Source organism: Arthrobacter sp. P4_F10, from assembly GCF_056401435.1.
Map to the genome: position 1 here is coordinate 1 of NZ_JBFUJJ010000016.1, position 88,455 is coordinate 88,455.

88 protein-coding genes and 1 pseudogene are annotated in these 88,455 nt (G+C 67.3%); 35 read left to right on the forward strand and 54 right to left on the reverse strand.

The window, feature by feature from the left end; translation table 11 throughout:
- The 7 genes and pseudogenes from AC1DR1_RS15500 to AC1DR1_RS15530 all read right to left on the reverse strand — a co-directional run.
- Positions 1–289 (reverse strand): annotated as a pseudogene (locus AC1DR1_RS15500) (bifunctional D-altronate/D-mannonate dehydratase); the annotation flags it as partial.
- A gap of 78 nt (positions 290–367) precedes the next feature.
- On the reverse strand, positions 368–1,420 hold the full coding sequence (locus tag AC1DR1_RS15505; RefSeq protein ID WP_476992856.1) for a sugar kinase: 1,053 nt from the start codon (positions 1,418–1,420) through the stop codon (positions 368–370).
- Positions 1,420–2,091, reverse strand: coding sequence for a bifunctional 4-hydroxy-2-oxoglutarate aldolase/2-dehydro-3-deoxy-phosphogluconate aldolase (locus AC1DR1_RS15510; protein WP_476992857.1), 672 nt, complete (start codon positions 2,089–2,091; stop codon positions 1,420–1,422). The genes AC1DR1_RS15505 and AC1DR1_RS15510 overlap by 1 nt, the downstream gene beginning before the upstream one ends.
- A gap of 82 nt (positions 2,092–2,173) precedes the next feature.
- On the reverse strand, positions 2,174–3,322 hold the full coding sequence (gene dgoD, locus AC1DR1_RS15515) for a galactonate dehydratase (RefSeq protein WP_090583896.1): 1,149 nt from the start codon (positions 3,320–3,322) through the stop codon (positions 2,174–2,176).
- Between the two features lie 7 nt (positions 3,323–3,329).
- Complete coding sequence (locus AC1DR1_RS15520; RefSeq protein ID WP_229994674.1) at positions 3,330–4,223, reverse strand: carbohydrate ABC transporter permease; 894 nt, start codon at positions 4,221–4,223, stop codon at positions 3,330–3,332.
- Positions 4,220–5,173: a carbohydrate ABC transporter permease gene (locus AC1DR1_RS15525; protein ID WP_229994675.1), complete on the reverse strand. Its 954-nt coding sequence runs from the start codon at positions 5,171–5,173 to the stop codon at positions 4,220–4,222. The genes AC1DR1_RS15520 and AC1DR1_RS15525 overlap by 4 nt, the downstream gene beginning before the upstream one ends.
- 128 nt (positions 5,174–5,301) lie before the next feature.
- A complete protein-coding gene (locus tag AC1DR1_RS15530; protein WP_476992858.1) occupies positions 5,302–6,597 on the reverse strand; it encodes an ABC transporter substrate-binding protein in 1,296 nt (431 codons plus the stop codon).
- A gap of 140 nt (positions 6,598–6,737) precedes the next feature.
- Between AC1DR1_RS15530 and AC1DR1_RS15535 the strand changes: the two genes are divergently transcribed.
- Positions 6,738–7,487 carry a FadR/GntR family transcriptional regulator gene (locus tag AC1DR1_RS15535; RefSeq protein WP_229994677.1) on the forward strand — a complete coding sequence of 250 codons (750 nt, stop codon included), beginning with the start codon at positions 6,738–6,740 and terminating at the stop codon, positions 7,485–7,487.
- A gap of 33 nt (positions 7,488–7,520) precedes the next feature.
- On the opposite strand, the gene AC1DR1_RS15540 is transcribed toward AC1DR1_RS15535, so the two are convergent.
- Both AC1DR1_RS15540 and AC1DR1_RS15545 read right to left on the reverse strand, forming a co-directional pair.
- The gene (locus AC1DR1_RS15540; RefSeq protein ID WP_364744055.1) at positions 7,521–8,552 is read right to left on the reverse strand and encodes an aldo/keto reductase; all 1,032 of its coding nucleotides are present in this window, start codon (positions 8,550–8,552) and stop codon (positions 7,521–7,523) included.
- Between the two features lie 20 nt (positions 8,553–8,572).
- Positions 8,573–9,445 (reverse strand): NAD-dependent epimerase/dehydratase family protein, encoded by an 873-nt coding sequence (locus AC1DR1_RS15545; protein ID WP_364744058.1) that lies wholly within the window; start codon positions 9,443–9,445, stop codon positions 8,573–8,575.
- A gap of 185 nt (positions 9,446–9,630) precedes the next feature.
- On the opposite strand from AC1DR1_RS15545, the gene AC1DR1_RS15550 reads away from it, so the two are divergent.
- The gene (locus AC1DR1_RS15550) at positions 9,631–10,104 is read left to right on the forward strand and encodes a universal stress protein (protein WP_229994680.1); all 474 of its coding nucleotides are present in this window, start codon (positions 9,631–9,633) and stop codon (positions 10,102–10,104) included.
- A gap of 10 nt (positions 10,105–10,114) precedes the next feature.
- The gene (locus AC1DR1_RS15555) at positions 10,115–10,810 is read left to right on the forward strand and encodes an SRPBCC family protein (protein ID WP_476967284.1); all 696 of its coding nucleotides are present in this window, start codon (positions 10,115–10,117) and stop codon (positions 10,808–10,810) included.
- Between the two features lie 4 nt (positions 10,811–10,814).
- Here the strand turns inward: AC1DR1_RS15555 and AC1DR1_RS15560 are convergent, their stop codons facing one another.
- Positions 10,815–12,179 (reverse strand): phosphoribosyltransferase, encoded by a 1,365-nt coding sequence (locus tag AC1DR1_RS15560; RefSeq protein WP_229994682.1) that lies wholly within the window; start codon positions 12,177–12,179, stop codon positions 10,815–10,817.
- A 349-nt stretch (positions 12,180–12,528) separates the two neighbouring features.
- On the opposite strand from AC1DR1_RS15560, the gene AC1DR1_RS15565 reads away from it, so the two are divergent.
- On the forward strand, positions 12,529–13,263 hold the full coding sequence (locus AC1DR1_RS15565) for a GAF and ANTAR domain-containing protein (protein WP_364744064.1): 735 nt from the start codon (positions 12,529–12,531) through the stop codon (positions 13,261–13,263).
- 177 nt (positions 13,264–13,440) lie between these two features.
- Here the strand turns inward: AC1DR1_RS15565 and AC1DR1_RS15570 are convergent, their stop codons facing one another.
- The 3 genes from AC1DR1_RS15570 to AC1DR1_RS15580 form a co-directional block, all read right to left on the reverse strand.
- Positions 13,441–13,659, reverse strand: a complete 219-nt coding sequence (locus AC1DR1_RS15570; RefSeq protein WP_229994684.1) for a hypothetical protein — start codon at positions 13,657–13,659, stop codon at positions 13,441–13,443.
- Positions 13,660–13,761: 102 nt separating this feature from the next.
- Positions 13,762–14,175, reverse strand: coding sequence for a VOC family protein (locus tag AC1DR1_RS15575; RefSeq protein ID WP_364744067.1), 414 nt, complete (start codon positions 14,173–14,175; stop codon positions 13,762–13,764).
- Between the two features lie 180 nt (positions 14,176–14,355).
- A complete protein-coding gene (locus AC1DR1_RS15580) occupies positions 14,356–14,922 on the reverse strand; it encodes a type 1 glutamine amidotransferase domain-containing protein (protein WP_229994686.1) in 567 nt (188 codons plus the stop codon).
- Positions 14,923–15,095: 173 nt separating this feature from the next.
- Here AC1DR1_RS15580 and AC1DR1_RS15585 point away from each other — a divergent pair, with 173 nt between their 5' ends.
- From AC1DR1_RS15585 to AC1DR1_RS15595, 3 genes are all read left to right on the forward strand, one after another.
- Positions 15,096–16,970, forward strand: a complete 1,875-nt coding sequence (locus tag AC1DR1_RS15585; protein WP_229994687.1) for a Na+/H+ antiporter — start codon at positions 15,096–15,098, stop codon at positions 16,968–16,970.
- Between the two features lie 157 nt (positions 16,971–17,127).
- A complete protein-coding gene (locus AC1DR1_RS15590) occupies positions 17,128–17,370 on the forward strand; it encodes a DUF2630 family protein (RefSeq protein ID WP_229994688.1) in 243 nt (80 codons plus the stop codon).
- Positions 17,371–17,402: 32 nt separating this feature from the next.
- The gene (locus tag AC1DR1_RS15595; RefSeq protein ID WP_290369383.1) at positions 17,403–18,407 is read left to right on the forward strand and encodes a CapA family protein; all 1,005 of its coding nucleotides are present in this window, start codon (positions 17,403–17,405) and stop codon (positions 18,405–18,407) included.
- Positions 18,408–18,440: 33 nt separating this feature from the next.
- Here the strand turns inward: AC1DR1_RS15595 and AC1DR1_RS15600 are convergent, their stop codons facing one another.
- On the reverse strand, positions 18,441–19,532 hold the full coding sequence (locus AC1DR1_RS15600) for an LLM class flavin-dependent oxidoreductase (RefSeq protein WP_476992859.1): 1,092 nt from the start codon (positions 19,530–19,532) through the stop codon (positions 18,441–18,443).
- A gap of 376 nt (positions 19,533–19,908) precedes the next feature.
- On the opposite strand from AC1DR1_RS15600, the gene AC1DR1_RS15605 reads away from it, so the two are divergent.
- Together AC1DR1_RS15605 and AC1DR1_RS15610 are read left to right on the forward strand one after the other, a co-directional pair.
- Positions 19,909–21,267 carry an ammonium transporter gene (locus AC1DR1_RS15605; RefSeq protein ID WP_229994691.1) on the forward strand — a complete coding sequence of 453 codons (1,359 nt, stop codon included), beginning with the start codon at positions 19,909–19,911 and terminating at the stop codon, positions 21,265–21,267.
- A gap of 120 nt (positions 21,268–21,387) precedes the next feature.
- Positions 21,388–22,836, forward strand: a complete 1,449-nt coding sequence (locus tag AC1DR1_RS15610) for a S8 family peptidase (protein WP_229994692.1) — start codon at positions 21,388–21,390, stop codon at positions 22,834–22,836.
- A gap of 113 nt (positions 22,837–22,949) precedes the next feature.
- Here the strand turns inward: AC1DR1_RS15610 and AC1DR1_RS15615 are convergent, their stop codons facing one another.
- Together AC1DR1_RS15615 and AC1DR1_RS15620 are read right to left on the reverse strand one after the other, a co-directional pair.
- Complete coding sequence (locus AC1DR1_RS15615) at positions 22,950–23,630, reverse strand: response regulator (protein WP_229994693.1); 681 nt, start codon at positions 23,628–23,630, stop codon at positions 22,950–22,952.
- A complete protein-coding gene (locus AC1DR1_RS15620) occupies positions 23,623–24,969 on the reverse strand; it encodes a sensor histidine kinase (protein WP_476992860.1) in 1,347 nt (448 codons plus the stop codon). The genes AC1DR1_RS15615 and AC1DR1_RS15620 overlap by 8 nt, the downstream gene beginning before the upstream one ends.
- Before the next feature lie 110 nt (positions 24,970–25,079).
- Between AC1DR1_RS15620 and AC1DR1_RS15625 the strand changes: the two genes are divergently transcribed.
- The 3 genes from AC1DR1_RS15625 (at position 25,080) to AC1DR1_RS15635 (ending at position 27,559) form a co-directional block, all read left to right on the forward strand.
- Positions 25,080–26,447, forward strand: a complete 1,368-nt coding sequence (locus AC1DR1_RS15625) for an LssY C-terminal domain-containing protein (protein ID WP_229994695.1) — start codon at positions 25,080–25,082, stop codon at positions 26,445–26,447.
- 99 nt (positions 26,448–26,546) lie between these two features.
- On the forward strand, positions 26,547–26,696 hold the full coding sequence (locus AC1DR1_RS15630; RefSeq protein WP_229994696.1) for a hypothetical protein: 150 nt from the start codon (positions 26,547–26,549) through the stop codon (positions 26,694–26,696).
- 221 nt (positions 26,697–26,917) lie between these two features.
- Positions 26,918–27,559, forward strand: a complete 642-nt coding sequence (locus AC1DR1_RS15635) for an NADPH-dependent F420 reductase (RefSeq protein ID WP_229994697.1) — start codon at positions 26,918–26,920, stop codon at positions 27,557–27,559.
- A gap of 186 nt (positions 27,560–27,745) precedes the next feature.
- Here the strand turns inward: AC1DR1_RS15635 and AC1DR1_RS15640 are convergent, their stop codons facing one another.
- From AC1DR1_RS15640 to AC1DR1_RS15665, 6 genes are all read right to left on the reverse strand, one after another.
- A complete protein-coding gene (locus tag AC1DR1_RS15640; RefSeq protein ID WP_229994698.1) occupies positions 27,746–28,609 on the reverse strand; it encodes a phosphogluconate dehydrogenase C-terminal domain-containing protein in 864 nt (287 codons plus the stop codon).
- Between the two features lies 1 nt (position 28,610).
- Positions 28,611–29,411, reverse strand: coding sequence for a sugar phosphate isomerase/epimerase family protein (locus AC1DR1_RS15645; protein WP_229994704.1), 801 nt, complete (start codon positions 29,409–29,411; stop codon positions 28,611–28,613).
- A gap of 62 nt (positions 29,412–29,473) precedes the next feature.
- Positions 29,474–30,334: a triose-phosphate isomerase family protein gene (locus tag AC1DR1_RS15650; RefSeq protein WP_229994699.1), complete on the reverse strand. Its 861-nt coding sequence runs from the start codon at positions 30,332–30,334 to the stop codon at positions 29,474–29,476.
- Entirely contained in the window at positions 30,318–30,788 is a 471-nt protein-coding gene (locus AC1DR1_RS15655) for a ribose-5-phosphate isomerase (RefSeq protein WP_229994700.1), read from the reverse strand. Before AC1DR1_RS15655 ends, AC1DR1_RS15650 begins: the two co-directional genes overlap by 17 nt.
- Positions 30,785–32,548 (reverse strand): dihydroxyacetone kinase family protein, encoded by a 1,764-nt coding sequence (locus AC1DR1_RS15660; RefSeq protein ID WP_229994701.1) that lies wholly within the window; start codon positions 32,546–32,548, stop codon positions 30,785–30,787. Before AC1DR1_RS15660 ends, AC1DR1_RS15655 begins: the two co-directional genes overlap by 4 nt.
- Positions 32,549–32,661: 113 nt before the next feature.
- Positions 32,662–34,065, reverse strand: a complete 1,404-nt coding sequence (locus AC1DR1_RS15665) for an MFS transporter (RefSeq protein WP_476992861.1) — start codon at positions 34,063–34,065, stop codon at positions 32,662–32,664.
- A gap of 213 nt (positions 34,066–34,278) precedes the next feature.
- On the opposite strand from AC1DR1_RS15665, the gene AC1DR1_RS15670 reads away from it, so the two are divergent.
- Positions 34,279–35,034: a FadR/GntR family transcriptional regulator gene (locus AC1DR1_RS15670; RefSeq protein WP_364744106.1), complete on the forward strand. Its 756-nt coding sequence runs from the start codon at positions 34,279–34,281 to the stop codon at positions 35,032–35,034.
- 160 nt (positions 35,035–35,194) lie between these two features.
- Here the strand turns inward: AC1DR1_RS15670 and AC1DR1_RS15675 are convergent, their stop codons facing one another.
- The 7 genes from AC1DR1_RS15675 to AC1DR1_RS15705 form a co-directional block, all read right to left on the reverse strand.
- Complete coding sequence (locus AC1DR1_RS15675; protein ID WP_364744108.1) at positions 35,195–36,307, reverse strand: Gfo/Idh/MocA family protein; 1,113 nt, start codon at positions 36,305–36,307, stop codon at positions 35,195–35,197.
- Entirely contained in the window at positions 36,292–36,993 is a 702-nt protein-coding gene (locus AC1DR1_RS15680; RefSeq protein ID WP_364744111.1) for a ThuA domain-containing protein, read from the reverse strand. The genes AC1DR1_RS15675 and AC1DR1_RS15680 overlap by 16 nt, the downstream gene beginning before the upstream one ends.
- Positions 36,994–37,033: 40 nt before the next feature.
- Positions 37,034–38,038 carry a sugar phosphate isomerase/epimerase family protein gene (locus AC1DR1_RS15685; protein WP_364744114.1) on the reverse strand — a complete coding sequence of 335 codons (1,005 nt, stop codon included), beginning with the start codon at positions 38,036–38,038 and terminating at the stop codon, positions 37,034–37,036.
- 11 nt (positions 38,039–38,049) lie between these two features.
- Positions 38,050–39,288, reverse strand: a complete 1,239-nt coding sequence (locus tag AC1DR1_RS15690) for a Gfo/Idh/MocA family protein (RefSeq protein WP_364744116.1) — start codon at positions 39,286–39,288, stop codon at positions 38,050–38,052.
- A gap of 64 nt (positions 39,289–39,352) precedes the next feature.
- On the reverse strand, positions 39,353–40,255 hold the full coding sequence (locus AC1DR1_RS15695; protein ID WP_364744118.1) for a carbohydrate ABC transporter permease: 903 nt from the start codon (positions 40,253–40,255) through the stop codon (positions 39,353–39,355).
- Entirely contained in the window at positions 40,255–41,157 is a 903-nt protein-coding gene (locus tag AC1DR1_RS15700) for a carbohydrate ABC transporter permease (protein ID WP_364744121.1), read from the reverse strand. The genes AC1DR1_RS15695 and AC1DR1_RS15700 overlap by 1 nt, the downstream gene beginning before the upstream one ends.
- A gap of 4 nt (positions 41,158–41,161) precedes the next feature.
- Complete coding sequence (locus AC1DR1_RS15705) at positions 41,162–42,481, reverse strand: extracellular solute-binding protein (RefSeq protein ID WP_364744124.1); 1,320 nt, start codon at positions 42,479–42,481, stop codon at positions 41,162–41,164.
- Positions 42,482–42,768: 287 nt separating this feature from the next.
- Between AC1DR1_RS15705 and AC1DR1_RS15710 the strand changes: the two genes are divergently transcribed.
- A complete protein-coding gene (locus AC1DR1_RS15710; RefSeq protein ID WP_364744126.1) occupies positions 42,769–43,836 on the forward strand; it encodes a LacI family DNA-binding transcriptional regulator in 1,068 nt (355 codons plus the stop codon).
- Here the strand turns inward: AC1DR1_RS15710 and AC1DR1_RS15715 are convergent.
- From AC1DR1_RS15715 to xylA, 3 genes are read right to left on the reverse strand one after another with little or no spacing between them, the layout of a single operon-like run.
- Entirely contained in the window at positions 43,833–44,969 is a 1,137-nt protein-coding gene (locus AC1DR1_RS15715) for a Gfo/Idh/MocA family protein (RefSeq protein ID WP_229995850.1), read from the reverse strand. The genes AC1DR1_RS15710 and AC1DR1_RS15715 overlap by 4 nt on opposite strands.
- On the reverse strand, positions 44,953–46,479 hold the full coding sequence (locus tag AC1DR1_RS15720) for a xylulokinase (protein ID WP_476992862.1): 1,527 nt from the start codon (positions 46,477–46,479) through the stop codon (positions 44,953–44,955). The genes AC1DR1_RS15715 and AC1DR1_RS15720 overlap by 17 nt, the downstream gene beginning before the upstream one ends.
- A 19-nt stretch (positions 46,480–46,498) precedes the next feature.
- Positions 46,499–47,689 carry a xylose isomerase gene (gene xylA, locus AC1DR1_RS15725; RefSeq protein WP_229995848.1) on the reverse strand — a complete coding sequence of 397 codons (1,191 nt, stop codon included), beginning with the start codon at positions 47,687–47,689 and terminating at the stop codon, positions 46,499–46,501.
- Positions 47,690–47,942: 253 nt separating this feature from the next.
- On the opposite strand from xylA, the gene AC1DR1_RS15730 reads away from it, so the two are divergent.
- From AC1DR1_RS15730 to AC1DR1_RS15740, 3 genes are read left to right on the forward strand one after another with little or no spacing between them, the layout of a single operon-like run.
- Entirely contained in the window at positions 47,943–49,202 is a 1,260-nt protein-coding gene (locus AC1DR1_RS15730; protein ID WP_476992876.1) for an FAD-binding protein, read from the forward strand.
- A gap of 43 nt (positions 49,203–49,245) precedes the next feature.
- Positions 49,246–50,445, forward strand: a complete 1,200-nt coding sequence (locus tag AC1DR1_RS15735; protein ID WP_364744138.1) for an ROK family protein — start codon at positions 49,246–49,248, stop codon at positions 50,443–50,445.
- Between the two features lie 2 nt (positions 50,446–50,447).
- Positions 50,448–51,407 (forward strand): aldose 1-epimerase family protein, encoded by a 960-nt coding sequence (locus AC1DR1_RS15740; protein WP_476992863.1) that lies wholly within the window; start codon positions 50,448–50,450, stop codon positions 51,405–51,407.
- Positions 51,408–51,524: 117 nt separating this feature from the next.
- Here the strand turns inward: AC1DR1_RS15740 and AC1DR1_RS15745 are convergent, their stop codons facing one another.
- The gene (locus tag AC1DR1_RS15745; protein WP_476992864.1) at positions 51,525–52,301 is read right to left on the reverse strand and encodes a DUF4386 family protein; all 777 of its coding nucleotides are present in this window, start codon (positions 52,299–52,301) and stop codon (positions 51,525–51,527) included.
- A 418-nt stretch (positions 52,302–52,719) separates the two neighbouring features.
- Here AC1DR1_RS15745 and AC1DR1_RS15750 point away from each other — a divergent pair, with 418 nt between their 5' ends.
- Both AC1DR1_RS15750 and arfB read left to right on the forward strand, forming a co-directional pair.
- Positions 52,720–52,950, forward strand: a complete 231-nt coding sequence (locus AC1DR1_RS15750) for a hypothetical protein (protein WP_229996181.1) — start codon at positions 52,720–52,722, stop codon at positions 52,948–52,950.
- A gap of 163 nt (positions 52,951–53,113) precedes the next feature.
- Complete coding sequence (gene arfB / locus AC1DR1_RS15755) at positions 53,114–53,536, forward strand: alternative ribosome rescue aminoacyl-tRNA hydrolase ArfB (protein WP_364744146.1); 423 nt, start codon at positions 53,114–53,116, stop codon at positions 53,534–53,536.
- A 31-nt stretch (positions 53,537–53,567) separates the two neighbouring features.
- On the opposite strand, the gene AC1DR1_RS15760 is transcribed toward arfB, so the two are convergent.
- On the reverse strand, positions 53,568–54,620 hold the full coding sequence (locus tag AC1DR1_RS15760) for a Gfo/Idh/MocA family oxidoreductase (RefSeq protein ID WP_364744149.1): 1,053 nt from the start codon (positions 54,618–54,620) through the stop codon (positions 53,568–53,570).
- 172 nt (positions 54,621–54,792) lie between these two features.
- Between AC1DR1_RS15760 and AC1DR1_RS15765 the strand changes: the two genes are divergently transcribed.
- Positions 54,793–55,824: a LacI family DNA-binding transcriptional regulator gene (locus tag AC1DR1_RS15765; protein WP_364744152.1), complete on the forward strand. Its 1,032-nt coding sequence runs from the start codon at positions 54,793–54,795 to the stop codon at positions 55,822–55,824.
- A gap of 10 nt (positions 55,825–55,834) precedes the next feature.
- Here AC1DR1_RS15765 and AC1DR1_RS15770 read toward each other — a convergent pair whose 3' ends face one another.
- Positions 55,835–56,428, reverse strand: a complete 594-nt coding sequence (locus AC1DR1_RS15770) for a DnaJ family domain-containing protein (protein ID WP_414645466.1) — start codon at positions 56,426–56,428, stop codon at positions 55,835–55,837.
- Between the two features lie 223 nt (positions 56,429–56,651).
- Here AC1DR1_RS15770 and AC1DR1_RS15775 point away from each other — a divergent pair, with 223 nt between their 5' ends.
- Entirely contained in the window at positions 56,652–56,885 is a 234-nt protein-coding gene (locus AC1DR1_RS15775; protein WP_229995776.1) for a hypothetical protein, read from the forward strand.
- A gap of 184 nt (positions 56,886–57,069) precedes the next feature.
- Positions 57,070–59,097: a glycosyltransferase family 2 protein gene (locus AC1DR1_RS15780; protein ID WP_476992865.1), complete on the forward strand. Its 2,028-nt coding sequence runs from the start codon at positions 57,070–57,072 to the stop codon at positions 59,095–59,097.
- Between the two features lie 21 nt (positions 59,098–59,118).
- Here AC1DR1_RS15780 and AC1DR1_RS15785 read toward each other — a convergent pair whose 3' ends face one another.
- Positions 59,119–60,057, reverse strand: coding sequence for an MBL fold metallo-hydrolase (locus AC1DR1_RS15785; RefSeq protein WP_229995774.1), 939 nt, complete (start codon positions 60,055–60,057; stop codon positions 59,119–59,121).
- 384 nt (positions 60,058–60,441) lie between these two features.
- Here AC1DR1_RS15785 and AC1DR1_RS15790 point away from each other — a divergent pair, with 384 nt between their 5' ends.
- The 4 genes from AC1DR1_RS15790 (at position 60,442) to AC1DR1_RS15805 (ending at position 66,585) form a co-directional block, all read left to right on the forward strand.
- On the forward strand, positions 60,442–62,040 hold the full coding sequence (locus AC1DR1_RS15790) for a PucR family transcriptional regulator (protein WP_229995773.1): 1,599 nt from the start codon (positions 60,442–60,444) through the stop codon (positions 62,038–62,040).
- A complete protein-coding gene (locus AC1DR1_RS15795; protein WP_229995772.1) occupies positions 62,037–62,969 on the forward strand; it encodes a glutaminase in 933 nt (310 codons plus the stop codon). Before AC1DR1_RS15790 ends, AC1DR1_RS15795 begins: the two co-directional genes overlap by 4 nt.
- A gap of 74 nt (positions 62,970–63,043) precedes the next feature.
- A complete protein-coding gene (locus AC1DR1_RS15800) occupies positions 63,044–64,558 on the forward strand; it encodes an amino acid permease (protein ID WP_364744165.1) in 1,515 nt (504 codons plus the stop codon).
- A 275-nt stretch (positions 64,559–64,833) separates the two neighbouring features.
- On the forward strand, positions 64,834–66,585 hold the full coding sequence (locus tag AC1DR1_RS15805) for a thiamine pyrophosphate-dependent enzyme (RefSeq protein WP_229995778.1): 1,752 nt from the start codon (positions 64,834–64,836) through the stop codon (positions 66,583–66,585).
- A 107-nt stretch (positions 66,586–66,692) separates the two neighbouring features.
- Here AC1DR1_RS15805 and AC1DR1_RS15810 read toward each other — a convergent pair whose 3' ends face one another.
- On the reverse strand, positions 66,693–67,232 hold the full coding sequence (locus tag AC1DR1_RS15810) for a DinB family protein (RefSeq protein WP_476992866.1): 540 nt from the start codon (positions 67,230–67,232) through the stop codon (positions 66,693–66,695).
- A 164-nt stretch (positions 67,233–67,396) separates the two neighbouring features.
- Positions 67,397–68,113, reverse strand: coding sequence for a DUF2306 domain-containing protein (locus AC1DR1_RS15815; protein WP_229996117.1), 717 nt, complete (start codon positions 68,111–68,113; stop codon positions 67,397–67,399).
- Positions 68,114–68,244: 131 nt separating this feature from the next.
- Between AC1DR1_RS15815 and AC1DR1_RS15820 the strand changes: the two genes are divergently transcribed.
- Complete coding sequence (locus AC1DR1_RS15820) at positions 68,245–68,976, forward strand: TetR/AcrR family transcriptional regulator C-terminal domain-containing protein (RefSeq protein ID WP_476967259.1); 732 nt, start codon at positions 68,245–68,247, stop codon at positions 68,974–68,976.
- A 31-nt stretch (positions 68,977–69,007) separates the two neighbouring features.
- On the opposite strand, the gene AC1DR1_RS15825 is transcribed toward AC1DR1_RS15820, so the two are convergent.
- From AC1DR1_RS15825 to AC1DR1_RS15835, 3 genes are all read right to left on the reverse strand, one after another.
- Positions 69,008–69,796, reverse strand: coding sequence for an alpha/beta fold hydrolase (locus AC1DR1_RS15825; RefSeq protein WP_476967258.1), 789 nt, complete (start codon positions 69,794–69,796; stop codon positions 69,008–69,010).
- A gap of 90 nt (positions 69,797–69,886) precedes the next feature.
- Positions 69,887–70,384 carry an SRPBCC family protein gene (locus AC1DR1_RS15830; protein WP_229996114.1) on the reverse strand — a complete coding sequence of 166 codons (498 nt, stop codon included), beginning with the start codon at positions 70,382–70,384 and terminating at the stop codon, positions 69,887–69,889.
- 12 nt (positions 70,385–70,396) lie between these two features.
- Complete coding sequence (locus AC1DR1_RS15835) at positions 70,397–70,828, reverse strand: ArsR/SmtB family transcription factor (protein WP_364744174.1); 432 nt, start codon at positions 70,826–70,828, stop codon at positions 70,397–70,399.
- A 123-nt stretch (positions 70,829–70,951) separates the two neighbouring features.
- Between AC1DR1_RS15835 and AC1DR1_RS15840 the strand changes: the two genes are divergently transcribed.
- Together AC1DR1_RS15840 and AC1DR1_RS15845 are read left to right on the forward strand one after the other, a co-directional pair.
- Positions 70,952–71,965: a medium chain dehydrogenase/reductase family protein gene (locus AC1DR1_RS15840; RefSeq protein WP_476992867.1), complete on the forward strand. Its 1,014-nt coding sequence runs from the start codon at positions 70,952–70,954 to the stop codon at positions 71,963–71,965.
- A gap of 209 nt (positions 71,966–72,174) precedes the next feature.
- Entirely contained in the window at positions 72,175–72,747 is a 573-nt protein-coding gene (locus AC1DR1_RS15845; protein WP_229996078.1) for an MOSC domain-containing protein, read from the forward strand.
- Between the two features lie 51 nt (positions 72,748–72,798).
- Here the strand turns inward: AC1DR1_RS15845 and AC1DR1_RS15850 are convergent, their stop codons facing one another.
- The 7 genes from AC1DR1_RS15850 to AC1DR1_RS15880 all read right to left on the reverse strand — a co-directional run bounded on the left by AC1DR1_RS15850 (position 72,799) and on the right by AC1DR1_RS15880 (position 77,399).
- Complete coding sequence (locus AC1DR1_RS15850; RefSeq protein WP_476967256.1) at positions 72,799–73,230, reverse strand: SRPBCC domain-containing protein; 432 nt, start codon at positions 73,228–73,230, stop codon at positions 72,799–72,801.
- 130 nt (positions 73,231–73,360) lie between these two features.
- A complete protein-coding gene (locus AC1DR1_RS15855; RefSeq protein WP_476992868.1) occupies positions 73,361–74,410 on the reverse strand; it encodes a sulfate/molybdate ABC transporter ATP-binding protein in 1,050 nt (349 codons plus the stop codon).
- A complete protein-coding gene (locus tag AC1DR1_RS15860) occupies positions 74,407–75,228 on the reverse strand; it encodes an ABC transporter permease (protein WP_229996081.1) in 822 nt (273 codons plus the stop codon). The genes AC1DR1_RS15855 and AC1DR1_RS15860 overlap by 4 nt, the downstream gene beginning before the upstream one ends.
- Before the next feature lie 8 nt (positions 75,229–75,236).
- Complete coding sequence (gene modA, locus AC1DR1_RS15865) at positions 75,237–76,052, reverse strand: molybdate ABC transporter substrate-binding protein (RefSeq protein ID WP_476992869.1); 816 nt, start codon at positions 76,050–76,052, stop codon at positions 75,237–75,239.
- Positions 76,049–76,459: a TOBE domain-containing protein gene (locus tag AC1DR1_RS15870; RefSeq protein WP_229996083.1), complete on the reverse strand. Its 411-nt coding sequence runs from the start codon at positions 76,457–76,459 to the stop codon at positions 76,049–76,051. Before AC1DR1_RS15870 ends, modA begins: the two co-directional genes overlap by 4 nt.
- Before the next feature lie 126 nt (positions 76,460–76,585).
- Positions 76,586–77,053, reverse strand: a complete 468-nt coding sequence (locus tag AC1DR1_RS15875) for an SRPBCC family protein (protein ID WP_229996084.1) — start codon at positions 77,051–77,053, stop codon at positions 76,586–76,588.
- On the reverse strand, positions 77,028–77,399 hold the full coding sequence (locus AC1DR1_RS15880; protein WP_229996085.1) for an ArsR/SmtB family transcription factor: 372 nt from the start codon (positions 77,397–77,399) through the stop codon (positions 77,028–77,030). The genes AC1DR1_RS15875 and AC1DR1_RS15880 overlap by 26 nt, the downstream gene beginning before the upstream one ends.
- Positions 77,400–77,584: 185 nt before the next feature.
- Here AC1DR1_RS15880 and AC1DR1_RS15885 point away from each other — a divergent pair, with 185 nt between their 5' ends.
- On the forward strand, positions 77,585–78,145 hold the full coding sequence (locus AC1DR1_RS15885; RefSeq protein WP_476992870.1) for a hypothetical protein: 561 nt from the start codon (positions 77,585–77,587) through the stop codon (positions 78,143–78,145).
- A gap of 19 nt (positions 78,146–78,164) precedes the next feature.
- Here the strand turns inward: AC1DR1_RS15885 and AC1DR1_RS15890 are convergent, their stop codons facing one another.
- The 5 genes from AC1DR1_RS15890 to AC1DR1_RS15910 form a co-directional block, all read right to left on the reverse strand.
- Positions 78,165–78,545 carry a RidA family protein gene (locus tag AC1DR1_RS15890; protein WP_229996190.1) on the reverse strand — a complete coding sequence of 127 codons (381 nt, stop codon included), beginning with the start codon at positions 78,543–78,545 and terminating at the stop codon, positions 78,165–78,167.
- Positions 78,546–78,654: 109 nt separating this feature from the next.
- Positions 78,655–79,407, reverse strand: coding sequence for an amino acid ABC transporter ATP-binding protein (locus tag AC1DR1_RS15895; RefSeq protein ID WP_229996193.1), 753 nt, complete (start codon positions 79,405–79,407; stop codon positions 78,655–78,657).
- Positions 79,341–80,342, reverse strand: a complete 1,002-nt coding sequence (locus tag AC1DR1_RS15900; protein WP_476992871.1) for an amino acid ABC transporter permease — start codon at positions 80,340–80,342, stop codon at positions 79,341–79,343. The genes AC1DR1_RS15895 and AC1DR1_RS15900 overlap by 67 nt, the downstream gene beginning before the upstream one ends.
- A gap of 12 nt (positions 80,343–80,354) precedes the next feature.
- Positions 80,355–81,314 carry an ABC transporter substrate-binding protein gene (locus AC1DR1_RS15905; RefSeq protein WP_476992872.1) on the reverse strand — a complete coding sequence of 320 codons (960 nt, stop codon included), beginning with the start codon at positions 81,312–81,314 and terminating at the stop codon, positions 80,355–80,357.
- Entirely contained in the window at positions 81,314–82,627 is a 1,314-nt protein-coding gene (locus AC1DR1_RS15910) for an alpha-hydroxy acid oxidase (RefSeq protein ID WP_476992873.1), read from the reverse strand. The genes AC1DR1_RS15905 and AC1DR1_RS15910 overlap by 1 nt, the downstream gene beginning before the upstream one ends.
- Positions 82,628–82,768: 141 nt before the next feature.
- On the opposite strand from AC1DR1_RS15910, the gene AC1DR1_RS15915 reads away from it, so the two are divergent.
- The 4 genes from AC1DR1_RS15915 (at position 82,769) to AC1DR1_RS15930 (ending at position 87,227) form a co-directional block, all read left to right on the forward strand.
- Positions 82,769–84,448 (forward strand): PucR family transcriptional regulator, encoded by a 1,680-nt coding sequence (locus tag AC1DR1_RS15915; protein ID WP_476992874.1) that lies wholly within the window; start codon positions 82,769–82,771, stop codon positions 84,446–84,448.
- Positions 84,449–84,639: 191 nt separating this feature from the next.
- Complete coding sequence (locus tag AC1DR1_RS15920) at positions 84,640–85,947, forward strand: cation:proton antiporter domain-containing protein (RefSeq protein ID WP_229995127.1); 1,308 nt, start codon at positions 84,640–84,642, stop codon at positions 85,945–85,947.
- Between the two features lie 359 nt (positions 85,948–86,306).
- Entirely contained in the window at positions 86,307–86,486 is a 180-nt protein-coding gene (locus AC1DR1_RS15925; RefSeq protein WP_229995128.1) for a hypothetical protein, read from the forward strand.
- Between the two features lie 201 nt (positions 86,487–86,687).
- Positions 86,688–87,227: a TetR/AcrR family transcriptional regulator gene (locus AC1DR1_RS15930; RefSeq protein WP_229995129.1), complete on the forward strand. Its 540-nt coding sequence runs from the start codon at positions 86,688–86,690 to the stop codon at positions 87,225–87,227.
- Between the two features lie 75 nt (positions 87,228–87,302).
- Here AC1DR1_RS15930 and AC1DR1_RS15935 read toward each other — a convergent pair whose 3' ends face one another.
- Positions 87,303–87,548 carry a hypothetical protein gene (locus AC1DR1_RS15935; protein ID WP_229995130.1) on the reverse strand — a complete coding sequence of 82 codons (246 nt, stop codon included), beginning with the start codon at positions 87,546–87,548 and terminating at the stop codon, positions 87,303–87,305.
- 356 nt (positions 87,549–87,904) lie between these two features.
- Between AC1DR1_RS15935 and AC1DR1_RS15940 the strand changes: the two genes are divergently transcribed.
- Positions 87,905–88,455, forward strand: a 551-nt coding sequence (locus AC1DR1_RS15940; protein WP_476992875.1) for a CGNR zinc finger domain-containing protein, incomplete at its 3' end; no start/stop codon positions are given.

An 88,455-nucleotide genomic window follows, 5' to 3' on the forward strand; every position in this document is an offset into this window, starting at 1 on the left:
AAGCCATGTCCAAAGCCATGTCCACCGCGGCGATCGCGGCCATCGTCACCGGGCCGCGGCGCCAGTACGAGGACCGGTACAGGAACTGCCAGGTGTCCTCGATCCGGTGCGGATCCTTGCCGATCAGCAGCTGCGCGACGTGCTCCTTCAAATACGCGGCCACCGCGAGCTCGCGCCCGTTCAGGGTCGCGTCCCCGATCCCGGTCACCCCGTCCTCGGTGGTGATCCGCAGGGTCACGAAATTCCGGGAGGGGCTGGTCACGAAGACTTCAGCGGCAATGATTTTCACAACAGGTCCTTTTCTGGTCTAACGGGGGTGTCTTAGCCGGTGAATGGCAGGCGGCCCGGATGGGCGCCCGGGGTGGGCTCAGCGCTGCGTGGTTCCGCCCGGTGTGCTCCCGAGCAGTGCAAGTTCCGCGCGGCCCGGCAGGCCTTCCCAGTCCCCGGCGGTGCTGACGGCAAAGGCTCCCGCCAGGACGCCGCGCTCCAGGCGGCCGGCGACGTCGGTGCCGTCGAGCAGCGCCGAAAGGTAGCCGGCGGTAAAGGCGTCCCCGGCCCCCACGGTATCGATGCTGGTCACGGGGACGGCGGGTGCCTCCCAGCGCCCGTCGGCGGTGTGGACGCCGGCGCCGGCGGCGCCGCGTTTGACCACTACTTCCCGGACCCCGCGGTCCAGCAGTTGGGTGGCCATCGCCGTTTCGACGGCGTCCGCGTCGGCGTCGGCGTCGGCGTCGGCGTCGGCGTCGGCGTCGGCGTCCCATGTTCCAGCTTGGCCTGCCCCGGGAGCAGCAGCGACCAGCCCGAGTTCGTCGTCGGAGGCGATCACGATGCTGGCATACCCGGCGAGCGGCGTGAGCACAGCGCAGGCCTCCTCCCGGGTCCAGAGCTTGCTGCGGTAATTGACATCGAGGGAGACCTCCATGCCGTCGGCGGCAGCGCGCTCGGCCGCGTATTCCACGGCCTTCCGGGCGTCGGGACTGAGGGCGGCAGTGATGCCGGTCAGATGCAGGATCCGGGCACCGTCCGTCAAGGCACGGTCCAGGTCGTCCCGTCCGAGGGTGGACCCGGCGGAACCGGCGCGGTAGTAGAAGGCCCGGGTGACATCGGCTGTGCGTTGTTCGAGGAACATCACGCCGGTGTTCCGCGCGGCGTCAATCCGGTGCCGCAGCCCGATCCCCTCGGCGCGCAGCTGCCGCAGGATGTACTCGCCATGCGGGTCGGCGCCGACCACCCCGGCCCAGGTGACGCTGTGCCCGAGCCGGGCGACCCCGACGGCCACGTTCGATTCGGCCCCGGCCACGTGCATGCCCAGGCTGCCGCCGGCGGACAGCGGGCCGGTGGACCGCAGCGAGACCATGGACTCGCCAAAGGTCAGAAGGTCAACGGCCTGCGGGGAGGGAGCGTTGTGGGCGGCGGCCATCACCGCAGGCTCTCCGCGCGCGGGCGGCCGAATTCGGCGGCCAGGGCCACGAAACCGCGGGCCCGTTCCCGCATCGGGGCGAGGTCGCCGCCGGAGCCGGCGTCGCCGAACAGCGGTCCGCCGAGTCCCACGGCGATGGCGCCGGCTTCCCAGTAGCCCGCGGCCTCGCCCAGCCCGACGCCGCCGACGGCGATGAACGGGATTCCGGGGAAGGGATCGCGGAGCGCCTTGAGGTAGCCCGGTCCGCCGATCGAGGCGGGGAACAGCTTGACCGCGGTGGCGCCCCGGTTCATGGCTTCGTAGGCCTCACTGGGAGTCAGCGCACCGGCCAGCACCGGCAGTCCCAGCCGGGCCGATTCGGCGATCGACTCTGCCAGCGACGGCGTCACCATGAACTGGCCACCCGCCTCGGCGACCCGGTCAACGTCCTGGGCCGTCAGCACTGTTCCGGCGCCGACGAAGCAGTCCGCCGGGGCGGCCGCGCGGACCTCGCGGATCGCCTCGAGCGCCCCCGGTGTGGTGAGCGCAATTTCGACGTATCGGAAGCCCTCCTCCATCGCCGCGAGAGCTGCCTGGGCGGCGGCTGCCCCGTCCGTGCCGCGCACAATTGCCACCAGCCGGGTTTCCCGGATGCCGGCCAGCAGCAGTTCGGGCGCCAGGTTGTTCTCCATGTCAGGCTTCTCCTTAGTCGGGGCGTTCAGGGCAGTGTTACCGTTCCGGTGTTCACCGTTCCGGTGTTTACCGTTCCGGCGTTCACCACTCGGCGAAGGCACCGTCGGGGTGCCGCCAGACGGGACCGCGCCAGGCATGCCCGCGCTTGTCCGCGGCACGGACCACGGCTTCGTCGATTTCGATGCCCAGGCCGGGGCCGGTGAGCCGCTCGATGTGCCCGTCCACGAACTTCAGCGGGGACTTGTCCACCACGTAGTCCAGGACTTCGGCACCCTGGTTGTAGTGGATGCCGATGCTTTGCTCCTGGATCAGGAAGTTGGGTGTCGCGAAACCCACCTGCAGGCAGGCGGCCAGTGCCAGCGGGCCCAGCGGGCAGTGCGGGGCAAGCTGGACTTCGTAGATTTCGGCGAGCGAGGCGATCTTTCGGACCTCGGTGATGCCGCCGGCATGGGAGAGATCCGGCTGGGCCACGGCGATGCCGGCCTGCAGCGCGGGCAGGAATTCCTGCCGGCTGTAGAGCCGCTCGCCGGTGGAGACCGGCGTCGTCGTCGAAGAGGTGAACTCGCGCAGCAGGTGCGTGTTTTCCGGGACCACCGGTTCTTCGAGGAAGAAGGGCCGGTACGGTTCCAGCAGCGGCGCCACCCGGCGGGCGTTGGCCAGGCTGAAGCGGCCGTGGAAGTCCACGGCCACGTCGCGGTGGTCGCCGAGGACCTCGCGGGCCGCGGCCACCCGGCGGACGACGCCGTCGAGCTCGGCCACCGAGGCGATGGGGCTCATCCGGCCGCTGGCGTTCATCTTGACGGCCGTGAGCCCGACCGCCAGCTGCGCGCTGATCTGGTCGGCCACCTCGTTGGGCTCGTCCCCGCCCACCCAGCCGTACATCCGGATCCGGTCCCGGACGTGGCCGCCGAGGAGCTGGTGCACGGGCGTGTTGAAGTGCTTGCCCGCGATGTCCCAAAGGGCCTGGTCCAGGCCGGACACGGCGCTGGCCAGGATGGGCCCGCCGCGGTAGAAGGACCCCTTGGTCATCACCTGCCAGTGGTCCTCGATCCGCAGGGCATCGTTGCCGATGAGCAGCTCCGAGAGCTGGTCGACGGCGGTGCGCACGGTTTCGCTGCGGCCTTCGCAGCTCGCCTCGCCCCACCCGACGATCCCGCTGTCCGTCTCGATCCGGACGAAGAGCCAGCGCGGCGCGACGAGGAACGTTTCAATCCTGCTGATGAGTGTCATGTGCTGCCTAGCCCTTGGTCGCGCCGGCGGTGAGGCCGGAAACGATGTACTTCTGCGTGAAGAGCGCAATGATCATGATCGGGATGGTGACCACGGTGGCGGCCGCCATCAGTCCGCCCCAGTCGATGCTGGCGTAGGAGACGAAGTCGAAGATCGCGACCGGGAGGGTCTTGGTCTTGGAGCCGGAGAGCACCAGGGCGAACATGAAGTTGTTCCACGAGAAGATGAAGGACAGGATGCCGGCGGTGGCGATGCCGGAGACGGAGAGCGGCAAGGTGATGCGGCGGAAGGCGCCGATCGGGGTCAGGCCGTCCACCTGGGCCGATTCCTCCAGTTCCAGCGGCAGGGAATCAAAGTAGCTCATCATGATGTACACGATCAGCGGCAGCGAGACGAACATGTGGCTGAGGATCAGCACCTCGAACCCGCCCACCATTTTCAGGTTGGAGAAGACGTAGTACCAGGGCACCAGCAGCGAGACGCCGGGGATGACGCGGGCCATCAGGACCACGAGCGCCGAGCGGTGCATGGTGAAGCGGCTCATGGCGTAGGCGGCCGGCACGCCCAGGACCAGCGACAGCGCCGTGGAAACGAAGGCCACCCAGAAGCTGTTGAAGATGAAGACGAAGTAGTTGTTCCGCTGCAGCACGTTGGCGTAGTTCTCGCCCGTAGGGGTGAAGAAGAACGACTTGCCRGTGTCGTAGATGTCCACGTTGGTCTTGAACGAGGCCAGAAGCATCCAGAACAGCGGGGCCACCAGGAACAGCACCACGGCCACCAGCGCGGCTACGCGGAACACCTTGTACGCGCGGGTGCCCACGGGCTTCCGCCGGCGCGGCTCCGTCGTGGCCGGCACGGCGGGGGCGGTTTGGGGTTCGGTGTTTTCTTTCAGTACGGTCATTTGCTTACCGCTTTCTTGCGCATGGTCAGCAGCCACATGGAGCCGATGATGATCATGAAGAACAGGATCAGCACCGCGGAGGAGAGACCGTACTGGTTGTAGTCGAAGCTCAGCCCGTAGGCGTAGACGTTGAGCGTTTCCACTTCGTGGAAGGACCCGCCGCCCTTGCCCTTGGTGGCGTAGAGGATGTCGAAGGTCTTCAGGGCGTCGATGCCCCGGAGCAGGATGGCGACGATCACGGTCGGCATCATGAGGGGCAGGGTAATGAAGAAGAAGCGCTGGAAGGCGTTGGCGCCGTCCATCCGGGCCGCCTCGTCAGGCTCCTCGGAGAGGGAGGTCAGCCCTGCCAGCAGGATCAGGACCACCATGGGGGTCCACTGCCACACGTCCATGAAGATGGTGGTGCCGAGCGCCGTGTCCTGGCCGGAGAGCCAGGGCTGGGCGGGGATGCCGACCATGCCGAGCAGCTGGTTGACGAAGCCGATGTTGGGATCGAAGATCAGCCGCCACATCATGCCGACCGCCACGGGGGTGGCGACGAGCGGGAGCAGGATGGCCACGCGGACCCACTTTTCGCCGCGGAACGGGCGCCACAGCAGCAGCGCGATGCACATGCCGAGCACCACCTCGCAGACGAGGGCAACGCCGGTGAAGCTCAGCGTGCGGCCGACGGCGGGCCAGAAGCGCTCGACGTCGGACAGGACCGTGAGGTAGTTCTGGAGGCCGACAAACTCGGAGGCAGCCCGGACCGAGCCCTGCGAATCGGTCAGGCTCAGGTACAGGGTCCAGGCCAGGGGGAAGACGATCAGGACGCCGACGAAGATCATGGCGGGCGCGGCGAAGAGCCACTTGCGGTGCCGGTTGGCCCAGCCCGAGAAGTTCTCGCGTGCACTGGGTGTGCGGGCGGCCTTCCGGGATGGCGCGCTGCGGGGAGGGGTCAATACAGACATGGTTCACCTAAGGAGTTGGGGGTGAAGTGAAGAGCTGGCCGCGGCGGGACGGCAGCGGACTGCCGCCCCGCCGGGCTGGATGGTGCGTCAGGCGGGTAGCGGGTCAGGCGCGTGGCGCGCCGGCCGCACTACTTCTTTTCGCTGTCCAGGAACTTCTGGAAGGCATCGTGCGCCGTGTCGGCTGCGCCGGAAGCGTCAGAGCCGGTGATGGTCGCGACGATCGGGCCGCCCACGATTTCGCGGGCCTTGCCTACGGTGACAACCTCGGGACGGTCGTGCCCGACGCCGTTCTTGGCGCTGGCGGAGATGGCCTCGGCGAGGTCCTTCGGGTAGGTGGAGGTTCCGGCCTGGTCAGCCCAGACCGAGGCGCGCGGTCCGGGGACGCCGGCCTTCTGCGCTTCGAGGGTGCGTTCCTTGCTGGTGGCCCACTGGATGAACTTCCAGGCGTTGTCCTGGTTGCTTGATGCCTGGTTGATGGCAAGGCCCCAGGACGGGATGTTGTACGGCTTCGAACCTGCGGGGCCGGCGGGCAGCGCGGCGAACCCGACAGTGTCGGCGACCTTGGATTTGGCCGGGTCGGTGGCGTTCTTGTAGAGCGAGTCGGCCTCCGTGTAGAAGGCAGCCTTGCCCTGGGTGAAGATTGCCATCGCCTCGGGCCAGCTCATGTCGGTGCTGACGTTGGCGGGGCCGTAGTTCTTGATCAGGCCGCCGTAGAACGCATAGGCCTTCTTCGCGGCGTCGGAGTTGACGGCGGATTTGCCGCCGGCGTCGGTGAAGTCGCCGCCGAAGCTGTACAGGAAGCTGGAGAACTGGGTGACGGCGGCGGACTTGCCGGTGCGTGCCACGAAGCCGGCCGTGTCCGGAGAGGAAGCCTTGATGGCCTTGGCCGCGGCTTCGAGCTCGTCCATGGTCTTGGGAACCTCCAGGCCGGCGGCCTTCAGCAGGTCCTTGCGGTAGTAGAGGACTTCGCGCTCGGTGATGATCGGGACGCCGACCACCTTCCCGTCAGCGGTGGTGGCCTTGACCGGGCCCTCCTGGTAGTCCTTCCAGTCCCACGTGGCGTCCGAGGAGACCTTGGACGTCAGGTCCGCGAGGTAGCCGTTCTTCGCGAACGCCTTGCCTTCCTGGAGCGGGCGGTACATCATCACGTCGATCTCGTCGCTGCCGGCGTTGAGCTTGACGTTGTACTGGTCCGAGAGCTGCTCTTCGCCCAGTTGGGTCAGTTCGACCTTGAGTCCGCTGGACTTCTCGAATTCCGGAATGGCCGCCTTGATGCCTTCGGTCCAGACGTGGTTCGCGAGGGTGACCCGCACGGTGCCGGCGGTCTTGGCGTCGGTGCTGCCACTGGCGCCGCCGCAGGCAGTCAGCCCCAGGGACAGGACCGCGGCGACAGCCGCGTACTTCGCAATCGAACGTCGCTTCATTACGACTTCCTTTGGTTTTCAGGGCTGGGCGTCTCTGTCCAGCCGGCTGCAAATGCATCTTTACATCTGCTCTGGAAGCGATCTTAGGTAAATAAAGCAGACTTAAACAACCCCTTGCGCCACACCCGTATGATTTATTTATGAAAACTCCAAAGGCGGAGCCAACAGCAGACCTGCATTCGGTGCTGGTCCAGAACCTGGGGCTTGCCATCGCCGAAGGGACGCTGGCGCCGCACTCGATCCTGCGTCTGGACGAGCTTGAGGCCGAGCACAAGGTCTCCCGGTCCGTGGTGCGGGAAGCCACCCGCGTGCTGTCCTCCAAGGGAATGCTGGAGTCGCGGCGGCGGCTGGGGACGGTGGTGCAGCCGGAGGAATCGTGGAACGCGTACGATCCCCAAGTGATCCGCTGGCGGCTCGCATCCTCAAGGCGGCTGGAGCAATTGCAGGCCCTGAACGAGCTCCGCGGGGCAATCGAACCGCAGGCTGCCCGCCTTGCTGCCGAGAGGGCATCCTGGGATGCCGGGAGCGACCTCGTGTCCCTGGCCGCAAAGCTGTGGGCGTCCGGCCAGCGCGGGGACCGGGACGAGTTCCTCCGGCTCGACATCGACTTCCACGCGGCGGTGCTCCGGGCCTCCGGCAACGCCATGTTTTCCCAGCTGCACAACCTGGTCACCGAGGTGCTGACTGGGCGCACCGAGCACGGCCTCATGCCGCAGTTGCCACACCACGAGGCCCTGCAGCTGCATGTGGATGTGGCCAGCGCCATTCAGCGCGGCGAGGCGGACGCGGCGCACGCCGCCATGAGCAGGATCGTGGAGCAGTCCACCGAGGAAATGGGCGACATCTGGTCCAGCTATCACGCCGGCGGCCCCGCCTCCCCAGCCACCTAACGCGGGGTCACTTCCAGCCCATCACACCGTTCTTTAGCGGCCGCCCTCGAGCTTCCGGCTGCGCTGCTCCTGGGCCATGGGCCCGTACGGATAGACGCCGACGCGCGGCCGGCTGACCTCGGTCAGCCGCTCCGTCTCGCCCGGGGTGAGCCGGAGATCCGCCGCCGCGAGATTGTCCGCCAACTGTGCGGTGGTGCGGGCGCCCAGGATCACCGAGGTGACCGCCGGCCGGTCCGCCAGCCAGGCCAGCGCCACTTGGGACGCGCTCACGCCATGGCGCCCGGCGGTTTCCTCCACCTCGGCAATCACGTCCCAGGTGCGCTGATCGGCGTTGCGGGCCTCCCAGGCCTCCATCCCACGCTTCGGATTTTCGCCGAGACGGGTGGCCCCGGCGGGCGCCTGATCGCGCTTGTACTTGCCGGAGAGCCACCCGCCGCCGAGCGGCGACCAGGGCAGCAGCCCGATCCCTGCGTCCAGCGAGGCCGGCACAACTTCCGACTCGATCTCGCGGACCAGCAAGCTGTACTGCGGCTGCAGCGTCACCGGGGCACTCCAGCCGTGGGCCTTCGCCACATGCACGGCCTTGGTCAGCTGCCAGCCCAGGAAGTTGGAAAAGCCGTAGTAGGCGATCTTGCCGCTGGTGACGGCGTCGTGCAGGAACCGGAGGGTCTCCTCGAGGGGCGTCACCGGATCCCATGCGTGCAGCTGGTAGAGATCGATCTGCTCCACGCCCAGCCGGCGCAGCGAGTCATCCAGTGCCCGGACCAGATGCCGGCGGGAAGTCCCGACGTCGTTGGGGGCCTGGCCCATCGGGAAGCGGCCCTTTGTGGCCACGACCGCCCGGTCCCGGACATCCGGCCGGTCCGCCAGCCACCGGCCGATGATTTCCTCCGACGCCCCGGAGCTGTAGACGTCCGCCGTGTCGATGAAGTTGCCGCCCGCCGCGAAGTAGTCGTCCAGGATGGTGCGGGACTGCTCCTCGGTGGCCTCGGCGCCAAAGGTCATGGTGCCCAGCGCGTAGTTGGAGACGACGGCGCCGCTGTTGCCCAGGGTGCGGTATTGCATGGAACTCCTCGAGTTTGGGGTCAGTCTTCCGTGGGGGTGGTGCGCAGCGAGTGGTACGTCCGCCAGGTGTGCTCGGGCGCGTAGCCCAGCAGCCGCTTGGCCTTGTCGATCGAAAGCATGGTCTCGTGCTCGCCCAGGTCCTTGACCACCTTGACGCTGGGGAACACCTCGGCCGCGAGGCTGGCGCTGGAGCGGCTCATCACGGTGTCCTCGTTCGCGATGATGAACGCCTCGAAACCGGGTTTGCCGCGCTCCAGGGCGCGGGCAACGGCCTGCGCACCGTCCCGGCCGTCAATGTAGCCCCAGAGATTCCACTTGCGCAGCCCCGCGTCGTGGTCGAAGGAGGGGAACTCCTCATAGTCCTCCGGGTCCATCACGTTGGAGAACCGCAGGCCGGTGATGCTCAGGTCCGGGTCCCAGCGGGTCAGCTGGATGGCCATCTGCTCCTCAAGGTGTTTGACCAGCGAGTACGTGCTTTCCGGCCGGGCCGGGTAGTCCTCGTCCACCGGGATGTAGGGAGGGTCGACGTCGAACGGCAGCCCCAGCACGGTCTCACTGGACGCGTAGACGATTTTCTTGATCCCGGCCCGGCGGGCGGCCTGGAACACGTTGTACGTGGACTGCATGTTGTTCTCGAATGTGGCGGCATCAGGGGCATGGCCCGGTGCAGGAATCGCGGCCAGATGCACCACCGCGTCAAAGCCGGCGTGGCGGTCCTCCAGGCCAAGGAACACATCCACCACCTGGCCGTAGTTGCGCAGGTCCACCTCCGTGAACCCGCGGCTGCGCGCGCCCGTCCGGTCCAGGTTGGTCACCTCGTGCCCGTCATCGCTCAGCCGCCGAACGACGCTTCGGCCCAGCTTTCCGCTTCCTCCGGTAACAGCAACTCTCATCAGGAACTCCTCGGGTGGCAGGCTCGGCTGACCGTCATGGTCAGGCTCATGGTCCGGCATCCGGTCCGGTGCCGACAGTCACCGTTCCACCCTAAGGTGAGCCGGGCGCGGTGCCCAGCCCCGCTCCGTCCCCGCGTGACTTTCGACCCTAGGCAGGCCCGGGAGCACAGGGAAGGCTGGGGACCATGAACGGTGATCAGCGCATTGTCGTGGGCGTGGACGGTTCCGAATTTTCGACGACGGCGCTCCGCCTCGCCGGACGCATGTCCACGAGTCTCAACGTCCCGATTGAGGTCATTACGTGCCTGGGGACGTCCGATTTCTTCCTTGCATCCCACCTGCCGGAGGACAGGACACCCACCCTTGAGCAGCTGGAGGAGACCGCCAAAGATCTCGTGGACCAAGCCTTGGAGCGTGCCTTCGGCGACTCGCGTCCGGAAGGCCTCACCCGCTCGGTCAAGTTCGGGGCTCCGGCCAAGGTCCTTATCGAGGAAAGCCAGAACGCCCAGTTGCTCGTGGTGGGCAGGCGCGGGAAGGGCGGATTCCTCCATCAGGTCATGGGCTCGGTGAGCGGGGCCTGCGCGGCCCATGCCCATTGTCCGGTGATGGTGGTCGGCCAGGGAGCGGACGACCGTCCGGACCACCGGACCAGCGGATGAGGTCCCTCGCGTGAGCGGCCCGCACGTTCCCGGCCGGATGCGCGGACCGCTCGCGGCGCTCGCGGCGGCCGGGGCCGGCGCCACTTACGTCTTGGCTGTCCGGCCGCGGCTCCTGCTCTGGGGATCCACCACCCAGGAGGCCGCCGGGCCGCTCGCCGGGGACGAGATCGTGCCCGCCCCGCGCATGCAAAGCACCCGTGCGGTCACTATTGCGGCCCCGGTCACAGACGTCTGGCCTTGGCTCGTCCAGTTGGGCGCCGGGCGTGGCGGTTTTTACTCCTACGACTGGCTCGAAAAAACCACGGGTCTGGGCATCCGGAGTGCAGACAGGATTGTCCCGGAACTGCAGCGCCTGGAAGTCGGCGACATCGTCCCCTTGTCCCCCGACGGCGGCCTGCCGGTCAGGCGTCTCGAGTCCGGGGCTGTGCTGGCGCTGGGCGGATCCATCGACTTGCGCACGGGCAAGATGTCGCCCGCCGGCGTCCGTCCTACCGGGCGCCGGCTCGACATCGGCTGGACGTTCGTGTTGCGGCCTGCGGGCCCCCAGGCCACCAGGCTCCTGTCCCGCACCCGGTACGACTACTCGCCCCTGGCCGAGGGGCTGGCCCTGCGCGCATTGCTGGAACCGGTGCAGTTCCTGATGGAGCGGCGGATGCTCCTGGGCATCCGTGACAGAGCTGAGGGCCGCAAGGCGCACGGCGCCTGACTGTTCAGACGCCCGTGGCCCGCGCGCTGGCACCGTCCGGCGGCAGCATGTAGTCGACAAACCAGTCCCGTGCAAGGATGGCCGCGGCCGCGAGCGTGCCAGGTTCTTCAAACAAGTGCGTCGCCCCCTGCACGACAGCGAGCTGGCTGGGGCAGCGCATCATCGCCTTCGCCCGGCGGTTGAGCTCCAGGACCTCGTGGTCCAAGCTGCCCACAATCAGGAGCGTGGGCGCTGTCACGGCAGACAGCCGCGGGCCGGCGAGATCGGGGCGGCCCCCGCGGGAGACGACAGCCGCGATTCGCGCCGACGGCTCCGACGCCGCCCACAACGCGGCCCCGGCGCCCGTGCTCGCCCCGAAGTAACCCACAGCGCAAGAGGCCGTGTCTGCCCGGGTGGAAAGCCAGTCCGTTGCTGAGGACAGCCTGCGGGCCAGAAGTTCGATGTCAAAGACGTTGGCGCGGCTGCGCTCCTCCGCGGTGGTCAGCAGGTCCAGCAGCAGCGTACCGAGTCCAGCCTGCTGCAGCAGACCGGCCACATAGCGGTTCCGGGGGCTGTGGCGGCTGCTGCCGCTGCCATGGGCGAACAGCACCACGGCCCGGGCCGGGACCGGAAGATGGAGCTGTGCCTGGATCCGCACCGCCCGGGACGGGATCTCTACTTCCTCGTCGACGTCGGCGGCCCTGTCGGCGCGGGCCGCCGCCGAGGCCCAGAAGGGCGGCGGCGAGGTCTCGACGCGTTTGGCCGCAAGATCGAGCAGTCGCAGCACCTCGTCGTCGTCCGTCGGGGAGAAGTCCCGGTAGTGGTAACCGACGGCGGTGAACTGGCGCGGCGTCGCCAGGCAGACCACTTCGTCCGGTTCTGTCAGGTTGGCGAGGGTCTCCGCGGGGGCAACCGGAACCGCCAGGATCACGCGTGCCGCGCCCTGTTTCCGGGCGACCCGGCAGGCCACCCGGGCAGTGGAGCCGGTGGCGATCCCGTCGTCGACGATCACCGCGATGCGTCCGGTCAGGTCGTGCCGGGTCCGGCCCTTCCGGAACAGGACGAGCCGGTTTTCCAAGGCGGCGCGCTCGTGCTCCTCAACGGCCTGCAGTTCGTCACTGCTGACCCGTGAATGGGCCAGGACCTGCTCGTCCAGGACCTTGGCACCGCCTTCACCGATCGCCCCCATGGCGAGCTCGGGCTGGTAGGGAAGCCCGAGCTTCCGCACCACAATCACGTCCAGGGGAGCGTCCAGGGCGGCGGCGACTTCGAAGGCTACAGGCACGCCGCCGCGCGGCAGGCCCAGGACCACGATGTCCTGGCCACGCAGTTCCGCCAGACGACGGCCGAGCTGCCTGCCGGCGTCGACCCTGTCTTCAAAAATGCTCATGGGATATGGCTTTCAAGTCGAAACGTGGGCCATCGGCCATCAGTCGTGTGCTGCTGAAACTGGTGCGCTCCTGCGGGTTCCCCAAACCCGAAATGGACCCGGTGGCCGCTGCCTCCAACTATCCGCCCGCGGCCGAAGCCCTGTGAGGGCCTTTATGCCCGATTTTGGGCCTGCGTGCCGGAGCTGCCGCGGCTGACGGGCAGCGGTTCGGATGTATATACTCTCTCGGTACGGTTTTGCAGCGAGCCGTTGGATTGTTCTTCGATCCGGCCGCTGCCGTATCCGCCATTTGCCGCGGTGGGAGCGCCGCCGGGTCGTCTTGACCTGAGTGAAACGGCACAACAGACAAGTGGTCAGCGAGTCAACCGCAAATTCAATAAACCAGCAGCTGCAGGAACTGGTGCTCCGCAGCTCCGACGTCGAGGACTTCCTCTGCGAGCTCGCTAGGGTGTCCGCGCGCAGCCTGTCCGAGCCCGGGGACGAGATCCTGTGCGGCATCACCCTTCTGCGGCAAAGGAAGGCGGCCACCGTCGCCAGCAGCAGCCCCGCCGCGCAGGCCATGGACGAAATCCAGTACACCTTCGGGGACGGCCCTTGCATGACGGCTTCCCGGGAACAGGAAACCGTCCACGTTGAGGACCTTGATCTCGATGGTCGCTGGCCGCAGTACGCCGCGATGGTGCGCGGACATGGCTTCCGGTCCATTCTGGCGCTGCCGTTCCTGCTCGAAGGCGAAACCCAGGCCGCCTTGAACCTGTATTCGCACCGTCCGGGCCGGTTCGATGACCGTGCCACGGAACTGGCCCGTGACTTCGTCCACCAGACATCCATGGCCCTGCGGCTCGCGGTCCGGTTCGCGCACAGCAGCGAGACGGCCGCCGACCTCAAGGCCAGCCTGGAAACGCGGACCGCTATCGACGTTGCCGTCGGCATCATCATGGCGCAGAACCGTTGCAGCCAGGATGAAGCGTTCGAGCTCCTGAAGTCGGCGTCCAGCGCCCGGAACATCAAGCTCCACGTCGTCGCGGCCGGGGTGGTCGAGGCACTCGGCCAGGGTCCCACCCGGACCCACTTCGAGGTCTAACCCGGACCAGGACCAACCTGTGCGGTCAGACCCGGTTTCCCGGCCTGGAGCTGGGGCAGCCGGCGCAGGGAGCGGTGTGGCGCGCCGATTCCATTGATGAGCACGAGGGCGGGAGCGGACCCGCCGGCCGTTTCGCGCGAGGCGAAGACGTGGCCGGCGTGGCCCGCCGCCTGCGGCTCAGGTGTCCGGCTTGTCCCGCTTGTCCCGCTCTTCGAACTCCTCGTCGAGGTCATAGTGCCGGAATTCCGTCTCCGGATTCGGCTCCCCCTCCACCACGTACTCATAGTCCAGCTGGCGCTCGACTTGGCTGTCGAGGACCTGAAGATCCTTGTCCGCGACCTTGCTGAGGTCTTCCGGGAATTCATCTTCCGGGCTGAGGTGCAGCTTCTCGGTCATTGCATGCCTCTCTGGGCCAGGGGACTGACTCGTGCCCGCACTGTCCTGGCTGCATTCAGGATAGCCCCAACGAGCCAGGGGCGCGCCGGCGTCAGCCCTTCCCTAGGCGGGCTCGGAACCGACGTTCACCAGCCAGTCCACGCCGAACCTGTCCTTGCACATCCCGAAGATATCGCCCCACGGTGCCTTTTCGAGCGGCATCGCGATGGTGCCACCCTCGGCCAGCTTGTCGAAGTAGCCACGGAGCTCGGCTTCGTCGGACCCGCTAAGGGACACGGAAATGTTGGTGCCGGGGGTGTAGTCCATGCTGTTGGGCGTGTCGGCTCCCATGAGCACCATGCCGCCGTCCGTCCGGAGCTGGGCATGCATGATCTTTTCCTGCTCTGCCGGGTCCTCGCTGGCGTGGTACTCGGCGAACGTACTCATGGTCAGTTCCCCGCCGAATACCGACTGGTAGAAGGTCATGGCGTCCTTCGCGCTGTCGCGGAAGCCGAGGTAGGGATTGAGCGTAGTCATGTCCGAAACTCCTTGCTGCTTGGGGGCGCCGGCCGGTGCGGCAACGACGACGGTGCACGTTACAGGGCATATCCTGCCGCAAAACCGGCAGCATGGGTAGGTGCCCGGCAGGGGAACAAGGCGAGAGGATGCGGCGGCGTTTGCGCACCGCCGTCGGCCGCTGTGACGAGCGGATAGTGGCTATGGTGCCTGGCCGGCGTGTTCGCCTTCGGCGATTTCCTCAAGGAGCTTGGCGTTGAAGGCCGTGAGGTCACGCGGGCTGCGGCTGGTCACCAGGCCCTGGTCCACCACGACTTGCTCGTCGGTCCAGTTCGCGCCGGCGTTCTTGAGGTCCGTCTGGAGCGTGTGATACGAGGTCACGTTCCGGCCGCTGACCACGCCTGCGTCGATGAGCAGCCACGGGCCGTGGCAGATGGAGGCGACGGGCTTGTGCTGTTCGAAGAAGGACCGGGTGAACGCCTGGGCGTCCTTGTCGACGCGGAGGTGATCGGCGTTGACTACGCCGCCGGGGATGACGAGGGCGTGGAAATCGGCGGCGTCGGCCCGCGCCACGGCGAGGTCGACGGCGAAGGTCTGGCCCTTTTCGGTGCCGTTGTAGCCTTGCAGCTTTCCGCTCTTCGGCGAGACCAGGGTTGGCACGCCGCCGGCTTCCTTCACGGCATCCCACGGGCTGGTCAGTTCCACCTGCTCCACACCATCTGTGAGCAGGAACGCGACCTTCTTGCCCGAAATATTGTGCTCTGACATGTGTCCTCCTCGTTCCGGGGCGCGGTCCGGGCAACAATCGGCAGTGCCCGGCGCCAGCGCAGAGTCTCACTTGGCTTGCAGTTCAACTCTAGGAACCCGCCAAGTCATAAGCAAGCTGATGATGCGCTGCGGGGACCCGCCGGCACCGGGCGTGAAGCTGAGAGAATGGGCCAATGGAAGTTGCTCTCGGGCTGCTGGCCCTCGTCGCCATTGTCTGCGCCTGCAGCGCGCTGGGGCACAAGATCAACGTCTCCGCCCCGCTCTTACTGGTGCTGGCCGGTGTTGTGTGTTCCTTCCTCCCGTTTGTCCCGACCATCGAACTGAACCCCGAACTGGTTATGGTCGGGCTGTTGCCGCCGCTGCTCTACGCAGCCGCGCTGCAGACCTCGCTGTTCGATTTCGGTTCCAACCGCCGCTCCATCGGCCTGCTGTCGGTGGGCTACGTCATCTTCGGTACCATCGGCATCGGGCTGGTGGTCGCCTGGCTGTTTCCCGAGATCCCGCTGGCGGCTGCCATTGCCCTGGGTGCCGTCGTCGCACCGCCGGACGCCGTGGCCGCGACCGCCATTGCGCGAAAGGTGGGCATGCCCCGCAGGATTGTCACCATCTTGGAGGGCGAATCGCTGGTCAACGACGCCACGGCGCTTATCTGCCTGCGCGCCGCCATCGCTGCCATCGCCGGAACCGTTTCCGCGGCGGAGGTCGCCGGCGGTTTCCTCCTAGCGGCCGGCGGGGGCCTGGTGGTGGGTGTAGCCGCCGCCTTCGTGCTCACGGCACTCCGCAAGCGGATCCGCAACGTGGCCATCAACACTTCCACGTCGCTGATCGCCCCGCTCGTGGCCTACCTCCCGGCGGAAGCGATCCACGCCTCCGGCGTGCTGGCCGTCGTCGTCACCGGGCTGATCATGGGGACCAAGGCGCCGTCCATGCCGAACGGGGCCGCCCGGCTGAGCCAGCGCAGCAATTGGCACACTGTCCAGTTCCTGCTGGAAAATTCTGTCTTCCTCCTGATCGGGCTGCAGGTCCGGACCATCATCGAGGGCGTTCGGGATGACTCGCTGGGGCCCGAACGGATCTGGCTCGGCTGTGCCGTGGTGCTGCTGGCCGTGCTGATCCTGCGCCCGGTCTGGGTCTTCCCGGCAACCTACCTGCCACGGCTCATCCCCGCGGTCCGGCGCAAGGATCCCGCGCCGCCCTGGCAATATGCGGCGATCGTCTCCTGGGCCGGCATGCGCGGCGTGGTGACGCTGGCCGCCGTCCTGGTCCTGCCGGCAGGTCTGGAACACCGGTCCGTCCTGATCCTAATGGCCCTCGTGGTGGTGGCCGGCACGCTGACCCTGCAGGGCTTCACGCTCCCGGCCCTCGTCCGGTGGCTGCATGTCAAGGGTCCGGACCCGCGCGAGGACGCGCTCAACGAGGCGTCGCTGATGCAGATGGCGACGGCGGCGGGCGTGCAGCGGCTCCGGGAACTGCGCTCGGACGCCGACCCGCCGGAAGTCGTGGCGATGCTGAAGCGGCGTACCCAGGAGCGCGGGCTGGCCGCATGGGAGCGGCTGGGACGGCCGTCCGCGGAAGCCGCCACCCCCAGCCAGCGCTACGCCCAACTCCGGCTGGCCATGCTGGACGCCGAGCGCGCCAAGGTGCTCGAGCTGCGGCGCGACGGCGGATACGCGCACGAGGTCCTGGTCAACGTCCTGGACCGCCTCGATGTCGAAGAGTCCATGCTGGACGCCGCACTGGAAGAACCGGACACGGACGGCGGCCGCGGAGGCGAGGGGATCGCCCGGCCCCTAGGAGTGTGCCCCCACCTGGAGTCCGCCCCGGATCCGGCGGTCCCGCCAGGACCCTTGTGCGCCGCGTGCATACGCGAAGGAACGACGACCGTACACCTGCGGATGTGCCTGGAGTGCGGCAACGTGGCCTGCTGCGATTCCTCGCCGGGAACCCATGCCTACAAACACTTCCAGCTCAGCGGCCACCCCGTCATGCGCAGCGTCGAGCCGGGCGAGGACTGGCGCTGGTGCTACCCGGACGAACTCCTTGGCTAGGGCCAGGGCTCCGGACGCCGGCGCCGTGCCGCGTGCTGTAAGTCCGCGCCGAGCCCTGTTCACGGCTCCATCGCCTCCGTAGGCTGGAAGGGACCTGCTGGAAAGGGACCCTGCGTAGAGAAGGGGACCCGCCGCGGTCGGACGAAGAGAGGACACCGTGGACAACCAAGACATCCTGGAGCGCATCAAGGCCCTGGTGGAGGAAGAACACGGCCTCCGCGAAGGCTCGCAAGCCGCCGGGACCGGAGCGCCGGACATCCTCAGGCTGCAGCAAGTGGAAGAACAGCTCGATCAGTGCTGGGACCTGCTCCGCCAGCGGCGCGCCAAAAAGGACTACGGCGAGAACCCCGACGAGGCGGAGGTGCGGCCGGTCAGCGAGGTCGAGGGCTACCAGAGCTAGCCCTCGACCATGACCTGACGGGCCGGCTGGCCATGCAAATTGCGTTGCTGGGAGACGTCATGCTGGGCCGTCTGGTGAACCGGCACCTGGCAACGGCCAGGCCTGCCTATCCGTGGGGCGACACGCTGGAGCTCCTGAGGCAGGCGGACGTTCGCATTGCCAACCTGGAGTGCGTCCTGGCGTCCGGCGGCGGCCCCGAGCCTGGCAAGATCTTCCACTTCCGCTCGGACCCGAAGAACGTGGCCAGTCTCCTCGCCGCCGGGATCGACGTCGTCTCGCTCGCCAACAACCACGTCCTGGATTTCGGCCCGGACGCGTTCCGGGAAATGCTGCCGGTCCTCGACAGCCGCGGAATCCTGCATGCCGGCGCCGGCCCGGACCTGGACGCCGCCCGCCGCCCGGCGGTGCGGCGCGTAGGCGCTGTCGCCGTCGGATTCATTGCCTTCACGGACAACCAGCCCGACTGGGAGGCCGGCACCGCTACCCCCGGGGTCTACTACGTTCCGGTGGAGGATGCCGCCGTCGGCGGCGGCGCCCGGCGCGGCGGGGCACGATTGGACGGGCTTTTGGACCTGGTCAGGCGGACCAAGGCCCGCGTCCAGTTCCTCATCGTGTCGGCCCATTGGGGCGGCAACTGGGGCTACGACGTCCCGCCCCGGCACCAGGACCTCGCCCGGGACCTCATCGAGGCCGGAGCCGACCTCGTCTTCGGCCACTCGCCCCATATTTTCCGCGGCGTCGGGATCCACCGGAACCGTCCCATTATTTACAGCGCCGGCGACTTCGTTGACGACTATGCTGTGGACCCCGCCGAGCGCAATGACCAGTCATTCGTGTTCATGCTTGACACCGACGGCGGTGCACCGCGCACGCTTCGGCTCTATCCCACGGTCATCGCCGGATTCCAGGCCCGGCTGGCCCGGGGATCGGCGCCCGATATCGCCGCCCGGATGCAGCGGCTGAGCGGCCACCTGGGCACGCTGGGCAGCTGGAACCCGTCCGGCCGCTGCCTGGAGATTCCGCTGGACCAGAACTGAACCGGCGTAGTGGGCCAGCCGACGGACTGTTTGTCAGGCTGGTTGCTTGTCAGGCTGGTTGTTTGTCGGTCCGGCTGCTTGCCGGGCCGGCGGAGACCTCCCGGTTGACGGCGGGCATGATCTCCGTGGCCAGCATTCAATCGACCGGGCCGTCTCGGCAAACGGTAGGCCGCCCAGGCCGATCTGGGCCAGGTATCGCGTGTTCCCCAGCGTCTGGTGGATCTCCAGGAGCTTCTCGGTGATCTGTTGCGGGCTCCCGACCAGCAACCCGCCGCCCGGTTCGGTCCAGGAATCGAAGGTGGAACGGGGGAAGTGGTCTACGGGGCGTGGCATGTTTTGTTCGAAGTAGGCCCGGTAGTGGGGGTAAAACGTGTCGCGCGCCTGCTGGGACGTCGGCGCCGCGTAGAAGTGGCCGCCGGCCCCCACCGGCAGAGCGCCGGCGTCGTGACCGGCCTCGGCAGCGCTTTCGCGGTAGAGCTCAACTAGGCGGCGGAAACGGGCCGGCCCTGACAGCAGGGCGATAAACAGAGGAAGCCCCAGCCTGCCCGCCCGGGAAAAGCTCGCCGGCGTGCCGCCGACGCCCACCCAGACCGGCAGCTTCGCCTGCACCGGGCGCGGGGCGATGTCCATGCCCGGGATGCTCTGAGTCAGTCTTCCCGACCACTGCACTGTGGCGTTGTCCCGGGCGTTGTCCCGCAGTTCCAGCAGCAGGCGCAGCTTCTCATCGAACAGGGCGTCGTAGTCCTCGAGCTTGTGGCCGAACAGCGGATAGGACTCCACGAACGCGCCGCGGCCTGCAATGATCTCGGCCCGGCCGTCGGAGATCAGGTCCAGCGTGGCGAACTGCTCAAAGAGCCGCACGGGGTCCTGGGTGGAGAGCACCGTCACGGCCGTGCCCAGCCGGATATTGGATGTTTCCCGGGCGATCGCGGCCAGGACGATTTCCGGGGCCGAGAGGGCGAAGTCGCGCCGATGATGCTCCCCCAACCCCAGGAACCCGAGGCCCGCCTGATCTGCCAGCTTGGCGAGATCGATGATCTCTTTCAGCCGCTGCTGCGGGGACAGCGCCATGCCGGTGCTGCTGTTGCGGGAGAGCTCACCAAAAGTGAAGATACCAAAGTCCATATTTATTGAACATTCAATCATTTGAATTCATTCCTGGCCCCAGCCGGCGGCCGTGGCGGACCTCCCGGCGAGGCAAAACGGCACCTGAGACCCGCCGCGCCGGTGCCTCACGGCCGGGGGCGCAGGAATAATCGATGGCCCGCGCCGTTCCGCTCCGTCGGCGCCGACGTCCCGCACCAAACCGGCGGGGGCATGAGGCCCCGTTTACATTCCTGAAACATGCCGGTCACGCGAACTTCACGCCCTCGCGATTCCCGTAACGTGCCCGCAACTTTTCGCCCCACTGCCGGAAACATGGCTCCGCGACGATTGAATCCGGACCGGGGGGCCGGCGGCGACGTGTCCCGGTACGGAAGACTGACGAGAAGGGACCCCGGTGGAACTCACTGCTGGAAGTGTCTGGATGATTGTTTCGGCGGCGCTCGTTCTGCTGATGACCCCCGCACTGGGCCTCTTTTACGGCGGCATGACCAGGGCCAAGGCCTCGCTCAACATGATGATGATGAGCTTCGTCTCGATCGGGATAGTCGGCGTGGTGTGGGTCCTCTGGGGCTACTCGATGAGCACCGGGCAGGGTGTCCTCGGGGTGTTCGGCAACCCGTTCGCCAGCTTCGGCCTGAGCGGCCTCATCGGTTCGCCCGACTTGATCAAGGCCGGCTACAGCGCCACGTTTGCCATCCTCACCGTGGCCCTCATCAGCGGCGCCATCGCCGACCGCGCGAAATTCACCTCCTGGGCCCTGTTCGTTCCCATCTGGATCACCCTCGTGTACTGCCCCTTGGCCTTCATGGTCTGGGGCGGCGGCCTCATGAGTGCCGGCGGTGCCGTGAGCGCCGTCTTCGGCCAGGTCATCGACTTCGCCGGCGGCACCGTGGTGGAAATCGCGTCCGGAACCGCGGCCCTGGTTTTGGTCCTGATCCTGGGCAACCGGCATGGCTTCGGCAAGGACCCAGGCCACCGCCCCCACAACATTCCCTTCATCATGCTCGGCGCAGGCATCCTGTGGTTCGGCTGGTTCGGCTTCAACGCCGGCGCCGCCACCACCGTGGAGCAGGCCGGCTTGATCTGGGTGAACACCCTGGCCGCCCCCGCCGCGGCCATGATCAGCTGGCTGGTCGTCGAGAAGGTCCGCCACGGCCACCCCACCTCCCTGGGCGCCGCGTCCGGCGCCGTTGCCGGCCTGGTGGCGATCACGCCGTCGTGCGCCAACATCAGCCCCCTCGCCGCGCTGGGCCTGGGCTTCGTGGCCGGAGCGGCCTGTGCGGTGTTCGTGGACCTGAAGTTCAAGTTCGGCTTCGATGACTCGCTCGACGTCGTCGGCGTCCACCTCGGCGGCGGCCTGATCGGCACGCTCGCCCTGGGTTTCATTGCCCTCCCGGTGGACGGTGCAGGCGGCGGGCTGTTCTACGGCGGCGGGCTGCACCAGCTCATCGCGCAGACCGTGGCCGTCCTCATCACAGTGGCGGTGTCCGGCCTCGGGACGGCCGTGATCGGACTCGCCATCCACAAGACGCTCGGGTTCCGGGTCAGCCGCGAGGACGAGCTCGCCGGAGTCGACCGGTCCGAGCACGCCGAGACCGCGTACGCGTTTGCCGAACTCGGTTTCAGCCGGTTCAACCCGTTCGGCCACCACGTCCGCGCGGCGCACGCCGTCCACGCCGCGACGGCCGCCCACGCCGCCGACAGGGCGCCGGAGAACGTGCCCGCGCCGGCAAAGGAAGGCAGCCTCGTCTGAGGCAGCGGACCAACGGCGGCACAAGATTTCCCAAAGGTCCCGTGTGTAAGACCCGGCCGGAGGCTTAAGATATGGGCGGGGGGCACTCGAATTAGCGAACTCGCTTAATGGGAGGCCACGATGTTCAGCCAAGCCAGCCGCAAGGCGTCAGACCCGCAGCTAACATCGGTGGCGCGGGCCCCGCGCAGACACCGGGGCAGCGCCCTTCCCAGACCGGACCGACTCCGGTACCGGCGCGCACTGGCCTCGCTGACAGTCATTGCGCTGGTCTCCTGCTTCGGTCTGGCGGCGGCTGCCCCATCCTCCGCGGCTGAAACGGCGCAAAACTACATTGTGGTGCTCAAGGACGGCGTCGTGGACGCCGGAGCCACGGCTACGGCCCAGCAAAGAGCCTACGGATTCACGGCGTCGAAGGTCTATCGCAACGCTGTGAACGGCTATTCCGCCGTCCTGACCGCGTCCCAGGTGCAACGCCTCAAGGCCGACCCCAATGTCGACTTCGTCACTGTCGGCCGAACATTCCAGCAACCGCGGGATCTTGGGACCGCGGCCACCCAGGAGACACCGTTTTGGCGGAAGCGGATCGCCGGAACTAGCTCCGACGTCCGGAAGGCCCTCGACAAAGGTCCTTCGCGGATCAATGTCAACGTCGCAGTGATCGACAGCGGCATCGATGCGACCCACCCGGACCTGAACGTCAAGGGCGGCGTTGACTGCCAGTCCGGCTCCCCCGTGGACGTGAATCCTGTTGTTGATGTTTTGGGGCACGGGACATTTGTTGCGGGCGTCATCGGCGCCCGGAACAACCGCCTGGGCGTCATCGGGACCGCTCCGGGCACCCCGCTGTGGTCCGTCCGGGTGGTTGACGACGCCGGCCTGATCTCCGAGCAGAGCCTGATCTGCGCGATCGACTGGGTGACCTCGACGCAGAAGGACGATGACCCGGACAACGACATCGCCGTGGCCAACATCAGCATCGCCGGCGGCGCCCCGGACACACCCAACTGCGGCAAGGGCACGGACGCGATGCACTACGCCATCTGCCGTTCTGTCCGGGCCGGCGTCACGTACGCCGTCGCGGCCGGCAACGCCGGTGAGGACTTCGCCAACACCGTTCCGGCCACCTACGACCAGGTCCTGACCGCCACCGCCATGGGCGACTTCGACGGAAAGGCCGGTGGCGACGCCGCCCCGAACTGCGGTCCCGACGACTTTGGGAAGTACGGGCAAAAGGATGACCAGTCGGCATTCTTCTCCAACTTCGCCACCACAAGCAAGGACAAGGCCCACACAGTCTCCGGCCCCGGAGTGTGCATGCTCTCCACCTGGCCCGGCGGCTACAGCATAAGCAACGGCACCAGCTTCGCCAGCCCGGCCGTGGCCGGGTCCGTGGCCCTGTGCATCAGCCAGAAGGCCTGCACGGGTTCAGCCGAGCACGTCATGGAGCAGTACCTGGACCTGACGAAGTCATACTCGAAGCGGCACCACGACTATGGCTTCGACGGCGATCCCATCCACCCGGTCGGGTCGCGGTACTACGGCTATCTGACGCAGACGACGAGCTTCTGACGGAACGGGCTTGAGGCCGCTGGCCGCGGGTCTGGCAGGTCTCAGGCGCGGGTCTCGGCCGCCGGTTCGAGGTTTCAGCGGCGGGTCTCAGCCGCGGGTTTCAGCGGCGGGTTTCAGCCTAGGAGCCGGCGCTGATAGGCGAAGGCCACCAGCTGAAGCCGCGTCCCGAGCCCCAGCTTGCCCAGCACGCTCCTGAGGTGTGTCTTGACGGTCGCCTCGGAAACGAACAGGCTTCCGGCTATCTCACCGTTGGCCAGCCCCTTGGCCGCGAGCAGGAAGACGTCCCGTTCCCGGGCCGAGAGCACTTCCAGCACGGACAGGTCCGGGCCCCCGGCCGGCACGGTCCGGGCCGCATGCTGGAACAGATCCTGGACTGATCCCGGCGCAATCACGGAGTAGCCCGAGTACACGGTCCGGATCGCGGCGAGCAGGAACTCGGGTTCCGCGCTCTTGAGCAGGTAGCCGCTGGCCCCGGCGTGCACGGCGTCGACCACCGCCTGGTCCCGGTTGAAGGTGGTCAAGGCGATGATCTTCGGCGCTCCGGTGCCCGCGGCTTCCGCCTGCTGCACGATCCGCCGCGTGGCGCCGATGCCGTCCAGGACCGGCATGCGCAGGTCCATGAGCATCACATCGGGGCACCGTTCGACGGCGAATGCCGCCGCCTGCGCGCCGTCGCCGGCTTCCCAGGACATCGCCATGTCCGGCTGGCTTTCCACCAGCATCCGGATTCCCGCACGGAACAGCGCCTGGTCATCGACGATCGCCACAGTGATGGCCGCCCCGGCATCAGCCACGGTCGCCGGCCTCCCCAAGCGACACGTCCGGGCGTGCTGCAGGACTTCCCGCGGGAACCAGGACTGGCTCCGCGCCGGTGACGGCGCCGGCGTCGGCAATCATCCTGCCATCAATCATGGTGCCGTAGGGGATAAAGACGGTCACCCGGTACTGCTCGCCGTCGGGGCCGGCCGTCATCCAGCCCCCTGCGAGGTGGGCGCGTTCCCGCATCCCCGCGAGGCCGCGGCCCACCCGCGTTTCAGCGGCGCGGTCCGGGTTGTCCGCCGCGGCCGGGATCCCCGATGCCACATGCAGCGTCAGCCCGGGGCCGCTCCAGTCCAGGTGCAGCCGCACTGCGGTCCCCCGGCCGCCGTGCTTCAGGGCGTTGGTCAGGCATTCCTGGATGATCCGGAAGACCGCGAGCTGCTGCCCGGCGGAGAGCCCCGCGGGTGCACCGGACTCGCTCTGTTCGATTGCGAGGCTGTCCTGCATGCGCGCGACCAGCGGCCCGACGTCGCTGAGCTGGGGCTGGGGCGTGACCACGCCGTCGTCGTGCACTCCCTCGATGACGCGCTGCGCGTCCACCAGAGCGCTCCGGGCCGACGTCGCGATGTTTTCCAGGGCGTTCAACACGGCCCTCGGCTGGTCCTTGCTCAGGTAGCGGGTGCCATCCGCCTGTGCCGCGATCACGGCGAGGGAATGGGCCAGGACATCGTGCAGGTCCCGGCCGATCCGCGTCCGCTCCTGCTCCACGATCAGTTCCACCTCGGCTTCGCGGAGGCTGGTCTGGGCCATGGTCCGGGCCCGGAAGAGGCTGCCGCGCTCCTCGAAGAGGGCCAGCGCCAGCCCGACGGCGGCGCATGCGGCCGCGATCAGCAGCAGCAGCGAAAAGAGCTGCCAGCCGAAGGCCCGAAACGTCCACCGGTCGCCCATGTACAGCGGCGGAAACCAACCCACGCCGGCGCTGTAACGCCACGACAGCATCAGGAATGTCATGGCGCCGGCGAACACCACAGTGGCGCCGCCCGCGATGAAGCGTGTCCTGCGCCCGGCCGTCCACTGGATGAAAGCCAGTGCCACAAACGACCCGAGGTAGATGGCCCAGTGGTTGGCGTGCATCGCGGGAATGGCGTTCCCGAGCTGGCCCGCGAGCAGCCCTGCCGTGAATCCGAGCGACACATAGGGCTTCCAGGCGGCGAGGGCGATGGCCGCCGTCATGAGGATCAGCGGCCACGTCCCCTCCCATGTGTGGAGGCCTGGCCCCATTCTGCCGGCCTCGGCCACGCACCACAGCGTGAAAAAGAGAACGGCCGCCGCGGGGGCGCCCCAATGCCGCATGACTTTCAGTAGTGCTTCCATGCCTGTCACCCTATCCACGGGTGTGGGCACCAGACGGTCAAATCCGGCCGCGCTCAGCCTTTGAGCCAGAAGTTTCATCTTTCGAGCCAGCCGCCGCTGGTGCGCGTAGTATGACCGCCATGACCAAGGCAGCGGTTGAGGTCTCGGCCCCCGCCGAGGCGGTGCCGTATTCAGCGCTGGACACCGTATTCTTCGTGGTGGGCGGCATCTCGGCTGTGTGGCTGACCTCCCTGCTGGTTCAGCTGAGCTTCCAATGGGGCTGGGCCCAGGTCTGGTTCCTCTTCATCTTCTGGGGTCTGCTCGCCTATCTGGTGCTCCCCCGTCTCCACCGGATCCTGACCCGGCTCTACGTTCCGGACTACTTCATCGGCCGGGCGCGCACCAGCGACGGGCTGCTCGGCGATCCCGTGAACGTCGCCCTGCTGGGAACAGAACCGCAGATTCACGCCGTGATGCACTCCGCGGGCTGGACGCTTGCCGACGACGTGACGCTGGCCAGCAGCAGGCGAATCGTCTCCTCCACCCTCCTGCGCCGCAGCTACCTTCAGGCCCCTGTGAGTCCGCTGTTCCTGTTCGGCCGCCAGCAGGATTTTGCCTACCAGCAGGAAGTCGACGGCACCCCGGGCAAACGCCACCACGTCCGTTTCTGGCGCTGCCCGCCCGGCTGGCTGCTGCCCGGCGGGCTGACAGTCGACTGGCTGGCCGCCGGTACGTACGACCGCAGCGTCGGGCTTTCCCTGTTTACGCTCCAGATCACCCACAAGATCGACGAGCACACCGACGCCGAACGCGACCACGTCGTCGGAGCCATCACCGGGGCGGACCCCGCGGCCGGGCTCCGGGTGATTCGCGACTTTTCGACCGGCTATCACGCGCGCAACGGCGGCGGCGACACCATCATTACCGACGGCGATCTGCCGATCGTTGATCTCCGGCGGACCGCCGAGCGGGCCGCGGCGGTCCGGCCTCCGGGCGACAGGCCCCCGAGCGACAGCCGCAACAGGCGCCCGGCGACCACGATTGTCGGGGCGGTCTTCGTCGGTGCCCGTGCCGCGGCGGCTGCCCTGCTGGCCATGTCCATGGTGCTCTTCCGGGACGCGCACGTGAGCTCCCTGGTGCAGCCCGCAGCCGGCCCGGGCATCACGGAGGCGCAGGCGGAAATGGCCGTCACCGGCGCAACGGCGGTTGTCCTGGTCCTTGCCTTCGGCTATGTCCTGTTGGCCTGGTTTGTGTTCCTAGGCCAGAACTGGGCCCGAACCGTGGTCATGGCGTTCAGCACGGTGGCCATCGGCCTTCAGGCGTTCGATGTCTTCCATGGCGGTCCCGACATCACGCTGCAGTCCAATCTGCCTGGCCTGGCCCTGGACATCCTGCTGCTTCTGGCGCTCTCGAGTAAACGGTCCCGCGACTATGCCCTGCGCCCCCGCAAGGAACCCAAGCGGGATTCCAGCCGTCCCGGCGGCCAGGCACCGTTCTGAATCCCCACGCATCGGGGAGGTCTTGACAGCCCTCTTGTTACGGGAGCTAGATGTTCAAAAGCCGACAACCACCGCAGGATTCCCAGCAGAGGAGCGGACATGAGCGAAGACTCACAGACGCCGGAGCGCGCCCATAGCGAGACCCCCGCCGAGGGTGATGCAACGGCTGAACCCTTTGACGACCGGGCCCATTCCCAAGACGCGGCAGAAGGCCCGGACATCGACGACGAACCGGGCACGACGCCCTAGTACATCGCCCATAGCTTCGCCGACGCACGGGCGGGACAGGGCCGTAGCTTCGCCGACGCACGAGTTCGCCGGAAACGTGCGAGCTCGCCGGAACTTCCCGGCGATTGGGCAGGTTTCCGGCGATTTCGGCTGGCCGGGTGCGGCCAGTGCCCTGACGGTCCCGGGCGCACACAGACGGTGACGGGCGAAATATCTCCGCCTGCCTGCGTGTTGGCCCCGACATGACAACAATCGGAATCATCGGCGCAGGACACATTGGCGGCCAGCTCGCCCGCAAGGCCGTGGAGTTCGGCTACGACGTCGTGATCAGCAACTCGCGGGGGCCGGGAACCCTGGTGGACCTCGTCGCCGAACTGGGGCCCAAAGCCCGGGCCGCAACGCCGCCCGAAGCGGCAGCTGCCGGCGACTTCGCCGTCGTCAGCGTGCCGCTTAGGAGCATCCAGGACGTGCCCGTGGAGCCGCTGGCGGGCAAGGTCGTCCTCGACACCAACAACTACTACTGGGAAAGGGACGGGCATTTTCCCGCCCTGGATGCCGGCGAGGCCACCACCTCCGGCCTGCTGCAGGAGCACCTGCCCCAGTCCAAAGTGGCCAAGGCCTTCAACCACATCAGGTCCTCCCAGATCACCACGGACGGCGCACCGGCCGGCACACCCAACCGCCGGGCCCTTGCCACGGCGAGCGATTTCCCGGAAGCGGCTGAGCTTGTGACCAGGCTCTATGACGAATTCGGCTTCGACACCGTCAATATGGGCCCGCTGTCCGAAAGCTGGCGCACGGAACGGGACCGCCCTGCCTACGTGATCCGGCAGAACGCGGCCCAGCTGGCCGAGAACCTGGCCAGGGCCCCGCGCACCATCTGATTCTTCCTCCCGACGCCGGCCCAGCCGCCACGCCCTGCCGATCCCAGCCCCGCCCCGCCCACCGCCCGAACTCGCCGGAAACCTGCGAACTCGCCGCAAGTTTCCGGCGAACGGGCAAGTTTCCGGCGAACGGGCAGGTTTCCGGCGAATTCGGCCGGGCTTGGGCCGGCGGCATAGTCCGCTAGGTCAGCTCTGGACGGCGGGCTCGAGCTTGAGCATCTTGGCGATGACGTAGTCGAGCTCGGAGTCGTCGAAGATCTTCTTCCAGTCGTCCTTGATGATGGTGTCCTTGCCGTACTGGATGGCGATCTCGCAGGCCTCGGAGAACGGGTTGGAGCCGCGCAGGGCGTTGGTCAGGGCGATCTGGACGTGCCCGAACAGCATGGCCTTGGCAGCCTCTTCCGGGACGCCGGCCGTGTGCACGGTCTCGTGCAGGGCTTCCTTGAGCAGGGTGCCGATCATGCAGGCGACCGTCTCCACCAGGGTGGGCTCAAGGATGGCGAGCTGCTTGACGGTGACCCAGTGGACGTCGATCACCGGGGCGTAGATGACCTTGATGGTGGCCTCGGCGGCGGCGCGGGCGGCCTCAGTGGCGTCCTCGTCGATCGCGGCGACCACGTTCTGCGGGGCGCCCTGGCCGCCGAAGGTGTCGGCCCATTCTTCCTTGGTGGTGCGCTCGAGGAACACCGAGGGGTGGCACGGGTGGGCCACGGCCTGGACGACGTCGTCGCGCTTGGCGAGCAGGCCGGCGTAGGCGGCCGCCGGGTCGAGGGTGAGCAGGATGGCGCCGGACTTCATCTGGGGAACTACGCCGTGGGACACGACACCCAGGACGGTGTCCGGGACGGCGAGGATCACGACGTCGGCGTCCTTGATGGCGTCCTCGGTGGTGCTGATGTCCCGGCCTTCGGCGCGGACGCGGTCCTGGCCGGCCGGCGAGTTTTCGCTGTAGAAGACGGTGTGGGCGCTCTTCTGGAGGTTGGCTGAAACACGCAGCCCCATTTTGCCTCCGGCTCCGATGACGGCGACGGTCAATTGTTCTGCTGACATTTCAGTTACTCCTTAGGAAATCGAGGCTTTGCTGGGTCCACTGCTTTTCGAGGCGGATGGTCTCTTCTTCGGAGGCCTGCCACGGCAGCCAGTGCTCGATGATCTGGTTGATATTTCTTTCTTTGGGCTGCAGCTTCCGGGCCATGTAGGCATAGTCCAGGAGGCCTTCGCCGAGGGGAGCGCCGGAATAGGTAAACCCGACCCACCCCTCCTTGCGGCTGAACGCAAAGTCTTTGATGTGCATGTTCAGGACATACGGCGCGACGGCGTCAATCACCTCGCGAGGGGATTCCAGCGCCGCCACGGTGTTGGCGGGATCGCTGCAGATGCCCAGGGACGGGCTGCCCACCCGGGCGATGACGTCCAGGACGCGGGAGGTGGGGACCTGTTCGTAGGTTTCCACGGCGATCTTCACCCCGGCGGCCTCGAACTCGGGCAGGACGTCGGTGAAGACGGCCGCGGCCTCGTCCGCGTCCGGGGTGTGGCCCGGGACGTTGAACATGGTCCGCAGCAGTGGCGCACCCAGGATCCCGGCGATCCGCAGGAACTTCCGCAGATGCTCCGGCCGGATGCCCTTGGTGCCGAGCTCCAGGGACATCCCCAGGGCATCGGCCGTGGCCCGCACGGCTTCCAGTTCCGCGTCCGTCATGGTTTCCAGCGGGGCATAGTCGCAGATCTGGAAGAGGTCCACGCCCAGGGCTGCGGTCTCGGCCAGTGCCTCATGGAGAGTCAGGGGTGCGGCGACCCGGTCCGAGAGCTGCCAGAAGAAGGCGTAGCTGCTGAGCCCGATTCTTGAACGGATTCCTGAATCCTGGCCGATGCTCGAGCCCTCGCCAATGCTGGAACTGAGCCTTGTGGTGGAGCTCATGGCCGGCCTCCCGCCGTCAGCAGAAGTCCCAGGCGTGCGGCGGTTTCGTCCAGGATGGTCCTGAGCGCCTGCGGGTCGTGGGCGAAGCGGCCCAGGAACAGCCCGGCGACGGACATGTCCAGCCGGCTGATCAGGCCGGGTCCGGCGCTGCCGCCGTAAATGACCCTGCTCTCGGTCTGGCCCGGCAGGGCGCGCAGGTGCGCGTCCAGTCCGGCGATGACGGCGCTGATGTACTCCGGCGTGGCGGGCTCCGGGGCCCCGATGGCCCATTGCGGTTCGTAGGCCACGATGGTCCGGGTTGCCGGTCCCAGGGACCGTGCCCGGTTGAGCGCGGCGTCTATGTCCGCCATGCAGTGCCGGATGGCTTCCTCCACCGAGCCGGGCTGCAGCTCCCCGACGCAGAGTACCGGGGTGAGTCTGTTGCGGTAAGCGGCGGCGGTCTTGAGGCCGATCGTCCTGTCATCCTCGCCGAAGATCCGGCGCCGCTCGGCATGGCCAACTTCGGCGTAGCGTCCGCCGAGTTCGGCGACCGTCCGGCCGGAAACCTCGCCGGTGTAGGCGCCTTCGTCTTCCCAGAAAATGTCCTGCGCGCCGGCGCCGGCCCCGGCCACGCCGAGGATCCGGGCTGCATCCGGCAGTGCCGGCAGTGCGGGCAGGACAAACAGTTCGATCTCGCCGCTCTGCACGGCAGGGTGTGACAGGGCGACGGCGGCGACCTCGCGGCAGTAGTCCAGCGTGCGCTGGTAGCCGAAGTACATTTTCAGGCTGACGCCGATGACGGCCCTGGGCCGTGTGTCGGCGGCACGGCCGGCGGCTGTGTCTGTCCCGCGTGCGGCGGGGTTAGCAGGAAGTGACACCCTCGTAGTCCTTAATCAGTGTGACTTTCTCGGCCGAGGCCGAGGTTTCGTCGAAGGTGTAAGTGAGCCACTCGCGGGCGAGCCTGCGGGCGAGTTCCAGGCCGACGACGCGCTGGCCGAAGGTGAGGACCTGGGCATTGTTGCTCAGGACGGAGCGTTCCACCGAGAAGCTGTCGTGGGCTGTGACGGCGCGGATGCCCGGGACCTTGTTCGCCGCGATGGCCACGCCCAGGCCGGTGCCGCAGACCAGGAGGGCGCGGTCCGCCTCGCCGGAGGCGATGAGTTCGGCGGCGGCGATGGCCACGGAGGGGTAGGGGGTGTGGCTGGTGGCATCCACTCCGACGTCGGTAACGGAGTCGACCAGCCCGTTGGCCTCCAGGTCCGCCTTGAGGGCTTCCTTGTATTCGAATCCGGCGTCGTCAGACCCGATGACCAGGCGCAGCTTGGCGCTCATGCGTTCTCCTTGACAGATTTTTCCTCGACGAGGGTGTTGTGAATTGCTCGGACGATCAGTGCCATGGACACCGCTCCCGCGTCCGGCGTGCCGAGGCTCTTCTCGGCGTGCGGGCGGGCGCGTCCCATGAGGGGCAGAAGCTGGGCGGTGTCTTCCGCGGCCTGCTGCGCAACGGTGGCGGCGGCGCCCCAGGAGTCAGCAAGGGACTGCCCGGCGTCCACGCCGCCGGCGAGGGCGTCGCGGAACGGGACCAGGACATCCACCAGGGTCTTGTCGCCCGGTGTGGCTTTGCCGAAGTCCATGATTGCGGCCGCGGCGCCTGCGACTCCGGCGGCGACAGCGCCGGCGTCGGGGGCGTTGGTGTTTCCGAGCGCATCCCCGACCGCCCGCAAGGCCATGCCCCACAGCGCACCGGAGGTGCCGCCGGCCTTATCTGCCCAGGCATCTCCGGCGAGGTGAAGGGTGGTCGCGGCTCCCGCGCCGCGGGCGACGGCGGCCGCAGCGGCGTCGACGGCGGCACGGACGCCGCGTTCCATGCCGATGCCGTGGTCGCCGTCGCCGGCGACGGCGTCGATCCGGCCGAGTTCCTCGGCGTTGGCGTCCACGACGTTCTTCGCGGCGCCCAGCGCGGCCAGAACCCGGATGGCGCCGGCGCGGGATTCGTCGGAGGCATCCGGGATGGACGCTTCGATCTCGGCCGGGTCGGTGAAGTCGGCGGGCTCGAGGGCGTCCGCGGTGACGGCGCCGCGGCGGAAGGCCGGGGCGTCGGCGGGGGCGTGCCAGAGGGTTTCGAGTTCCTCGTCGAGCCAGAAGAGGGTGAGGGAGGTGCCGGCCATGTCGAAGCTCGTGACGAGTTCGCCCACCTGCGGGTCCACGGCTTCCAGTCCGGCTTCGGCCAGGAGCTGGGCGACGCGGCGGTAGACGACGAAGAGTTCCTCGTATTTGACGCTGCCGAGGCCGTTGAGGATGGGGACCACGCGGGACCGGGCAGCAGCGCCTGCGGCTTCGCCGGGCTGGCGCTCGGGGATTTCGGTGAGGAGCTTGGCGACCAGGAGCTCGGCGAGCTCGTCCGCCGTCGGGATGTCTGTCTCCCCGATACCGGGTTCGCCGTGGATGCCCATCCCGACGGCCATCCGGCCCTCGGGGACGGAGAAGAGCGGGTGGTCCGCCCCGGGCAGGGTGCAACCGGTGAAAGCCACGCCGAAGGAGCGGGTCCGGTGGTTGGCGCGCTCGGCGATCTCGATGGTCCGGTCCATGCTGTAGCCGGCCTCGGCAGCGGCGGCGGCCACCTTGAAGACCGTAAGGTCGCCGGCGATCCCGCGGCGCTTGGCATGCTCGGCCGGCGGGGCGGAGGAGACGTCGTCTGTGACGGCGATGCTGCGGCAGTCGATGCCTTCGGCGCGGAGCCGGGCCTGGGCCTGGTTGAAGTGCAGGACATCGCCTGCGTAGTTGCCGTAGCCCAGAAGGACGCCGCCGCCGTTGTTGGCGGCCTTCGCCACGTTGTAGATCTGCTGCGCGGACGGGGAGGCGAAGAGATTGCCCATGGCGGCGCCGTGGGCCAGGCCCTGGCCGACGAGTCCGGCGAATGCGGGGTAGTGGCCGGAGCCGCCGCCAATCACGAGCGCCACGGTGCTGGGGGTGCTTTGGGTGTTGCGGACGACGCCGCCGGAAACGCGCCTGACCCAGCGGCTGTGGGAGGCGACGAAGCCCTCGATCATTTCGTCAGCGAAGGCTGCGGGGTCATTGAACAGGCGGGTCATGGGGTACTCCTGGAAGAGGGAAAGCTGCTTGGTGGGTGCCCGCCGCGGCTGTGTGGCACGCGGCGGGCACCGGATTGTTGGGAGCGCGAGGGGTCCGTTAGAGGGCTGGTCCGTTAGCGGGCGGCAGCCGACTCCGCGGCCTCGGACTCCCCGGCCTCGGACTCCCCGGCCTCGGACTCCCCGGCCTCAGGGGCGACGTCGACGGCCGTTCCATTGGCAGCACCGCTGCGGGCAAGCACCACCATGAGGATGGCCGAAAGGATCATGAAGCCACCCACCACGAGCATGGGCACGTTGTAGCTGCCGGTCCAGTCCTTGAGCCAGCCGGTGATGTAGCCGGCGCTGAAGCCTGCCAGGTTGCCCACGGTGTTGATCAGGGCGATGCCGGCGGCGGCCGCGGCGCCGGTGAGGAACTGGGTGGGGACCGTCCAGAAGTTCGGCAGGGCCGCGAAGATGGACATCGCAGTGAGGGTGATGATCGCGATCGTCGCCGCCGGCGATCCCGCGAAGAGTGCCAGCGGGATGCTCAGGCCGCCGACGAGGGCGGGGACGGCGATGTGCCAAGTCTTCACACCGCGTTTAGTGGCGTCTTTGGACCAGAAGTACAGGGCAAAGGCTGCCGGCAGGTACGGGATGGCCGTGATCAGGCCCTTCTGGAAGACGTCGAACTTTGCGCCGTACAGGCCTTCGAAGCCGGAGATGATGGTCGGCAGGAAGAAACCGAGCGCGTACAGGCCGTAGATGAAGCCGAAGTAGATCAGGGCGAGCATCCAGACGCGGCCGTTGCCAAAGACGGTGCGGACGCTGCCGTGGTTATTGCTGGCGGCGGTTGCGTTCTTTTCCTTCTCCAGCGCTCCGGTCAGCCAGGTCTTCTCGTCAGCGCTCAGCCACTTGGCCTTGGCCGGGGAATCCGCGAGGTAGAACCAGGCCGCGATGCCGATCAGGATGGCGGGAATGGCCACGCCGAAGTACATGACGCGCCAGCCTTCGAGGCCGAAGAGGCCATGCTGCTGGATGAGGAGGGCGGCAAGCGGGGCTCCGATGACGGTAGTCAGCGGCTGGGCCAGGTAGAACAGGGCCAGGATCTTGCTGCGGTGACGGGACGGGACCCACAGGCTGAGGAAGAGGATGGCGCCGGGGAAGAATCCGGCCTCGGCCACACCCAGGATGAAGCGCAGGACGTAGAGCTGCTCCACGCTGCCCACCCAAGTGAAGAGGAGGGAGACGATACCCCAGCTGACCATGATGCGGGCCAGCCAGCGGCGGGCGCCGAACTTGTGCAGGGCAAGGTTGCTGGGGACTTCCAGCAGGATGTAGCCAATGAAGAAGACGCCGGAGGCGAAGCCGAACTGGGCCGCCGAGAGGGCGAGATCGGCGTTCATGCCGTTGGGGCCGGCGAAGGAGATGGCCGTGCGGTCGAGATAGTTGATGAAGAACATGAGAGCGACAAACGGCACCAGCCGCACTGCCACCTTCTTGATTGCAGATCTTTCGACCACTGACTGAGTGGTGTCCACATTGACTCCTAGATGTTGATGTCCCGACCGCTTCCTGCGCTGGAAGCTTGGGGATTGGTCTCATCGCGTAGTCCGGAGGACTGGCCAGGCCCTAACTAAGCGTGTGATAAAAACCATAAGGCGTTCATCCCAAATTGGTCAACCGGTTGACATGTTTATTTCACAGACGGACCTCTGCATGGCTCGGCTGGTCCGGGTTGTTACGCTGTGAAGGTGTCCGTAAATTCCGCCGCTTCAACGGCCAAAATAAGTGCCGCACTCGGTTCCATGGAGCAAGGCTCGGTTGTATCCGAGGTCGCGGAACGCCTTCTTGGGTACTTCACGAGCGGCGAGATCGCCGTCGGGACCCGCCTGCCGGCCGAACGCCAGCTCGCCGCCTCGCTGGGGGTGGGACGCTCCGCGGTCCGCGAAGCCCTCGCAGCACTGGAGATCCTCGGGATTGTCATCGTCCGCCCCGGTTCCGGAACCTACCTTCGCGACGGCATTTCCGAGCTCCTCCCCCGCACGCTGAGCTGGGGCCTCATGCTGGGCGCCCCGCGCACACGCGAACTCGTGGAACTGCGCGGCGGACTTGAGGTTCAGGCCGGCCAGTTGGCGGCCCAGCGGACCACCGACGACGCCCTGGACCGGATGCGCCAAAATCTGGCCACCATGGAACACAGCCTCGATGACCTCGCCACGTTCGTGGAGGCCGACGCCGCCTTCCACCGCGAGATTGCCGCCGCCTCCGGCAACCAGGTCCTGCAGGAACTGCTGCAGAGCATCCGCTCGCTCCTGCGCATCTGGGTAGACCGCGCCTTGACGGATGAAGGGCACGCGGCCGCGGCCCTGGCCGAGCATCGGGAAATCTTCCGGGCCCTGGAATCGAGGGACGAGGCCGCCGTGACGGCAGCCATGCGCTCCCACATGGACACGGCGTCCCGGCGCCTCCTGGCCGGGTTCGACGCCGACCAGGCCGCCACGGACTGAGGCTTCTTCCCCGCGTCATCTCCCGGGCGCGTCTCCCCCGGGCGCGCGAAATCGCCGGAAACCTGCGCGCTCGCCGGAACGTTCCGGCGAACTCGTGGGTTTCCGGCGATTTCGGCCGGGCACGGGTGGGGCGGGCTGGGAGGGAGCAGCCGAGCGGACGCTACGAGGTGACCGCCACGGGAGACTCCGCGATGGCAGCCAGTTCGACCGGAGCGGGCCGGACTGCTGTGCTGGCGATCCGGACAGGCGTTCCCGTGTGCGCCGACTCGAGCACGGACTCCATCACTTCCAGGGCGTGGAATGCCAGGACTCCGCCTGCCCGTGGCTCCTGGCCGGCCGGGGTGCGGATGAAGTCCGCGACGCCGAAGCCGCGCCCCGAGTCCTCATAGCCGGCAGAAACCGGAAGGGCCTGCCAGTCCTCCGCGCCTAGGGCGAAGAGCTGGACGTCGCCGTCGAAGTGGTTGGGATCCGGGACCACGAGGGACCCGCGTTCCCCATGGATTTCGATGTTGGGGCTCCTGGTCTTCACGGCGTCGAAGCTCATCACCAGCGTGGACAAGGCCCCCGAGGCGTGGACCAGGACGCCGGTGACGTGGGTATCGATCGCCACCGGCACGCTCTGGCCTGCGCGCGGGCCCGATCCAATGGTCCGTTCACCGCGGGTGTGGCTGGCGGCGCCGATCACCGAGACCACGGGTCCGAGCAACGTGACCAGGGCCGAGACGTAGTACGGTCCCATGTCCAGTAGCGGGCCGCCACCGGGCTGGTAATAGAAGTCCGGGTTCGGGTGCCAGCGCTCATGCCCGGGCGTGACCATCGTGGCGGTCGCGGAGATGGGCCTGCCGATCAGCCCGTCGTCGATGGCTTTCCGGGCGGTCTGGATCCCGGTGCCGAGCACGGTGTCAGGGGCGCAGCCGACCGCGACGCCGGCCGTCCGGGCAGCATCCAGGACCTGCCGGGCCTCCGCGGTTGTGGCCGCGAGGGGCTTCTCGCCGTAGACGGATTTGCCGGCGGCAATCGCCCGCAGTGCGACCTCGGCGTGGGCTGCCGGGATGGTCAGGTTCAGGACGAGTTCGACGTCGTCGGCCGCCAGGAGCGCGTCCACTGTGAGCGCCCGGACGCCGTCGTACGAGTCGGCCACAGCCTGCGCCCGGGCAGGATCCAGGTCCGCGACGGCGACGAGGTTGATGTCCTCGAGCCGGCGGAAGTTCACCAGGTACTGGACGATGATGGCTCCGCAGCCGATGATTCCAACGTTTACCGGCTTGCCCACAGCAGGCCCCTTTCGATGATGGTGCGGACATTGCTGTCCTGGAGGATTTCGACGCGGTGTCCCGGGGTGCAGACGAATATCCTGCCCTTTCCCCATTGCCGGGTCCAGATGGCGGGCGAGGTGACCTCGCGGTGCCAAGGGTCCCATTCGCGGACTTTCTGGGTGGTGGTGGCCAGGACGTCGATGTAGTCGTCGGCGAGGACCCAGTACTGTTCGGTGACGAGATCGAAATCGTCGAGACCGGCAGTGATTGGATGCTCGGCGGCTGCCGGGAGCATGTTGACTGTGTACGGGACGTAGTTGTCGGGCTGCCCGCCCGTGCGCTCGTCCGGGTGCTTGCCCGGGTGGCAGGCAAACTGGCCGCCGATCAGGTGCAGGTAGTCGGACGTGTCCCGGTAAGAATCCGCGATGCCGCCGTGCCAGCCGGTCAGGCCTGTGCCGTTTTCGACGGCGGCCCGGAGCCCCTCGAACTCGTCCTTTTCGATGGTGGACATGGTCACGCACTGCAGGATCAGGTCCACGCCCGCCATGAAGTCGGCGTCGGCGTAGATCTTGGGCGATTCCTCCACCCGGACCTCGTAGCCGTTGGCTTGCAGGTACGGGATGAATTCCTCGGTGGCCGCAACGGGCTGGTGCCCGTCCCAGCCGCCGCGCACCACGAGGGCGGTTTTTTGGTCGATTGTCATGGGGTTCCTCTGTTGTTGGTTTGTTGTGGTCGCGGCTGGCTCAGCGGGCGGCGAAGGCCGCATCGAACGCGGCCGCGGGCGGTGTGATCGTGGCAAGTTCCTTGACCAGAGCTAGGGCCTGCGGTGCGCCGACCAGGCGGTCCATGCCGGCGTCCTCCCACTCGACGCTGGTGGGTCCCCGATATCCAATGGCGTTCAGGGTCCGGAATATCGGTTCCCAATTGACGTCGCCGTGGCCGGCCGTGACGAAGTCCCACCCGCGGCGCGGGTCGGCCCAGGGCAGGTGGGAGCCGAGCCGTCCGTTGCGGCCGTTGAGCTGCCGGACGGATTCCTTGACATGGACGTGGAAGATCTTGTCGGCGAAGTCCTGCAGGAACATGACAGGGTCCAGGTCCTGCCAGAGGAAGTGGGACGGGTCGAAGTTCAAGCCGAAGCTCTCCCGGTGGCCGACGGCTTCCAAGGTGCGCTTGGCGGTCCAGTAGTCGTAGGCGATTTCGGACGGGTGTACCTCGAGGGCGAAACGGACCCCTTCCTCGTCGAAGACGTCGAGGATCGGATTCCAGCGGTCTGCGAAGTCCTGGTAGCCGCGTTCGATCATGGCGTCCGAGGCGGGCGGGAACATGGCAACGCATTTCCAGATCGAGGATCCGGTGAACCCGGTGACGGTCTGCACGCCAAGCCTGGCGGCCGCGCGGGCCGTGGTCTTCATGGCCTCGGCGGCGCGGGTGCGGACCCCTTCGGCGTCGCCGTCGCCCCACACGTGGGCAGGAAGAATACCCTCGTGACGCTCGTCGATCGGGTCGTCGCAGACGGCCTGTCCGGTGAGGTGATTGGCAATCGCATGGACCTTGAGCTGGTGCTTGTCCAGGATGTCCAGCCGGCCTTGGAGATATGCGTCGTCCTCGACGGCCCGCTGCGGGTCCAGGTGGTCACCCCAGCAGGCGATCTCCAGGCCGTCAAAGCCCCACTCGCCGGCGAGCCGCGCCACCTCTTCGAACGGCAGGTCGGCCCACTGGCCGGTGAAGAGGGTGATGGGTCGTGTCATGGTGTTTCCTCTCAGACGTGGTGCCAGTGGCTGTCGTTGTGGGCGCTGGTTTCGATGGCGGCGAGGACTTTTTGGACCTGGAGGGCGTCGGCGAAGGACGGTGCCGGGGGCCGGCCGGCGTTGATGGCGTGGATGAGGTCGACCGCCTGGTGGGTGAAGAGGTGTTCGTAGCCCAGTCCGTGGCCGGTGGGCCACCAGTTCCCGGTGTAGGGGTGTTCGGGTTCGGTGACCAGGATCTTGCGGAACCCGGCGTCGGGGCCGTCGGCGGCGTCGTAGACGGACAGGGCGTTCATGTCCTCGAAGTCGAAGGCCAGCGACCCGGCGGTGCCGTTCAGTTCCAGGCGCATGGCGTTCTTCCGGCCCAGCGCGAACCGGGTGGCCTCGAACACCCCGACCGGCCCGGCGCCGGTCCCGGCAGATGAACCGCCGCTTCCGCCGCCGTTGGCGGCTGTTTCCCCGCCGTTGGCGGCGGCGAAGCGGGCGGTGAAGATGGCGGCGTCGTCCACGGTGACCGGCCCGCGCTCGGCGCCGGTGGCGCCGTGCCCGCCCAGGCCCACGAGGTCCCCGGCCAGGGGCCGGTCCTTGACGAAGGTTTCCATCAGCGCCGAGACCCCGGTGATGTTGAGTCCGGTGATCCATTGGGCGGCATCGATGCTGTGCGCCCCGATATCCCCGAGCGCGCCGGAGCCGGACTTGGATTTGTCCAGCCGCCAGGTCAGCGGCGCGTCCGGGTCGGTGAGCCAGTCCTGCAGGTACTGGGCCCGCACGTGCCGGATCTGCCCGAGCCGGCCCTCGGCGACCATCCGCCGGGCCAGGGCCAGGGCCGGGGTGCGCCGGTAGCTGAACCCGCACATCGAGTACACGCCCCGGGCCGCCGCGGCCTCCGCGGCCGCGGCCATCCGTTCGGCCTCGGCCACGGAGTTCGCCAGCGGCTTCTCGCACAGGACATGCTTGCCGGCCTCGAGCGCCGCGATCGCGATCTCGGCGTGCGTGTTGCCCGGGGTGCAGATATCGATCAGGTCGATGTCCTCCCGCTCGATCAACGCCCGCCAGTCCGTCTCATAGGATTCCCAGCCCAGCTTCGCCGCCGCGGCCCGCACCCCGTCGGGGTTCCGGCCCGCGACCGCGGTCAGTTCCGGGTGCAGCGGCAGGTCAAAGAACCGCGGCGCGCTCCGCCACGCGTGCGAATGGGCGGCCCCCATAAACGCATAGCCCACCATCCCCACACGCAGGCTCGTCGGGTCAGTCATCGGTAATCCTTTCGAAAGACGGGTGGAGATCGGTGGCGGCGCCCCAGGAAAAGGGCCCCGCACGCTATTTGCTGAAGCCTGCGGTGAGGCCGCTGAGCAGCTGGCGCCGGGCGATGATGTAGACCACCAGCAGCGGCAGCGTGGCGAGCACGACGGCGGCGAGGACGGCCGGGATGTTGACGCTGAATTCCCCTTGGAACGTCCACAGGGACAGCGGCAGCACCCGGGTGGCCGGGCTTTGGGTCAGGATCAGCGGGAACAGGAAGCCGTTCCAGACGTGCAGGGCGTTGTAGATTCCCACCGTGATGACGGCCGGTTTGGTCATGGGCAGCGCCAGGCGCCACATCATGGCCCAGTCGGAGCAGCCGTCCAGCCGCATGGATTCGAAGAGTTCGTTGGGCACGTCCCGCATGAAATTGGACAGGATCAGCACGGAGATCGGGATGGCGAAGGCGATGGAAGGCAGGATCAGCGCCAGCAGGGTGTCGTACATATGGGCGCGCGTGATCATCCAGTAGATGGGGATGATGGTGGCGTGCAGCGGGATGGCCAGGCCCAGCAGGAACAGGTTGTTGGTCCAGTTGAGGAACCTGCTCTTGCCGCGGACGATCGCGTAGGCAGCCATGAAGGAAACCAGCAGTGCCGGCACAACGCTGCCCACTGTGACGATGAGGCTGTTGGCAAAGTATCTGGCGAAGTCGTTCTCGACCACCAGTTTGTAGTTGTCCAGGGTGGGCTCTGCGGGCGGCATCATCGGGTTGGAAGTGAAGAACCCCGCCTGGTTTTTCAGGCTCGTCACCACCACGTAGTAGACGGGGACGATGATGATGGCCAGCCAGAGCCAGCCGCCGAGGCCGCCGAGGAAGTTGGGGCGTGTCCGTCCCGGCCCCTTGGTCCGCGTACGCGGCCTGACTGCGGGGCGGGCGGGGGCCGCGGGTGGGACGGGGAGCTGGGTGATGGAAGCCATCAGGCACCTTCCAATTGGCTTGCGTTGCGGTTCTTGCCGCCCAGCCTCTGCAGCAGCAGGGCGAGAGCCAGACCGATCACGACGAGGATGACGCCGAGGGCACTCGCTGCGCCCATGTCATTGGCTTTGAACCCGGTGAGGTACATGTGCAGCGGGAGCAGCCGCGTGGCGTAGCCGGGACCGCCGCCGGTGAGGACGAAGACGAGGTCAAAGTACGCCAGGGATCCGACCACCATGAGCGTGGAGGAAGTGATGATGGTGTACTTCAGCTGGGGCAGCGTGATGTTGAAGAACTGCTGGACCCGTCCGGCACCGTCGATTTGCGCGGCCTCGTACAGCGACGCGGGGATCTGACGCACGCCGCCTTGGTAGATCAGCGTGTGGAACGGGACAAACTGCCAGGCGATGACGAAGACGACGACGAACAGCACCAGGTCTGAATTGCCCAGCCAGTCCTGGGCCAGGATCGGCAGGCCAAGCCCGGCGCCCAGGCCGAAGTTGGGGTCCAGGAGGGCCTTGAACGCGATGGCGACGGCGGCCGAGGACAACAGCAGCGGCACGAAGTACAGGACGGCCAAGGCCGCCCGATACTTCTGGCCCGCGGCGGTGAAGACCCCCAAGAGCAGGCTGATGGGTGCCTGGACGATGAACGAGAAGAACATGATCTTCGCCGTCACCAGCAGTGCGTTGCCGGTGACGGGGTCCGTCAGGACAGTTGTCCAGCTGGACAACCCGTCCAGCTTGATCTCGCCCAGGCCGTCCCACGAGGTGAAGCTCAGGAACAAGACGCCGATCAGCGGAATGATGGCGAAGAGCAGGAAGAAGGCAAGGGCTGGCGCGGCCAGCCACCCCGACGGGCCCGGCTGGAGGGCCCGTCGGGAAGAACCGGATGTGGTGGACACTGGATTACTTTCCGACCGTCGCGTTCATCGTGGCGACGAACTGCTCCGGGGTGATCTTCTTCAGGAAGATCTGGTCGAGGTTGGCCAGCATGGCGTCACCCTGCGCCGGGCTCAGAGCCTGGTCCCAGGAGAGCGTGAAGCTCGGGGCGTTCTTGGCCATGCCATACACGTAGGTCAGGAAGTCCTTGTCCGGGGACGCTGCGAGCTTGCTTTCGATGCCCTTGACCACCGGCACGGCCCCGGAGTCGATGAGGCCCTGGACGTTGCTGTCCGAGAACATGCCGCTCTTGACGTATTCGAGGGCCGCCTTCTTCTGGCCGTCGGTGGCCTTCGAGGAGACGGACCAGAAGTTGGACGGGTTGCCCACCACGTTGGTCGGGTCCCCCTTGCCGCCGGAAACCGTGGGGAAGGTGGTGTAGCCGAGCTTGCCGCTCTTGACGAAGTCGGCGGCGTCCTTCTTCATGCTCTGGTAGATCCAGCCGCCCTGCAGGATCATGGCCGCCTTGCCGGTGTACAGCAGCGCCTGGTCGGCGTTGCTGTCCGCCGCGATGGACGAGAAGCCGTTGGCGAAGCCGCCCGCGTCCACGAGCTGCTGGATCTTGGTCAGCGCCTCGGTGACCGCGGGGTCGGACCACGCGTTGGGCTTGTTGGCCGCGATGTTGGCGAAGACCTCCGGGCCGCCGATGCGTTCAACGAGGTACTCCAGCCACATCAGGTCCGGCCACCTGGACTGGCCGCCGAGTGAGAACGGGGCAATGCCTGCGTCCTTGAACTTCGGCACGAGTGCCATCAGCTCTTCCCAGGTCTTGGGCGCCTCGGCGCCCACCTTGTCGAAAACGTCCTTGTTGAAGTAGAGCACCACAGGCTGCACATTGTTGTTCGGCAAGGCATAGGTCTTGCCGTCGAGGACGCCGTTCTTGAGCACCGCCGGAAGGTAACGGTCCTTGACCTCGGGGTTGTCCGCCAGGAACCCGGAGAGGTCATCCACCTGTCCCGCGTCCACGTAGGACTTCAGCACGCCGCCGCCCCAGCCATAGATGAAGGTGGGGCCCTGGCCGGCACCGACAGCGGTGCGCACCTTGGTCTTGTAGGCGTCGTTCGCAAAGAAATCGAGCTTGATGGACGAATCCGGGTGGGCGGAGTTCCAGTCAGTGACGGACTTCTGCAGGACGGGCTGGTTGCCGCCCGTCAGCCCCCACATTGTGGCCGAGTCTGCGCTGGCGGCAGTTCCTGCCGGGCCGCTGGAGCCGCAGGCGGCCAGACTGATCGAAACTGCGGCGGCCGAGAGGGCCATTGCGGCACTGCGAAACGTACGATTTTTCATCTGGGATTCCATTCGTCCTCCGGGGTCTGCGCTGATGGCCCGGTTGTGAGAGTGGCAGCCCAACCCTCACAAGGAAGGCTGCGCTGCCGCTGCTGATGGGGTGGAGCTAAGCTTCGAAAAGTTTCGTAAAAGTTTGCGACTTCTGAAACTAAAGTAGTGGTGACAACAGTCACAGTCAAGAGCAAAATCGGAAACGTTGGTTCACTTGGATCAAATAGACTTGACGCCCCAGGCAAACAAGGTGAGACTTCTCCATATCGAAATATTTCGAAAGTACAGGAGTCATCGTGTCAACAGTCCAGGGTTCCGGCAGGCCCACGCTTGCCGCCGTCGCCCGGGAGGCCGGCGTCTCCTCACCCACGGTCTCCAAGGTCATCAACGGACGGGAGGACGTTGCCGAGAGCACGCGCACCAAGGTCCTGGCGGCACTTGAGCAGCTGGGCTACCAGTCCACGCACCAGCGCAAACACGCCGAGGGCCGGACCGGGATTGTGGAAGTGGTGTTCGACTCGCTGTACTCCGCGTACGCCGTCGAGGTCCTGAACGGAGTGCTGGAGCAAGCCGCCTCCATTGACGTCCAAGTCCTGATCGATGTGACCGGGCACCCTGCGGCCATGACGCTCAGTCCGGAGCGGCGGGCCCAACGCATCCTGGATGAAGGCCGGCTCGGTTTGATTGTGGTGACTTCCGGCTTCAGCACGGCACAGCTGAGCGCCTTCCGCCGGCGGCACATCCCGGTAGTGGTGATCGATCCGCTCAACCCGCCGCCGCCGGAGGTTGTCAGCGTGGGTGCCACCAACTGGGCGGGCGGCAAGGAAGCTACGGAGCACTTGCTCGGCCTCGGCCACCGGCGGATCGCTTACGTCGGAGGACCGGAATCGGCCGAATGCAACCAGGCGCGCCTCCATGGCTACATGGCGGCACTCATGGCCGGCGGAGTCCAGGTGCGGCCCGACTACGTCCTGCTGGACAAGTTCCGCCCGGAACACGGAATTCGCAGCCTCCAGACCCTTATGGCCCTCCCCGAGCCACCGACAGCCATTTTCGCGGGGAGTGACAGCATCGGCCTCGGCGTCCTGGCCGAAGCCCGGAGGCACGGACTGCGGATCCCGGAAGACCTGAGCCTAGTGGGCTTCGATGGCACGTACCAGGCGGAGCAGTCCATCCCGGCCTTGACCACCGTGACGCAGCCACTGCAGGAGATGGGCCGCGCCGCCCTGCGCGCCGTCCTCCGGCAGGCCAACGGCGAGGAACTCGACTCGCGTCGGGTGGAACTGGCCACCCACCTTGTGGTCCGGGAATCGACGGCGCCTCCTGCTCTCGGGAACCCGGAGCCGGGCACGCCGCGTCACTAGTCCTCGCGGCACAGGCTGCCGCCCGCCTCCGCCGTGAGCCGGTTCGTGGCCTCCGACGAGTCCGACGGGCAGGTGATTCCAGCCTGCCGCCGGGCTTCATCGAGCAGCGACATGACCATCAGTGTGTCGGCCAGCGGCATAGTTGGGCTCTCGGTCAGCCCGAGTTGAAGGCAGCGGAGCACCTCGCGCAGCTGATAGGTGTACCCATGCCCCGCAGGCACAAAGGTCTCCAGCCGGGTCTCTCCCGAGCCGAAGGTGAGGGCCAGCTCCGTCGGGTTGAACAGCGGTGCGTTGCACCGCATTAGGCCCTTCGTGCCGGACACCGTGGCTGCCTGCGCCGACACGGTGGTCAGCGACACCATGAACTGGGCGCGGGCCCCCGAGGGATAGGAGAGGGTGACAGCAGTTTCGGCATCCACTCCGTCGCCGGTGATGTGGGCTGCGGCCGTCAGGGACTGGGGCGCCCCCAACGCAATGAGCGCCCAGGTCAGCGGATATACGCCGACGTCCATCAACGCGCCGCCCCCTGCCGCCCGCTGCCACAGGCGGGTCTCCGGATGGCGGGGCGCCGGGAAGCCAAGATCCGCTTGGATCGACCGGATCTCGCCCAGTTCCCCCGACGCGATGATCTCCGCCGCCCGCTGCACACTGGGAAGAAACCGGGACCATACGGCCTCCATCAGGAACAGCCCTTTGCGCCTGGCCAGCCCGGCCAGGACAGCGGCGTCCCGCGCGTTGAGCGTCATCGGCTTCTCGCACAGCACATGCTTGCCGGCCTCGAGCGCCGCCTTGGCCACGGTGAAATGGCTGGCGTGCGGTGTGGCGACGTACACGATGTCGACGTCGGGGTCCTGGATCAGCCGTACGTACCCCGGTAGGCCTCCGTCGTCGCCGTAGGCGTGGCGGAAGCCGTGCCTGGCGGCGAATTCCTCCGCGCCGGCGCGGGACCTGGAACTGACGGCGTGCAGGACGGCGTCCGGCAACAGGGCGAGGTCGCTCGTGACAGTGGACGCGATCCTGCCGGTGGAGACAACTCCCCAGCGGACAGGTTCGCCGGAGGCACGGAGCGGGTCCTGGTGGCCGGAGGCAAGCAGTGGAGTCCGGGCAAGCAGGGGCTCAGTTGCTGGGGTCAATGTGGCTGCTCGCCCTCAGGTAGTTTTGCCGTATTACCGGGTGGAAGTCCGGGGCGGGTGCGGCGTCCACCGCGACAGGCCAATCCGGACGGTTGCCGTTGTGGGCCCACGCCGCCTGGACAGCGGCACCCCGGGCCACGTACTCCCCCGGGCTGGGGATCACGACCGGCAGATCGAAGACCTGGGCCGCGATGGACTGCACCGCAGGGTTCTGCACGGCGCCGCCGATCAGGAGGAGGCGTGTTGCGGCGCCGCCTTGCGCCCGGAGGGAATCGAGCCCGCCGGACAGTCCGCTCAGCATGCCTTCGATGGCTGCCCGGGCAAGGTTGCTCCGTGTGCTGGAGGCAATGCTGAGCCCGTGGAAGCTGGCTTTGGCGTGGGGCAGGTTGGGCGTGCGCTCACCTTCGAAGTACGGCACCAGCACCACGCCACCGGCGCCGGGTTCGGCGTCCAGGGCAAGACGCGCAAGTTCGTCGAAGTCCACGCCCAGGATGCCGGCCACCGAGCTGAGCACCCGTGCTGCATTCAGCGTGACAGCAATCGGGAGGTACTCGCCGCTGGCGTCCGCGAATCCCGCCACGGTTCCGCTGGGATCGGAGACGGCGCGGGACGCCACCGAAAACACCGTGCCGCTGGTGCCCACGGACACCACCACGTCTCCGGGCTCGGCCCCCAGTCCCAGGGCGGCGGCCGCGTTGTCGCCGGCACCCGCGCCCAGCAGGATCCGGGGCCCGGATTCCGACGGGCCGAAACCCGCCGGGGCTGGCCGTTCAGCAGAGGATCCGAAGCAGCCGGGGTGGATGGCTCCAGCGGTGTCGCCGGGGCCGAGAACCCGCGGCAGAATAACGGTTCCGGGTTCCCCCGGCCCGGCGTTCCCGGTGGCCTCCCTGGCGTCCCGGCCGAAGGCGATCTTGAACAGTCCAAGATCGTACTCTCCGGCCGATGGGCTCCAATAGCCGGTTCCGCTGGCGTCCGAGCGGTCGGTGGTGAGCTGTTCGAGGTCTGGGCCCAGGGGGCTGGAGGCTGCCGGGCCGTAACCGCGGAGCCGCCAGGTCAGCCAGTCATGGGGCAGTGCGACGGCCGCCACCCGGTCGGCCAGATCCGGCTCGTGGTCCCGGACCCAGCGGACCTTCGTGATGGTGAAGGAGGCCACCGGGACCAGTCCGGTCCGGCGTGCGAAGTCGTCGGCCCCCACTTCGTCGGTGAGTGCGGCCGCGGCCGACGCCGATCGGGTGTCGTTCCACAGCAGCGCCGGCCGCACGACGTCACCGGCGTGGTCCAGCAGCACCATGCCGTGCTGCTGGCCCCCCACCGAGAGCGCGCTGACGTCCGCCAGCCCGCCGGCGTCGTCGAATGCTGCGGACAAGGCCCGCCACCAGTGGTCGGGGTGCACTTCCGTGCCGTCCGGGTGGGCGGCCCGGCCCTCGCGGACCAGGGTGCCGCTGCCGGCGTCCAGGACCACCACCTTGCAGCTTTGGGTGGAGGAGTCGACGCCGGCAACGAGTGTCATGGGAGCAGCCGTCACGGGATCAGCGGGCGCCGAGCAGGTGCTCGATGAAGAGCTGCTGCAGCTTCACGAAGCCGAAGCCCTTGCCGCCGAAGTAGGCGTCGGCGTCGAAGTCCTCGTAGGAAGCACGGTCGGCGCGGAGCTGTTCGTAGCCTTCGCCCGGGTTGAGTGTGGGTTCGTTGATTTCCGCCACGCGGGAGGCCTGCAGCGCGGCCTGGACCTCGGGATCTGCACGGAAGGCCTTGGCGCGTTCCTTGAGCAGCAGGTAGGTCTGCATGTTGGCGGCGGCGGAGTCCCACACGCCGTCGATGTCCTCCGTGCGGCTGGGCTTGTAGTCGAAGTGGCGCGGACCGTTGTAGGCGGGGCCGCCGTCGGGGCCGCCGTTTTCGAGCAGGTCCACCAGGGAGAACGCGTTCTGCAGGTCGCCGTGGCCGAACACCAGGTCCTGGTCGAACTTGATGCTGCGCTGGCCGTTGAGGTCGATGTGGAAGAGCTTGCCCTGGTAGAGCGCCTGGGCGATCCCGTGGGTGAAGTTCAGGCCGGCCATCTGCTCGTGCCCGGTTTCGGGGTTGATGCCCACCAGTTCGGGGCGTTCGAGCGTTTCGATGAATGCCAGGGCGTGGCCCAGGGTGGGCAGCAGAATGTCGCCGCGGGGTTCGTTGGGCTTGGGCTCAATGGCGAACCGGATGTTGTAGCCCTTGTCCGTGACGTAGTCGCCCAGCAGGTTCACGGCTTCGCGGTAGCGTTCCAGGGCGCCGCGGATGTCCTTGGCGGCGTCGTATTCGCTGCCTTCGCGCCCGCCCCACATGACAAAGGTTTCGGCACCGAGCTCGGCGGCGAGGTCGATGTTGTCCAGCACCTTGCGCAGGGCGAAGCGCCGAACGCCGCGGTCGTTGCTGGTGAAGCCGCCGTCCTTGAAGACCGGGTGGCTGAACAGGTTGGTGGTGACCATCGGGACGATCATCCCGGTGGCCTTCAGTGCGCCCGTCAGCCGGTCGATTTCCCGCTGGCGGTCAGCCGCGGAGCAACCGAAGGGAAAGAGGTCGTTGTCGTGGAAGGTGATGCCGTAGGCGCCGAGGTCGCTGAGCCGGTTGACGGCCTCGACCGTGTCCAGCGGCGGGCGCGTGGCTGAGCCGAACTGGTCCTGGGCCTCCCAGCCCACCGTCCAGAGGCCGAAGGAAAACTTGTCGTCACGGGTGGGCTGAATCGCCATTGAATGCTCCGAGGGGTAGGTGTGGCTGGTTGCTGTGCGTTGGGTTCAGAATGAATTGTTCTATACACAAACATATTATGGATTTCTGTGGTGTCAACCACATGCTTGCGAAGATATCGGGATGACTTTGTTGTTCTCTAGCGGATTTCATGAACGGCTGTTATGTTGTGAACAACAGCAAATATCGCAGTCGATGCGGCAGCTCATCTGGCAATGAGGCCCTGGAGTAAAGGATTCAACCGTGATTGATCAGATGGTGACCGAGCATAACTGGGCGGGGAACTACGGCTACCAGGCAGCGCGGATAGCCCATCCGGCCAGCGTGGCGGAACTGCAGGACTTGGTGGCCGGCGCCGGGAAGGTCCGCGCGCTGGGGTCCCGCCATTCCTTCAATGACATTGCAGATACCGCCGGGACCCTGGTGGTGCTGGACAGGCTCGATGCCGGCATCAGCATCGACGTCCAGAACATGACCGTCACGGTCAGTGGTGGTACGCGCTACGGGACGCTCGCGGCGGAGCTGCAGCGCCACGGCTTCGCGCTCCACAACCTCGCCTCCCTGCCGCACATTTCGGTTGCGGGAGCTGTCGCCACCGCCACGCATGGCTCCGGGGATGGCAACGGCAATCTCGCCACGGCCGTGGCGGCGCTTGAGCTGGTCACCTCGGATGGCACAGTGGTCACGGCCAGGCGTGGCGACGCCGACTTTGCCGGCATGGTGGTGGGGCTGGGGGCACTGGGCATTGTGAGCCGCCTGACCCTGGATATTGAGCCCAGCTTCGAGATTGCCCAGAGTGTCTTTGAAGGCCTGGACTGGGAACAGGTCCTGGCGAGTTTCGATGACGTCACGTCCTCGGCCTACAGCGTGAGCCTGTTCACCGACTGGAGCGGGGCCACAGTGGGTCAGGCGTGGCTCAAGAACCGCACAGACCAGGCGGCGCCACCCGCCGGATTGCCGGAATTCTTCTCCGGCACGCCGGCCACCCAGGCCCGGCACCCGCTACCAGGAGTGTCCGGAAGCAACTGCACGCAGCAACTCGGCATTCCGGGACCGTGGTCCGACAGGGTCGCCCACTTCCGGATGGAATTCACGCCCAGCAAAGGCGACGAGCTGCAGAGCGAATACCTGATCCCGCGGGAGCATGCCGTGGCGGCCATCCGCACGATGCGCAAGCTCTCCAGCGTGGTCACTCCCCTGCTCCTGGTCGGGGAAATCCGCACCATAGCGGCAGACCAGCTGTGGCTCAGCCCCAACTACGGCAGGGACGGGATCGGCCTGCACTTCACCTGGCGCCAGGATGAGCCGGCGGTCAGCGCAATCCTGCCCCTCCTCGAAGCGGAGCTGGCCCCGTTCGCCGCCAGACCGCATTGGGGCAAACTGTTCCACGGCGGTGCGGCCAGCATCGCCCCGCTGTATCCCGGCTTTGCCGACTTCACCGCGCTGGCTGGCCGGCTGGATCCGGCCGGAAAATTCCGTAACTCATTCCTGGACCGCACGGTGTTCGGCCGCTGATAGTGTCACGATGATGCCTCCACGTACCCATGCTTCCGCGCCTGTGAGCGAACCGGATCCGTCGCGCCGGAACAATCTGTCGCTGCTGACCTCCCTCGTCCATCACCACGGCGTACTCAGCCGCGCCCAGCTGACCCGGCACACAGGGCTGAACCGCTCCACCGTCGGGACGCTGATCGGGCAGCTCGTCTCCCTGGGCGTGGTCTATGAAACGGCTCCCGCCGGCGAGGGGCAGGTTGGCCGGCCCAGCCCGGAGGTCCATCCCAGCCCGTCGGTTGCGGCGCTGGCCGTCAACCCGGAAATCGACGCCGTGACCATCGGCCTGGTGAGCCTCGGCGGGAAGGTGCAAAAGAAAATCCGCTTCGAAACCGAACGGATCCCGAGCGCCCGGGAAGCGGTGAACATCGCCTCGGCTGTCATGGCCGGGATGCGCTCCGAACTGGATGTCTCTTACCGGATCACCGGAATCGGCGTGGCCGTGCCCGGCCTGGTCAACCGCGACGACGGCGTGGTGCGGCATGCACCGCACCTGGGCTGGCGCAATGAGCCGGTCGCCCGGATGCTGAGCGAGGCCACCGGCTACCCGTGCCTCGCCGCCAACGACGCCTCGCTGGGCGCCGAAGCCGAGCAGATTTTCGGGGCGGGTGCCGGGCAGGGGAACCTGATCTACCTCAACGGCGGCGCCAGCGGCATTGGCGGCGGGATCATCTCCGACGGGCAGCTGCTCCGGGGGGCCTCCGGCTACGCCGGGGAACTCGGCCACACCTTTGTGCGCACGGGAGGCAAGACCTGCCATTGCGGTGCCACTGGCTGCCTGGAAACCGAAGTCTCCCAATCCCGCCTCCTCGAGCTGGCCGGCTTGACCCGCGGCGACACCGCGGACCTCGAAAACGCCCTCGCGAACAGCAGCAGTGCCGAGGTGAACGACGAAGTCGCCCGACAGTTGCTGTATCTGGGCATTGCCCTGCGCAATGCCGTGAACATTTTCAACCCAGAGGCAATCGTCCTGGACGGTTTCCTGGGGACGCTGCATGCGCTCGCGCCGACGTCGTTGATCGGAACGCTGCTGTCCCAGGCAATGGACGGTCCCGCGGGCCAGGTCAAGATCTACCGTGCGGCGCTCGGATCCGATCTGATGATGATCGGGGCTGCAGAGCTGGCCTTCGCACAGTTCCTGGCCGATCCCGCGGGCATCGGCACAACCACCGCCACCCTGCCCGCACCCACGTCCCAGACAGGCTGACTATGCAGAACCAGACAGTGCAGCACCAGAGCCTGGCACCGATGGGCGAGAACTACGAACTGCAGGCTGTGTTGGGAGGCCGCCGCCAACGAGCAGTCGTGACGGAAATCGCCGCCAGCCTGCGGGCCCTCGAAATCGACGGCATCGCCCTCCTGCAGGACTACCCCGCCGCGGCCGGACCGCCGTCGTGCGCGGGCTGGGTCCTGGTGCCATGGCCCAACCGGGTGGCGGACGGAAAGTGGACCTACGACGGCGTCCCGCAGCAACTGGAGATCACGGAACCCGTCAACGGCAACGCCCTGCACGGGCTGCTGTCCGGCGCCGCATACAGGGTCGCGCACCGGTCGGCGGACAGCATCACGCTGGCGGCCGATGTCGCACCCGCACCGGGCTACCCCTTTGAACTCGCGACGGCGGTCCACTACCAACTCGCGGAGGACGGGCTTCTTGTCACCCACAGCCTGACGAATACGGGCAGCCGGGCAGCCCCGGTGGCCGTCGGGGCGCACCCGTTCCTCAGGCTGGGCGCTGTGCCCACGGAAGACCTGACGCTGTTCATCAATGCCGACACGCACATCGAGGTCGATGAGCGGCTGAACCCGACCGGTGCCACCGCAGCCGTCCGCGGGACCCGGCACGACTTCCGGGCAGGGCAACGTGTGGGCGACGTCGCCCTCGATGATGCGTGGAGCGACGTCTGCCGGGAACCGGACGGCAGCTCGCTTCACTATCTGGAAGCCCCGGACGGCAGCCAGGTGCAACTGTTCATGGATGCGTCCTTCGGCTATGTCCAGGCCTTCACGACCCGCATTTTCCCAACCGACGGCGGCCTGGTCACAGCGGTGGCGGTGGAGCCCATGACGGCCCCGGCCGATGCCTTGAACAGCGGCAAAGGACTGCGCTGGCTGGCCCCCGGCGAGACGTGGCGTCTCAGCTGGGGTATCCGCTACCAGCTGCCCTGAGAGACCCGGCGAAGGAAGCCCGGCGAGTTCGCCGGAGACCTGCGGGTTCGCCGGAATGCCCCCTTGTGTCAGGCTGTCTGAGCAGGTTTCCGGCGGCTTCGGCCATGCACGAGCCCGCTACCCGCGCCTCCGGTCCCTGGCCGGCGCGTCCTTCCCGAACCAGGCGCTGACCAGCAGCCACACGGACCACACCAGGACCAGGACAATCCCGGCCAGTGTGGGAATGGTGTTCCCCGGGGAGAAGCCTTCGGCCCCAATGATCCAGCCCTGGGCAATGTACGCCAACCCGGAGAGCGCCATGAGATAGCCGATCAGCGCGGAGACGCGGCGTGCCCCGACAACCACGGCACCGGTCAGGAGCAGGGCCGCGCCCAGCACGAAGCTCTGGTAGCTGCGCATGCCCCACTCCAGCCACCGGATGCCCTCGGCGGTCGCAAACCGGGCGGTTTTCTCCGGCTCCGCGGCGGCAGCCCAGGCGTCCACGGCGTGCTTGAGGGCAACCCCGTCGACGGCCTGGAGGGAGGCATACAGTGCCAGTGCGGCGACCGCTGCCACCGCACCGAAGAGGGCCGCCCAGGCCAAGGCTCCGTCCGGCGCTTTCAGGACCACCAGCAGGACCAGCAGCCCGGAGATGAGAAGCGCCATGCCAGCGAACTGCCCCAAGTGGACGGCAGTCCAGATGCCGCTGCGGGCGTACTCCGCGAACGTCGCCGGATGGTCGTTCGCGGTGGCCGTATCGGCATGGAGCAGCCCGGCAATCACCGACACCGCGAAGCCGGCAAACGCCAGCGTGGCGGCAAGGCGCAACGGGCCACGGGGCGGTGACGGGCGCCCCGACTCGGCCGAAGCCGCCGGCCGCGGGCTGTGGCCGTCTTGTGTTCCGAACTTCTTCATGGGCATCGCCCGCTTCGTGCCGACGTGCAGGTTCGCAGTGTGTGCGCCTAAGCGCAGGCTACCCCGATTGCCCGCGCGAGGCCACGGCACGTTGCAGCGGCAATTGCCTGGGCCTCCTGATAGCGGCCGTTGCGTAATGCCAGCACTCAAGGAGGGGCGGGCACGGAACCGCCACAGCCGACTTTTTCGGACTTTGGTATTGCGCCCGGTCCGCCGATCATCCACACTGGCTACAGATCCGCAGGAGATTGCTTCCGCCGATCCAGCCCGCCAGACACTTCGGCCGGCCACCGCCCCATTAGAGAATGTCGGGCAACCCCTCTGGAACCACCGCTTTCCGCCTCCCCGGGTATGCCCGGACCCCGGAAACCCGTGCCCGCTGAGGACCCCGGCACATCCCGCCTAGAAAGAGACCACGATGATCAAGCGCCACTCGGACGTCGTCCTGGAAATCACCGCCCACGACCCGGATACCGTCGAAAACGACCTGAACGCCGCCGTAGAGATCGCCCGCGAACACGCCATGAAGGAATGCCGCCACGGCATCCTCGTTACCCAGCACGGATACACCAGCTACACCGTCGCTGTAAGCCGCGATGTCCCGTACGGACAGACGCTCGAACGGCGTGAAGAGCCGGCGAGCTCATAGACGGAGACTGGTCCGTGCCGCTGAGGTTCACCAAACCGGCTCACAGCGCAGGATCGCTCTCTGGGAGTTCAGCGTGCGGACGGGCACTGTCATGAGATGGTCATGCTGAGCCTGCGCGGGGATGAGGGCTTCGATCGCGCCCATATCGTGCGACGCTAGTTGCATGGATCTGGAGATATCGCCTGCGCTCACGATTCCCGCGCCGGAATTGCGTTGGCGGTTCTCGCGTTCGTCCGGGCCAGGCGGTCAACACGTCAATACCTCGGACAGCCGCGTCGAACTCTCGTGGAACGTCGCCGCCTCGGCGGCGCTTTCGGACGGCCAACGGCTGATGCTGGTCACGCGTCTCGGACCGCGCCTCATCACCGGGGTGATCACCGTGACCGCCTCCGAGCGGCGCTCCCAGCTGCGCAATCGCGAGATCGCCCTGGCCAAGCTCGCCGACCTCGTGGCAGAGGGTCTTGCTCCCGATGCTGCCCGACGCCGGGCGACCAAACCGACCAGGGGCTCGAACCGCCGGCGCCTCGCCGCAAAGGAACGGCGGGCGGCGACGAAACAGCAACGAAAGCGGCCGTCCCTCGATTAGCGCCGGCCAGTCGAGAGCGAGCGGTTCCCGGTCATGAGCGGGCCGCCGTGGGGTGGGCGCCGTTAACGTGCCCGGAGGCAGTCATGGCCGTGTACTCGATCCGCTCCGAGCGGCCCGTGTGCAGGGAGCGGGTGGCGGCCTCCGCGATGGCCTGGGCCTTGAGCCCGTCGTCGAGCGAGGGCGTCAGGGTCGTTCCGCCTTCCACCGCGGCGACGAAGTGGGCCAGGGCGGCGGCGTAGGTGGGCTGGACGCGTTCGAACCAGCCGGGGTGCAGCCCGTCGTCCACCACCTGACCTGCGCGGTACCTGGACACGGCTCCGGTGCGGCGGCGTCCTGCCTCGACCAGGCCCGCGGAGCCCATGACCTCGATCCGCTCGTCGTAGCCGTAGCCCGTGCGCCGGACGCTGTCGATCTGTACCAGCGCACCGGTGGGCAGCCGGAGCGTGACCGCGGAGGTGTCGACGTCGTCGTACTCGGCCAGGCGGGGATCGGACAGGGCGGAGCCGACGGCGAAAACGTCCACCGGGTCCAGCCCGGTGAGCCAGCGGGCGAGGTCGAAGAAGTGCACGGTCTGGTCTCGCATCTGGCCGCCTGATGTGGCGATGTACGACAGCGGCGGCAGGGCCGGCCCGCGGGTGGTGAGCTGGAGGAGTTCGACGTCGCCGATCTCACCGGCGTCGATGACCCGCTTAAGTTCGGCATAGTCGCGGTCGAAGCGGCGGTTGAAGTCGACCATGACCGGGACGGCGCGGCCGGCTGCGTGGGCGGCGGCCTCCCGGGCCCGGTCAAGGTCCAGGTCAATCGGCTTCTCGCACAATACGGCCAGCCCGGCGTCGGCGGCGCGGACCAAGTGCTGGGCGTGGGTGTCGGTGGAGGAGGCGATGAAGACCGCGTCAATTTGTTCGGGGTCGAACACCTCGTCCAGGTCCCGGGCGGTGCGGGTTCCGTGCGTGTCAGCCAGGGCCTTGGCTCGGTTCTGGTCGATGTCATAGGCGCGGGAAAATTCGACGCCGGGATGGGCGGCGAGGTTGGCGGCGTGAACGGAACCGATGAAACCGGCCCCCAGGAGGGCGAAGCGCAGCACGTCAGCCTCCTGTCTCGGGGCGGGCCGGCTTCGGCGACTGTGGTGCACTCATAACAATTCCTCACTGCTGGACAAACACTATTGGACAACCACTTGGACCGGTCCATAATGGACTTTGTCGGTGACGCTCGTCAACCCCTTATGCTGGGACGGCATCCAGAGGAGGAGCGCCATGAACCACCCGCCGGCCCCCGGCCAACCGCCCCGCCGGCCCACCATCCGCGACGTCGCCGAGCGCGCCGGGGTGTCCAAATCCCTCGTGTCCCTGGTGCTGGGCGGATCCTCCAACGTCGGCGCCGGCCGCCGGCAGGCCGTCCTGGACGCGATGGCCGAGCTCGACTACAGGCCTAACCAGCTTGCCCGCGGGCTTTCCAGCCCGCACAGCGGCACTGTCGGCGTGCTGCTCAACGACCTCCGGAATCCCTGGTTTGTCGAACTCCTCGAGGGCCTGAGCGCGACGCTGCACGCAGCCGGCGTCTCCCCCGTCCTCGTCGATTCCTACACCGACCACCGGGTGGGCCGCCGTTCCGTGGAAACCCTGCTGGAGCAGCGCATCGACGGCATTGTGGTGGTCGGCACCACCTCAGAGGAAGCCGCCCTGGAGGCCGCCATCGCCAGTGTGCCGGTGGTCCTCGCCGGCACCCGGGAGCCCGCCCTGCCCGGAGCGGACATCGTGGTTGACGACGACGCCTCCGGTGCCCGCCAGGCGGCCGAGCACCTCATCGCCCTCGGGCACCGGCGCATCGCCCACCTTCAGGGCCCCGGCGAGATCGGCCGGCTGCGACGGGCCGGCTACGAGGATGCGATGCGGGATGCCGGGCTGGATCCCTGGGTCGTGGCCGGCGGCATGAGTGAGGAAAGCGGATCCGACGCCGCCCACCGCCTGCTCGCCGGACCGGAGCGGCCCACCGCGATTTTCGCCTTCAACGACCTCGCCTGCATCGGCGCGCTCTCAGCGGCCGCCGACCAGGGCCTCACGGTACCGGGCGACCTCTCGCTGGTCGGATACGACAACACGTACCTCGCCCGCATACGCCACTTGTCCCTGACCTCGGTGGACAACGGCAACTTCGCCGTGGGCCTGCAGGCGGGGAAGTTCATCCTGGAACGGCGGGAAACCCGGGATCTTCCGCAGCGCCTGTACCTCGTTCCAACGCAGCTTGTGGTCCGGGGCTCCACCGGGCACGCCCCGGACAGCGCTTAGCCAGAGCCGGTTAGCCGGCCCCGTTCCAGAGTCGCCGCCACCAGGACTGCTTTGGTTCCGGCTCGGGCGGGTCAGCGGTGGCCGCGGCAGCCCGGCGGCCCCGCCAGCGGTCCAGTTCGACGTCGACGTCGCGCGTTTTGGTGATCACCGGCGGCCCGCCCTGCAGCTGCCGCCGGGCATCGATGACCCGGGCGTTGAAGTCCTCCACGATCTCGCGCACCTGCTTTTCGCTGAACTGGGCATCCAGACGGGCATCCAGCTCGGCGTCCTCGGTGCGGAGCAGGATCGCCTTCGGGCCCAGGCCGGAGATGTTCTCCCGCTGGATCAGGCCCTTGACCCACCAGTCGGGGTCATACGCCTCCCCCAACCCCGGAATAGGTTTGCCGGCATATTTGAGGTTGTCGAACTTGCCCTGCGCCATGGCGTCCCGGATCAGGTACTCGGCCTTCGCGGCGTCGTCGATCTTGGCGCGCTTTTGCCGGAGCTCCTCCTCGGCGGCGTTGAGCGCATCGTTCTCCTGGGCGGTGCTGCCCGAGGCCCGGACGCTACGAAGTTCCGCGGCGCGCTCCACGCGGCGCCGGAACACGCTGTTTGAACCGCTCACCCCACTGCTCATCAGCCACCACCGTCCTCGCCTGCCGGCATCGCGGATCTGCCCTTCCAGTATGAGGAACAGGCGGGCGGGGGCAAAGGGGTGTCCCCGCCGAGACGGGAACCTTACGCCCCCGTAACCCCGTGTTAACCCGCCCGTGCGAGGCTGGGGACTTCGGCCAAACTAAGCATCCTTCCCATCCTTCCTGCACAGCAAATCCCGAGGAGTTCCAGCCGTGAACAGCCAAGAGCACAGTGCATCCGGAAACCCCCAGCCCACCAGTCGCGAGGAAGCAACCGAGGCGCTCAGCAGCACCCACGTCACACATGTCCGGGAAGACGTGGCCATGGCCGGACGGTGCGCCAACGTCCACCTACCCACCGGGCGCACCTGCTCGCTGCCCGTGCGTCATCCGGGCTCATGCAACTTCGTCGGGCCCGAGGACGCGAACAACCTGGCAGCGCACTGATTCACAGACGAAGCCGCTTTGAACGAAGTGGCGGGCCCTAACAGAGCCCGATGGACCGCGGCGCCTCCCGCACGGCACCCCAGACGCAGTATTGTCCAAGGATTGCGGACAACCCGGCCAAAAACACCGCCGCGCGGCTACGCTGATCGGACATTGAGCACCGGATCTAGCTGAGGGAGATCACGTGCCTCGTGAAGATCTGCGGCTGCGCGCCGAGAGCGCACCGGCTGAACCACTCTCCGCCGGAAGAACATCCGCTGCGCCACGGCCCGTACCACTTGATGCCACCGCGCTGGCCCGTGCCGGCATTGCCGGCTGGGCCGCGCGTCTGGGACCTCCCGGACCGGAGGCGCCCCGTTCCCGGCGGCTGGCCCATGTGGGCGGTGTCGCGGCCATCGCAGCCCTCGTCCTGTACCTGGCGTGGCGTGTCCTGTTCACGATGCCGTCGGGTGAATGGAACCTGACCATCGCCTGGATTCTGGTGACCTTCGATGCCCTGCCGCTGGCCGGCCTCATCCTGAAGGCGTGGTCCGTGTGGAACATCGACAGCCATCCCCCGGCGCCCGTGACGGAGGCCCCGAACGGCATGCGGGTTGCGGTGCTGATCCCCACGTACAACGAGCCCATCGAGGTTCTGACGCCCACGGTCGCCGCCGCCTGCGAGCTGGCCCCGGCGCATGAGACGTGGGTTCTCGACGACGGCGACCGGCCCTGGGTCGAGGAAATGTGCATCGCCTATGGTGCCCGGTACGTCGGCCGGGCCGTCCACGACCACGCCAAGGCCGGCAACATGAACCACGCCCTGGGCCTGATGGCCGCCGAAAAGGCCGCGGGCGGCCCCGGCATCGACATCATCGCCGTCCTGGACTGCGACCACGTCCCGCTGCCCACATTCCTCACCGCCACCTTGGGCTGGTTCGAAGACCCCGAGATCGCCCTGATCCAGGGCCCGCAGTCCTTCTACAACGGCGGCGCGTTCGACGACGACGGCATCACCGGGGAGCAGGGCACCTTCTTCAACGTCCTCATGGCGTCCCGCAACGTTCCCGACGCCGGGCCGTTCTGGTGCGGGTCGACGTCGTTGTTGCGACTGAGCGCCCTGGAAGAGGTGGGCGGCGTGGCGACCGAGACGATTACCGAGGACATGCACACCACGCTCAAACTCGTCCGGCGCGGCTGGCGGACCGTCTACCACCACCAGACGCTCGCCGTCGGGCTCGCACCGGCGACGCCGGACCAGTACCTGCTGCAGCGCCGGCGCTGGGGCATGGGCGCGATGCAGATCCTCGTCCACGAGAAACTGTGGGCGGCGAAGGGCTGGATGTCGTGGCGGAATTACCACGAGTACCTCAACGGCACGCTGTGGTGGCTGGAGGGCATCGCCACGCTGGTGGCTTTCCTGATTCCGGTAGTGATCATGCTGTCCGGGGCACAGACCTCCACCGCCGGCCCGCTGCTCTTCACCGGGGTCTTCCTGGTCATGTTCACCGTGCGCCTGTGGGGGTCAAAGCAGCTCATGCGCAACGAAATCCACTGGCCCACGGCCTTCGCCCTGCGGATCTTCCGCGTCCCGGTAGGCCTCGCGTGCCTCTGGTGGCTCATGTCCCGGAACATCCTGGAGTTCCAGGTGACGCCCAAGGGCGCCGCCGACCTCCGGCTCCGGGGCCGGACGCCGCGAATCCTCATCGTGATGGTTGTCCTCATCGCCGCGGTGATTCTGTACGCGGCGGCCGGACTGGCCGGGCTGGTGCCCTGGCGCACGACGCCCGGTTCCACCGTGGCCTCCGGCGCCTGGCTGGTGCTCGCCGGCGTGGTCCTGGTTCTCGGGACGCGGCGGATCCGGGCCGCCGAATTCGCCACTTCCCGCCGCAACGCCTACCGGATGGAGGTGTCCGCGCCGGTGGAAGCCGAAGGCGCCGGCGGAGAGCTGCTGGACATTTCGGTCGGTGGCGCTGCGGTTCGTTTCCCGCGCGGAACGCTGCCGGCTTCGGGGCCGGTCACGCTCCGGCTGCCGGAGGCTGCCCCGGTCCGGTTGCAGGTGATCCGCACCACCGGGCAGCCGGACGGAACCGAGATCGCGTCCCTGCAGGCGGCCGACGACGACTGGGCCACCTACCGTGCGCTGTCGTTGTGGATCTTCCACACGCCCGCAGGGGCGCTGCCTGATTTCCCGCCCGGCGTCCCGGCCGCGGCGTCGCTGCGGGGCCGCTGAGGGTCACCGACAGCTGCCGCCTCAGGCCCCTTCGAGGCAGAGGATGAAGCCGGGGAACACGTACCGGCCGGGGCGTCCGCCTACCTCGGCGATGGCCCGGCGGATCTCCCGGAGTTGCTCGACGGTCATCTGCAGCGGTGGTTCGTCGGGCTGGTACGTGGTGAAGACCGGATAGTCGACGCCGGGCTGCCGCGACATTTCGATGTGGCAGCCCAGGACGTGGGTGACGGGGTGGGTGCTGCAGAACCCGATCAGCCGGTCGATGGTGCGGACAAACGCGGGCCAGTCCTGGATGTACAGCCGGCCGGGATAGACCGTGTCCCCGGTGAGGAGGAACCCGGTGTGGGGATCGTAGAACGTGACCGCCGCGTTGTGGTGCCCCGGGCTGGGCCAGCACTGCAGGACGCGGCCGCCCAGATCCACCTGCGCCGGCTCCACGTCTGCCGGCGAAGCGCCGCCGCCAAACCCGCCGCCGCCGTCGTCGCCGGTATTGCCGGAAGCGCCGGTGAATCCGAAGAATTCCCACGCACTGTCCCGGTCCGCGTCCACAAGGACGGTGCCGGGGCGGCCGGCGAACTGGGCGTCCCCCGCAACATGGTCGCCATGCGGATGCGTATGGAGGACAAGGAGCCGGTAGCCGTCACGGGGATGAGCGGCAAGCCAGGTTTCCATGAGGCCGTCGACAACGCGGCGCAGGGGGAAAAAGTCCGGGGATGCGGTGGCGCCGGTATCGATGAGCACGGCCCGGGCGCTGCCGAACAGCAGGAACATGAACGGCGCCTCATAGTTGACCGCCATGTTCTGGCGCAGGATGAAGGTGTGCTCGTCGTAGGCATGGACCTGGATGTCCGGGTCCGCGTTGTGCTTCGCCGATTCTGATCCGTGGATCCAGGAAACGTCCAGATCACCGGAACGGGCGTGGCCTGCGGTGAAGTCAATGAGCTCCGGGGGCGTCTCCATGCGTTCTCCTGTGTGCGTCAGTGCTAGCGGCGGTGCGGCGGACGTCAGGTCCGCAATGACGCACCAACACTCCATGATGACCGGTCCCTTTCCGGTCCTCAAACCCCGTCGATTGCTCCGTAGATGCCCTTTTGAGGAGTGATTACGGCACTTACGGAGCAAACGATGGGGTGGTGTTGGCTTTGGGCTGCATGGGGTGCGCCTCTCGCCGACAAATAACCACAAATTACCGGTAACGCGGAGTAGGTCCCCCGCCTTGGTCCGCAGACCTAAAACTGGCTGCGTAATTTAGGATATTTTCTATACTTTTGGCGAGAGCGGCTGGATAGCATGAGGTGTCCGGACAAAGCAGTCCGGGCGGGTGCCGATGTCAGAAGGAAGCCCATGGCCGCAGCTACAGTGGACGACATCCTCGCGGATCTCCCCCTCGGTTTCGCCAGCCTGATGCTTCGGCCGTCCCGCACGGACGCGGCGATCGAACGCTTTCTAATCGTTGACGCCGACGACGAGACCTCCGACGGCGGGTCTGCGTTTGTCCTGCTGATCGGCGTGCGCGGACGCTCCGCCTTGCCGGCGGTGCGGCGCCTCTTGAAAAGCCCTCCACTGGTCCTGGCGGTCAAGGGCAGCCACGAGGAACTGGCGGAAGCGGAAGAGCTGCTGCGCGCCGCCGGAACCGGGCTGCTGCTGGTGGACCCGGCGGCAGACTGGGACCGCCTGCTGTCCATCGCCAAGGACAGGATCCAGCCGCCCAGCTACCAGAGCGAAGTACTGACCCTGCTCGAGGAAGACCTCTTCGCCATCGCCCAGACCACGGCCCGCCTGACCTCCAGCCACGTGGTGATCGAGGACGCCGCCAACAAGGTCCTGGCGTACTCCACGGTCACCAACGCCATTGACGAGCTGCGCAAGGCCTCGATTCTGGCCCGGCGCGGCCCGCGCAAGTACGAACTTCTACTCAAGGACCTCGGGGCCTACCGTGAGCTGCACCGGACCCGCCTGCCGGTCCGGGTGCCTGCCCGGCCTCAGGATGGCCTGCGGGAGCGCGTTGCCATCAGCCTGTTCGCCGGCGACCGCATCATGGGCTACATATGGCTCCAGGAAACCGGCGGCGGCTTCGGCGACGACGTCGACTACGTGCTCACGGGCTCAGCCGCGCGGGCCTCCGCCGAGCTGATCCGGTACCGCAACCAGCAGTCCGTGCACATGCGCGAGGACCGGATCGTGCGCCTCCTGTCGGGTCCCGCCGAGGCTGCGGCGAGCGCACACAGCGAGAAAATCCCTGCGGACCGTCCCGCGGCCCTGATCCTGATTGGCCTCTCGGCATCCGAAGCCCAGGAGAACGACGCCGCACTCAAACACGGCGAGCTGGCAAACCTCGCTTCAATCCATGCGGCCGCCTACAAGCCCTCAGCCATCGTGGGACAGTTTCGTGGCGACACCGCCGTGATCCTTCCCGGACTCCAGTCCGCCAACGCCGGCGCCGGGCTGCGGAGCCTGGCCGAGGCAATCGTCAAGGACGCCACCAAGCACCTCGGCATCAGCACCTTTGCCGCCGTCGGACCCACGGTCGCCGACCTGCTCTCCCTCCATTCCGTGACCGGAATATCCGAGGCCCTGCTGGGCTGCATGCGCCGGTCCGGCGAAGCCCCGGTGGCCGAGGTGGACGACTTCGAAGCCGAGATCCTCTTCCACGACGCCGTGGAGAACTTTACGACGGCGGCCTTCCGGCACCGCAGCCTTTGGGCCCTGCTCCGCGAAGACGCGGAACTGGCCGAAACCCTGCGGGCCTTCTTCGACGCTTCCCTGGACGTGGCCGAGTGCGCCAAGCGGATGCAGCTACATAAGAACACCGTCTACTACCGGATCGGCAAGGTCAGCCGGATCACCGGGCTGGACCTCGGCAATCCCCGCCATTCACTGGTCGCCCTGCTTCATGTTCAGGAGTGGGCCGGCACGCAGAAGGAGCACCTGGGCAAGAAATGATGACAGCACTCGATTCGCCGCCGCTTGGCCTAGTACTGGATGACATTGTCCGCAGCCACCGGCCCCGGACGGAAGCGGGGTCAGTTCCCGCAAACATTCCCCACCTGCAGTCCCCGCCGTTCGACCGTTTCGGCATCGCAGTTGCCACGACGTCCGGGGAAGTGTTCAGTTCCGGCGACGCCGGTCTTCCGTTCTCCATCCAGAGCATCTCCAAGGTCTTCACCTTGGCGATGGCCCTCAGCGCCGATGACTCCGGCTCGTTGTGGTCCAGGGTCCTGCGCGAGCCGTCAGGGACGTCCTTCAACTCCCTGGTCCAGCTTGAAGTCGAGCACGGGGTCCCGCGGAACCCCTTCATCAACTCCGGCGCCCTGGTGGTCACCGACCATCTGATGGAAAGATCTCCGGACGCCGCCGCTCAGGTCCTGCGTTTCCTCAACGGCCAGGTCGGTCAACCGGGTCCTTTCATCGACGAGATCGCCGCAAGGAGTGAACTCTCCAGCAGCAGCCGCAACCTGGCCCTCGCCCACTTCCTGAAGGAATTCGGCAACCTGCGGCGGCCCGCACAGGCAGTGGTCGAGAACTACGTCAGGCAGTGCTCAATCATGATGACCTGCGTGGAGGTGGCCAAGGCAGGTCTTTTCCTCGCGCAGGATGGTCGCGGAGCGCAGGGCGCGGTGATCTCCAGGAGCGAGGCCAAGCGCATCGGCTCCATCATGCTGACCTGCGGCATGTATGACGCAGCCGGCGAGTTTGCCTACCGCGTGGGACTTCCGGGGAAAAGCGGTGTGGGCGGCGGCATCTTGGCGATCGTCCCCGGCGAGTGCGCCATCTGCGTCTGGAGCCCGCGGCTGGATTCCAAGGGAAATTCCCTGGCAGGCACGGCGGCTCTCGCTGACCTGTCCGACCGCACCGGGTGGTCGATCTTCTGATCTGACGCCTGGCTGTACCCCACAACCTCCCTCCAGAACCCATTTAGATCTCTGACAGATCGAAAGGAACACCCATGCCCAACAACCCCAATGACGAGGTTGGCTTGTACCAGGCTGATGGTGGCCACGCCCACGCTTCGGATGCCTTGATCCATGCGGAGGACTCGGGATACCACAAGAGCCTGAAGCCCCGGCAGATCCAGATGATCGCGATCGGCGGCGCCATCGGAACCGGCCTGTTCCTGGGCGCCGGCGGCCGGCTCAACGCGGCCGGCCCGTCACTGGTCATCGCCTACGCCGTCTGCGGCTTCTTCGCGTTCCTGATCCTGCGCGCCCTGGGGGAACTGGTGCTGCACCGGCCCTCGTCAGGATCGTTCGTGTCCTACGCCCGCGAATTCTACGGAGAGAAAGCCGCGTTCATCTCCGGCTGGTTCTACTGGATCAACTGGGCCACCACCACCATCGTGGACATCACCGCCGTGGCCCTCTACATGAACTTCTTCGGCAAATATATCCCCTGGATGGGGGCCGTACCGCAGTGGGCGTGGGCGCTGATCGCCCTCGTCGTGGTCCTCTGCCTCAACCTCGTCTCCGTCAAGGTGTTCGGCGAGCTCGAGTTCTGGTTCGCCCTGATCAAAGTCGCGGCCCTCGTCGCGTTCCTGCTGATCGGCACCTACTTCGTCATGTTCGGAACCCCCGTGGAAGGCCAGGAAGTCGGCTTCAGTCTCATCACCGACAACGGCGGCATCTTCCCCAACGGCCTGCTGCCCATGATCATCCTCATGCAGGGCGTGCTATTCGCCTACGCCTCGATCGAACTGATCGGCACCGCCGCCGGCGAAACCAAGAACCCCGAAAGGATCATGCCCAAGGCCATCAACTCCGTGGTCTTCCGCATCGCCGTCTTCTACGTCGGCTCGGTCATTCTGCTCGCCCTGCTGCTGCCCTACACCTCGTACGAAAAAGGCGTCAGCCCGTTTGTGACGTTCTTCGGATCCATTGGTATCCAGGGCGTGGACGTCATCATGAACCTCGTGGTCCTCACGGCCGCCCTGTCCTCGCTGAACGCCGGCCTGTACTCCACCGGCCGCATCCTGCGCTCCATGTCAGTGGCCGGATCCGCCCCGAAGTTCGCCCAGCGGATGAACAAGGCCGGTGTCCCCTATGGCGGCATCGCCATCACCGCCGGAGTCTCCCTCCTCGGGGTCCCGCTGAACTACCTGGTCCCCGGCCAGGCGTTCGAGATCGTCCTGAACGTCGCCTCCGTAGGCATCGTCGTCACCTGGGCCACGATCGTGCTCTGCCAGATCCAGCTCAAACGATGGGCAGACAAAGGCTGGCTTGAGCGCCCCTCTTTCCGGATGGTCGGCGCCCCCTACACCGGGTACCTCTCCCTGGTGTTCCTGCTCGGCGTGCTCGTCATGGTCTTCATCGACTCCCCGCTCACGCTGCTGGTGACCTTGGTCGCCTGCGCCCTGATGGTAGGCGGCTGGTACGCCTGCCGGAAACAGATCCACGACATCGCCGAAACCCGCGACGGCTTCACGGGCGCCGCGCCAGTGCTGGCCAGCCGGACCCCAATCCGCTAATCGAACATCCTGTTGCCGACCGGTCACACAACCCGACATACAACCTGAAAGCCTCCATGAAGCCACGAAACCCGCTCAGTCCCGGCCGAACTAGCACACTGCAGGAACTCGACCCGCCAGCCGCAAACACAGGCAAGCCGCCGGCGTCGAACGACAGTTGCGAAGACGGCTGCTTCTTCTGCACCGGACCGGAAACAGACTAGGCATCAGCAACCGCTCCGCTGAGTTCAGCGGACATGCCATGCCCGCCAACCAACCCAAGAAGACAAGTAGTGATGAAAACGGAGTCTGCACCCACCATGACCGCGACCGACACCCACCCAGTTGAAGGCGACACCATCAAAACCCTACAGACGGTCCCAGGGGCTATCCTGGATAACCTCAACGGCGCCAGCACCCTCAAGTCCGCCGGCCACGTGATTGTAGATTCGCTCGTGGCGCACGGGGTGGAACGCACCTTCGTTGTCCCGGGGGAAAGCTTCCTGGACGTCCTCGACGGGCTGCACGGCTCGGACATCGAGACCGTGGTCTGCCGGCACGAGGGCGGCGCCGCCTACATGGCCGAGGCCGACGGCAAGATGAACCAGCGTCCCGGCGTCGCCATGGTCACCCGCGGACCCGGGGCAGCGAACGCCCACGTGGGCCTGCATACCGCTTGGCAGGACTCCACCCCGATGCTGCTCTTTGTCGGCCTGATTCCGTTCGCTCACCGGGACCGCGAGGCGTTCCAGGAGTTCGACATCAAGGCGTGGTTCGACACGGGGGCCAAACGCGTGATGGTCCTCGACCACCCCGAGCGGGCCTCCGAGATTGTCGCGGAGGCAATGTTCGCGGCCATGAGCGGCCGTCCCGGGCCAGTGGTGGTGGGTCTGCCGGAGGACATCATCCGCGCACAGATTGATCCGGCCCTGCACCCGCCCATCCCGGTGGCCGCAGGCGGGATGAGCACTTCGGATGCCGGCGCCCTCGCCGAAGCCCTGGCACAGTCCAAGAAGCCGCTCTTCGTCACCGGCGGGAACGACTGGACCCAGGAAGCAGCCGGGGAGCTCACCCGGTGGCTGGAAAAGCACCACATCCCTGCCGCGGCGGAATGGCGCACGCAGGGGACCGTCTCCTCCGATTCCCCCAGCTATGTGGGACCGATCGGCTACGGCCGGCCCCGCCCCACGTACGACCTCCTGGAGGAAACCGATCTGCTTGTTTTCGTCGGGACGGTCCCGGGGGACGTGATCACGGACGGCTTCGTCTGCCGGCAGGACTGGAACAAGAAGAACTTCCTGGTCACCATCGATCCCTCGCTGCGCGGCCGCTCCGGCCCGGTCTCCCGCCAGATCCTGGCCAAGCCGGAGGCTTTCGTCCGGGATCTGGTGAACATCGACTTGCCCGTCAAGGAAGAGTGGAAGGCGTGGACGGCCCGGATGCGCGCCGAGCAGCAGTCCTTCGCCAGCCTTCCGCCGTCGAAACCCGGCAACGGGCCCGCAAAAATGGACACCCTGATGGCGAACCTCGTGCCGCTGCTGCCGGAGGACGCCATGGTGACGTTCGGGGCGGGCGAGCACACCAACTGGGCGCACCGGTATTTCCCCACCCGGTGCTACGCCTCGATGATCAGCGCCCGCAATGGCTCCATGGGCTACTCGGTGCCCTCGGCCATCGCCGCCTCGCTGGCCAGCCCGGAGCGCCGCGTGGTCACCATCGCCGGCGACGGGGAATTCCTGATGAACGGCCAGGAGCTCGCCACGGCCGCCCAGTACGGAGCCACACCGCTCATCATCGTGATGGACAACCAGGAGTACGGCACCATCCGCACGCACCAGGAACGCCACTACCCGTCCCGCGTATCGGGGACGCAGCTGAAGAACCCCGACTTCGGCATGATGGCCCGGGCGTTCGGCGGTTTCGGCATCACGGTGACCGAGGATCAGGACGTCCCGGCCGCCCTGGAGGCTGCGCTGACCGCCATCGACCAGGACGGCGTGTTCGCCCTCGTCCACCTCGTCGTCGAACAGCGGGTCAAGGCATACTAGATCGCGCCAGTAATACCTGGTTGCTCTATCAGTCCTGGTCGTCATTCCGCGTCCGTGACCGCCAGGACTGATAGAGCAACGGGTGGTAGCGTCGACCCGCCTCGAGGCTACTCCCCCGTCTCGCCGTCCAAGGCCTCGCGAAGGAGGTCGGCGTGGCCGTTGTGCCGGGCATACTCCTCGATCATGTGGCACAGGATCCAGCGCAGGCTCGGCGCCGACCCGTCCGGCCACGGGCGCCGGGYCAATTGGTCCAGGCCACCGCCGGCCAGGGCCTCCGCGACACTGATCCGGGACCGGTCCACGGCATCCTGCCACAGGGTCCGCAACTGGTCCGGGGTGTCCCCGGCGGCGGTTTCCCACTCCCAGTCCGGGTTGGCCTTCCAATCCACGGTGTCGAACGGGGCCTCCCGGTCCCGGGCGTGCAGGGAATGGGAAAACCATGCGCCCTCCACGTAGGCCATGTGCTTCAGCAGCCCGCCCAGCGTCATCGATGAGGCAGCGGTAGTGGCCCCGAAGCCGGCGGCGTCCAGTCCGGCGCACTTCCACGCCAGCGTGGCCCGCTGAAAGTCCAGGAATCCCAGGAGGGTCGCGGCTTCGTCGCCTGCTAGGGGAGGTTCCGGGCGGCCCTGCTCGTCAACAATTGTCATGCGCGTGAGTCTAGCGGCGCGGCCTCCGGCGGCCTCGTGGCGCGCCGGTGCAGCCCACCCGCCCCGCCGGCCTCGCGCTCGGCCTCGAACTCGCCGGAATCTCTCCCCTTCGCCGGGAAAGTACGGCGAGCCGGGACGCTTCCGGCGACTTCGACGGCGGCAGTCTAGCCCGGCGTAACAGCACCCGCCACGGCCGGCCGCCCGGAAGGCCGCGGCACCCGCACGAACCGCCTGGCGCGCCGGCGGATGACGTACTCGGCCACCACAACGTTGATCACCCAAGCCGACCCCAGGAGCACTGCCCGTGTCGGCTCGTCGGGCGGGCCGACCAGCAGGATCCACGGCAGGCCCGTCAGCGCCTGCGTTCCGGCGGCGACGCCGATCGCGTAGCCCCGGGTCATCCACGCGCCGTGCCGCACGAAGTCCCGGCGCACAACCGCGGCGATTCCGAGGGCGATGCTCGCCGCCATGGCCGAGCCGAAGACGATTCGCAGGACGAAAAGTGCGGGCCCGTCGCCGGGCGGCAGCGGATAAAAGAGGGTCATCCACAAACCGGACAGGGCGGCCAGCAGGCCCGCGGGTGCCAGGACGCGGCCGGCCACCCGGTGCCAGCCGCGGCGGCCCCGCAGTGCGGGGAGGAACTGGAACGCCCCGAGCAGGCTGTAGGTGGTGACGCTGAGAATGTGCGTCACCACGGGCACGGGCGAGGCGAAGAACCTGGCGTTCTGGGCCGTGACGACGGCTCCGCCCGTCAGTTCCGTCAGCCGCGCCGCACCCGCGATCACCGGAATGAGGCTGAGAAGGATCAATCCGGCAGGCACGGGCCACTGGGGGCGGCGGCGGACGCGGGGAACGGGGGCGCTGCTGGCATGTGTTGTCACGGCGTAGTCCTTGGCTGGGATGGCTGGCGGCGGTAGTACGTGAGCGGGGTGTACGGCGTACACCTGATGCGGCCACGCTAGGTGTACGCCGTACACTTGTCAATAGGGAACCGTTAGGGAAAGGTGGCCGGATGACCCAGCAAGCGGAGCGCACGCGCCGGATACCGTTGAGCCGTGACCGCGTCCTGGCTGCCGCCGTCGCGCTGGCCGATGAGGTAGGGATCGAGGCGCTGAGCATGCGCCGGCTGGCGCAGGAACTCGGCGTCGTGCCGATGGCGCTCTACAAGCACGTGGCCAACAAGGAGGAACTCCTCGATGGCATGGTGGACGCCCTCGTCAGCGAGATCGATCCTCCCGTCCGCGATGCCGGCTGGAAGGACGCCGTGCGCCTGCGGGTGCTCTCGGCGCGGCGGGCACTCCTGATGCACCCGTGGGGCCGGCAGGTCCTGGAGTCGCGCACCAACAAGACGCCGGCGGTCCTTGGCTACATGGACTCGTTCATCGGCATGTTCCTGGCGGGAGGCTTCTCCGTGGACCTGACCCATCACGTCATGCATGCCCTCGGCAGCCGCATGTGGGGGTTCACCCAGGAGCTGTTCGACGACTCCGCCGGCGGAAGCGCGGAGGCGCCGCCCGCCGTACCGCCGGAGGCACAGGCCGCCATGTTCCGGGAGATGGCCGAGCGTTATCCGAACATCCTGAAGGTCGCCACGGCCTCCGCGCACACGGACTCCGCGGTGGGACAGGGATGCGATGACGAGTTCGAGTTCGAGTTCGCCCTCGACCTGCTCCTGGACGGCTTTGAGCGGCTTCACCGGCAGCGCTGGACGTCCGCTTCAGCAAGGACGTCGACGCCGGAATAGGCGTCGACGCCGGCACCGCCCTAGCTGCCGCCTACTCCTCCAGGAACCGCAGCAGGTAGGGGACAGCGGTCCGCATCGCCCGCAGGTCCCCGCCGCTCGCGGCCAGCTCGCCAAGATAATCGCCGTGGCTGCCGGGCACGATCATGAGGCGTGCCCCCGGAATGACGCGGGCCATGCGCACGGAATGCTCTGCGCTGATGACGTCGCGGTCGGCGCTCAGCACCAGGGTGCGGGCCGTGATGCGCTGCAGGTCAGCGTCCGGCCAGCCGACGAAAGTCAGGATCCGCTGGCGGTCCAGCTCGAACATCCGTTCAAGGTGTCCGGGCTCCGGATTGAGCCGGCGGTCCGCGTCCTTGTATACCTCCGGCATCTCATCGAGGGTGGCCTTCGCCATGCCGTCCCAGAACTCGTCGCTGACGGCGTCCCGGCTAACGAAGGTGGAGGCGGCAATCAGGCACCGCACAGAGGCCGGATGCCGCATGGCCAGCGCCAGCGCGGTGTGGCCTCCGGCGCTGAAGCCGAGCACGTCCACGGTGTCGACGTTGAGTTCGTCCATCACGGCTTTGACGTCGTCGGCCGAGTCTTCGGCGGTGAGCGGCCGGCCGGTCGCCGCGGTCCGCCCGTGGCCTTCCTCATCGACGGCGATCACCTGCAGGCTTTCGGCCAGCAGCGCCGGGATGAGGCCGGCGAAGTTGGTCTCGATGCTCGAGCCTCCGCCGGGAATCAGCAGCAGCGGGGGCTCTCCGGCACGCGGGTGGCCATGGACCTCGTAGTACATGCGGAGGTCGCCGTTCGCCGCGTAACCGTGCGTGAATGCCACAGGGCATATTACCGCCGCACGTACCGGGCTGAACAGGGGCTTGGCGAACGACGGCGGGAGATTCCCGCCGTCGTCCGCTTGCGTTGCAGGTCAGGCGTTGACGGACTCGGCAAGGATCGCGTCGACCTGGCCCAGGGCCTCCCCCATGCCCTCTTCCATGCCCATGGCAACAATCTTCTCCATCTGCTCCTCCGCCTCGAACGTGGACAGGATGGTCATTCGGGTGCGGTCGCCGATTGGCTCCAGCGTCACAACACCGTGGATGGTCCCCATGTCCGCCACGGGGTCGCCGTTGTCGTCCGCGAAACCGTCGTCGAACTCCAAGCGGTGCGGGGCCTCGATCGTCACGAACCGCCACCAGCCGCGGGCCTTCTCCCCCTCGGGTCCCGTCATGAAGTAGCTGGCTGCACCGCCCGGGACAAACTCGTGCTTCTCGAAGGTTGCCGGCCATGTGGGAGGCCCCCACCAGCGCTCGAGCAGGCGCGGGTCTTCCCAGATTTGCCAGACGCGCCCAACTCCGGCGTCGAACTCGGCGACTATGGTGAGGCTCAGCGCCTCAAGATTCTTGACTGAACTGATAACCGTCATGACGAACCTTTCCTATCCTTCAGTTTTTCCTTCAGTTTTGTTGCTTTGCGTGTTCCTGGTTTGCCTGGTGCCTGTCTGTGTCCTGCCAGGTTCTGCTGTGGCTGTTTCGGCGAGAAGGTCTGCGATCCGGTCGGCGCGCTGCCGCCAGATGACCTCATACTCGTCCAGCAGGCGGCGGGCCCGCTGCAGTCCGTCGTGGTTGGCCCGCACAATCTGCTCCCTTCCCCGCTTCTCCTTGGAAACAAGGGAAGCGCGTTCCAGCACCGCCACGTGTTTCTGGACGGCTGCGAAACTCATGGCGTAGAGGGCAGCGAGCCCGGAGACCGAGTACGCGCCCATTGTCACGCGCCGCACGATGTCCCGGCGGGTCGTATCGGCGAACGCTTGGAACAGGCGGTCAAGTTCTTCGTCGCTGAGCTGGGCCTGGAGCTGATCTACAACCATTTGGTTGTAGAATAGTCGGGACGCTCGGGCGTGTCAATGGGCGGCGGAACTGTCCCGAATGGCCCTGACGCTGCGCGGCATTGAGCCGATGTGCCGGCTGTGCGGCGAGCGTAGAGTGAGCCCATGAAGCGTGTGGTGATCGACCGCTTCGGCGGCCCCGAGGTCCTAAAGGTAATGGAGGTCGACGATCCCCGGCCAGGTCCGGGCGAAGTCCGCGTCAAAGTCCTGGCATCGGGTGTCTCGTTCACCGACACCCAGCTGCGGGTCGGCACGTATCTCGGCGGGCCGAAGCCGCCGTTCACGCCCGGCTACGAGCTCGTCGGCATCGTTGATGAGCTCGGGCCCGGCTGCTCGCGGGTACGAATGGGAGACCGAATCGGCGCGCTGACGGTGTGGGGAGCCAACGCCGAGCGCGTCTGCGTGCCGGAGGTGTACGCCGTCGCGGTGCCCGAGGACCTCGACCCGGCCGAGGTTGTGAGCCTCGTCTTCCCCTACATGACCGCATACCAGCTGCTTCACCGCACGGCCAAGGCGAAGTCCGGGGAGAGCGTTCTGGTTCACGGCGCGGCCGGCAGGGTAGGCACCGCCGTCCTCGAGCTCGGAGCGCTGGCAGGCCTTCGTCTCTACGGGACCGCTTCCGGCCCGGACTGTGAGGCGGCGGAGCGGCTGGGCGCGGTGGCGATCGACTATCACAACGAGGACTTCCTGGCCCGGGTGCGCGGGCTCACCGGCGACGGCGTGGACGTTGCCCTCGACGGGCTCGGCGGACCGGTGTCGCTGCGCTCCTTCCGCGCACTGCGGCCCGGCGGACGGCTGGTCGTGTTCGGCCGCTACGCCACCATCACGCGGGGGCGCAAGAACTGGCCCGGGGTGATCGCCTGGTATGCGGCAACCGGGAGCGTCGCGGTCTGGGGCGTGCTCTCACCCCGCCGAAAGGTGCTGTCCTACCGCATTCAGAAGTTGCGCATCCACCACCAGGACTGGTTCCAGGCGGACTTCCTCGCGCTGCTCGAGATGCTCCGCCGCGGCGAGATTCACCCGGTGGTGGCCGAGCGTCTGCCGCTTTCCGAGGTTCGTCGCGCCCATGAACTGCTGGGGAGCACCGCGGCGAAAGGGAAGATCGTGCTCGTGCCCTAAGCCGGCATGGCCGCCGCCGCGGCACTACGCGCACGGCCTACGGCCGACCGTCGAGTTCGCCGGAAACCCGCGAGCTCGCCGGAAGGTTGCGGCGAGCCCGCACGTGTCCGGCGAATTCGCGCGCCGCCCCGCCGCGCCGCAGTCCGCAGCCCCGCCGCCCCTGTGACCATCGGCGTGCCCGGGCCGGCGATGAAGGATAGTTTGGAGGCATGACGGCAAGTTACAGGTACGACGTCGAGGTCCTGCACCTCCTCGTCTCGCCGGCGCACGCCTACTTCGGCCGCTCACGGGATGGCGCGGCCCAGGTCCCCACCGCAGACGCGGACCGCGTCGAACTGGTGGCCGGCAAGGGCATCGTCGGCGACCGGTTCTTCGGCAAGGCCGCCCACATGGACGCCGCCGTCACCCTCCTCTCGATCGAGGCCCTCGAAGCGATGGCCGCAGAGCTGGGAGCCGAGCCCTTCGACCCGCTCCTGACCCGGCGCAATGTTGTCCTCAGGGGCGCACACCTCGCTCCCCTGCTCGGCGAAGAGTTCGCGCTGGAATCGAGAGGGGACGTGGTCCGGCTCCGGGCCGGACGGCCAGCCCACCCCTGCGCCTGGATGGACCGGATGCTCGCCCCGGGTGCCCACGCCGCCATGCGCGGGCGGGGAGGCGTGCGCTGCCAACCGCTCTCCAACGGCATCCTGAGTCGCGGGCCGGCCGTGTTGGTCAGCCCGGTGCCGCTCGAGCCCGGGCAGGCCGGCATCGCCACGCTGCTGCGCCCGTCGCGGCTGCCCTAGCCCACACGCGCCGCGGCCGGTACCCGAACCCGCAGTGGGAGCCCGCTCGGGCTAATCCCGCTCGGCGATCGCTTTCACGCCCTTGACGAGACTGTCCCACATGCCCTTCGAGTGCTCGGCTTCCTCGGCACTTGCGTTGTTGTCCTGCGAAAGCGTCAGTTGCGTGGCGCCGGCCCGGTCCCCGAGCGTCCAGGTGAGCGTGTGGTAGTTCTCGGGCGCATCCTCTTGGCCGCTCAGCGGGCTGAAGTGCGTGACAACGAGCCGCCGGCCGGGTTCAAACTCCAGGACGCTGCCCCTGTCCTCATACGCCTTGCCGTCCCAAACGCCGCGCCACACGATGGGTCCGCCGACCGTCCAGTCGGTCGCGACATCAGTGCCGAACATGAACTCCTTGATGGCGGCAGGGTCGGTGAGCACGGACCATACGCGGCTTGCGGGCGCCTCGATGGTGATGGTCGACGTCGCCACATACTTCCCAGTCATAGCGTTCCCTTTCCTCACAGATTCGGTCAGCGCCGGCAGCGCCCGGCACCGAGACTACTCCGCCGATCAGAACGTCTGTAAGCCCGTCCCGCCACCGCGGCATCTTTCGAGCCGCTGCCCCGCCCGCCGCCTACGCTGGATAGATGGCGATGGCGGCGGCCTTGATGACGAAGTGGACGGTCATTCCGGGGGTGAGGCCGAGGTCGGCTGACGCGGCCGGGGTGATGTCGGCGAAGAGGCCTCCGGCATGGACGCGGATCTGATCGCCGTGCGGCTCAAGGTCCGTGATTCTCACGGGGAATGAGTTTCGCGGGCTGCCGTGCTCTTCGGTGAGGAACACGGACACTGCCGAGGGCGGGAAGACCGCCACGCCTTCCTGCCCGGGGCCGAGGGTGCCGTCCTGGTGGCCCGCAACCACCATCCCCTGGGCGGTGGTGACGCCGGCGTCACTGACGGTGCCGGCCACCAGGTTCAGCCCGGCCAGGCCGGCGGCGAACCGGCTGCGCGGCCTTTCGAGGACTTCGCGGGTCGGTCCTGCCTCGCTGATCCGGCCGTCCTCGAGGACGATCACCCGGTCTGCCAGCATCAGTGCGTCCAGGATGTCGTGGGTGATGATGATGGCCCTGCGGCCGGCGAGGACGCGTTTAAGGAGCCGGCGGAGCAGCGGGGCGGCGTGGATGTCGAGGGCGGCCATGGGTTCGTCGAGCAGCAGCAGCTCAGGGTCGGCGGCGAGGGCACGGGCCACGGCCACGCGCTGGGCCTGGCCGCCGGAGAGCTGTCCGGGTCGCCGCGCGGCGAGGTCCCCGGCGTCGACTTCGGCCAGCCAGCGCATGGCCGTTTCCCGGGCCGCGGCGCTGGACGCGCCGGCGCTGCGGGGCCCGAACGCGACGTTGTCCAGGGCGCTGAGGTGGGGAAAGAGGAGGGCCTCCTGGGCCAGGAGCGCCGTACCCCTGGTGTGCGGCGCCCTCCAAATGTTCTTGTCTGCCGCCAGGTCGAACAGGACCCTGCCGCCGAGTACGGCCTTGCCCGCGTCGGGGCGCAGCAGGCCGGAGATGATCGAGAGGAGGGTCGATTTCCCGGCCCCGTTCGGGCCCAGGATGGCGATGGTCTCGGCCGGTCCGAGGCTGAGGGAGACCTCGAAGCCCCGTGCAGCGAGTGTTGCGTCCAGCTGAAAGGTCACCGGAATGCCCCTTCCGGTGCTGCGTCGACGCGGGGGCGCCGGTAAGAGAGCCCGACGACGGCCACAGCCACGGCGACCAGCAGGAGGGAGAGCGCGACGGCGGCGTCGGCGTCGGTTTCGCGTTGCAAATAGATCTCCAGCGGGAGGGTGCGGGTGACGCCTTGCAGGCTGCCGGCGAACGTCAGGGTGGCCCCGAATTCGCCCAGGCTGCGGGCGAAGGACAGCACGGCGCCGGAGGCCAGGCCGGGCAGCACGAGCGGGATGGTCACCCGGCGCAGCACAGTGCTCGGGCGTGCCCCGAGTGTGGCGGCGACCGCCTCGTACTTGTTGCCGGCGGTGCGCAGGGCGCCTTCGAGGCTGACCACCAGGAACGGCAGGGCGACGAAGGTCTGGGCGAGGACGACGGCGGTGGTGGAGAAGGCGATCTGGATGCCGGCCATTTCGAGGCTTCTGCCCAGGAGCCCCTGGCGTCCGAAGGTGTAGAGCAGGGCGATGCCTCCCACCACGGGAGGCAGGACCAGCGGCAGCAGGACGAAGGCCCTCAGCAGCCGCTGGCCAGGGAACGGGCTCCGGGCAAGAACGAGCGCCAGCGGCACACCGAGGACGACGCAGGCGGCAGTGCTGGTTGCCGAGGTCCGCAGGCTCAGACCGAGTGCCGTCAGTGAAGATTCGGAGGTGATCAGCGGGATGAACTGCGGCCAGTTGACCTTGGCCACCATGGCCACCAGCGGCAGCAGGACGAAGACTGCCCCTGCCGCCGCGATGGCGTAGATCCACGGCGGGATGCCGGTGTACCCGGTGCCGCTGCGTCGGTTCATGCTGTCCTTTACGGGGTGCCGAATCCGGCGTCGCTCAGGACTTTCTTGCCCTCGCTGCCGGTCACCGTCGCGATGAAGGCAGCGGCCAGCTCCTTGTTCTGGCTCGTGCCGACGGTGGCGATCGGGTAGGTGTTTACGGCCTGGTCCGACTCGGGGAAGGGGATGCCTTTAATCTTGTCGCCGGCGGTCTTGACGTCGGTGACGTAGACCAGTCCGGCGTCGGCTTCACCGGAGGTGACCTTGCCCAGGACATCGGTGACGGAGGATTCCTCGCTGACCGGCGCCAGGGTGGTGCCGGTGGCTTTTTCGACGGTGTCGGTCGCGGCGCCGCAGGGAACCTGGGGTGCGCACACGACGACCTTCACGCCCGGCCTGGCCAGGTCCGCGAACGAGCTGATCGACGCCGGGTTGGACGGCGGGACCGCGATCTCCAGGGTGTTCGTGGCGAAGTTGGCCGGGGCGCCGTCGGTCAGTTTCGCGTCGGTCAGCTTGGTCATGTTCTTGGTGTCGGCGGAGGCGAAGACGTCGGCCGGGGCGCCCTGGGTGATCTGCGTGACCAGATCCGAGGAGCCTGCAAAGTTCAGCGCGATTTTGGTGCCGGGGTGCTCCGCCTCGAAGTCGCTGGCCAGCTTGGTGAAGGTCGCCTTCAGCGAGGCCGCGGCGAAGACGGTGATCGTTCCGGTGAGAGCCGGCGTGGTGGACCCGCCGGCCGCGGCGGTGCTGCCTCCGGTGGCCCCGGGCGCGCCGGAGGCGCAGCCGGCCAGGCCCGCGGTCAGGGCGCCGGCGACCAGCAGCGCGGTGACGTGCCGGCGGGGCAGGCTCATATGACGCTCTTTCCGTGGGGCGTTTCGATGATGACCGTGGTGGCTTTGACCACGGCAGTGGCGACGGATCCGAGCTCCAGGCCCAGTTCCCGGACGGCTTCACTGCTCATCAGGGACACAACGCGGAAGGGGCCGCACTGCAGCTCAACCTGCGCCATGACTTTGTCCTCGGTGATGCCCGTGACCAGGCCGACGAACCGGTTGCGGGCCGAGCTGCCCACGCGGGCGGGGTCTTCGGGCAGCTGGGCCTGGTCGCGGGCGAGGCGGGCAAGTTCCAGGCCGTCCACGGCCAGCCGGCCGGAGTCATCCTTGACCGGGGTGAGGATTCCGTTCTCGGTCCAGCGCCGGACAGTGTCGTCACTGACCCCGAGAAAACGTGCGGCTTCTGATACGCGAATTTTCGGCATAGCTCCATGATCTCCTATTTGCGGAGTATTTGAGCACTCCAATCCGCAAATCAGTCTAAAACCGTCCCCCTGAGGCTTATCCGAGGTCTGGCGGGGGTCCGCCAGACCTCTGCTGGGGCGCTGCGCCTAGGCCAAGACCTTGTCCAGCTTGGTGAACGAGGTGCCCCACCCCTCGCGCGTCATGTCCAGCCATTCGGCGCTGGCGAACGGGCCTTGGGTAAGGTGCAGCCGGGTCCGGCCGCCCAGGTCCTCGAACTCAAGCCGCATTTCGGGCCGGCGGGTGATGCCGGCGTCGGGCTCCGCCCGTTGGGTAGCCACCAGGAGCGCCGGCGGGTCGTAGACGGAGATCACGGCGTCAATTGGCCCCTCCTTGGTGACGCCGTCCTCTTCGTAGACCATAACCAGCTGCCATGCGCCGCCGACGCGGGGCTCCACGACGATCCGATCCCGGGGCGAGTCCACCCCCACGGGGCCGAACCAGGCGGCGAGCTGGTCCGGATCGGTGAAGGCATCGAAGACCAGTTCGCGGGGAGCATCGAACTCCCTGGTCATGGTGAGGGTGTGGGACTCATGAGTGTTCTGCTGCACGTTCATTGCCAGGCTCCTGATTCTTGGGAACTTGCTGGATCTTTCGCAAATGCGCATCGAGGCGGCTGAAGCTGGCATCCCAGAAGCGCCTGTACTCTTCCATGTATTCGGCAACCTCGCGCAGCGGCGCGGCCTCGAGCTTCGAGGACCGCCACTGCGCATTCCGGCTCCGGGTGATCAGCCCGGCGGCTTCGAGCACCTTGAGGTGGCGGGAGATCGCGGGGAGGCTGATGTCGAAGGGCTCGGCCAGCTCATTCACGGTGGCCTCGCCCTCGGCCAGCCGGGCCAGGATGGCCCTGCGGGTGGGGTCGGCGAGCGCCGAGAAGATGAGGCTGAGCCGATCGACTGGCATCGGGATGCGCCCTTCGTATTTAACACTCCTGCTAATTAACTGATGTGTTAAATATGCTCCTGCGGCGAGCCCTGCGTCAAGGGTTTTCTGCTCCAGCCCCCAATGCGGGAGCTCCCTCGATTTCGGCGCCGACCCGGACCATAATCGGGGGTAACCAGACAACGTTCTGCCGAGAGGAGCCGGCCGTGGCAACTACAGCCTTGCGGGCAGGGATAAGGTATGCGGCAGCCGCGCTCACGCTGGGGATGGTTCTTCTGACCGGGACCGGCTGCTCCTCCGACAATCCAGCGGAAACCGCGAAGATCACGCCGGCGACCAACGGGATCAACACCGTGGTCGGTCCGATGAAGCTGGCGGACATGCTCATCCTCTCCCACGGAGCGGACCAGCCCGGACGGATCATGGGAACCTTATTCAACACGTCCTCAACGGACGCGACCGTCACCATAACTGGGGCAACAGGTTCGAAGGTATCGATTCCGGTCAAGGCCAACGGCGAAACCTCCCTGGCCCAACCCCCGGCCATGATGCTGGACCCCACGGCGGGATCTCCCGGTTCCTTGGTCACGGTCCGGGTGAGCGAAGACTCCACGGGTACGTCGGCCGATGTTCAACTCCCGGTCCTCGACTCCACGCTGCCCGAATATCAGTCCTACATGCCCGCAACGCCGGGGAGCACTGCCACACCATCTGGGACCGGGTCCCCCAGCCCCAGTCCCAGCCCCTCCCCTAGTCCCAGCCCGTAGCTCGGGCCCCACGCACCCGTTAGGGAATGGCCGCGACGACGTCGATCTCGACCAGGAAGTCCCCCAGGAACGACCCCACCGTGGTTCGCGCCGGATAGGGGGCTTCGATGAACTCTGCGTAGATTGCGTTGAACCCGTCAAAGTCCCGTCCCGGGTGGTGCAGATGCACGGTTGCCTTGACCACGTGGGAAAAGTCCAGGCCGTGCCCGCCCAGGACGGCGGCCAGATTCTTCATGGTCTGCGCGGTCTGTTCTTCAATGGTGGAGCCGACAGGTTCGCCGGTGGCCGGGTGGTGCGGAGTCTGGCCGGCGGTGTAGAGGAAGCCGTTGGCGGCGATGGCCTGGGAATAGGGGCCTGCCGGGCTGGGTGCGAGGCCGGTGCTGATCTTCTGTCGCGACATGGCGCTGTGTCCTTTCATGCGGCCGGCCTGCTGGCCGGCCGGGGTGTGGCTGATGTGCGGCCGGCCTGCTGGCCGGGCCGGGGTGGCTGAGGTTCTGGTTGCTGATGTTTTAGAGGACCTTTGAGAGGAAGGCCTGCGTGCGTTCGTGTTGCGGGTTGCCGAGTACATCGGCCGGGGCCCCGCTTTCGACCACGACTCCCTGGTCCATGAACACCACCTGGTCGCTGACCTGGCGGGCGAAGCCGAGTTCGTGCGTCACCACCACCATGGTCATCCCCGCCTCGGCCAGGGACTTCATGACGTCGAGCACCTCGCCCACCAGTTCCGGATCGAGCGCCGATGTTGGTTCGTCGAAGAGCATGAGCCTGGGTTTCATGGCCAATGCGCGCGCAATCGCGATCCGCTGTTGCTGCCCACCGGAGAGCTCCTGGGGGTATGAGTGCCCCCGGTTACCGAGTCCGACGCGGTCCAGCAGGGTCTGCGCTTCGGCGGTGACCTCGCTCCGGGGCCGGCCCAGGACATGAACGGGCGCTTCCACGATGTTCTCCAGCACGGTCATGTGCGGGAAGAGGTTGAAGCGTTGGAACACCATTCCTGCGGTCCGCCGCGAGCGTGCTGTCTGCCGCTCTTTCATTTCGTAGAGCCGCCCGTTGCGCTCGGCGTAGCCGACCAGCTGTTCGTCCACGTACAGGCGACCGGCGTCGACCTTTTCCAGGTGGTTGATGCAGCGCAGGAAGGTCGTCTTTCCGGAACCGGACGGGCCGATCAGGCAGGTCACCGAGCCGCGTTCGACCCTCAGATCAATGCCCTTGAGGATTTCCGTTGAGCCGAAGCTCTTGCGGACGCCCTGGGCTTCCACCATGGCGGTGTTCGTCGTAGTGTCCTTGTCTTTGACCGGCGGGTCCGTCGCGGCGCTGCGTCGAAGCCGCGGCCATAGCGCCGTTCGAGTTTGGTTTGGAAGAAGCTGAGGATGGTTGTCATCAGCAGGTACCAGAGGCTGGCGACAATAAGCAGCGGGATGGTTTGGTAGTTGTTGGAGTAGATGATCTGGGCCGAGTACAGCAGGTCCGAGATCGCCAGGACGCTGACCAGGGCCGTGCCCTTGAGCATGGAAATGACCTGGTTGCCGGTCGGCGGCAGGACCACGCGCATCGCCTGGGGAAGGATGACCCGGCGCATGAGCTGGCTGCCGTTCATCCCCAGGCCCCGGGCGGCGTCGTACTGGCCCTTGTCCACCGAGCCGATGCCGCCGCGGATGATCTCGGCCATGTAGGCGGCCTCGTTCAGGGACAGTCCCAGCAGCGCGGCGCCAAGCGGCGTGATGAGCACATTGGCCGAACCCAGGACCAGGGAGGGTCCGCCGAGGGGAAGACCGAAGGCGATCACCGGATACAGGGCGGCGATGTTGTACCAGAAGATCAGCTGCACCAGCAGCGGTGTGCCGCGGAAGAACCAGATGTAGCCCCGGCTGATGGTGCTCACGATCGGGTTGGCCGAGAGCCGCATGACCGCCAGGACCGTGCCCAGCGCGATGCCGACGCTCATGGACACCACGGTCAGGAGGATGGTCAGCCCGGCCCCGGCGATGATCTGCGGGGCGAGGAGATAGGAGACGACCACGTCCCAGTGGTACCGCTGGTTCACCGCCACGTCCCACGCGGCGCTGAGCGCGACCAGAATGAGGACGACGGCGCTCGCCAGCCGGAGCGGGTGCCTGAGCGGCACCACCGGGATGGAGTCGCCCGGCGCCGCCGGCGTGTCCTGAAGGGTGCCGGGGATTGAGTGTTGTTGCTGCATTGTGCTCACCTCCTATTGGGCGAAATTGACGCGGGCGTCGGTAATGGCGCTGGACTCCAGGCCGTACTTTCCGAGCACCTTGAGGTAGGAGTCGCTCTGGATGACACCGGAGAGGGCAGCGGAGACGGCTTTGACCAGGCCGGAGTCCTTGGGCAAGCCCACACCGACCGGCGTGAAGTCATATTTTGAGGCGATCTCGATCTGCGGGTTCTGCGTGGCGGCGAAGTTCAGGATGGGTGAATCCGCCAGGACGGCGTCCAGCCGTCCGCTGCCAAGAGCGGAGATTGCCTGCCGCGTGTCCTGGAACTCGCTTCTCTGGATGGTGTCCTTGCCGCCCGTGGTGCAGGCCTTGTCGTACTCGGGGACGTTGACCGTGAGCTGGTAGGAGCCGGTCAGGAGGCCCAGCTTCTTGCCGCACAGGGCGTGTTGATCGGTGATCCCCTGCGGGTTCCCCTGGGCCACGGCAATCGAGTTGCCCATTTGCATGTAGTCAACGAAGTCCAGGACCTCCATGCGCTTTTCCGTGGGGGTCATCGAGGAGACGGTCATGTCGTACCGGCCCGCGGCAATCCCCGGGATGATGGAGTCGAAATTGGCCACCTGGATTTCCACCTTCACGCCCAGGGCCTCACCGAGGAGGCGTGCGATGTCCGGGTTGGTCCCCGTCATCTCTTGGGTTCCTTCCCGGTAGAACTGTGTCGGCGGCTCGTTGGTGGGGATGGCCACGCGCAGGACTCTTGTTGATTTGATCGCTTCCGGGAGCAACTGTGCGGCGGCGTCGTTGACCGCGAGGGCGGGGACTCCGGCGCCATTCCCGGCGGAGTCTCCCGACGGCGTCGCCGGTGTCGACGCCAGGGTGGCGGGGCTCGGCGCGCAGGCGGTGGCCGCGAGCAGGAGGGCCGCCGTGGCCATGACGGCAGGGATGCCACGGTGAATGCGCTTCACGGGAGCAGGTGCTGTGGGGGTTTTCATCAGGGGGTCCTCAGATCGGAGTAGGCCAGCTGGGCCTGGGGATGTTGGGCAGGGGGGATTTCGGGGGGAAGGGTGCAGGCGTTGGCCTCGCTGCGGTGCCGGATCAGGTCCCGGCCCTCGTCGCGCAACTCTTGGATCGTGGATACTCCGAGGAGCATCATGGTGCGCGTCATTTCCGCTGCCAGCAGCTTCAGGACATGGGCAACGCCTGCCTGGCTGGCTGCGGCAAGCCCGTACAGGTAGGGGCGGCCGATCGAGCAGGCGTCGGCGCCGAGGGCGAGGGCCTTGACGACGTCGGAGCCGCGGCGGATGCCGCCGTCGACGATGATTTCAATCCGGCCGGCCGTCGCCTCGACAATTTCGGGCAGTACGTCCAGGGCCGAAGCCATGTGGTCCAGCTGCCTGCCGCCGTGGTTGCTGACCTGGATGGCGTCGATGCCGATCCCGGCTGCGACGACGGCGTCCCTGGGGTTGACCACACCTTTGAGAATGATGGGACCGTTCCACCGCTTCCTTAGGTCCCGGATGTCGTCCCAGTCGGTCGGTTCGTAGGACCCCGCCAGCAGGGTCCGCCACATGTCAGGGGTGCTGGAGAGCGGGCCTTCAGGGATTTCCGCGTCCAGGTTCGGGAAGGCGATCGCATCGTTGGCCAGGAATCCAAGGGCCCATCGGGGGTGCAGTGCCCCTTCGATGACGGTCTTGGGCTTGATGGACGGCGGCGCGGTGAATCCGTTGCGGTAGTCGCGTTCCCGGTGACCAATGGCGCGGCAGTCGACGTTGACCACAAGCGCTTCGTAACCGGCGTTCGAGACCCGGTCCAGGACAGCCTGCAGGAGGCCTTTGTCCGCCGTGGGCTCGAGGTTGAACCATCGTCGCAGCCCTGGTGCGGCGGCGCTGACGTGCTCCATAGTGGTGGTGCTCAAGTGCGCCAGCCCGTAGGGAACGCCGGCCTCAAGGGCCGCGCGGGCCACCGCGGACTCGCCGTCGGGGTGGAACAACCTGGTGCCCCCGGTTGGGGACAGGGTCAGCGGCATCGCAACCCGGCCGCCCAGGAGGGTTGAGCTGAGGTCCAGGCGCTCCACCGATCCCCATTTCGGCAGGAAGGCCCAGTCATCAAAGGACGTCCGGTTGCGCCGCAGGGAGACCTCGTCCTCGCCGCCGCCCTCGATGTAGTCGAACACGCTGCCGGGAAGGCGTTTGGCGGCCAGTTTCCGCATGTCTTCAACGCTGTAGCACCGCCGCGACAGCCGTTCCGCCACTGACCGGGCGGGGCCTTGAACCGCCGCCAGTGACTTGATGTCTTTCATTCTCATATCGCGTCCTTTATGTCTTGCGTGTATGAACTGCGTGGAACGCTCGATCAACTGCGTCCCTCAATGGTGACGAAGATCTCACCTTGCCTACATGTTGATTCCTCCAAAAGAATTGAATTTAACCTGTGATATCGTCCATGCATGGATCAAGGGGAACAGCCAGTTGCTGAGCTCGACCAGAACGCTGCGGTGGTGCGGTTGTCCGACTGCATCCAGCTCATGCAGGCCGATCTGGTGCATGCCAATCCCGCGCCGGACAACCTCGCCCATCCCGTCTCTGACGTCCTCATGTATGACCCCATGGACGCATGGACCAGCATCGAGGACCGGATCATCCTGGCTGTCGGGCTGAGCTGCGGCTCGCCGGATTTTGACCAGCTGCTGCACCGGGCGTCCAACAGCAACGCGGCCGCAGTGATCGTCAAGGCCCACGGGGCGTCCCTGGACGAGCTGCAATCCGCCGCGGTCCGCCACAGCCTCGCGGTCCTGGTCGCACCCGACAATGCCGATTGGACGCGGCTGGTGGCGCTGGCCCGGGCGTCGGTCATGGGCGCCGCCGTCGATTCCGTCTCCGGGGTCCGGCTCGGGGATCTCTACGCATTCGCCAACGCTGCCGCGTCCATCACCAGCGGCGCAGCCAGCATCGTGGACCCGCTCGGACGGGTGCTTGGCTATTCGACCCTGCCGGGCCAGCCCATCGACGAACTGCGCCGCGTCACCACGCTCTCCCTGCAGGAGGTCACGCCGCCCGCCTTCGACGCGGATTTCAAGATCGTCTATGCGTCCGGGAGTGCGGTGCTGATCCCGGCCGTAGATGATGAGATGCCCCGGCTGGCCCTTGCCGTGAGAGCCGGCGGTGAACTGCTCGGCTCGATCTGGATCATCGACCCCGGCGACGACAAGCGGCAGACGGCCCTGGAGGCGCTCAACAGGATGGCGCCGCTGGCAGGACTGCATATGCTCCATGCCCGGTCGGCGTCCGATTTTGGCGAACGCCGGAACGGGGACTTGATTCGAACGCTGATGGACGACACTGTCCACGCGTCCTTTGCCGCCGCCCAGCTCGGGCTCGATGCCGCCCAAGGACTCGCGGTCGCGGCTTTTTCAATCAACCGCCCGGAGTCCGGGACCCTGGAGTCGGTACGCGAAATCCACCGGCTGCTGCACCTTGTCACGACTGTCTGCAACATCCAGTTCAAAACCAGCCACACCGCCCTCATTGGCTCGGTGGTCTACGCCCTTCTGCCCTGCGGGGGAACCAGCCCGAGGACCGTGCACCGGCGCGTAGCCCAGGAGATCGGGGCGTACGCACACACGATCAGTTCCTACCCGATCATCGCCGCCGTCGGAGGCATCGCACCCAGGCTGGAAGACCTGCCTCGATCCAGGGCTGAAGCGCTGCAAACGCTGCAATATTTGCTCCACCGGCACCCGGCGGTGCCGGGCGACAGCGGCGGGCGGCCCTCCGTTGCCGGGCTCTTCGAGGACCACCGGATCCCGCTGAACCTTTTGAAAATCGGGGCATTCATCGACGACAACGGGCTTGCGGATCTCGACGACATCGCAAGGATCCAGGCCCACGACGCCGACCAACAAACCGACTATCTTCAGACCCTGCGGGCCTACCTGACGTCGAACGGAAATATCTCCGCGATGGCCGCACGCCTCCACGTGCACAACAACACCGTCCGCTACCGGGTGGGGCGCCTGGCCAAGGACTTTGACCTCGATCTGGACGACCCTCAGCAGCGGCTCTGGCTCTGGCTGCGCCTGACAACCATGGACCTGGCTCCTAAAGCGACGCCGGCGGTGCAGGAGTAGGGCAGCATGGGGCTAAATTCTCTGGCGCAGTGTCGGGGAGAGGGGTTCACTGAACTGTAGGGAAAGTGAGCGCAGGGAACGTTTAGTGCGCTATGCGGCGGAGGGAGCGTGGTCCCCGTGGGCGGACCGATTCGGGTGCTGGAATGGGGCAACCCGCAAGCGGGGCGCACGGAAGCGAGCACAGAGCCGTCATGGAAATGACCGTCCTAGCCCTCATCACCGCCGCCCTGTTCGGGTGGGCGCTGGTGTCGGCGCGGCTGCAGCAGGCGGACCTGACCGCTCCGATGGTGTTCATTGCGGTCGGCGCGGCCCTCAACTGGTCCGGTCTGGTCGATGGCTCCGCGCCCCCGGAGGCTGTCACTCCGTTGGTCGAGATCACCCTGGTGTGGGTGCTCTTCTCCGACGCCGCCCGCCTGCCGCTCCAGCAGTTGCGCCGGGACGTCAGCCGGTATGTGCGGCTGCTGGGTGTCGGCCTGCCTCTGACGATCGTGTTCGGGTGGGCCCTGGCCGCCTGGTTCTTCCCCCACTTCGGGCTGTGGCTGGCCCTCCTCGTAGGCGCGGCGCTGGCCCCCACCGACGCCGCCCTCGGGGTCCCCGTGGTGACGAATCCGGTGGTGCCGTCGCGGATCCGCCAGCTGATCACCGTCGAGAGCGGCCTCAACGACGGCATCGCCACCCCGATCGTCATGGTCGCGATCGCCGGTGCAGCCGCCGCAGCAGGCCTGGAGAGCGCTGCCGCTCCCGGCAGCGCGGCCGTCGAGCTGCTCATCGGCGCCTGTGTCGGCGCAGCAACGGGTGCACTGGGCGGGTGGCTGCTGCAGCTGGCCCGCCGGCGCGGTATCGCCGCCGAGGACTTCGCCGGCATCGGAGTCCTTGCCCTGAGCCTGCTCGCCTACACCTCCGCCGTCGCCGTGGGCGGCAACGGATTCGTCGCCGCGTTCTGTGCTGGGCTGGCCTTCGGCACGTGCGCCGGTCACCGGGCCCCGGCCGCCCTGGTCTTCGTCGAACAGGTGGGCGGCCTGGCGTCACTGCTCGTGTGGCTGGCCTTCGGAGCCATCGCCGTTCCGACCATGCTTTCGCACTTCGTCCCCCTGACCATCTTGTATGCCGTGCTCAGCCTCACGGTGGTGCGCATGCTTCCGGTGGCACTGGCCTCGATTGGTGCCGGCCTCGACCGGAACACCATCCTGTTTGTGGGCTGGTTCGGTCCGCGCGGCCTCGCTTCCCTCGTGTTCGCACTGCTGGCGCTGGAAGCCGTCGGACCGGTGTCCGACGAGGCTGTGGGCGTCATCACGGCCACCGTGCTGCTCAGCGTCCTGGCGCATGGATTCAGCGCCGCGCCGTTGGCCGCCCGCTATGGACGGGCCGCCGCCGCAGCGGGACCAGAACCTGGCGGGCCAGTGCCGGTCACACCCGCACCTGCCCGGGGCCTGAGCCGCGTGCACGTGCACATGCATGTGCCCACTGTGCGGCTTTGGCCGAAACGGCCCCGATCCTAGGCGCCGCTCGGCCATCCGCAATGAACCCGGGCCGCCGTCGTCTTTCGCGCCGGCCGGGCAGCTGTGATCAGTCTCACGCGCCAATTTTCGCCATCTGGCTTGAGCCTCCCCTGCGACGCTGTGCACTATGGAAAGGCAAAGTGGGAAACAACGGTTCCCGCCCACGCAGCCCTGACGTTCCCTCCGACGCTACGCGTCCGCAGTGAGCTTGGGGCACCCATCCTGGTGGACGCAATGAGGCCAAACCGGTGAGCTCAAAGAGCTGCCCAAGGTCTCAGGCGTTCCTGGTTTGGCCCCACGGCGGCTCCGCATCGGTGCGGCAGCCGGACCTCCGGATTCATGAATGGAAGCACTGAACAATGACGTTTGAAACTGCCACCTCTGTAACCCACAAGCTCTGGGACCGCTCCACGATGCACCACGAGCTGGACGCACTGATCCACGAACACTCGGAGCGCCACAACACCGCCAAGAGCAACATCGCGGTGCACGCCAGCGGCCCGAACACCTTCACGCTCAGCCTCAACCAGGGAGCCTAAAGCCGGGTTCCAGGCAGCTGGCAATACCAAACGACGACGGCGGGAGCCACCTCCCGCCGTCGTCGTTGTCCGTTTATCAGTCGCGCCGTAGCGTGTGACGGTGTCCGCGCCGCGCTGGGCGCATTCCCCGGCGATTTGCGTCGAGTAGACGACCGGTCCAGTCTAGGAGAATCGGCAATCGATCACAGGGAGGTCGGCGACATGGCTGTCGGTACAAAAGAACGCATCAGCGCCACGGCGCTCGAACTCTTTCACGCAAACGGATATTCAGCAACCGGGGTGCTCGACATCACCAGGGCAGCCGGTGTCCCAAAGGGTTCCTTCTACCATTTCTTTGACAGTAAGGAAGCGCTTGCGGTCGAGACCGTCGCGCTTTATCGTGCCACTACTCACGTCGAACTCCTCGACGGCCCCGGCACATCGCCGCTCCGGCGGATCCACGAACACTTGGCACATGTCACGCGAATGGCCGAGGCTGATGGCTTCAAACGTGGCTGCCTCCTTGGCAACTTCGCCAACGAGATGCCTTCGCAAAGCGCAGCGGTGACAGAGGTCGTCGAGCAGGCCCTGGAGTCGTGGACCGTGAGACTGGCCGCCGCCATCGCCGCGGCACAGGAAGCCGGCGAAATCACCAACAAGGGAGAGGCCTACCGGATGGCCTCCTTTATCGTGTCCGGATTCGAAGGCGCAGTCGCCCGCGCCAAGCTCACCAAGTCACGCGCACCCTTGAGGCGTTCCTAGAAACCGTCAGCACCGATATCCTGGCCTAGGTTGCCGGACAAAATGCTGGCGCGGGCGTGCTACATACCCCTCGGTTCAGCTTGTAGCCGGCACCAGGCCCGCGGGGTCAACCCCGGCCGCTGCAGTGGGGCTCGCCGCGCCCATGGGACTGGACCCGTAGAGCTGCCGGGCAAAGTTCTCTGACGCGGCACTGCCGATGGTTTCCCTTCTCGCCCCGTCCTTGACGGCGCCGGCGGCCCTGCCGGGAGCGTTGCTGCCTAAGGCGCAGCCGCTAGTGAGTACGACGCCGAGCAGGCCGACGGCAAGCATGTTCTTACGCAATTGCATCTCTTTTCGTTGGCCTGCGCTGCACGACTAGAACCACCAGAAGTGGGCGTCTGGGATTTTGTCGCCATACCGGAGCGGATGCCGTTCCTGTTCGGCGGTCCTCCCTACGCTCGATTTGGTCATGCTGGGTTTGGTCATGCTGGGTTTCTTCGCCCCTTCGGGCCTCCCCCTTCGACGGAGGAAAGCGCGTATCGCGCAGAAGCCGGTGGTTGGTCCCACGTTGCGGTCGGGCATGTGATCTTCTTCTTGTTGAGGGGATGGACTGCAATGGCCACGGGATTCTCGACCGGTGACTTGTTAAGCAGGTGACGATTTTTGCATTTGGAATCGTCACCTGTCAAACTGGTGACATGAAACATTCATTCGTCTGCGGCAATCCGGCCCTCGACTTCGCCGCAACGGTGCGCTCACGGCTCGGGACACCGCTGGAGATGTTCTCGTCACCTGAGAGCCTGGACGCCTGGTTCCGTGAATCGGGCATTATCGACGGGGACACCCAATTTCAACCGGCCGACCTTGAGCAGGCCATCGTGATCCGGGAGGCCATCTACTCCCTCGTTCACACCAAAATAGCCGGGGATGACTACGACGGCGACGCCCTCTCCATCGTGAACGACGCCGCCCGCACACCGCCGGCCGTCCCGCAGCTCACGCCTGACGGGCGAGTGACGGAAGCGACCCCAATAGAGGCGCTGTCAACTGTGGCACGGCATGCCATCGAGGTCCTCAGCGGACCCGACGTGCCGCTGCTCAAGGAGTGCGCGAACCACGAGTGCACCCGGGTCTACATCGATCGGTCCCGGGGAGCGCGCCGGGAGTGGTGCGCCATGGACCCCTGCGGCAACAAGATGAAAGCTGCCGCCTACCGTGCCCGCAAAAGAGAAGAGAGGCTCGTCCCTGC

Bases quoted from the DNA above. Each gene is read 5' to 3' on its own strand.
- AC1DR1_RS15730 (WP_476992876.1), top strand. From the start codon at position 47,943: ATGGTGACCGAGCATAACTGGGCGGGGAACTACGGCTACCAGGCAGCG.
- AC1DR1_RS15840 (WP_476992867.1), top strand. From the start codon at position 70,952: ATGAAGCGTGTGGTGATCGACCGCTTCGGCGGCCCCGAGGTCCTAAAG.
- modA (WP_476992869.1), bottom strand. From the start codon at position 76,052: ATGAGCCTGCCCCGCCGGCACGTCACCGCGCTGCTGGTCGCCGGCGCC.
- AC1DR1_RS15630 (WP_229994696.1), top strand. From the start codon at position 26,547: ATGAGCGAAGACTCACAGACGCCGGAGCGCGCCCATAGCGAGACCCCC.
- AC1DR1_RS15550 (WP_229994680.1), top strand. From the start codon at position 9,631: ATGAACGGTGATCAGCGCATTGTCGTGGGCGTGGACGGTTCCGAATTT.
- AC1DR1_RS15570 (WP_229994684.1), bottom strand. From the start codon at position 13,659: ATGACCGAGAAGCTGCACCTCAGCCCGGAAGATGAATTCCCGGAAGAC.
- AC1DR1_RS15820 (WP_476967259.1), top strand. From the start codon at position 68,245: ATGACCCAGCAAGCGGAGCGCACGCGCCGGATACCGTTGAGCCGTGAC.
- AC1DR1_RS15655 (WP_229994700.1), bottom strand. From the start codon at position 30,788: ATGAGCGCCAAGCTGCGCCTGGTCATCGGGTCTGACGACGCCGGATTC.
- AC1DR1_RS15705 (WP_364744124.1), bottom strand. From the start codon at position 42,481: ATGAAAAATCGTACGTTTCGCAGTGCCGCAATGGCCCTCTCGGCCGCC.
- AC1DR1_RS15880 (WP_229996085.1), bottom strand. From the start codon at position 77,399: ATGCCAGTCGATCGGCTCAGCCTCATCTTCTCGGCGCTCGCCGACCCC.
- AC1DR1_RS15595 (WP_290369383.1), top strand. From the start codon at position 17,403: ATGCAAATTGCGTTGCTGGGAGACGTCATGCTGGGCCGTCTGGTGAAC.
- AC1DR1_RS15540 (WP_364744055.1), bottom strand. From the start codon at position 8,552: ATGCAATACCGCACCCTGGGCAACAGCGGCGCCGTCGTCTCCAACTAC.
- AC1DR1_RS15925 (WP_229995128.1), top strand. From the start codon at position 86,307: ATGACGTTTGAAACTGCCACCTCTGTAACCCACAAGCTCTGGGACCGC.
- AC1DR1_RS15690 (WP_364744116.1), bottom strand. From the start codon at position 39,288: ATGACTGACCCGACGAGCCTGCGTGTGGGGATGGTGGGCTATGCGTTT.
- AC1DR1_RS15635 (WP_229994697.1), top strand. From the start codon at position 26,918: ATGACAACAATCGGAATCATCGGCGCAGGACACATTGGCGGCCAGCTC.
- AC1DR1_RS15545 (WP_364744058.1), bottom strand. From the start codon at position 9,445: ATGAGAGTTGCTGTTACCGGAGGAAGCGGAAAGCTGGGCCGAAGCGTC.
- AC1DR1_RS15530 (WP_476992858.1), bottom strand. From the start codon at position 6,597: ATGAAGCGACGTTCGATTGCGAAGTACGCGGCTGTCGCCGCGGTCCTG.
- AC1DR1_RS15750 (WP_229996181.1), top strand. From the start codon at position 52,720: ATGATCAAGCGCCACTCGGACGTCGTCCTGGAAATCACCGCCCACGAC.
- xylA (WP_229995848.1), bottom strand. From the start codon at position 47,689: ATGGCGATTCAGCCCACCCGTGACGACAAGTTTTCCTTCGGCCTCTGG.
- AC1DR1_RS15535 (WP_229994677.1), top strand. From the start codon at position 6,738: ATGAAAACTCCAAAGGCGGAGCCAACAGCAGACCTGCATTCGGTGCTG.
- AC1DR1_RS15660 (WP_229994701.1), bottom strand. From the start codon at position 32,548: ATGACCCGCCTGTTCAATGACCCCGCAGCCTTCGCTGACGAAATGATC.
- AC1DR1_RS15930 (WP_229995129.1), top strand. From the start codon at position 86,688: ATGGCTGTCGGTACAAAAGAACGCATCAGCGCCACGGCGCTCGAACTC.
- AC1DR1_RS15895 (WP_229996193.1), bottom strand. From the start codon at position 79,407: ATGGTGGAAGCCCAGGGCGTCCGCAAGAGCTTCGGCTCAACGGAAATC.
- AC1DR1_RS15505 (WP_476992856.1), bottom strand. From the start codon at position 1,420: ATGGCCGCCGCCCACAACGCTCCCTCCCCGCAGGCCGTTGACCTTCTG.
- AC1DR1_RS15580 (WP_229994686.1), bottom strand. From the start codon at position 14,922: ATGTCAGAGCACAATATTTCGGGCAAGAAGGTCGCGTTCCTGCTCACA.
- AC1DR1_RS15720 (WP_476992862.1), bottom strand. From the start codon at position 46,479: ATGACACTCGTTGCCGGCGTCGACTCCTCCACCCAAAGCTGCAAGGTG.
- AC1DR1_RS15860 (WP_229996081.1), bottom strand. From the start codon at position 75,228: ATGAACCGACGCAGCGGCACCGGGTACACCGGCATCCCGCCGTGGATC.
- AC1DR1_RS15850 (WP_476967256.1), bottom strand. From the start codon at position 73,230: ATGACTGGGAAGTATGTGGCGACGTCGACCATCACCATCGAGGCGCCC.
- AC1DR1_RS15600 (WP_476992859.1), bottom strand. From the start codon at position 19,532: ATGGACTTTGGTATCTTCACTTTTGGTGAGCTCTCCCGCAACAGCAGC.
- AC1DR1_RS15875 (WP_229996084.1), bottom strand. From the start codon at position 77,053: ATGAACGTGCAGCAGAACACTCATGAGTCCCACACCCTCACCATGACC.
- dgoD (WP_090583896.1), bottom strand. From the start codon at position 3,322: ATGACACTCATCAGCAGGATTGAAACGTTCCTCGTCGCGCCGCGCTGG.
- AC1DR1_RS15795 (WP_229995772.1), top strand. From the start codon at position 62,037: ATGATGACAGCACTCGATTCGCCGCCGCTTGGCCTAGTACTGGATGAC.
- AC1DR1_RS15695 (WP_364744118.1), bottom strand. From the start codon at position 40,255: ATGGCTTCCATCACCCAGCTCCCCGTCCCACCCGCGGCCCCCGCCCGC.
- AC1DR1_RS15805 (WP_229995778.1), top strand. From the start codon at position 64,834: ATGAAAACGGAGTCTGCACCCACCATGACCGCGACCGACACCCACCCA.
- AC1DR1_RS15905 (WP_476992872.1), bottom strand. From the start codon at position 81,314: ATGAAAACCCCCACAGCACCTGCTCCCGTGAAGCGCATTCACCGTGGC.
- AC1DR1_RS15685 (WP_364744114.1), bottom strand. From the start codon at position 38,038: ATGACACGACCCATCACCCTCTTCACCGGCCAGTGGGCCGACCTGCCG.
- AC1DR1_RS15575 (WP_364744067.1), bottom strand. From the start codon at position 14,175: ATGACTACGCTCAATCCCTACCTCGGCTTCCGCGACAGCGCGAAGGAC.
- AC1DR1_RS15910 (WP_476992873.1), bottom strand. From the start codon at position 82,627: ATGAGAATGAAAGACATCAAGTCACTGGCGGCGGTTCAAGGCCCCGCC.
- AC1DR1_RS15900 (WP_476992871.1), bottom strand. From the start codon at position 80,342: ATGCAGCAACAACACTCAATCCCCGGCACCCTTCAGGACACGCCGGCG.
- AC1DR1_RS15920 (WP_229995127.1), top strand. From the start codon at position 84,640: ATGGAAATGACCGTCCTAGCCCTCATCACCGCCGCCCTGTTCGGGTGG.
- AC1DR1_RS15785 (WP_229995774.1), bottom strand. From the start codon at position 60,057: ATGGAGACGCCCCCGGAGCTCATTGACTTCACCGCAGGCCACGCCCGT.
- AC1DR1_RS15740 (WP_476992863.1), top strand. From the start codon at position 50,448: ATGCAGAACCAGACAGTGCAGCACCAGAGCCTGGCACCGATGGGCGAG.
- AC1DR1_RS15870 (WP_229996083.1), bottom strand. From the start codon at position 76,459: ATGCCGAAAATTCGCGTATCAGAAGCCGCACGTTTTCTCGGGGTCAGT.
- AC1DR1_RS15915 (WP_476992874.1), top strand. From the start codon at position 82,769: ATGGATCAAGGGGAACAGCCAGTTGCTGAGCTCGACCAGAACGCTGCG.
- AC1DR1_RS15790 (WP_229995773.1), top strand. From the start codon at position 60,442: ATGGCCGCAGCTACAGTGGACGACATCCTCGCGGATCTCCCCCTCGGT.
- AC1DR1_RS15745 (WP_476992864.1), bottom strand. From the start codon at position 52,301: ATGAAGAAGTTCGGAACACAAGACGGCCACAGCCCGCGGCCGGCGGCT.
- AC1DR1_RS15625 (WP_229994695.1), top strand. From the start codon at position 25,080: ATGACCGCCATGACCAAGGCAGCGGTTGAGGTCTCGGCCCCCGCCGAG.
- AC1DR1_RS15610 (WP_229994692.1), top strand. From the start codon at position 21,388: ATGTTCAGCCAAGCCAGCCGCAAGGCGTCAGACCCGCAGCTAACATCG.
- AC1DR1_RS15525 (WP_229994675.1), bottom strand. From the start codon at position 5,173: ATGTCTGTATTGACCCCTCCCCGCAGCGCGCCATCCCGGAAGGCCGCC.
- AC1DR1_RS15620 (WP_476992860.1), bottom strand. From the start codon at position 24,969: ATGGAAGCACTACTGAAAGTCATGCGGCATTGGGGCGCCCCCGCGGCG.
- AC1DR1_RS15560 (WP_229994682.1), bottom strand. From the start codon at position 12,179: ATGAGCATTTTTGAAGACAGGGTCGACGCCGGCAGGCAGCTCGGCCGT.
- AC1DR1_RS15890 (WP_229996190.1), bottom strand. From the start codon at position 78,545: ATGTCGCGACAGAAGATCAGCACCGGCCTCGCACCCAGCCCGGCAGGC.
- arfB (WP_364744146.1), top strand. From the start codon at position 53,114: ATGGATCTGGAGATATCGCCTGCGCTCACGATTCCCGCGCCGGAATTG.
- AC1DR1_RS15680 (WP_364744111.1), bottom strand. From the start codon at position 36,993: ATGACAATCGACCAAAAAACCGCCCTCGTGGTGCGCGGCGGCTGGGAC.
- AC1DR1_RS15835 (WP_364744174.1), bottom strand. From the start codon at position 70,828: ATGGTTGTAGATCAGCTCCAGGCCCAGCTCAGCGACGAAGAACTTGAC.
- AC1DR1_RS15510 (WP_476992857.1), bottom strand. From the start codon at position 2,091: ATGGAGAACAACCTGGCGCCCGAACTGCTGCTGGCCGGCATCCGGGAA.
- AC1DR1_RS15585 (WP_229994687.1), top strand. From the start codon at position 15,096: ATGGAAGTTGCTCTCGGGCTGCTGGCCCTCGTCGCCATTGTCTGCGCC.
- AC1DR1_RS15640 (WP_229994698.1), bottom strand. From the start codon at position 28,609: ATGTCAGCAGAACAATTGACCGTCGCCGTCATCGGAGCCGGAGGCAAA.
- AC1DR1_RS15765 (WP_364744152.1), top strand. From the start codon at position 54,793: ATGAACCACCCGCCGGCCCCCGGCCAACCGCCCCGCCGGCCCACCATC.
- AC1DR1_RS15845 (WP_229996078.1), top strand. From the start codon at position 72,175: ATGACGGCAAGTTACAGGTACGACGTCGAGGTCCTGCACCTCCTCGTC.
- AC1DR1_RS15800 (WP_364744165.1), top strand. From the start codon at position 63,044: ATGCCCAACAACCCCAATGACGAGGTTGGCTTGTACCAGGCTGATGGT.
- AC1DR1_RS15830 (WP_229996114.1), bottom strand. From the start codon at position 70,384: ATGACGGTTATCAGTTCAGTCAAGAATCTTGAGGCGCTGAGCCTCACC.